The sequence below is a fragment of the Ruegeria meonggei genome (assembly GCF_042768335.1).
GTDB classification, from domain to species: domain Bacteria; phylum Pseudomonadota; class Alphaproteobacteria; order Rhodobacterales; family Rhodobacteraceae; genus Ruegeria; species Ruegeria meonggei.
On sequence record NZ_JAXHBT010000002.1, the window covers coordinates 1 to 113399 of the forward strand.

At 57.5% G+C, this 113399-nt stretch carries 108 protein-coding genes (1 of these 108 running past the window's edge); 49 read left to right on the top strand and 59 right to left on the bottom strand.

What is annotated here, in order from left to right; translation table 11 throughout:
- Positions 1 to 2 precede the first annotated feature (2 nt).
- The 3 genes from SJY13_RS20125 (at position 3) to folD (ending at position 3029) form a co-directional block, all read left to right on the top strand.
- Positions 3 to 1679 (top strand): formate--tetrahydrofolate ligase, encoded by a 1677-nt coding sequence (locus SJY13_RS20125; protein WP_377193742.1) that lies wholly within the window; start codon positions 3 to 5, stop codon positions 1677 to 1679.
- A 57-nt stretch (positions 1680 to 1736) separates the two neighbouring features.
- Entirely contained in the window at positions 1737 to 2042 is a 306-nt protein-coding gene (locus SJY13_RS20130; RefSeq protein ID WP_085824930.1) for a chorismate mutase, read from the top strand.
- A 69-nt stretch (positions 2043 to 2111) separates the two neighbouring features.
- Complete coding sequence (folD, locus tag SJY13_RS20135) at positions 2112 to 3029, top strand: bifunctional methylenetetrahydrofolate dehydrogenase/methenyltetrahydrofolate cyclohydrolase FolD (RefSeq protein ID WP_377186122.1); 918 nt, start codon at positions 2112 to 2114, stop codon at positions 3027 to 3029.
- Between the two features lie 17 nt (positions 3030 to 3046).
- Here folD and SJY13_RS20140 read toward each other — a convergent pair whose 3' ends face one another.
- Positions 3047 to 3892, bottom strand: coding sequence for an EamA family transporter (locus SJY13_RS20140; protein WP_377193744.1), 846 nt, complete (start codon positions 3890 to 3892; stop codon positions 3047 to 3049).
- Between the two features lie 140 nt (positions 3893 to 4032).
- Between SJY13_RS20140 and SJY13_RS20145 the strand changes: the two genes are divergently transcribed.
- The gene (locus SJY13_RS20145; RefSeq protein ID WP_377193746.1) at positions 4033 to 4464 is read left to right on the top strand and encodes a group II truncated hemoglobin; all 432 of its coding nucleotides are present in this window, start codon (positions 4033 to 4035) and stop codon (positions 4462 to 4464) included.
- Between the two features lie 48 nt (positions 4465 to 4512).
- Here the strand turns inward: SJY13_RS20145 and glnT are convergent, their stop codons facing one another.
- From glnT to SJY13_RS20175, 6 genes are all read right to left on the bottom strand, one after another.
- On the bottom strand, positions 4513 to 5841 hold the full coding sequence (gene glnT, locus SJY13_RS20150) for a type III glutamate--ammonia ligase (protein ID WP_377193748.1): 1329 nt from the start codon (positions 5839 to 5841) through the stop codon (positions 4513 to 4515).
- Between the two features lie 79 nt (positions 5842 to 5920).
- Complete coding sequence (locus SJY13_RS20155) at positions 5921 to 7249, bottom strand: FMN-binding glutamate synthase family protein (protein WP_377194614.1); 1329 nt, start codon at positions 7247 to 7249, stop codon at positions 5921 to 5923.
- 20 nt (positions 7250 to 7269) lie between these two features.
- Positions 7270 to 7953 (bottom strand): GltB/FmdC/FwdC-like GXGXG domain-containing protein, encoded by a 684-nt coding sequence (locus SJY13_RS20160; protein ID WP_377193750.1) that lies wholly within the window; start codon positions 7951 to 7953, stop codon positions 7270 to 7272.
- Between the two features lies 1 nt (position 7954).
- Positions 7955 to 8884 carry a class II glutamine amidotransferase gene (locus SJY13_RS20165; RefSeq protein WP_377193752.1) on the bottom strand — a complete coding sequence of 310 codons (930 nt, stop codon included), beginning with the start codon at positions 8882 to 8884 and terminating at the stop codon, positions 7955 to 7957.
- A 148-nt stretch (positions 8885 to 9032) separates the two neighbouring features.
- Positions 9033 to 9248 (bottom strand): hypothetical protein, encoded by a 216-nt coding sequence (locus SJY13_RS20170; RefSeq protein ID WP_085824915.1) that lies wholly within the window; start codon positions 9246 to 9248, stop codon positions 9033 to 9035.
- An 11-nt stretch (positions 9249 to 9259) separates the two neighbouring features.
- A complete protein-coding gene (locus SJY13_RS20175) occupies positions 9260 to 10636 on the bottom strand; it encodes an ammonium transporter (protein WP_085824916.1) in 1377 nt (458 codons plus the stop codon).
- Between the two features lie 340 nt (positions 10637 to 10976).
- Between SJY13_RS20175 and SJY13_RS20180 the strand changes: the two genes are divergently transcribed.
- The 5 genes from SJY13_RS20180 to SJY13_RS20200 are packed head-to-tail and all read left to right on the top strand — an operon-like array spanning position 10977 to position 15341.
- A complete protein-coding gene (locus SJY13_RS20180; RefSeq protein ID WP_377193754.1) occupies positions 10977 to 12122 on the top strand; it encodes an aminomethyltransferase family protein in 1146 nt (381 codons plus the stop codon).
- Between the two features lie 56 nt (positions 12123 to 12178).
- On the top strand, positions 12179 to 12775 hold the full coding sequence (locus tag SJY13_RS20185; protein ID WP_377193756.1) for a dimethylamine monooxygenase subunit DmmA family protein: 597 nt from the start codon (positions 12179 to 12181) through the stop codon (positions 12773 to 12775).
- Positions 12772 to 13734 carry a PDR/VanB family oxidoreductase gene (locus tag SJY13_RS20190; protein ID WP_085824918.1) on the top strand — a complete coding sequence of 321 codons (963 nt, stop codon included), beginning with the start codon at positions 12772 to 12774 and terminating at the stop codon, positions 13732 to 13734. Before SJY13_RS20185 ends, SJY13_RS20190 begins: the two co-directional genes overlap by 4 nt.
- A 13-nt stretch (positions 13735 to 13747) precedes the next feature.
- Entirely contained in the window at positions 13748 to 14815 is a 1068-nt protein-coding gene (locus tag SJY13_RS20195; RefSeq protein ID WP_377193758.1) for a heme-dependent oxidative N-demethylase family protein, read from the top strand.
- A 19-nt stretch (positions 14816 to 14834) separates the two neighbouring features.
- A complete protein-coding gene (locus SJY13_RS20200; protein ID WP_377193760.1) occupies positions 14835 to 15341 on the top strand; it encodes a GNAT family N-acetyltransferase in 507 nt (168 codons plus the stop codon).
- On the opposite strand, the gene SJY13_RS20205 is transcribed toward SJY13_RS20200, so the two are convergent.
- On the bottom strand, positions 15319 to 15948 hold the full coding sequence (locus SJY13_RS20205) for a helix-turn-helix domain-containing protein (protein ID WP_377194616.1): 630 nt from the start codon (positions 15946 to 15948) through the stop codon (positions 15319 to 15321). The genes SJY13_RS20200 and SJY13_RS20205 overlap by 23 nt on opposite strands.
- Positions 15949 to 16088: 140 nt before the next feature.
- On the opposite strand from SJY13_RS20205, the gene SJY13_RS20210 reads away from it, so the two are divergent.
- Entirely contained in the window at positions 16089 to 17093 is a 1005-nt protein-coding gene (locus SJY13_RS20210) for a GlxA family transcriptional regulator (RefSeq protein ID WP_377193762.1), read from the top strand.
- 38 nt (positions 17094 to 17131) lie between these two features.
- Here SJY13_RS20210 and SJY13_RS20215 read toward each other — a convergent pair whose 3' ends face one another.
- From SJY13_RS20215 to SJY13_RS20245, 7 genes are read right to left on the bottom strand one after another with little or no spacing between them, the layout of a single operon-like run.
- Positions 17132 to 18109 (bottom strand): HpcH/HpaI aldolase/citrate lyase family protein, encoded by a 978-nt coding sequence (locus SJY13_RS20215; RefSeq protein ID WP_377193764.1) that lies wholly within the window; start codon positions 18107 to 18109, stop codon positions 17132 to 17134.
- Between the two features lie 19 nt (positions 18110 to 18128).
- Positions 18129 to 19424: a serine hydroxymethyltransferase gene (gene glyA / locus SJY13_RS20220; protein WP_377193766.1), complete on the bottom strand. Its 1296-nt coding sequence runs from the start codon at positions 19422 to 19424 to the stop codon at positions 18129 to 18131.
- A gap of 21 nt (positions 19425 to 19445) precedes the next feature.
- The gene (locus SJY13_RS20225; protein WP_377193768.1) at positions 19446 to 22076 is read right to left on the bottom strand and encodes a phosphoenolpyruvate carboxylase; all 2631 of its coding nucleotides are present in this window, start codon (positions 22074 to 22076) and stop codon (positions 19446 to 19448) included.
- Positions 22076 to 23047 carry a 2-hydroxyacid dehydrogenase gene (locus SJY13_RS20230; protein ID WP_377193770.1) on the bottom strand — a complete coding sequence of 324 codons (972 nt, stop codon included), beginning with the start codon at positions 23045 to 23047 and terminating at the stop codon, positions 22076 to 22078. The genes SJY13_RS20225 and SJY13_RS20230 overlap by 1 nt, the downstream gene beginning before the upstream one ends.
- A complete protein-coding gene (gene sucD, locus SJY13_RS20235; RefSeq protein WP_377193772.1) occupies positions 23047 to 23937 on the bottom strand; it encodes a succinate--CoA ligase subunit alpha in 891 nt (296 codons plus the stop codon). Before sucD ends, SJY13_RS20230 begins: the two co-directional genes overlap by 1 nt.
- Complete coding sequence (locus SJY13_RS20240) at positions 23937 to 25133, bottom strand: malate--CoA ligase subunit beta (RefSeq protein WP_377193774.1); 1197 nt, start codon at positions 25131 to 25133, stop codon at positions 23937 to 23939. The genes sucD and SJY13_RS20240 overlap by 1 nt, the downstream gene beginning before the upstream one ends.
- 28 nt (positions 25134 to 25161) lie before the next feature.
- Positions 25162 to 26403, bottom strand: a complete 1242-nt coding sequence (locus SJY13_RS20245) for an aminotransferase (RefSeq protein WP_377193776.1) — start codon at positions 26401 to 26403, stop codon at positions 25162 to 25164.
- 220 nt (positions 26404 to 26623) lie between these two features.
- Between SJY13_RS20245 and SJY13_RS20250 the strand changes: the two genes are divergently transcribed.
- On the top strand, positions 26624 to 27253 hold the full coding sequence (locus SJY13_RS20250; protein WP_234995162.1) for a response regulator transcription factor: 630 nt from the start codon (positions 26624 to 26626) through the stop codon (positions 27251 to 27253).
- Between the two features lie 22 nt (positions 27254 to 27275).
- Here SJY13_RS20250 and SJY13_RS20255 read toward each other — a convergent pair whose 3' ends face one another.
- Positions 27276 to 27917 carry a TetR/AcrR family transcriptional regulator gene (locus tag SJY13_RS20255; RefSeq protein WP_377193778.1) on the bottom strand — a complete coding sequence of 214 codons (642 nt, stop codon included), beginning with the start codon at positions 27915 to 27917 and terminating at the stop codon, positions 27276 to 27278.
- A gap of 87 nt (positions 27918 to 28004) precedes the next feature.
- On the opposite strand from SJY13_RS20255, the gene SJY13_RS20260 reads away from it, so the two are divergent.
- Positions 28005 to 29165: an efflux RND transporter periplasmic adaptor subunit gene (locus tag SJY13_RS20260; protein ID WP_377193780.1), complete on the top strand. Its 1161-nt coding sequence runs from the start codon at positions 28005 to 28007 to the stop codon at positions 29163 to 29165.
- A gap of 11 nt (positions 29166 to 29176) precedes the next feature.
- Positions 29177 to 32320 (top strand): efflux RND transporter permease subunit, encoded by a 3144-nt coding sequence (locus tag SJY13_RS20265; protein WP_377193782.1) that lies wholly within the window; start codon positions 29177 to 29179, stop codon positions 32318 to 32320.
- Between the two features lie 37 nt (positions 32321 to 32357).
- Here SJY13_RS20265 and SJY13_RS20270 read toward each other — a convergent pair whose 3' ends face one another.
- The 5 genes from SJY13_RS20270 to SJY13_RS20290 are packed head-to-tail and all read right to left on the bottom strand — an operon-like array spanning position 32358 to position 35961.
- A complete protein-coding gene (locus SJY13_RS20270; RefSeq protein ID WP_085822043.1) occupies positions 32358 to 32732 on the bottom strand; it encodes a nuclear transport factor 2 family protein in 375 nt (124 codons plus the stop codon).
- On the bottom strand, positions 32729 to 33622 hold the full coding sequence (locus SJY13_RS20275) for an alpha/beta hydrolase (protein WP_377193784.1): 894 nt from the start codon (positions 33620 to 33622) through the stop codon (positions 32729 to 32731). The genes SJY13_RS20270 and SJY13_RS20275 overlap by 4 nt, the downstream gene beginning before the upstream one ends.
- Positions 33619 to 34101, bottom strand: coding sequence for a flavin reductase family protein (locus tag SJY13_RS20280; protein WP_377193786.1), 483 nt, complete (start codon positions 34099 to 34101; stop codon positions 33619 to 33621). Before SJY13_RS20280 ends, SJY13_RS20275 begins: the two co-directional genes overlap by 4 nt.
- On the bottom strand, positions 34101 to 34778 hold the full coding sequence (locus tag SJY13_RS20285; RefSeq protein WP_377193788.1) for a glutathione S-transferase family protein: 678 nt from the start codon (positions 34776 to 34778) through the stop codon (positions 34101 to 34103). Before SJY13_RS20285 ends, SJY13_RS20280 begins: the two co-directional genes overlap by 1 nt.
- Positions 34771 to 35961 (bottom strand): LLM class flavin-dependent oxidoreductase, encoded by a 1191-nt coding sequence (locus SJY13_RS20290; protein WP_377193790.1) that lies wholly within the window; start codon positions 35959 to 35961, stop codon positions 34771 to 34773. Before SJY13_RS20290 ends, SJY13_RS20285 begins: the two co-directional genes overlap by 8 nt.
- 101 nt (positions 35962 to 36062) lie before the next feature.
- On the opposite strand from SJY13_RS20290, the gene SJY13_RS20295 reads away from it, so the two are divergent.
- Positions 36063 to 36680, top strand: a complete 618-nt coding sequence (locus SJY13_RS20295) for a helix-turn-helix domain-containing protein (RefSeq protein ID WP_377193792.1) — start codon at positions 36063 to 36065, stop codon at positions 36678 to 36680.
- Between the two features lie 33 nt (positions 36681 to 36713).
- Here the strand turns inward: SJY13_RS20295 and SJY13_RS20300 are convergent, their stop codons facing one another.
- Both SJY13_RS20300 and SJY13_RS20305 read right to left on the bottom strand, forming a co-directional pair.
- A complete protein-coding gene (locus SJY13_RS20300) occupies positions 36714 to 37166 on the bottom strand; it encodes a MarR family winged helix-turn-helix transcriptional regulator (protein ID WP_377193794.1) in 453 nt (150 codons plus the stop codon).
- Complete coding sequence (locus SJY13_RS20305) at positions 37159 to 38268, bottom strand: Acg family FMN-binding oxidoreductase (RefSeq protein ID WP_377193796.1); 1110 nt, start codon at positions 38266 to 38268, stop codon at positions 37159 to 37161. The genes SJY13_RS20300 and SJY13_RS20305 overlap by 8 nt, the downstream gene beginning before the upstream one ends.
- A gap of 140 nt (positions 38269 to 38408) precedes the next feature.
- Between SJY13_RS20305 and SJY13_RS20310 the strand changes: the two genes are divergently transcribed.
- The 4 genes from SJY13_RS20310 (at position 38409) to SJY13_RS20325 (ending at position 42824) form a co-directional block, all read left to right on the top strand.
- A complete protein-coding gene (locus SJY13_RS20310; RefSeq protein WP_377193798.1) occupies positions 38409 to 39002 on the top strand; it encodes an NAD(P)H-dependent oxidoreductase in 594 nt (197 codons plus the stop codon).
- Positions 39003 to 39110: 108 nt separating this feature from the next.
- Positions 39111 to 40046, top strand: a complete 936-nt coding sequence (gene pcaQ, locus SJY13_RS20315) for a pca operon transcription factor PcaQ (protein ID WP_377193800.1) — start codon at positions 39111 to 39113, stop codon at positions 40044 to 40046.
- A 200-nt stretch (positions 40047 to 40246) separates the two neighbouring features.
- The gene (locus SJY13_RS20320; RefSeq protein ID WP_377193802.1) at positions 40247 to 41620 is read left to right on the top strand and encodes an aspartate aminotransferase family protein; all 1374 of its coding nucleotides are present in this window, start codon (positions 40247 to 40249) and stop codon (positions 41618 to 41620) included.
- A 19-nt stretch (positions 41621 to 41639) separates the two neighbouring features.
- Positions 41640 to 42824: a M24 family metallopeptidase gene (locus SJY13_RS20325; protein WP_377193804.1), complete on the top strand. Its 1185-nt coding sequence runs from the start codon at positions 41640 to 41642 to the stop codon at positions 42822 to 42824.
- A gap of 70 nt (positions 42825 to 42894) precedes the next feature.
- Here the strand turns inward: SJY13_RS20325 and SJY13_RS20330 are convergent, their stop codons facing one another.
- The 9 genes from SJY13_RS20330 to SJY13_RS20370 form a co-directional block, all read right to left on the bottom strand.
- Positions 42895 to 44874, bottom strand: a complete 1980-nt coding sequence (locus SJY13_RS20330; protein ID WP_377193806.1) for a DEAD/DEAH box helicase — start codon at positions 44872 to 44874, stop codon at positions 42895 to 42897.
- Positions 44875 to 45072: 198 nt separating this feature from the next.
- Positions 45073 to 46581: a mannitol dehydrogenase family protein gene (locus SJY13_RS20335; protein WP_377193808.1), complete on the bottom strand. Its 1509-nt coding sequence runs from the start codon at positions 46579 to 46581 to the stop codon at positions 45073 to 45075.
- Positions 46581 to 47354 carry an L-iditol 2-dehydrogenase gene (locus tag SJY13_RS20340; RefSeq protein ID WP_085822056.1) on the bottom strand — a complete coding sequence of 258 codons (774 nt, stop codon included), beginning with the start codon at positions 47352 to 47354 and terminating at the stop codon, positions 46581 to 46583. The genes SJY13_RS20335 and SJY13_RS20340 overlap by 1 nt, the downstream gene beginning before the upstream one ends.
- Positions 47351 to 48355, bottom strand: coding sequence for an ABC transporter ATP-binding protein (locus tag SJY13_RS20345; protein WP_377193810.1), 1005 nt, complete (start codon positions 48353 to 48355; stop codon positions 47351 to 47353). Before SJY13_RS20345 ends, SJY13_RS20340 begins: the two co-directional genes overlap by 4 nt.
- Before the next feature lie 12 nt (positions 48356 to 48367).
- Positions 48368 to 49198 carry a carbohydrate ABC transporter permease gene (locus tag SJY13_RS20350; protein ID WP_085822058.1) on the bottom strand — a complete coding sequence of 277 codons (831 nt, stop codon included), beginning with the start codon at positions 49196 to 49198 and terminating at the stop codon, positions 48368 to 48370.
- Between the two features lie 12 nt (positions 49199 to 49210).
- Positions 49211 to 50077 carry a carbohydrate ABC transporter permease gene (locus SJY13_RS20355; RefSeq protein ID WP_085822059.1) on the bottom strand — a complete coding sequence of 289 codons (867 nt, stop codon included), beginning with the start codon at positions 50075 to 50077 and terminating at the stop codon, positions 49211 to 49213.
- 106 nt (positions 50078 to 50183) lie between these two features.
- Positions 50184 to 51488, bottom strand: coding sequence for an ABC transporter substrate-binding protein (locus SJY13_RS20360; protein WP_377193812.1), 1305 nt, complete (start codon positions 51486 to 51488; stop codon positions 50184 to 50186).
- Positions 51489 to 51582: 94 nt separating this feature from the next.
- Positions 51583 to 52608: a LacI family DNA-binding transcriptional regulator gene (locus SJY13_RS20365; RefSeq protein WP_377193814.1), complete on the bottom strand. Its 1026-nt coding sequence runs from the start codon at positions 52606 to 52608 to the stop codon at positions 51583 to 51585.
- 282 nt (positions 52609 to 52890) lie between these two features.
- Entirely contained in the window at positions 52891 to 53781 is an 891-nt protein-coding gene (locus SJY13_RS20370) for a LysR family transcriptional regulator (protein ID WP_377193816.1), read from the bottom strand.
- A 124-nt stretch (positions 53782 to 53905) separates the two neighbouring features.
- On the opposite strand from SJY13_RS20370, the gene SJY13_RS20375 reads away from it, so the two are divergent.
- Together SJY13_RS20375 and SJY13_RS20380 are read left to right on the top strand one after the other, a co-directional pair.
- A complete protein-coding gene (locus tag SJY13_RS20375) occupies positions 53906 to 54520 on the top strand; it encodes a nitroreductase family protein (protein ID WP_377193818.1) in 615 nt (204 codons plus the stop codon).
- 10 nt (positions 54521 to 54530) lie between these two features.
- Entirely contained in the window at positions 54531 to 55499 is a 969-nt protein-coding gene (locus SJY13_RS20380; RefSeq protein ID WP_377193820.1) for a DMT family transporter, read from the top strand.
- Positions 55500 to 55544: 45 nt separating this feature from the next.
- Here the strand turns inward: SJY13_RS20380 and SJY13_RS20385 are convergent, their stop codons facing one another.
- From SJY13_RS20385 to SJY13_RS20395, 3 genes are all read right to left on the bottom strand, one after another.
- The gene (locus SJY13_RS20385; RefSeq protein WP_085822065.1) at positions 55545 to 56708 is read right to left on the bottom strand and encodes a M24 family metallopeptidase; all 1164 of its coding nucleotides are present in this window, start codon (positions 56706 to 56708) and stop codon (positions 55545 to 55547) included.
- Positions 56708 to 57859, bottom strand: coding sequence for an amidohydrolase (locus SJY13_RS20390; protein ID WP_377193822.1), 1152 nt, complete (start codon positions 57857 to 57859; stop codon positions 56708 to 56710). Before SJY13_RS20390 ends, SJY13_RS20385 begins: the two co-directional genes overlap by 1 nt.
- 179 nt (positions 57860 to 58038) lie before the next feature.
- The gene (locus SJY13_RS20395) at positions 58039 to 58503 is read right to left on the bottom strand and encodes an Lrp/AsnC family transcriptional regulator (RefSeq protein ID WP_085822067.1); all 465 of its coding nucleotides are present in this window, start codon (positions 58501 to 58503) and stop codon (positions 58039 to 58041) included.
- A 100-nt stretch (positions 58504 to 58603) separates the two neighbouring features.
- Here SJY13_RS20395 and SJY13_RS20400 point away from each other — a divergent pair, with 100 nt between their 5' ends.
- From SJY13_RS20400 to SJY13_RS20415, 4 genes are all read left to right on the top strand, one after another.
- Positions 58604 to 59653, top strand: coding sequence for a pyridoxal-phosphate dependent enzyme (locus tag SJY13_RS20400; RefSeq protein WP_377193824.1), 1050 nt, complete (start codon positions 58604 to 58606; stop codon positions 59651 to 59653).
- A gap of 22 nt (positions 59654 to 59675) precedes the next feature.
- Entirely contained in the window at positions 59676 to 60725 is a 1050-nt protein-coding gene (locus SJY13_RS20405; RefSeq protein WP_377193826.1) for a TRAP transporter substrate-binding protein, read from the top strand.
- A 104-nt stretch (positions 60726 to 60829) separates the two neighbouring features.
- Complete coding sequence (locus tag SJY13_RS20410; protein WP_377193828.1) at positions 60830 to 61366, top strand: TRAP transporter small permease; 537 nt, start codon at positions 60830 to 60832, stop codon at positions 61364 to 61366.
- Positions 61367 to 61427: 61 nt separating this feature from the next.
- Entirely contained in the window at positions 61428 to 62711 is a 1284-nt protein-coding gene (locus tag SJY13_RS20415; protein ID WP_200818554.1) for a TRAP transporter large permease, read from the top strand.
- Between the two features lie 374 nt (positions 62712 to 63085).
- On the opposite strand, the gene SJY13_RS20420 is transcribed toward SJY13_RS20415, so the two are convergent.
- The 8 genes from SJY13_RS20420 to SJY13_RS20455 form a co-directional block, all read right to left on the bottom strand.
- A complete protein-coding gene (locus SJY13_RS20420) occupies positions 63086 to 63988 on the bottom strand; it encodes a LysR family transcriptional regulator (RefSeq protein WP_377193830.1) in 903 nt (300 codons plus the stop codon).
- Between the two features lie 31 nt (positions 63989 to 64019).
- The gene (locus SJY13_RS20425) at positions 64020 to 65738 is read right to left on the bottom strand and encodes a SulP family inorganic anion transporter (protein ID WP_377193832.1); all 1719 of its coding nucleotides are present in this window, start codon (positions 65736 to 65738) and stop codon (positions 64020 to 64022) included.
- Positions 65739 to 65792: 54 nt separating this feature from the next.
- Positions 65793 to 67472 (bottom strand): TIGR01244 family sulfur transferase, encoded by a 1680-nt coding sequence (locus SJY13_RS20430; RefSeq protein WP_377193834.1) that lies wholly within the window; start codon positions 67470 to 67472, stop codon positions 65793 to 65795.
- 21 nt (positions 67473 to 67493) lie between these two features.
- Positions 67494 to 68378: an MBL fold metallo-hydrolase gene (locus SJY13_RS20435; protein ID WP_377193836.1), complete on the bottom strand. Its 885-nt coding sequence runs from the start codon at positions 68376 to 68378 to the stop codon at positions 67494 to 67496.
- A gap of 23 nt (positions 68379 to 68401) precedes the next feature.
- A complete protein-coding gene (locus tag SJY13_RS20440) occupies positions 68402 to 68839 on the bottom strand; it encodes a DUF6691 family protein (protein ID WP_377193838.1) in 438 nt (145 codons plus the stop codon).
- Positions 68840 to 68842: 3 nt separating this feature from the next.
- Positions 68843 to 69277, bottom strand: coding sequence for a YeeE/YedE family protein (locus SJY13_RS20445; RefSeq protein WP_085822077.1), 435 nt, complete (start codon positions 69275 to 69277; stop codon positions 68843 to 68845).
- Positions 69274 to 69486, bottom strand: a complete 213-nt coding sequence (locus SJY13_RS20450; protein WP_377193840.1) for a YgaP family membrane protein — start codon at positions 69484 to 69486, stop codon at positions 69274 to 69276. Before SJY13_RS20450 ends, SJY13_RS20445 begins: the two co-directional genes overlap by 4 nt.
- 103 nt (positions 69487 to 69589) lie before the next feature.
- A complete protein-coding gene (locus SJY13_RS20455) occupies positions 69590 to 70264 on the bottom strand; it encodes a Crp/Fnr family transcriptional regulator (protein ID WP_377194618.1) in 675 nt (224 codons plus the stop codon).
- Between the two features lie 200 nt (positions 70265 to 70464).
- On the opposite strand from SJY13_RS20455, the gene SJY13_RS20460 reads away from it, so the two are divergent.
- Complete coding sequence (locus SJY13_RS20460; RefSeq protein WP_377193842.1) at positions 70465 to 71547, top strand: Fic family protein; 1083 nt, start codon at positions 70465 to 70467, stop codon at positions 71545 to 71547.
- On the opposite strand, the gene SJY13_RS20465 is transcribed toward SJY13_RS20460, so the two are convergent.
- The 4 genes from SJY13_RS20465 to SJY13_RS20480 all read right to left on the bottom strand — a co-directional run bounded on the left by SJY13_RS20465 (position 71544) and on the right by SJY13_RS20480 (position 75211).
- Entirely contained in the window at positions 71544 to 72224 is a 681-nt protein-coding gene (locus SJY13_RS20465; RefSeq protein WP_377193844.1) for a nucleoside triphosphate hydrolase, read from the bottom strand. The genes SJY13_RS20460 and SJY13_RS20465 overlap by 4 nt on opposite strands.
- Positions 72221 to 73003 carry an ATP-binding cassette domain-containing protein gene (locus tag SJY13_RS20470; protein WP_377193846.1) on the bottom strand — a complete coding sequence of 261 codons (783 nt, stop codon included), beginning with the start codon at positions 73001 to 73003 and terminating at the stop codon, positions 72221 to 72223. The genes SJY13_RS20465 and SJY13_RS20470 overlap by 4 nt, the downstream gene beginning before the upstream one ends.
- Positions 73003 to 74073: an ABC transporter permease gene (locus tag SJY13_RS20475; protein ID WP_085822082.1), complete on the bottom strand. Its 1071-nt coding sequence runs from the start codon at positions 74071 to 74073 to the stop codon at positions 73003 to 73005. The genes SJY13_RS20470 and SJY13_RS20475 overlap by 1 nt, the downstream gene beginning before the upstream one ends.
- A 118-nt stretch (positions 74074 to 74191) precedes the next feature.
- The gene (locus SJY13_RS20480) at positions 74192 to 75211 is read right to left on the bottom strand and encodes a sugar ABC transporter substrate-binding protein (protein ID WP_377193848.1); all 1020 of its coding nucleotides are present in this window, start codon (positions 75209 to 75211) and stop codon (positions 74192 to 74194) included.
- 186 nt (positions 75212 to 75397) lie between these two features.
- Between SJY13_RS20480 and SJY13_RS20485 the strand changes: the two genes are divergently transcribed.
- Complete coding sequence (locus SJY13_RS20485) at positions 75398 to 76597, top strand: ROK family transcriptional regulator (protein WP_377194620.1); 1200 nt, start codon at positions 75398 to 75400, stop codon at positions 76595 to 76597.
- A gap of 136 nt (positions 76598 to 76733) precedes the next feature.
- Positions 76734 to 76967: a DUF1289 domain-containing protein gene (locus SJY13_RS20490; protein WP_377193850.1), complete on the top strand. Its 234-nt coding sequence runs from the start codon at positions 76734 to 76736 to the stop codon at positions 76965 to 76967.
- A 21-nt stretch (positions 76968 to 76988) separates the two neighbouring features.
- Here the strand turns inward: SJY13_RS20490 and SJY13_RS20495 are convergent, their stop codons facing one another.
- From SJY13_RS20495 to SJY13_RS20505, 3 genes are all read right to left on the bottom strand, one after another.
- Positions 76989 to 77459: a Dps family protein gene (locus SJY13_RS20495; protein WP_377193852.1), complete on the bottom strand. Its 471-nt coding sequence runs from the start codon at positions 77457 to 77459 to the stop codon at positions 76989 to 76991.
- Positions 77460 to 77567: 108 nt separating this feature from the next.
- On the bottom strand, positions 77568 to 77999 hold the full coding sequence (locus tag SJY13_RS20500) for a hypothetical protein (protein ID WP_377193854.1): 432 nt from the start codon (positions 77997 to 77999) through the stop codon (positions 77568 to 77570).
- Positions 78000 to 78210: 211 nt separating this feature from the next.
- Positions 78211 to 79806, bottom strand: a complete 1596-nt coding sequence (locus tag SJY13_RS20505; protein WP_377193856.1) for a GMC family oxidoreductase — start codon at positions 79804 to 79806, stop codon at positions 78211 to 78213.
- A gap of 109 nt (positions 79807 to 79915) precedes the next feature.
- Here SJY13_RS20505 and SJY13_RS20510 point away from each other — a divergent pair, with 109 nt between their 5' ends.
- The 4 genes from SJY13_RS20510 to SJY13_RS20525 all read left to right on the top strand — a co-directional run bounded on the left by SJY13_RS20510 (position 79916) and on the right by SJY13_RS20525 (position 84037).
- Entirely contained in the window at positions 79916 to 81154 is a 1239-nt protein-coding gene (locus SJY13_RS20510; protein WP_085822089.1) for a TRAP transporter substrate-binding protein, read from the top strand.
- 68 nt (positions 81155 to 81222) lie between these two features.
- Positions 81223 to 81888, top strand: a complete 666-nt coding sequence (locus SJY13_RS20515) for a TRAP transporter small permease (RefSeq protein WP_377193858.1) — start codon at positions 81223 to 81225, stop codon at positions 81886 to 81888.
- Positions 81888 to 83246 (top strand): TRAP transporter large permease, encoded by a 1359-nt coding sequence (locus SJY13_RS20520; RefSeq protein ID WP_377193860.1) that lies wholly within the window; start codon positions 81888 to 81890, stop codon positions 83244 to 83246. The genes SJY13_RS20515 and SJY13_RS20520 overlap by 1 nt, the downstream gene beginning before the upstream one ends.
- Before the next feature lie 11 nt (positions 83247 to 83257).
- Positions 83258 to 84037 (top strand): IclR family transcriptional regulator, encoded by a 780-nt coding sequence (locus SJY13_RS20525; protein WP_377193862.1) that lies wholly within the window; start codon positions 83258 to 83260, stop codon positions 84035 to 84037.
- A 207-nt stretch (positions 84038 to 84244) separates the two neighbouring features.
- On the opposite strand, the gene SJY13_RS20530 is transcribed toward SJY13_RS20525, so the two are convergent.
- Both SJY13_RS20530 and SJY13_RS20535 read right to left on the bottom strand, forming a co-directional pair.
- On the bottom strand, positions 84245 to 84415 hold the full coding sequence (locus SJY13_RS20530) for a hypothetical protein (RefSeq protein WP_377193864.1): 171 nt from the start codon (positions 84413 to 84415) through the stop codon (positions 84245 to 84247).
- Positions 84416 to 84600: 185 nt separating this feature from the next.
- Positions 84601 to 85269 (bottom strand): cupin domain-containing protein, encoded by a 669-nt coding sequence (locus SJY13_RS20535; protein ID WP_377193866.1) that lies wholly within the window; start codon positions 85267 to 85269, stop codon positions 84601 to 84603.
- 350 nt (positions 85270 to 85619) lie between these two features.
- Between SJY13_RS20535 and SJY13_RS20540 the strand changes: the two genes are divergently transcribed.
- Both SJY13_RS20540 and SJY13_RS20545 read left to right on the top strand, forming a co-directional pair.
- Positions 85620 to 86744, top strand: coding sequence for an efflux RND transporter periplasmic adaptor subunit (locus SJY13_RS20540; RefSeq protein ID WP_143534850.1), 1125 nt, complete (start codon positions 85620 to 85622; stop codon positions 86742 to 86744).
- A 56-nt stretch (positions 86745 to 86800) separates the two neighbouring features.
- Positions 86801 to 89905, top strand: a complete 3105-nt coding sequence (locus SJY13_RS20545; RefSeq protein ID WP_377193868.1) for an efflux RND transporter permease subunit — start codon at positions 86801 to 86803, stop codon at positions 89903 to 89905.
- Between the two features lie 104 nt (positions 89906 to 90009).
- On the opposite strand, the gene SJY13_RS20550 is transcribed toward SJY13_RS20545, so the two are convergent.
- Positions 90010 to 90642, bottom strand: a complete 633-nt coding sequence (locus SJY13_RS20550) for a glutathione S-transferase (protein ID WP_377193870.1) — start codon at positions 90640 to 90642, stop codon at positions 90010 to 90012.
- Positions 90643 to 90810: 168 nt separating this feature from the next.
- On the opposite strand from SJY13_RS20550, the gene SJY13_RS20555 reads away from it, so the two are divergent.
- From SJY13_RS20555 to SJY13_RS20610, 12 genes are all read left to right on the top strand, one after another.
- Positions 90811 to 91425 (top strand): helix-turn-helix domain-containing protein, encoded by a 615-nt coding sequence (locus SJY13_RS20555; protein ID WP_085822096.1) that lies wholly within the window; start codon positions 90811 to 90813, stop codon positions 91423 to 91425.
- 129 nt (positions 91426 to 91554) lie between these two features.
- Entirely contained in the window at positions 91555 to 93138 is a 1584-nt protein-coding gene (locus SJY13_RS20560) for an ABC transporter substrate-binding protein (protein ID WP_377193872.1), read from the top strand.
- Positions 93139 to 93197: 59 nt separating this feature from the next.
- The gene (locus SJY13_RS20565; protein WP_377193874.1) at positions 93198 to 94139 is read left to right on the top strand and encodes an ABC transporter permease; all 942 of its coding nucleotides are present in this window, start codon (positions 93198 to 93200) and stop codon (positions 94137 to 94139) included.
- Positions 94136 to 94987: an ABC transporter permease gene (locus SJY13_RS20570; RefSeq protein ID WP_377193876.1), complete on the top strand. Its 852-nt coding sequence runs from the start codon at positions 94136 to 94138 to the stop codon at positions 94985 to 94987. The genes SJY13_RS20565 and SJY13_RS20570 overlap by 4 nt, the downstream gene beginning before the upstream one ends.
- 3 nt (positions 94988 to 94990) lie before the next feature.
- Positions 94991 to 95983 (top strand): ABC transporter ATP-binding protein, encoded by a 993-nt coding sequence (locus SJY13_RS20575; RefSeq protein ID WP_377193878.1) that lies wholly within the window; start codon positions 94991 to 94993, stop codon positions 95981 to 95983.
- Positions 95980 to 96978, top strand: a complete 999-nt coding sequence (locus tag SJY13_RS20580; protein WP_377193880.1) for an ABC transporter ATP-binding protein — start codon at positions 95980 to 95982, stop codon at positions 96976 to 96978. The genes SJY13_RS20575 and SJY13_RS20580 overlap by 4 nt, the downstream gene beginning before the upstream one ends.
- Entirely contained in the window at positions 96965 to 98770 is a 1806-nt protein-coding gene (locus tag SJY13_RS20585) for an aminopeptidase P family protein (RefSeq protein WP_377193882.1), read from the top strand. Before SJY13_RS20580 ends, SJY13_RS20585 begins: the two co-directional genes overlap by 14 nt.
- Before the next feature lie 319 nt (positions 98771 to 99089).
- Complete coding sequence (locus SJY13_RS20590) at positions 99090 to 99563, top strand: DUF4178 domain-containing protein (protein WP_377193884.1); 474 nt, start codon at positions 99090 to 99092, stop codon at positions 99561 to 99563.
- Complete coding sequence (locus tag SJY13_RS20595; RefSeq protein ID WP_377193886.1) at positions 99560 to 100861, top strand: DUF4178 domain-containing protein; 1302 nt, start codon at positions 99560 to 99562, stop codon at positions 100859 to 100861. Before SJY13_RS20590 ends, SJY13_RS20595 begins: the two co-directional genes overlap by 4 nt.
- 1 nt (position 100862) lies before the next feature.
- Positions 100863 to 101027: a hypothetical protein gene (locus SJY13_RS20600; RefSeq protein ID WP_377193888.1), complete on the top strand. Its 165-nt coding sequence runs from the start codon at positions 100863 to 100865 to the stop codon at positions 101025 to 101027.
- A gap of 10 nt (positions 101028 to 101037) precedes the next feature.
- Positions 101038 to 101262, top strand: coding sequence for a DUF350 domain-containing protein (locus tag SJY13_RS20605; protein WP_377193890.1), 225 nt, complete (start codon positions 101038 to 101040; stop codon positions 101260 to 101262).
- Complete coding sequence (locus SJY13_RS20610) at positions 101259 to 102800, top strand: polyamine aminopropyltransferase (RefSeq protein ID WP_377193892.1); 1542 nt, start codon at positions 101259 to 101261, stop codon at positions 102798 to 102800. Before SJY13_RS20605 ends, SJY13_RS20610 begins: the two co-directional genes overlap by 4 nt.
- A 62-nt stretch (positions 102801 to 102862) precedes the next feature.
- Here the strand turns inward: SJY13_RS20610 and SJY13_RS20615 are convergent, their stop codons facing one another.
- From SJY13_RS20615 to SJY13_RS20635, 5 genes are all read right to left on the bottom strand, one after another.
- Positions 102863 to 104098 carry a Tm-1-like ATP-binding domain-containing protein gene (locus tag SJY13_RS20615; RefSeq protein WP_377193894.1) on the bottom strand — a complete coding sequence of 412 codons (1236 nt, stop codon included), beginning with the start codon at positions 104096 to 104098 and terminating at the stop codon, positions 102863 to 102865.
- Positions 104099 to 104122: 24 nt separating this feature from the next.
- Complete coding sequence (locus tag SJY13_RS20620) at positions 104123 to 105607, bottom strand: aldehyde dehydrogenase (RefSeq protein ID WP_377194622.1); 1485 nt, start codon at positions 105605 to 105607, stop codon at positions 104123 to 104125.
- Between the two features lie 5 nt (positions 105608 to 105612).
- Positions 105613 to 107133, bottom strand: a complete 1521-nt coding sequence (locus tag SJY13_RS20625; protein ID WP_377193896.1) for a tripartite tricarboxylate transporter permease — start codon at positions 107131 to 107133, stop codon at positions 105613 to 105615.
- A 7-nt stretch (positions 107134 to 107140) separates the two neighbouring features.
- Positions 107141 to 107677: a tripartite tricarboxylate transporter TctB family protein gene (locus SJY13_RS20630; protein ID WP_377193898.1), complete on the bottom strand. Its 537-nt coding sequence runs from the start codon at positions 107675 to 107677 to the stop codon at positions 107141 to 107143.
- Between the two features lie 62 nt (positions 107678 to 107739).
- Positions 107740 to 108669: a tripartite tricarboxylate transporter substrate binding protein gene (locus tag SJY13_RS20635; protein WP_377193900.1), complete on the bottom strand. Its 930-nt coding sequence runs from the start codon at positions 108667 to 108669 to the stop codon at positions 107740 to 107742.
- A gap of 108 nt (positions 108670 to 108777) precedes the next feature.
- Here SJY13_RS20635 and SJY13_RS20640 point away from each other — a divergent pair, with 108 nt between their 5' ends.
- Both SJY13_RS20640 and SJY13_RS20645 read left to right on the top strand, forming a co-directional pair.
- Positions 108778 to 109557, top strand: a complete 780-nt coding sequence (locus SJY13_RS20640) for an IclR family transcriptional regulator (RefSeq protein ID WP_377193902.1) — start codon at positions 108778 to 108780, stop codon at positions 109555 to 109557.
- A gap of 34 nt (positions 109558 to 109591) precedes the next feature.
- Positions 109592 to 110944, top strand: a complete 1353-nt coding sequence (locus SJY13_RS20645) for an aminotransferase class III-fold pyridoxal phosphate-dependent enzyme (protein ID WP_377193904.1) — start codon at positions 109592 to 109594, stop codon at positions 110942 to 110944.
- Positions 110945 to 110977: 33 nt separating this feature from the next.
- On the opposite strand, the gene hpaR is transcribed toward SJY13_RS20645, so the two are convergent.
- Positions 110978 to 111418 carry a homoprotocatechuate degradation operon regulator HpaR gene (gene hpaR / locus SJY13_RS20650; protein WP_377193906.1) on the bottom strand — a complete coding sequence of 147 codons (441 nt, stop codon included), beginning with the start codon at positions 111416 to 111418 and terminating at the stop codon, positions 110978 to 110980.
- Positions 111419 to 111523: 105 nt separating this feature from the next.
- Between hpaR and SJY13_RS20655 the strand changes: the two genes are divergently transcribed.
- Complete coding sequence (locus SJY13_RS20655; protein WP_377193908.1) at positions 111524 to 111922, top strand: 5-carboxymethyl-2-hydroxymuconate Delta-isomerase; 399 nt, start codon at positions 111524 to 111526, stop codon at positions 111920 to 111922.
- Positions 111923 to 111925: 3 nt separating this feature from the next.
- On the top strand, positions 111926 to 113399 hold the 5' portion of the coding sequence (hpaE, locus tag SJY13_RS20660; protein WP_377193910.1) for a 5-carboxymethyl-2-hydroxymuconate semialdehyde dehydrogenase. The gene runs 38 nt beyond the window's last position; 1474 of the gene's 1512 nt are visible here — the first part of the coding sequence; the start codon lies at positions 111926 to 111928; its stop codon lies beyond the right edge, outside the window.

Below are 113399 nucleotides of genomic sequence, written 5' to 3' on the forward strand. Positions count from 1 at the left end.
CAATGAGTTATAAATCGGACATTGAGATTGCGCGCGAGGCGCATAAGAAGCCTATTCAGGAGATTGGGGCCAGGATTGGCATCTCCAGTGATGATTTGCTGCCTTATGGCCACGACAAGGCGAAGGTGAGCCAGGAGTTTATCAACTCGGTTCAGGGTCGTGAGGATGGCAAGCTGGTTTTGGTGACGGCGATCAACCCGACGCCTGCGGGTGAGGGCAAGACCACCACCACCGTAGGTCTGGGCGACGGTCTGAACCGGATCGGCAAGAACGCGATGATCTGTATTCGCGAGGCCTCGCTGGGCCCGAACTTCGGCATGAAGGGCGGCGCTGCGGGGGGTGGCTATGCGCAGGTTGTTCCGATGGAGGACATGAACCTGCACTTCACCGGGGATTTTCACGCCATCACATCCGCCCATTCGCTGCTGTCGGCGATGATCGACAACCATATCTACTGGGGCAATGAATCCGAGATCGACATCCGCCGCGTCGCCTGGCGCCGGGTGGTTGACATGAACGACCGGGCGCTGCGCCAGATCACGGCGTCTCTGGGCGGTGTCAGCAACGGCTTCCCACGTGAAACCGGCTTTGACATCACCGTGGCGTCCGAGGTGATGGCGATCCTGTGTCTGGCCAACGATCTGAAGGACCTGGAAAAACGCCTGGGCGACATCATCGTGGCCTATCGCCGCGACAAGACTGCTGTTTACTGCCGCGATATCAAGGCCGAAGGCGCGATGACCGTGCTGTTGAAGGATGCGATGCAGCCGAACCTGGTGCAGACGCTGGAGAACAACCCGGCCTTTGTCCATGGCGGGCCGTTTGCCAATATCGCGCATGGCTGCAACTCGGTGATTGCCACCAAAACGGCGCTGAAAGTGGCTGATTATGTGGTGACCGAGGCCGGCTTTGGCGCCGATCTGGGCGCTGAAAAGTTCATGAACATCAAGTGCCGCAAGGCGGGCATTGCGCCCTCGGCTGTGGTGCTGGTGGCCACGGTGCGGGCGATGAAGATGAACGGGGGTGTGGCCAAGGCTGATCTGGGCGCGGAAAATACCGACGCGGTCAAAAACGGCTGCGCCAACCTGGGCCGCCATATCGAGAACGTCAAATCCTTTGGTGTGCCGGTTGTGGTTGCGATCAACCACTTTGTCACCGACACCGAGGCCGAAGTACAGGCGGTCCGGGATTACTGTTCCGATCACGGGGTCGAGGCGGTGCTGTCGCGCCACTGGGAGCTGGGGTCCGAAGGCTCGGCACCGCTGGCCGAGAAGGTTGTGGAGATCGTCGAGGGTGGCTCTGCCAACTTTGCGCCGATCTACCCCGATGACATGCCGCTGTTCGAAAAGATCGAGACCATCGCCAAGCGTATTTATCGCGCCGATGAGGTGCTGGCCGACACCAAGATCCGCAACCAGTTGAAGGAATGGGAAGAGGCCGGATATGGCAACCTGCCGGTCTGCATGGCCAAGACGCAGTATTCTTTCTCGACCGATCCGACCCTGCGCGGTGCGCCCACCGGCCACTCGGTTCCGGTGCGCGAGGTACGCCTGAGCGCGGGCGCTGGCTTTATCGTTGTGGTCTGCGGTGAGATCATGACCATGCCGGGCCTGCCGCGCAAACCTGCGGCGGAAAGCATCTGCCTCAATGACGCAGGTGAGATCGAAGGCTTGTTCTAAGCCGCCAGATAAGACATCTCGTGGTCCGGGGGATCCCCGGGCCATGAGGAGACGAACATGCCCACTCTGACACCGCCGCAAGACTGTCTTTCGATGCAGGAGTTGCGGGTTCAGATCGACAGGCTGGACCGCCAGCTGATCGCGATGCTGGTGACCCGCGCAGGCTATATCGACCGCGCGGCGCAGCTGAAACCGGCCGAAGGGCTGCCCGCCCGCATTCCGGATCGCGTCGAAGAGGTGGTGCAGCGCGTGAGGGCGGGCTCGGACGAGCTGGGCATGGACCCGGATCTTGCCGAACAGCTGTGGCGCATATTGATTGACTGGTCGATCGCGCGTGAAGAACGCGTGCTTGGCCCTGACTGAGTGGCTGGGCGCTGATGCGCCTATTCCGGTTTTGACAGAGGGCCGGTTTTTGAAAGAAGGGATCACAGGATGGTAGCCCAGGTTATCGACGGTAAGGCTTTTGCCGCCAAAGTACGCGCGCAGGTGGCCGATCAGGTTGCAAAGCTGAAAGAGCAAAGCGGCATCACCCCCGGTCTGGCGGTGGTTCTGGTGGGCGAAGACCCGGCCAGCCAGGTCTATGTGCGCTCCAAGGGCAAGCAGACCGTTGAGGTCGGCATGAGCTCATACGAGCACAAGCTGGAGGTCGACACGTCCCAGGCGGACCTGCTGGCGCTGATCGACCAGCTGAACGCCGATCCGGCGGTGCATGGCATTCTGGTGCAACTGCCGCTGCCCAAACATCTGAACGAAGATCTGGTGATCAACGCGATCGACCCGGCCAAGGATGTCGACGGGTTCCATATCTCGAATGTCGGCCTGCTGGGCACCGGTCAGAAATCGATGGTGCCCTGCACGCCGCTGGGCTGTCTGATGATGCTGCGCGACCACCATGGGTCGCTGTCGGGGATGGATGCGGTGGTGATTGGCCGCTCGAACATTGTCGGCAAGCCGATGGCGCAGCTGCTGCTGGGCGACAGCTGCACGGTGACCATCGCGCATAGCCGCACCAAGGACCTGCCTGACGTGGTGCGCCGCGCCGACATCGTCATCGCCGCCGTCGGCCGTCCCGAAATGGTGCCCGGAGACTGGATCAAGCCGGGCGCCACGGTCATCGACGTGGGCATCAACCGCATCGACGCGCCGGAAAAAGGCACCAACGAGGACGGCAGCGTCAAAACCCGCCTGGTCGGAGACGTCGATTACGCCAGCGCCGCCCAAACCGCCGGCGCCATCACCCCGGTCCCCGGCGGCGTCGGCCCCATGACCATCGCCTGCCTCCTCGCCAACACCCTCACCGCATGCTGCCGCGCAAACAAACTCCCAGAACCAAAAGGCCTGACCGCATAAGAAAGAGGGTGATGACTTCAGAGTGCCAGATAGCCAATTCCGGCAAACGCAATGAGGCATCCAAGCCATTGAGCAGGCACCATTTCCTCTTTCAGGACCGCCCAGGCCAGCACCACCGTCAGCAACCCGAACACTGAGGCCGTGACAGAGGCGTATTGCGCGTTGGGTAATCCTCCGGCGGCGACCACGCTGAGGATTGCAACCGCGTCCAGCAGGCCCATCACGCATAGTAACGGCAAAGCCCGTCGCCCCGGCCAGACCGGCCTGCGTGTTACTGCGGCGATTGCGGCCAACGTCAGGATGGCCGTCAGACGCCCGAATAGTGAAACGGTGTATTCATTGCTTAGTTCGGTTGCGTATTGCCCTAAGGCAAAGGCCGCTGCAAACCCGATTGCCGCCAGCAGAGACAAGACAATGGTCGGGGCCGGGGCGGGGTAGGATGCCTCGGCCGGGTCAGAGCGAGACGCGACGATCGTCACGCCGACGCCGATTGCGATCACGGCAAGCCAGTGCCAGAGGCTGACGGATGAGCCACGCCAGATCGCCAGAGTAATCGACAGAACCGGATAGCTGGCAACAAGCGGCGCGACGAGCCTGACAGGACCGCGCTGAAAGGCGGCATACATGCTGAGACCGGCCATTAGATAGAACCCGCCTGCGGAGATTGCGTAGAGCACCGCCCTGCCGGACATAGGGCTGAAATCGCCCCAGGCCGCCACCAGACAAAGCTGCAGGAGAGCCCCGAAGATCAGCACCGCCATGAGCGAGGCTATCACGCTGACCGATTGGCTAATGTAGCGGACGGACAGGTCGTGTACCCCCCAACACAGCGCCGCCAGAAGGCCAAGCGCAAGGGCGCTCATGCGCAGATCACTCGGACCGGTTCGGACCCGTGTGCCCTGTGACTGGTCGTAAAAAGTAGTAGCGCCAACATGCCACTGTTGATAAACTTTTTTTCCTGATATGCAATATTATTGACAACGAAGACTCGGAGATTCGACGTATGTCATCAGCATTGGAACAACTTGGCGGCGAAGATCAGCTGCGCGCCCTTGTAGAGTGTTTTTACGACCGCATGGAAGCTGATCCGGCGGTTCATTCCCTGCACAGGCTGCATTTTCGTGGCCATGGGCTGAACCACACGAGGCAAGCGCAGTTCGAATTCCTGAGCGGTTTTTTGGGCGGTCGGGCCTATTACCGAGAACGATTTGGCCACATGGATCTGCGCGATATCCACGCCCATGTGCCCATTCGCGAAGCTGACGCTGAGCTGTGGCTGGAAACCTTTGATGCCGCGTTGGCTGAGTGCGGTCTGCGTGGTCCGATCGTCGACAAGATGCGCGCCACTCTGCGCCGGGTGGCGTTGATGCTGGTCAATGATGTTCCGGATTGGCGGATCGAGGTGGATGCCACACGCGACGGGTCGAACAAATAGGGGCCGCGACATCTGTCACAGCCCCCTGATCTGAATATGTTTTGCGGATCAGATATCCAGTGTGTTGTCCTTTTCCCAGCGGGAGAAATGGGAAACGAACGAGTTCCACTCCTGATGCTTCATCTTCAGGAAGGCGGATGAGAATTCCGCACCCATCATCGCCTTAAGCTCTTTGTCCTTGTCGTATTCACGCAGCGCATCAAGCATGTTCAGCGGCAGCTTTGGCGCGCCGCGGACCTTGTGACCTTCGGCATACATGTCGATGTCCCAGCGCTTGCCCGGGTCGGCCTTGGATCGGATGCCCGACAGGCCTGCAGCGATGATGACAGCCTGCAGCAAATATGGGTTGGTCGCACCGTCCGGCAGGCGCAGCTCAAACCGGCCAGGGCCGGGCACGCGGACCATATGTGTCCGGTTGTTGCCGGTCCATGTCACCGTATTTGGTGCCCATGTTGCGCCTGACATGGTCCGTGGCGCGTTGATGCGCTTATAGCTGTTCACCGTAGGGTTGGTGATTGCCGCCAGCGCGCTGGCATGTTTCATGATCCCGCCCAGGAAATGTTTGCCACGCTCGCCCAGACCTACTTCACCGGTGGGGCCGTCGCCGTCGCCCGCGAATACGTTGGTCTTGGACGCCTTGCCCGGCGCATCCCAGACCGAGATATGGGCGTGGCATCCATTGCCCGTCAGCCCCTCGACCGGTTTAGGCATGAAGGTCGCCCGAAGTCCGTGCTTTTCGGCCACGGACTTGGTCATAAACTTGAAGAACGAGTGTTTGTCAGCGGTGCGCAGAGCATCGTCAAACTCCCAGTTCATCTCGAACTGGCCATTCGCATCCTCGTGGTCGTTCTGATAGGGCCCCCAGCCAAGCTCTAGCATATAGTCGCAGATCTCGCGCACCACATCATAGCGACGCATGACCGCCTGCTGGTCGTAACAGGGTTTCTCGGCGGTATCGAACGGGTCGCTGATCTGTTCGCCATCCGGGGTCAGCAAGAAAAACTCGGCCTCGATGCCGGTTTTCACGTGCATGCCTTCGTCTGCGGCCTCGTCGATCAGACGACGCAGCACGTTGCGGGGAGCTTGGGCGACGTCGTTGCCCTCCATCACACAATTGCCGGCGACCCAAGCGACCTCGGGCTTCCACGGCAATTGAATGACCGAAGAAGGGTCGGGCACGGCCAGCATATCGGGATGGGCCGGTGTCATGTCCAGCCAGGTGGCGAAACCGGCAAAGCCCGCGCCATCTTCCTGCATGTCGGCAATGGCCTGTGCGGGCACCAGTTTAGCCCGCTGTCCACCAAACAGGTCGGTGAACGAGATCATGAAGTATTTGACGCCTTTTTCTTTTGCGAAAGCTGCGAGATCTGTCGTCACGATGGCTTTCCTTTCCCTGTTGATTTTTGGTTTTTCAAAGCAAAACGCGGCCCCCATCCGAGAGCCGCGCGTTATCCGTTCAAAAGCCTTCCTTGCCCGGGTACCAGGTGGTTCCCGCCAGCGGCACCCGCGCCATGGCAGCAGCCTCCATTGTCAGGGCACACAAATCTTCGGGTTCGAGGTTGTGCAGGTGGTTGTGACCGCAGGCACGTGCGATGGTCTGCGCCTCAAGCGTCATGACCTTTAGATAGTTGCGCAACCGCCGCCCGGCGTCGACCGGGTTCAGGCGTGCGGCCAGATCGGGGTCTTGCGTGGTGATCCCGGCCGGGTCCTGACCTTCGTGCCAGTCGTCATAGGCACCTGTCGTGGTGCCCATCTGCTGGTACTCGGTCTCCCATTTGGGGTCGTTGTCACCCAGGGCGACCAGCGCCGCTGTCCCAATCGCCACAGCATCCGCGCCCAGGGCCATGGCCTTGGCCACATCGGCCCCGGTCCGAATGCCGCCCGAGATGATCAGCTGTACCTCGCGGTGTACGCCCAGATCCTGCAGTGCTTGCACGGCAGGACGGATGCAGGACAGCGTGGGCAGGCCGACATGTTCGATGAACACATCCTGCGTGGCGGCGGTGCCGCCCTGCATGCCGTCCATGACAACCACATCGGCCCCGGCCTTTACCGCCAGCGCGGTGTCATAATACGGGCGGGTCGCGCCGACTTTGACATAGATCGGCACCTGCCAGTCGGTGATTTCGCGCAGTTCGAGGATCTTGATTTCCAGATCATCCGGTCCGGTCCAGTCCGGGTGGCGACAGGCCGAGCGTTGGTCGATCCCCTTGGGAAGGGTCCGCATCTCGGCAACCCGGTCGCTGATCTTCTGTCCCAACAGCATACCGCCGCCGCCGGGCTTTGCACCCTGACCAACAACGATCTCAATCGCATCAGCCTTGCGCAGGTCGTTGGGGTTCATCCCATAGCGCGATGGCAGGTATTGATAGACCAGCTTGGTGGAATGTCCGCGTTCTTCCGGGGTCATGCCGCCGTCACCGGTTGTGGTTGAGGTTCCAGCCTCGGACGCGCCCCGGCCCAGAGCCTCTTTGGCCGGGCCAGACAGGGCACCAAAGCTCATACCTGCGATGGTGACGGGAATGTCCAGCTGGATCGGCTTTTTGGCGAAACGCGTACCCAACGTCACCGAAGTGTCGCAGCGTTCGCGATAACCTTCCAACGGATAGCGGCTGACGCTGGCTCCGAGAAACAGCAGATCGTCGAAATGCGGAACCCGGCGTTTGGCGCCGCCACCGCGAATGTCATAAATACCAGTGGCCGCCGCGCGCCGGATTTCGGCGTTAATCGGGTTGGTGAATGTCGCCGACTGGATCGGCAGGGTGCGGGGGATCTGATCGTCCATATCTTTCATACCCTTCTTCCTCAGTAAGCGGCGGCGTTGTCGACGTCAAAATTGTAAAGCTGACGGGCCGAGCCATAGCGTTTGAACTCTTCCGGTTTGGCATCACAGCCCGCGCGGTCCAGCAGATCCTTCAGAATCTCAAGATGTTCGGGGCGCATGTCTTTTTCGATGCAATCAGCGCCCAGACTTTTGACCGAGCCGCGCACGAACAGCCGGGCTTCGTACAGCGAGTCCCCCAGCGCATCGCCCGCGTCGCCGCAAACCACCAGATTTCCCGCCTGCGCCATGAAGGCGGACATATGGCCGATATTGCCGTGCACAACGATGTCGATACCCTTCATCGAGATACCGCAGCGCGAGCTGGCATTTCCCTTGATCACCAGCAATCCACCATGGCCCGTTGCCCCAGCATACTGGCTGGCATCGCCGTTTACGACGACCTGACCGGACATCATGTTTTCGGCCACACCGGGCCCGGCCGAGCCTTCGACCTTGACGGTCGCCTGCTGGTTCATGCCGCCGCAATAATAGCCGGTCGAGCCTTTGACCGTTACTTCGATGGGCGCATCCAGCCCGACCGCAATCGCATGGCTGCCCTTGGGGTTTACAACTTCCCAGCTTGTCTGGTTGGTCGCGGCAGATTGCGCCTGCAGGGCCGAGTTCAGCCCGCGCAGGCCGTTTGCTTCCAGGTCATATGTCTGCATTTCAGGCGGCCTTTTCGTGTGTCGTTGGGCTATCATTGTGTGACCAGAAATACACCGTAGCGGGCTCGGGTTCCCATACGCGAGCCTGCTCGATCCCGGGCAGGTTCACCAGCGCGCGATACTCACTGCCAAAGGCCACATATTGGTCGGTTTCCGCCATAACAGCCGGTTTGCAGGCAATCGGATCACGGACCACGCCAAACCCGTCCTTGGTGCCGACGACAAAAGTGAAGAACCCGTCCAGATCGTCCAGGCTGGATTGCAGCGCCTCGCCCAGGCTGGCACCGTTCATCATCTTCCAGGTCAGGTAGGCGGCACCCACTTCGGTGTCGTTCTCGGTCTGGATGACCACGCCTTCACGGCGCAGCTTGCGGCGCAGCGAGTTGTGGTTCGAAAGTGAGCCGTTGTGAACTAGGCACTGATCAGACCCGGTATTGAACGGGTGCGCGCCCATTGTCGTCACTGCAGATTCAGTGGCCATGCGGGTGTGGCCGATACCGTGGGTGCCACTCATACCGCTTAGGTTAAAGCGAGCGGCCACATCCTTGGGCAGGCCGACCTCTTTGTAAATCTCCAGCATATCGCCACGGCTCATGATCCGGACCGAGGGGCGGATATCGGTCAACGCGGTCCGCGCGGCCTCGAACTGATCAGAGGGCAAGTGCAGAACGGTATGGGTGTCATTGTCCGACTGGGTGATGGTCACACCCAGGACTTTGCCCAGATCCTCGGCCAGCCCTGCAAAATCGGCTTCGGGCGTTGCGGATTGCACGGTCAGCTTGGTCATGCCCAGGGCGTCGGTGCCATAAATGGCAATTCCGGCGCTGTCTGGGCCGCGGTCCGTCATGGTGATCAGCATGTCTGTCAGCATATTGCCCAATTCGGGCGCAAGTGACTGGTCTTTAAGGAATAGTCCGACAATTCCGCACATGGCTGGCAGATCTCCTTGTGTGTTTCGTTATGATTCGACGCTAACAACAAAGCCAGTGAAATACAATAATGACAGGAAAATAATTTTCCTACCATGCAATGGACGCGAGGTTACTTCCGCGCGCCCATTGCTAGGTCTCAGGGCCGGATCAGTATCGTTCCAACTGAGCTTTGACCTTTTCTTCGTCGCCGGTGTGGCGGGCCTTTTCCAGATGCTCGCCTTCGCGGACAAACTGGATGCGATGCCAGCCAATCCAGAAGGCGACCCCTATGATGACCATCAGTACCTCGTAGCCCTGGAAGGGATAGACAGGGCCGACTTCGGCCAGATCGACAGCCCAGCTTGAGTATCCATTTGTAGACATGTCTTTCTCCCTTATTTTGCTGCCGCGCCAGCACGGGCGGCCAATTCTTGTTTGTCAGCTTCGATGATCGCCGCTTTGGCGTCCTCATAGGCGTGGTGTTCCGCGTAATCGAGACCTTGCAGTTCGACCTCTTCCGGGATGCGCAGTACGCCGGCAGCTGCCTGCATTTTCGCCAGAATCCAGCCGGGCAAAAAGCCCAGTACAAAGAACATGATGACCGCACCGGTGATCTGACCCACCGGGTTGATCGTGGCATAGCCTTCATATGGCGAAGACGGGACACCCCACAGAACAAAGCCTGCGATGATCAACCCCACAACACCGGCGTAGCCGTGCACGGCAACAGCGCCTACTGCGTCATCCAGCTTGAACTTGCGCTCGACCCAGTAATGCAGCTTGTAGACGATCACGACACCGATTGCGGCAATGATCATTGCCTGAATCGGATGATACAAATCGTTTCCGGCCGAGGCAGTGATAATTCCGGCTAGCCCGCCCGAGAACGTCCAGAACGCATCACCTTTCGAGATCACATAAGCCGCCATCAGACCGCCCGAAAGTGACATCAGGAAGTTGAAGGTGATCGCCGACAGCGTGGTCGGAGCCAGATAGATGTTGGTCGCTGTCCACGTCACGCCGGTAATCTGACCGTCGATCACTTCGGGCGCGATCACTGGCACGTTGCACGCAGCATAAAATCCCCAAAATCCGGTGTAGATCAGGAAAATTCCGATGGTCAGCAGCCAGGGATTATGTGGTGGGATATCACGCGGTGTGCCGTCTTTGGCAAACTTGCCCAAGCGCGGACCCAATACCATAATCACACCCAGTGCATAACCGCCTGCGATGGCGTGGATAACGCCGGATGCATAAGCATCATGGTACCCCAGGATGCGCACCATCCAGCCACCGTAATGCCACCCCCAGGCAGCATCGATGATCCACCAGACCGAACCGATCATTACTGCGTGGACCCACAAGGCCGAGGATCTGATCCGTTCGATCACGGACCCCGAAACGATCGATGCTGCAGTCCATGAGAACAGCAGGAAAGCGGCCCAAAAGACCCCTGTGATTCTATCACCCAGATTGGTGCCCATCGTGTTGGCCCAAGGCAGATTCGCGGCACCAGCTTCGGTGTCCAGCCCGCCCCAGAACGGAAAGTTTGGAAACGCCCAGTAAATCCACCATCCGAAGAAGAAGAATGTGACCGTCACCAGCGGAATGATCATGATGTTTTTCATCAATGTGTGCATATGGTTACGGGCTCGGCTGGCGCCGACTTCGTACATGCAAAAGCCCACATGGATGAGGAACATAAAGACGACCGTCACCCAGTAATAAAACTCGGTAAATACGGTCGTGAGTGCGTTTAGATTGCCATCCACTTCGTAGTCTCCCTGTTGTTGCAGCTGGAGGTCCCTCTTTGGGGATTTTCCTGCTGGGAAATATTATCAACTCAGGGGACAATTTCAGAGATCACCTGTCAATAGATATGTGGGGCAAACATCTTTGGTGCCCGTGATGTGGTTACGGGTTCGGGCAATATTTACGGTGTTAAATATCTGTAAAACAACAATTAATCGAACCAATCTTACACCGGCTCAGGGTGCGAAAATCGCAGGCAAATATTCCCAACAGGAAAAAAATCTGCACACAAGTGTTGATTTTCAAGTTCACATCAGCCTCAATATGGCCAACAAAAACGATCAACGGGAGACCTGGACCATGGCCATTCTTTGGAGGACGTCTGCCCTTGCGCAGCGACATGCCGAGATCGGCGGCGAGCTTGAGGACTGGAACGGTATGGGGACCGCTTGGTTCTACGATCACAGCCCGGAACGCGCCAAAGCAGATTACGGGGCCATTCGCACCAAGGCGGGTCTGATGGACGTCTCTGGTCTGAAAAAGGTACATCTGGTTGGTGAAGACGCGGCCTATGTCATTGACCGTGTCACCACGCGAAATGTCGAAAAGATCATGCCGGGCCGGTCGACCTATGCCTCGATCCTGAATGCCGAGGGCAAGTTCATCGACGATTGCATCATATATCGCCTGTCGGTGAACACATGGTTGGTGGTGCATGGCACCGGGGCGGGCATGGAACAGTTGACCTCGGTCGCTGCAGGCAAGAACTGTTCGGTGATTTTCGACGACGATATGCATGACATGTCATTGCAGGGGCCGGTGGCCGTTGATTTTCTGGCCAACCACGTGCCCGGCATTCGCGATCTGGCCTATTTTGGCATTCTGCAGACCAAGCTGTTTGGCTGTCCGGTGATGATCTCGCGGACTGGTTACACCGGTGAACGCGGGTATGAGATCTTCTGTCAGGCCAAACACGCGGTGCATCTGTGGGACAGCATCCTCTCCGAGGGCAAGGATATGGGTATCCAGCCTGTGCAGTTTTCGACCCTCGATCTGTTGCGCACTGAAAGCTATCTTCTGTTCTACCCCGGTGACAATTCCGAAACCTATCCGTTCGATGATGAGACTTGTGGTGATACGCTTTGGGAGCTGGGGCTGGAATTCACCGTCTCACCCGGCAAGACCGGCTTCGTTGGGGCCGAGAACCACTATGCCGCCCAAGGCAAGGAACGGTTCAAGATCTTCGGCGTTGTGCTGGAGGGCACCACCCCGGCGGATGAGGGCGCGGACTTGCTGCAAAATGGCGAAAAAGTCGGTGTTGTCACCTTTGGCATGTGTTCCGAGATCAACGGCCACAATGTAGGCATCGCCCGGATGCCGGTCGCCTGCGCGACGCCAGGAACGGTGCTGACGGTGCGCAACGGTGACGGCACCGAGATTGCCGCCACGGCCGAAGAGATGCCGTTCTACGACAGGGACAAGTCAATCAGAACCGCAAAAGGCTGATAATTTCGGGGGCGTAACGGACACACCGTGGCGCCTTTTTACTATCCGAGGGCACAATGTCAAAGTTCGAATTTCCCAAGTCAATCGCAAGCCGCCCTGTCTGGGGCACGCTAGAGGTTCGCCCGGGCGAACATCACCTCATAATCGCCGAGGCTGAAGGGGCTCAGGCAGTGCTCGACATTGCCACACCGGGGATGATGGCGGCTACGCATATCATCTACATTCCGCGCCACACTGATCATTCGGCCAGGTTGCGGGCGCTGAATCCGGCGCAGTTCTACGAAGGCCCATCTTATGCGGCCGCACTGCAACGCATCCGCCGGGTTCTTGAAGACGCCCATATGGGTCTACAGGTCTATCTGACCGGTACCGAAGGCATGATGGGTCAGGCCATGAACGAAGCGATGGCGGTCGGCATTCCGCATACCGCCATCCAGACCGAGCATCGCGGAGCTATCGGACGCCGAATGCAATGTGTGCATTGCAAAGGCATCACCGAAGATGTTGAGGTTGATCCCTTTGTCTGCGCCCATTGTGGGCTGAACCTGTTTGTTCGCGACCACTACTCACGCCGTTTGGCCGCCTATCAGGGTGTGCGCGTTGATGCCGAAGATCATGGTAACGTGCCCGAGCCAAGGGGGATTTACGAATGAGTGGTGCCGAGAAAATCCAGGTCAAAGTGACCGAAATCACACCGCTGAACGATTTGGTGACACGGTTTCGGTTCGAACGCGTCGATGGCGGACAGTTGCCTACTTTTTCGGGCGGTGCCCATACGGTTGTCGAGATGCACGACGGCCCTGTCACCCGGCTGAACCCGTATTCGCTGATGTCGGACCCGTTCGATCAGTCCTCGTACACTATTTCTGTACGCCGCGACGACGAAGGCCGGGGTGGATCGCTGTTCATGCACCGTCAGGTCAATCTGGGCGATGAGATGACCATCAGCTATCCGGTCAACCTGTTTTCGCTGGATTTGCGGGCGCGCAAACATCTGTTTCTGGCCGGAGGCATCGGCATCACGCCCTTCCTTGCCCAGATCAAACAGCTGGATGTTCTGCACGGCCAATGGGAGCTGCACTATGCCTGCCGTAACCATGCACTGGCGTCTTACGCCGATGATCTGACGGGTCGGTATCCCAACGAAACGCGCCTGTATTACGACGATCAGAACCAGGCCATCGACCTGAAGAACCTGCTGAGCGGCCAGCCTCTTGGCACGCATGTCTATGTCTGCGGACCCAAGGGTATGATCGACTGGGTGCGCAACACCGCAGCGACCGAGGGCTGGCCGGCCGACTGCATCCACTACGAAGAGTTTTTGGCCCCGAAGCCCGGAAAACCGTTCGAGGTTCGCCTGGCGCAATCGGACAAGGTTGTTCATGTGGGTGAAAACGAAAGCCTGCTGGAAGCGATCGAACGTGAAGGTGTGGATGCACCCTATCTGTGCCGCGGCGGGGCATGTGGCCAGTGCGAGACCGTCGTTCTGGATCACGCGGGCAATTTTGTGCACCGCGACCACTGGCTGACCGATGAAGAAAAGGCCGCCGGCAAGAAAATCATGCCCTGCGTATCGCGTTTCGAGGGCAAGACCCTTGTTCTGGACCGCTGAGAGGAAGCCCAACATGACCATTCAATTCAACGACGAATCCTTTCGCGACGACTATACGTTCCACAACTCGGACTGGGCGATCAAACGCTTTCCGTTCCCGTTCCATGAAGACAGCTACATGTACTCGGTGAACATGGAGCAACACCGCGGCGGGCCGAAGGGCTCTGTCTACGAGATGCGGTTTGATGTTGACGAGCATTACGTGTCCGAGATGAAGGACCGTGCGCTGGTTCTGGATCAGGATCCGCTGCGGTGCCAGTCGCTGCCGCATATGACTCTGGCGGGCTGGGATTTGCTGGAACTGATCATGGTCAGTAAATCCGAGGATTATCCCGACCTGTTCGAGCTGCATCGAAACGGCAACCAGTGGCGCTGGATCAACAAGCCGATGGGCATTGATCACAGCTTTACCTTCATGGATGAAACTACGTTGCCGTATGGTCCGATGGAGTACATTACCCGGCAGGCACAGGGTGATTTCGCGGTTCTCGATCAGCGCGACGAGATGCTGTGGATGGACGCCGGCATGGTAACCACACAGGCCGACTGGAGCCTGGATTTCGACATTGGAATGAACTTTTTTGAATGGCATGCGCCAGTACCGAAAGCCCATGAGATGGGTATCTTTCAGCGCGCGCTGAAGTTTCTGCTGAACATTCAGCAAGGAGCGCCTGCGCGCCGGTTGAACTGGACCATGACCGTCAATCCGCTGCTGGATACCAGCCCGGAAAACTACCATGAATGGGGCATTCAAAAGACCACGCTAACACCTGAGAACTTTAGCCAAAAACAGCATTTACGGGTCGAGCTGCAGACTTTTTTTCGCCTGCCGCGATCCAATGCGCTGGTGTTCCCGATCCGGTGTTACCTGTGTAATTTCCAGGACTTGATGACAGTGCCCAAATGGGGCCGCCGCCTGCACCGTGTGATCCGCGATCTGCCCGAGGAACTGGCGACCTATAAAGGTTTCATCGACAACCGGCCGATGATGCTGGATTATCTGAGCCAGTTTGACGACGGTCTGCCTACCTCACCGGGTATCTGGCCGGACTTGGAAACGGAACCGCCCCTGTCAAAATAGGATCCTGCCATGAAGGGCCATGAGTGATGTGACGGAGCCGGACACAAACCTCTGGCGCGTGGCCGCAGATGACCCGGCCCTTCACGACGTACTTGTCCTTGTGCGGGCGGCCTTTCAGGACATGGACGGGCGCATTGATCCACCCTCATCAGTGCATCATCTGACGGTGGACAGCATGCAGGCTCATTGCCGCAAGGGCGGCGAGGTCTGGGCCATAGGGCAGGCCCCTGTCGGGTGCATGTTCCTGACACCCAAACCCACGGCGCTGCATCTGGGCAAACTGGCCGTGCGCGAGGACAGGCGCGGGCACGGCCTGTGTCGGGCATTGGTAGATCACGCGGAACGCCGGGCTATTGTGCTGGGGCTGCCAGCGTTGGAACTGGAAACGCGGGTGGAACTGAACGAAATCCATCGAGTGTTTTCAAGGCTTGGTTTCACCGTCGTCAACACGGGCACACATACGGGTTATACCGAGCCGACCGAGTATCAGCTGCGCAAGGTGATCAGTTCGTCTGCGGATAGCTGATCACAGAAATATAGCGGGCCGGAAGACTGACCAACCGTTCGGGCCCGTGCGGGGCATCAGCGTCAAAGAACAGGGTATCGCCGGGCTTCAGCGGGTAAATCTGATCTCCATGCCGGTAGTCAACTTCGCCTTCCAGCATATAGATTGTCTCAATCCCGCCATGCTGGAATGTTGGGAATACATCGGATTCGACCGTCAGGGTGATCAGGTACGGTTCGACAATCACACCCGATCCGTTCGCTCCGATATGGCCCAATAGGTTGTATTGATGATCAGCGCGGGTGCCTTCACGTTCAAGCTCGACTCCTTCGCCAGCTTTGGTGTGCACGGCCTCGCGGCGTTCTTCGAACTGTCTGAAAAAGCTGGTCAACGGCACGGACAAAGCATCGGCCAACGATTGCAGCGTTGTCAGCGAGGGTGAGGTGTTGCCATTCTCGATCTTGGACAGCATGCCGATTGACAAACCGGTCAGCTGGGCCAGTTCTGCCACTGTGATGTTTTGTTGCTTGCGGAAGGCACGGACTTCGCGCCCGATTGCAACCTCAAGAACTTTTTCTCGTTCACCGGTCCGCACGGAATGCGGATCTTGGGTCAGATTGGTCACCATTTCTGTGTCGTTTTTGGTCAATTTCTTACTTTCAGTGCCTTGCTACACATGTCCAAACTGGTTCCACAAACAGGTGCAGCGTTATACCCATTCCAATTCAGGCTACCTTAGCACCCATTTTTCCTGATAGGAATATTATCATGCTGGCAGAGAAAAGAACGCAGATTGGGTTTTTGCTGTTTGACGGCTTTCCGATGGCGTGCCTGACTTCGGTGATTGAACCCTTGCGGGCTGCGAATGAAATCGCGGGGCAAGCGGCGTTCAGCTGGTCTTTGGTCACCGAGCATGGACAAAAAGTCCGCTCCAGCGCCAGCGTTCGGTTCGAGTCGGAACAGAAACTCTCCGACTGTAAGGGATTTGACATCCTGTTCCTGCTCAGCAGTCCGACCGCTGGGTTCGATACGCCGGGAACAGGCAATGGGGCGCTGCGCAGCCTGGGCCGTCACGGTACGGTTCTGGGCGGGATTAGTGGCGGAGTTTTTCCGCTGGTGCGCTCAGGGGTCATGCAAGGCCATCCGGTATCAGTTCATTGGTGTTACGAGGCCGCATTCGAGGCCGAGTTTCCGGACATGGACGCCCGCAGCGAGGTGATTGTCACAACGGCCAACCGGTATACCGTGTCTGGCGCGGCGGCGGGGTTTGATCTGGCGCTGCACCTGATACAGGACCGGTTGGGCGGGGATGTCGCCCATGAGGTGGCGTGTTGGTTTCAGCACCCAATGATGCGCGGGGCCGGGGTGCGCCAGCAAGTGCCCGAAGCCAACATGCAAGGCACGGGTGAAAGCATGCCGCCGCTGGTGTCCCGCTGTGTCGCGCTGTTTGCGGCAGATATGAGCCAGCCGATTTCAGTCGCCGAGGTGGCGCGGCAGACAGGCGTCACGCCCCGTCAGATCGAAAGGGCCTTCAAACAGGCGACAGGGCAAAGCCCCAGCCACTACTACCGCGCCATGCGCATGAAAGCCGCGCGGCAGATGGTGGTTTATACCAAAGACCCCATACCCGAGATCGCCGCCGCCATCGGCTATGGATCGGTTGCGCCCCTAGTGACGCATTACCGATCCGCCTTTGGGTTAAGTCCAAGCGAGGATCGCCGCCGGATCAACCGGTTTCGGGTCGAGGACAACGCACCGCTGCCCTCGGTCTGACCGGCGCATTATGCGCCGATCGTATTGTCATGGCTTGTTCAGGCCGCAGCGATTTGCCGGGCCTTTTCCACCATAACCTCGGCCTGACGGATCGAGGCATAGTCGATCAGGCGGCCATCCAGCGACACCGCACCCTTGCCCGAGGCTTCGGCCTCGGCCATTGCTTCCAGAATACGCTGGGCTTTGGTAACTTCGGCGTTCCCGGGGGACATGACCTGATTGGCCAGTTCAATCTGGCTGGGGTGTATTGCCCATTTGCCTTCACAGCCCAGAACTGCGGCCCTTTTGGCGGCAGCCTTATAGCCTTCGGGGTCCTGAAAATCACCAAATGGACCGTCGATTGGGCGCAGACCGTTTGCCCGGGCGGCCACTACCAAGCGCGCCAGCGCGTAGTGCCACATGTCGCCCCAATGGGTGGCGCGGTTGGCCTCGCCATCTGGGTCAGTTAGGACCGCGTAGTCCGGGTTCACGCCGCCAATGATAGTAGTACGCGCGCGGGTCGAGGCCGCATAATCCGCAACTCCAAAATGCAGGCTTTCATTGCGTTTTGACGCGCCTGCGATTTCGGTGACGTTTTGCATGCCCAGGGCAGTTTCGATGATATGTTCGAACCCGATGCGTTTCTTGTAACCCTTTGCGTCCTCGATCTGTGTGACCATCATGTCGACGGCATAGACGTCAGCGGCGGTGCCAACTTTGGGGATCATGATCAGGTCCAGACGTGCGCCAGCCTGTTCCACCACATCGACCACATCGCGGTACATGTAATGTGTATCCAGCCCGTTGATGCGCACCGACATGGTTTTGTCGCCCCAGTCGATATCATTCAGCGCCTCAATGATGTTCTTGCGCGCCTGTTCTTTTTCGTCCGGCGCGACAGCGTCTTCCAGATCAAGAAAGATCACGTCCACATCCGATTGCGCCGCCTTTTCGAACATGCCGGGCTGGCTGCCGGGTACGGCCAGCTCGCTGCGGTTGAGGCGGGCGGGGGCTTGGTCGATGGAATGAAAGCTCATGGTGTTTGGGTCCTTCGTCTTACAGGTTTGGATAGAGCGGGAATTTGGCGCAGAGGTTTGCGACCTCGGCCTTGACCTTGGCTTCGACGGCGGTGTTGCCGTCTTCGCCATTGGCGGCCAGGCCGTCGACCACCTCGATGATCCAGTCGGCGATTTGGCGGAACTCAGCCTCACCGAACCCACGGGTGGTGCCGGCGGGCGACCCCAGGCGGATGCCGCTGGTGACGGTTGGCTTTTCCGGGTCAAACGGCACGCCATTCTTGTTGCAGGTGATATGCGCTCGGCCCAAAGCCTTGTCGACGATGTTGCCGGTCACGCCTTTGGGTCGCAGATCGACCAGCACGACATGGGTGTCGGTGCCATGAGTAACCGTATCCAGACCGCCCTTGATCAGCTGATCCGAAAGCGCCTGCGCGTTGGTCACGACCTGTTTGATATAGTCCTTGAACTCGGGCCGCAGCGCCTCGCCAAAGGCCACGGCCTTGGCCGCGATCACATGCATCAGCGGGCCGCCCTGAATGCCCGGGAAAATCGCTGAATTCACTTTCTTAGCGATATCTTCATCATTGGTCAGGATCATGCCCCCACGTGGGCCGCGCAGGGTCTTGTGCGTGGTGGTGGTCGCCACATGCGCATGCGGGAAGGGGCTGGGGTGTTCGCCTGCTGCCACCAGACCGGCGAAATGCGCCATGTCCACGTGCAGATAGGCACCGACCATGTCGGCAATTTCGCGCATGCGGGCAAAGTCGATCTGGCGCGGGATGGCCGAGCCTCCGGCGATGATCAGCTTGGGGCTATGCTCTTTGGCCAGCGCCTCGACCTGGTCATAGTCCAGCATGTTGTCTTCTTTGCGCACGCCGTATTGCACGGCGTTGAACCACTTGCCCGACTGGTTCGGGCGCGCGCCATGGGTCAGGTGGCCACCGGCGTCCAGGCTCATGCCCAGAATGGTATCGCCGGGCTGGATCAGCGCCTGAAACACGCCCTGGTTGGCCTGGCTGCCCGAGTTTGGTTGGACGTTGGCAAAGCCACAGCCAAAAAGTTCCTTGGCCCGGTCGATGGCCAGGTTTTCGGCGACATCGACGAACTGGCAACCGCCATAATAACGCCGACCGGGATAGCCTTCGGCGTATTTGTTGGTCATCACTGAACCCTGCGCCTGCATCACGGCGGCCGAGACGATGTTCTCGGACGCGATCAACTCGATCTCGTCGCGCTGGCGGCCCAGCTCGGATGTGATCGAGCCGAACAGCTCGGGGTCGCGCTCAGACAGGGACTGGGTGAAAAAACCGTCACGTCGATGGGGGGCATTCACGTCGAAACTCCTTGCTAATGGTCAACCGGTCCAGCCGAGGCCGGCCGAGATGGCGTTCATGGATTGCAAAAGCGGCACCGGAACGGTTCCTACCTGCGGGTCAGTGCGGGACTGGCGCAGCAGATCGACCTGCAGCGTATGAATACGGGCTAACTCGGCTCGTTTGCGATCAAACCTTTCGCACAGGCGCGGAAAGCGGTGGCCGATAGCCTGACCGCCGATCAGGAACTGCACGGCGGTACAGGCATTGGCGTGCTCTGCGGTAATGGCCCCGAAAATGCGGGCGCGAATGTCGGAATCCTGCACCAGTCCTGCGTATTGCTCGGCCAGCGCCAGATCGGTTTGATAGAGCGATTTCTCCATCTCATCGACGGCCAGCCGGAACAGGCGCGAATGCCGGAACAGATCCTGCAACACCTCGTCGCCACGTGCGCCGCGAAACTTGCGAAAGCTGACCATTGCCGCGCCAAACCCGTACCAGCCGGTGATCAGATGGCGGTTCTGCGACCAGGCAAAAACCCAGGGAATGGCCCGCAGATCGTCCAGACTGGCCGCTCCGAACCGGCGGGTCGGGCGCGATCCGATTTTCAGGCGTGCCAATTCTTCAACCGGGCTAGCCTGTTGGAAGTAATCCAGAAACCCCGGCATCTGCAGCAATGAGACATAAGCCGTTTGCGACAGTTCGGACAATGCATCCAGCGCGTCGTCGAATTCTGGGCGGGCAGGGGTTTCTGCCCGATTGGCGCTGTGGCGCAGCGTGCTGGAGAGCAGCAGTTCCAGATGCGCCGCTGCCGTGCCCCGGTTGGCATACTTGGCCGAGACGACCTCGCCCTGTTCGGTCACGCGCAAACGCCCGGCGATCGTGCCGCTGGGCTGCGCGGCGATGGCGCGGCCAGTGGGTGCACCTCCTCGGCTGACCGAGCCACCCCGCCCGTGGAAGAACGCCGCGCGAAAGCCCTGAGACGCCAGGGCCGACACGATCCGACGCTGGGCGCGTTCAAGTTCCCAGGTCGAGCAGAAATAGCCGCCATCCTTGCCGCTGTCGGAATAGCCCAGCATTACCTCGATCATTGTGCCGCCGGTCTTGAGGCTGCGGCGGGCGAGGGGCACATTCAGAACATCCAGCAGGATTGCTGGGGCATTGCGCAGATCAGCAATGGTTTCAAACAGCGGTACCACCGAGATATCCAATGTCTCGGACCCGAACCCAGCATAGCGCGCCAGCAAGTAGACGCCCAGAATGTCATCGGCGGAACGGGTCATCGAGAGGATGAAGGGCCCCATAGCCTTGGGGTCGGGGCCCGTACGCGCAGCATACACGAGGGACAGAAGGGCCAGCAATTCCTGGGCCTGGTCACTTAAGTCATCGCGCGGGTGGTATTTCAGGTTTTGGTTGGCCAGTTCGGCGCGCAGGCGGGCGGACCATTGGGGTGATCCATAATCAGGGACCGAACCGGATAGGGCCCAGATCTCGGCCAGAACATTGGTTGTCACGGTCGAATTTTGGCGGATGTCCAGCGTTGCGGTACGGAACCCGAATACGGATGCCGCCCGGCGCAGTGGCCGGATATGTCGCTGGGCCAGGATATCGGCGTCGACGGCGCACAGGGCCGCGTCCAACGCATCCAAGTCACTCTCAAACTGCGAGATATGATCGTACCCGTCCTCGGTTAACCGTCGGCGCACTGCGCTGAGCGCCTGCCGGAATGGCTCATTAGGATTGCGGGTGTCGTCTGGCACATAGTCAATGATCGCCTGCAACCGCGCGGCATGGGGGGTGGGCAGAGGCAGGATCAAAGCGCTGATGCTCAGCCGCCCCGCAGCTTGGTCAAGGGTCCGCGCATAAAGATCAAGCGCTGTCTCGCGCCCACGTTGCAGGGCGAGGGCGGTCATCTCGGTGGTGACGTTGGGGTTGCCATCGCGGTCGCCACCGATCCAGCTGTGAAAGCGAATATTTGGCGTCACCGGCAGAGTCTGACCCAGAACCTGCAGACAGGCCTGATCGAACCGGCCCATCACCTGCGGTACCGCGTCAAAGATCGCGTCGCGAAAAAACTGCAGGCCCCACTCGATCTCGTCGTGCAGGCTGGGGCGGGACAGGCGCAATTCACCGGTTAGCCACAGCAGGTCGATCTCACCCTCCAGACCGGACAGCAGTTCCGCCCTTTCCGTCGGGGTCCATCGCTGGGTTTCCAGGCTTACAAGAGTGCGATAGATGCGGCGGTGAATTTCCAGAACGGTGACGCGCTTGGCCTCGGTCGGATGCGCCGTCAGGGTGGGTCCGGCCAGAAGTTCACTAGCCAGCTTTTCGGTTTGACCGATGCTTGGCGCCAGATCTGACAGAGCTTGGGCAAAACCACCTTCGACGGCCTCGGGCCCATTGTTGGTTTCGGTTAGGCGGCGGTTCCGGACCTCGGCGTTTTCGTCGATGATGCGCAAAATCTGGAACCAGATCGAAAGCGCCTGAAGATACGGCGTTGCGGCCGGGCCTGTGGGGACAGGCGCCAACGGCGCAGCCTCGGCCCAACTTGCGACATGAGGCGCGCGCTTCAACAAAATGTTGTGCCACAGTGTCCACAATTCATCCCGCAACCCGTCGGCATAGACCGATGGGCCGGGCGTAGCTTGGGTATCCCGGGCCAGAGATTGCATCAGATCACCCGATCCCGTGGCGCGCGACCGGCAAAGAAGTCACCCAGATTGTCCAGAACGCGAAAACCCATCGCCTCGCGTGCTTCGCGGGTTGCGCTGCCCAGATGAGGCAGCATCACCAGATTGTCGCATTGCAGAAGATCGGGGCTGATGCGGGGCTCGCCGTCAAAGACATCCAGTGCCGCACCACCGATCATTTCAAACATCAGGGCCTGGATCAGCGCCCATTCGTCGATCACCTCACCGCGCGCGGTGTTGATCAGAAAGGCGTCGGGTTTCATCAGGTTCAGCCGACGGGCATTGATCAGGTTTCGGTTCGCCGCCCCGCCGGGGCAGTGCAAGGAGACAAAATCACACTGTGGCAGCAGGTCGTCCACCGAATCCACCTGTGTGGCATTGCACTGCTGCAGCAGTTCGGGCTCCACGCGGCTGCGGTTCTGCACCACGATCTTCATGCCAAAGCCGTGATGTGCACGGCGAGCCATTTGCTGGCCGATGCGGCCGAACCCGATGATGCCCAGCGTCTTTCCGCTGACCTTGGTGCCGACCAGATGTGTGGGCCGCCACCCCGTCCAGTTGCCCGAGCGCAACTCTCGCTCGCCCTCGCCCGCGCGGCGCGCGACCATCAACAGCAGGGTCATAGCGATATCAGCGGTGCATTCGGACAGAACGTCCGGCGTATTGGTGACCGTCATGCCCAATTCGCGCGCCGAAGGCTCGCAGATATGGCTGTAGCCGACGCCGTAATTTGCAATGATTTTGGTCTGTGCGCCGTCGACGTCCAGCGCCTCGGCATTCAGGGTGTCTGTGACAGTCGGCAGCACCGCGTCATAGCGTTTTAGCGCATCGCGGATATCTGCCGGGGACATCGGTTTGTCCCCGGTATTGAGCACGGTGTCATAGTTTTCGGCCAGCTGCGCCTCGACGGCAGCAGGCCAGCGACGGGTAACAAGGACCGAAGGTTTGACCATTACGCAGCCTTTCTCATGACGCGGGCGATGGTTTCGCCGATGACAGCCGGGTTTTCAGCGACCGTGACACCGGCAGCCGACAGGATTTCCACCTTTTCTGAAGCACTCTCACCAAAAGCTGAGATGATCGCGCCCGCATGACCCATCGTCCGGCCCTTAGGTGCGGTCAGACCCGCGACATAAGCAATCACGGGTTTTGAGATGTGATCGCGGATGTATTCCGCAGCCTCAGCTTCTTGTGGGCCGCCGATCTCACCGATCATGGCGATAACCTCGGTGTCTTCGTCCCATTCAAACCTTTCCAGAATATCGCGGAACGAAGATCCGTTGATCGGGTCTCCGCCAATGCCGACGCTGGTCGAAACACCGATACCGCGCTCTTTCAGTTGTGCTGCGGCTTCATAGCCCAGCGTGCCCGAGCGGCCGATGATACCGACGTTGCCAGGTAGATAGATGTGGCCCGGCATGATCCCCAGCAGCGCTTTGCCGGGGCTGATGGTTCCGGCACAGTTTGGGCCGGTCAGAACCATTCGCTTATCCTTGGGATAGCGGTACATGTAGCGTTTGACCCGGATCATGTCCTGCGCCGGGATGCCGTCGGTGATGCACACGCAATAGCGGATGCCCGCGTCTGCGGCCTCCATGATCGAATCCGCTGCAAACGGGGGCGGGACAAACACAAGGCTGGCTTCGGCGCCGGTGGTCTCAACGGCCTGTTTGACGGTGTCGAACACCGGAACGCCTTCGACGGTTTCACCGCCTTTGCCGGGAACAACACCGCCGACAACATTGGTGCCGTAATTGAGCATGTCCATGGTGTGGAATCGCGCCATACGTCCGGTGATGCCCTGAACGATTACGCGAGTGTCGCGGTCGAGGAGAATACTCATTACACAGCCCTCATTTTGGTGTTTTGAGTCAAATCGCTTTTCCACGCACCCACGGCGCGCTCAGCGGCCTCCATCAGGGTGGTGGCGCGGATGATCGGCAGGCCGGACTGGGCCAGGATTTTCTGACCTTCCTCCACATTCGTACCAGCCAGGCGCACGACGACGGGCAGTTCGATCTGCAGTTCCCGCAGCGCCTGAACGACCCCTTCGGCCACCCAGTCACAGCGATTGATACCCGCAAAAATGTTGACCAGAACCGCCTGCACGTTGTCGTCAGACAGCACCAGCCGGAAGGCCTTGGCCACACGTTCTGGTGAGGCGCCGCCTCCGATATCCAGGAAATTGGCGGGTTCGCCACCGGCCAGTTTGATCGTGTCCATCGTGGCCATAGCCAGACCGGCACCGTTCACGATGCAGCCGATATTGCCGTCCAGACCGACATAAGACAGACCGCGATCCGCCGCCCTGCTTTCACGCGGGTCTTCCTGACTTTTGTCGCGCAATTCCGAGATCTGGGGGTGCCTAAAAAGTGCGTTGTCGTCAAAGCTCATCTTGGCATCCAGTGCCAAAACGCGGTCGTCACCCGTGACAACCAAGGGGTTGATTTCCACCATGGTTGCATCCAACTCGCTGAAGGCGGCATAGCAGCCTTGCAACGTCCGGACCATTTGTTGAACCAGGCGGGGTTCCAGCCCTAGGTTGAAGGCAATCTCGCGCGCCTGAAACTCTTGCAGGCCGACGGCGGGTTCGACGATGGAACGTACGATGCTGCTGGGACGCTCGGCCGAGATTTCCTCAATCTCCATCCCGCCTTCGGACGAGGCGACGATCATCACCCTTTGGCTGGACCGATCCAGCACAAAGCCCAGATAAATCTCGCGGTCGATGGGCACAGCAAATTCAACATAGACACGGTAGATGCCTTTGCCTTCCGGGCCGGTTTGATGCGTCACCAGCTTGCGGCCGAACATCTCGTCGCAGGCGCTATGGATCTCGTTTTCGGTATTGCACAGCTTGACGCCACCGGCCTTGCCGCGGCCCCCCGCATGAACCTGCGCCTTTACAATCCACTTGTCGCCGCCCAACTCGCGGGCGCGATAGGCTGCCTGTTCCGGGCTATAGGCCAATGCGCCCGACGGTACGGCGACACCGAAATTCGAAAGAACCTCTTTCGCCTGATACTCATGAATGTCCATCTGCATTCCTCCTGTTGATGCAGCGCGATTACGCGGCGATCGATGTGCCGTAGCGGCTTTCGAGCAGCGCCTCGATTTCTTCGAAATCCACCCGACCGCCCAGCTCACGCAGGGCTTCGGCGAACAAGCGCACGATGCGGCTGACGGCCTGACGATTCAGTTGGTTGAGAATTCCAATGCGCACCTGTACTGGCGCGCTGAGCGTTGGCCAGATGCCAAAACCACGGGCCCGGCAGTTTTGCACCAGCTCCATTTCGCGCCCGGCCAGTTCAGGGGGCAGGTTCAACACTACGAGGCTGGGCATATCCGATGTCACCTCGCATCCCAATGCGGTTACCGCGTCGCGCAGGACCTTTTCGTGAGTCCGGTAAGACGACGACCGCTTGGTCAGCCCCTCTTGCAGGGTCAGGCGTAGTGCTTCGTGGAAGGCGGCGACGGCATATCCGGAATGGGTTCGGTGATAGGTGCCTTTTTCCACGTCCTTTCCATCGACGATGCCCCAGTGGCGGGCTTCAAAAATAGGGTTGTGGACATAGCTGTAAGCGCCGGATGATTTCAGGCTGTCGATATAGGCGTCTGTGAAACTGACAGGCGCATAGGTCAGCGGCAAACAGCACAGGCCCTTTTGCGGGCAAGAGGCCCAGCCGACAATGCCGGGAAAATCATCAATGCAAAAATCTTCTGCGCCAAGCGAAGATACCGCGTCGATCAGACCCATGGCATTGTGTTGCGTACAGGCATCCGAGAATCCGCGCAGATCATTGACCCGGCCCGAGCCGGTTTCCCAATGTGCCATGAAAGCCCATTTTGGTTTGTGTTCGGCCAGTGCCGCCGCAACCACTTCTCTGGTGACCGTCTGGCCGTGCGGGATTTCGATGACGGTGACGCTTGCGGCTTGCGGGTCCAGCGGGTTGGCCGTGTGTTCCAGTGGCGTTGCGGCCTTGATCCTGAGGGTTAGCGCGTCGATCCCAGAGAATGTGCCATTTGAAAATGCCACGACCTTGTCGCCGGGCATGACGGCGGAAAACATCGCGTCCAGCCCGCTCCAACCGGTCCCGGCGACTGCGAAGGTGTAGGTGTTGTCGGTGCCCCAGATTTCGCGCAGCATATGCTTGCATTCGATCATGCCACGCAGAACATCGCCCTGCATATGATCCGCAACCCCGGCGCTGGAAAACGCGTGTAACACACGGGCATCGGTATTGCCCGGTCCGGGACCTGCCGCCAGCGTCTCGGGAATCTCGAGCGGGGCATAAATCTGGAAAGTCATGTGCGATCCTCCTCAATCGTCGGGGTGGCAACCCACGCCCAAACATCGCGTTGAGGATCAGAAAAGCGTTGCTTGCGTCAGTACGCAACGTAACTTACTACTGCTTTAGGGCATCTATTTGGATGGGGAAAAACCTACCCAATTAGGCAAGAATACCGAAGTATACCGAAAAAGCACCCATTCTTTTGGGTAGTAGGTTTAAATTTTGGGCGTAAAAACAATGACCGAGCCTTTGCACCATCCGATTGACGTTATGCTGGCAGACAACAACCCGTTGGTTCTTTCGGCGATGTCAGAGATTTTTGAACGCGATCCGCGATTCTCTTTGGTGGCGACCTCAGCCACGGCCGAAGGGTTTCTGGGCGCAGTGATGCGCGTGCCGGTTCAGGTCTGCGTAATTGCCTGGACTTTGCCTGTTCTGGGCGCGGCCAAACTGATCGAGGTTCTGCGCGAACAGGAAAACGCACCTCGCTTTGTTGTTTATGGCGATGTCGCGGGTGACGTGCCGCGTTTGGCGATGCAGGCTGGCGCGGCCGGGTTCTCGCCGCGCTCGGGCGAGGTCGAGGACCTGTTGGAGACCTGCGCCGAGGTCGCAGCTGGGAAAATGGTGTTCCCGTTCATCGATGTGCGTAAGATGCAGCAGGATCCGATCCACAACCTGTCTCGCAAAGAGCGCGAGATCCTTTTGGCATTATCCAAGGGCATGTCGAACCGCGAGTTGTCCAAAGACCTGCAGATTTCGACCAACACGGTAAAATTTCACCTGTCCAACATTTATGAGAAATTGTCGGTCAAGAACCGTGCGCAGGCCATCGCGTATTTCTATTCGTCCCAATCTACGTCGGAATAGTCCCGTGGGTTGGGGGCAGGGGTCAGTTCAGCATCCTGCGCGCGACATCTTCCAGAAGGTCATGCAGATCGAACTCCTGACCCTTTTCGGCAAGACCCTGCTCGCGCAGGATGAAGGACAGCCCGTGAACAAAGCTCCATAACAGGAACCCCCGACGGCGGACTTCTTCGGTGATTCCCGGCTCATCCAAGCATTTTGCGATCTCGGTCAGCAGGATGTTGAAGCTCTGCTGCCCCCCTTCCTCAAGCCGGGGGTCGGCGATCCGGTCTGTGAAGCCGCCGAATTTCAGGCTAAATATACCAGGCTCGCGCAGGGCGAAGGATACGTATTCCATTCCTATCGCGGTCACGCGCTCGGGTGATCCCTCGGGTATACCCTCCAACGCGGCCAACATTCTGGTCCGATGCCGGAGCATCCCTTCCAAAACTGCAGCGACCAGCATTTCAGTCTTGTTTTTAAAGTGCTTATAGGGCGCGGCCGTAGACACCCCGGCCAACCTGCACGCATCGGAAACCGAAAAGCTATCGGGCCCTTTTTCCTCGACCAGTTGGCGCGTCGCTTCGATCAGGGCAGCACGAAGGTCCCCATGATGATAGGTCTTCTTGCCAGTCGTCCGGGGCTGTGATCCGGCGTCATAGTCTTGGTTCTTTTGGCCATTGCTCATGATCCAAGATGTTGCAGATCACGTATACCTTGTCAAAGTAAGAAATTCTAACATATGTTAGAGATGCTAACTTTATGAGGTTGCCGCATGCCAAATTCTGAAAACGACATCGCTGCGAATGACAAGCCGCGCTTGGCGTCCCGACTGTTTCGCGGGGGCGTTCGGCTGGGGCTGACCGTTAGTGTCATCGCTGTCGCCGCGGGGACCGTGTATTTCGGCGCGTCCGAGCTGTCGCGCCGCGCGAATGCCGTTCCGGCACCAGATGCAGCGGCCGTGACCCCGGTGTCGGTGACGCCGATCCGGCAGGAAAGCTCTTACTTGGTGGATCGCGTCTTTATCGGCCAGGTCGAGCCTAAACGCGCAGCCGATATCTCATTTGAACTGAACGGAACGCTTAGCGATATTATGGTGGATGAGGGCGACGAAGTGGACCGGGGTCAGCTTTTGGCAACGTTGGATATCGCTTTGTTGGAGGTCGAGCGGGATCGCTTGACGGCGTCGCGCGATGCCATTGCGGCGCAGCTTGTGTTTGCCCAGAAGACCGTCAAACGTAACGCCAAGTTGATCGAGCAGGGATTTACCAGCCAGGCTCGATTGGATGAGGCCATAGCGCTGCAGGACGAATTGCTGTCCAAGATGGGCGAACTTGACGCCGCCCTGCGTGATGTCACTGTTCGGATAGAAAAATCCAGCATTAAGGCGCCGTTCGCAGGCCGAATTACCACCCGACATGTAGATGGTGGCGAGACATTGCGGTCCGGTGACCTGGTGCTGGGTATGGTTGAAATCGTTTCGCCGCAGGTCCGAATCGGCATCCCGCTGGATATTGATCCTGCGCTGTTGTCTGACGTTCAGATCGAAATAGCTGGCGAAAGCTTCCATGCGCAGCTTGATACATTGCGCCCCGATATTGATCCGCTGACCCGGACGCGGACCGCGGTGTTTGACCTGAAGGATGGGCTGAGGGTCACGTTTGGACAGACAGCCCGCGTGCATATCAATGATCCGGTGGAAAGCGACGGGACATGGGTGCCTACAACTTCGTTGAAAGAAGGGAGCCGGGGTCAATGGACCTTGTTGGTTGCGGACACACAGAAAACAGTCCGCGTGGCAACGGTCGAGGTGCTGCATGCCGAGAATGAACGGGTTTTTGTCCGCGGCGAGTTTCCCGAGGGCACCGTCCTGATCGATCAGGGACCACAACGCGTGACAGTTGGTCAGCACGTTGCCTTTGACTCTCAGAAGTGACGGGGAAGATCATGGAAACGCTTACCTTTCGCCACCCAAGACTTGTTGCGCTGATCATCCTGGTTCTGGTGTCAGCGGGGTTGTCTTCGTTCCTGTCACTGGGGCGGCAAGAAGACCCAACCATCACCAATCTTTTTGCAACCGTTACGACACAGTTTCCTGGCGCAGATCCGGAACGAGTCGAGGCCCTGGTCACTGCCGAAATAGAAGAAGAGTTGCGCAAGATCGCTGAGGTCGACGAAGTCAGCTCGGTCTCACGCTCTGGCGTGTCGGTGGTGTCGGTCGAATTGCTTGAAACATTGGACGAGGCCGCAATCGAACAGGTATGGGCCGAAGCCCGGGATGCCGTCGACGATGCGCAGCAGAACTTCCCCGCTGGTGTTCTGCCGCCCGAGTTCGATGCAGAAGGCATCTCTGCCTATTCGGCTGTTATCGCAGTGGCGGCGGACAGTCCCACTTATCCGGTCACTTTGCTGTCGCGTCATGCCGAAGGCTTGGGCGACAGGTTGCGTGCCATTCCCAGCACGCGTGCCGTCGATTATTTTGGCCAACCCGAAGAAGAGGTTCTGGTCAGCGTCGATATGGACAAGGCAGCGGCGCTAGGGCTGAGCGCGGTTGAGATTTCGCAACGGATTTCTCAGGCTGATGGCAAGGTTCAATCCGGCAGGCTGCAATCAGATGTGGATCTGACCATCAATATCAGCGGCGAGATTGAAACGCTGGACCGGATTCGAAACATCGTTTTGCGCGAAAGCGCCGAAGGCGCGGTGGTTCAGCTTGGCGATATTGCCCGCGTTGACCGGGGCGCGCGCGATCCAAGGTCCGCTGTCGCGTTCGCCAACGGCAAACCCGCTGTGCTGATCGGGGTTTTGGCGCAGGATGGTGTGCAGATTGATCGTTGGACTGGCTTCTTGCGTCAAGAGCTGGACGCGGGTGCTGCTTCGGTGCCTCTGGGCGTTCAGGAACTCTTACTTTTCGACCAAAGCCAGTACACGACGGATCGCTTGTCAGAGGTCGGTAGAAACATGGCCATCGGCGTAGCGCTTGTGGTGGCCGTGCTGTTCGTCACGCTTGGGGTGAGGGCTGCGGCGATTGTAGCTTTGGTTCTGCCGGTTGTTTCGCTTGCGACTCTTGCAACAATGAACATGATCGGGTTGCCCATTCACCAGATGTCCGTAACGGGCCTGATCGTGGCATTGGGATTGCTGGTTGATGCGGCCATTGTAATGACCGACGAGATCCGACGACGCCTGCAAGAGGGGATGGGCCGTGCCGCTGCGGTGCGCGATGCAGTGCGACGGCTGGCAGCGCCCTTGTTGGCGTCTACCGTCACCACAGCGTTGGCTTTCATGCCAATGATCCTTTTGCCGGGACCTGCTGGGGACTTTGTCGGCGCCATTGCTATCGCCGTAGTGTTGATGCTGATCTGGTCTTTGTTTGTTGCGCTGACCGTCACCCCTGCGGTTGCAGGGTGGTTCTTGTCAGACAAACCCAATGCCGGACCTCTGAGTCGGGGTATCAGCATTCCGGTTCTTGCCCGGTGGTTTGAGTCCTCAATTCGCCTGTCTGTCGCCAATCCGGTTCGGTCAGTTGCGCTGGCTTTGGTCCTGCCAGTGCTGGGCTTTGCGGCCTTTCCCACCCTGACCGCGCAGTTCTTTCCCGGTGTGGATCGCAATCAGTTCTATATCGAAATCGACATGCCCGGGGGCACGTCAATCGCCAGCACGCAGAGAACGGCGCGCCAGATCGACGAAATGCTGTTAAGCGATGCGGGTGTCAAAAGTGTCTATTGGACCGTTGGCGAGTCCGGTCCGGCATTTTACTATAACATCGTTGGCAACCGCTCGCGCGAGCCGGGGTTTGCGCAGGCGATGATCACCACGCATACCGCTGACGACGCGGCGCGTCTGGTGCAAGGCTTGCAAGGCCGCCTTGATACGGATTTCACCAATGCACAGATCATCGTGCGCAATCTGGTGCAGGGTCCGCCGGTCGCGGCCCCGGTTGAGGTCAAAATTCAGGGGCAGGACATCACCGTTCTACGCAATCTGGGAGATGAGGTTCGGTCAATCATGGCCAATCTCGATCTGGTGACCCAGGCCCGCGCCAGCGTCAATGGCGGCAATCCCCAGATCCGGTTCGAGATTGACGAAGTCAAAGCCCGTTTGCTGGGGTTGGACGTTGCAGATATCGCGGGCCAGCTTGATACCGCACTTGTCGGCATCACTGGCGGAACGCTGATCGAAGGCACCGAACAATTGCCCGTACGCGTGCGACTGGGGGACGAAGTCCGCTCGGATCTGAGCGCGATAGTCAGCATGCCAATTCTTCTGCCAGATGCAGCCGTGGTTTCGGCCACCGGGGTCTTCCCTGCAGTGCCGTTGTCCGAACTGGCGGAACCGGTCATGGAACCGGCAGAAAGCGTCATCACGCGAACGGATGGGGTTCGGGAAAACACCATACAGGCCTTTATCGTTCCGGGTGTATTGCCGGAAGAGGCTCTTCAGGACGTGTTGCGGGCTTTGGAGGCGTCGGGGTTTGTGCTGCCGCAGGGCTATACCATGTCTCTGGGCGGCGACAGCGACGCGCGGTCCAGCACTGTAGGCAATCTGATGGCTTCGGTTGGGCTGATTGTCACGCTTTCCATCGCCACCATTGTGCTGACCTTCAACTCTTTCCGGTTGACGGTTGTCACTTTGGTTGTCTGCGTTTTGTCGGCTGGTTTGTCGATGCTGTCGCTGGCCATCATGCAGTTCCCCTTTGGCATTCAGGCCATCATCGGGGTGATCGGGTCAATCGGCGTGTCGATCAATGCAGCGATCATCATCTTGACCGGTCTGCAGCAGGACCCGCAGGCCAGCCGCGGTGACAGGGCTGCCATGGCGCGGGTTGTAACCGGATCCAGCCGTCACATCATCTCTACCACTGTGACGACCTTTGGTGGGTTCTTGCCCCTGATCCTGGGTGGCGGCGCGTTCTGGCCGCCTTTTGCGGTGGCCATAGCAGGAGGGGTGCTGTTGTCGACCGTGGTGTCGTTTTACTTCACCCCGCCAGTTTTCGCGCTGGTATACCGGGGGCGATTCAGGAAAGCTGCGCTGGCCGCGGCGCAGGGTTCAGACTCTGAACGCGGCTACTTACACGTGGCCGCAGAATAGGGGGATGGTCTGCAGGCGCGCAGACCATCCGTCATTCTCACCCGATGCGCTGTTTGTAGTACGTGTCCTTGTGAACGATCAGCCCGTCGCGATAGGTCAGGATATCGACGCTGAGAAACGCTTCTGTCGTACCGTCCTTAAGCGTGGCCGTGCGACGGTATTCGCAATAGGCCTTGTTGCCGGAAATGGCGCAATCCAGCGTTTGCCAATGGACGTTTTCCACCTTGTCAAACAGGCCCGCGAACACGCTTCGGATTGTGTCCGCGCCTTCAAATCGCACGCCGTGTTCTTCAGGGCCAACAGCATGATCAAAGGTCGCGTCCGGCGCGAAATGCTTCATTACGGCGTCGATATCATTGGCGTTGAAGGCGTCGCCAACGGAATCCACCAGATCTTGGGTCAGTGCTGTCATAGGTTTGGTCCTTTTCCCTGAAGCATGTAACAGCTGTGTTTGAAGAAGGGGCTTGCCGGATCAACAAGCACGTTCAATTCGTCAAAATGATCGACCTCGGGCACGACATAAAGGCCCATCGGGCGGTCGGCGCCGTAGGTCTCGACATACATGTGGGCCTGGCGATGGAATTCAGCCGTTTCCGCACCACCGACCACAACCAGTTGCGGGGCTTTTGTGACCGGAGGGTGGTTGGTCATCGGGCTTTGCGCCTCAGCCTCGGCCTTGTCCATGCGGATGCCTGCATTCAGCGCCTCGGTCAGGCGCACCGGCTCAAGATAACTAAGCGGAGAAACCGGGATGCCTGCCTTGATCAGATCCGCCGGCAGGTTGGCGGCATAGGTGGGCCAGTCCGTGGCCATCATCATCTGCGTGATATGCCCGCCCGCCGAATGACCCATCACGGTAATGCGGTCAGGGTTTAGCCCAAGCTCCTGCGCGTTGCGCCATATATAGGTCATCGCCTCGCGCGCCTGTTCCGAGATATGGGTGATCGTGACGGAGGGGCACAGATCATATCCCACCACCACCACGTTAAAACCCTGGTTTACAAAGGGTGGCGCAATAAAGCTGTAGATAGATTTGTCGCCGCGTTGCCAGTATCCGCCATGAAAATAGACCAGCGTTGGCGCCACGCTGTCACCGCATAAAAACACGTCGAGCTTTTGCTTTTCGCCCGCTCCATAGCGGTTATCAATCTGGCATGTGAGCGTGCTGCGCGCGGTTTCGCTTTCGGCGGCCCAGCTGGGAATGACGGTTTCTTCATAATCAGGTCGACCAGCGCGCAGGTTATATTGGGCATCAAACTCAGGCGGGGAAAAGCGGGTGTGATAAGTCAGATGATTGCTCATCTCAAAGCCTCCGGCTGGGGCGCAGGGAAAAAGCTACCGCGGCAATAGACAAGGGGGGGCACAGGTGCGTGCGTATACTCCAGCACCCGGCCCAGTAGAATTTCGTGATCGCCAGCATCAATCCGGTCATGAACGGTGCAATCGAGATGCGCTGAGGCACCGGGCAGCAACGGGGCCGCATGGCCAGGGGTCCAGTCCGTATCGGTGAACCGGTTTTCAACATTGCTGGAAAAGTGCAGCGCCAGATTTTTCTGGTCGGCGGACAGGATATTGATAGCAAAGTGATCAGATCCGGAAAGGGTAGGGAACACCCGGCCGGATTTGGCGACGCAGACCGATATCACGGGTGGGTCTAGCGAGACCGAAGTGAACGAGTTCGCCGTCAGCCCCCAGGGTTGGTGGTCGCAGTCATAGGCTGTCACGATTGTGACGCCGGTAGGAAATGAGCCAAGCGCATATCGATAATCGCGGATATCCATCACAGTACTCCTTCGCTGGCGCACGCCTCTTCTAAGGCCGCCCACTCATCCGGGTTAGATCCGAAATGCCGCATGACATGGTCCTGAAAGGCGGGGCGATCCGCCAGGCGCTGATACCAGGCCTCGACATTTGGCAGGGGTGGGCGATCAACCTCGACCGTGAAACAGCGATACACCACGCAGCCAAGGGGGATATCGCCCATCGTAAATGCGTCACCGCAAACATAGGGACGATCCGCCAGATGCCCTTCGACCACGGACAGTGCCTTGTGCGCCTGATCCCGCAAAGCAGTAATTTTAGCGGGGTCGCGCTGGTTCGGTTGGGTGCGGACCGTGGCGAAAAACAGCTGGATCACCGGCGTGAAGGCCAGGCTTGCCGACCATTCCATCCACTGATCGGCCACGGCGCGGGTTTGGACATCGGATGGGCTCAGCGTGCCCGACCCATAGCGATCACACAGATAGCGCACGATGGCCAGGCTTTCCCACAACGCGAAATCCCCGTCCCGGATCGCCGGGATCATGCGGTTGGGGTTGATCTGCGCGTAAGTGTCCGTGTCCAGCTTGCCAAAGCTACCGCCCGCCAATTGCAGGGTATAGTCCAGACCCAGCTCGTTGGCGGTCCAGATCACCGGGATCACGTTTGACGAATAAGGCCTTCCCCAGATCTCAAGCATCAGCCAGCACCCGTTTCTGAGCGATCGATTCAGTGCCGAATTTGGGCACGACATGTTCGAACAGGCGATGCCAGCTGGCCAGGATCTTCTCGTAAGGAACGCCGGTGTATTGCTGCATCAGCATCAGGTGGTCCAACCCGATGGTCTCTTGTTTTTCGGCAAAGCGTTCGGTCACAAAAGCGGCGTCGCCCACGACGATGATGCCGCGTTTGTTGAGGAAATCGAACCAGTCCATCGCTTCGTCCTCGGCGGTCATCTCCTCGCCCACATCCAGGTAGCCATGCTTGGTCCATTCGCCCGCAGGCCGCGAGCCGCCGAGGAACTCATAATATGCGTTGATCGCCGGGCGGATGGTTCTGTCCGCCTCTTCCATGCTCTCACCGACATAGAATGCGGTGCAGACGCCCACACCTTCGCCCAGTTTCACTTCACGCCCTTCGCGTTTGGACAGCGCCTCACGGTAGGGTTCCCAACATTTCAGTGTGCTTTTGGGTCCAGCGGACATTGAGATCACGCCCCAGCCTTTCTCGCCCGCAAGCTTGAAGGTCGGCGGTGCGTTCGACATCAACCAAACCGGTGGGTGGCCGTCCTGATAGGGGCGCGGATGCACATACATCGCTTTGTATTCGCCGTCCTCAGCGTGGTAACGCGGGTCCAGAGGTTCGAAAAAGCGGTTGGTTTCCTTCCAGCCTGGCACCGGGAATTCATAGAATTCACCCTTGTGAGTGAAAGCCTCGTTGGTCCAGGCCTTCAGAATGACTTCAAGGCTTTCCTGATACAGGCGCATCACCTTGCCATTGTCCCGCCGGTCCGCATTCTTGTTGAACTGCAGCGTTGAACGTTCGTTGATGCCTTTTGCCACGCCAAAATCCACACGCCCTAGGGTCATATTGTCCAACATCGCCACATCTTCGGCCACGCGCAACGGGTGCCAATCGGGCAGGATGATCGGTGCCGTCCCGACCCGCAGCTTTTTGCAATGGGCTGCCACGTGGGTGCACATTTGCACCGGATTGGGCGGCGCGTTCATGAACCCGTTATGGGCGAAATGATGTTCGGTGAACCACGCGGTCGTAAACCCGGCCTGCTCGGCCAACGTGCATTGCTCAAGGATCATTTCAAGCGTTCGGGTCCAGGGAATCGTCTCTCCGGGGCTGAAATTGGCAATCAAATCAAAGCGCATGACGATCCCTAAGGTTGTTGCGAGTAGTTGAATTACGTTCTCAATTTCAACTAAGTTGAATTTGGGTAGAAAAATCAACTAAAATCTTTTATTCCGCATGTATGATTAATGACCTTCCCGAAACTGACGCCCAACGGCTGGGCAGCGAAATCCGCGAAGTGCGCAAGGCGCGGGGCCTGACCCTGAAAGGCCTCTCGGACGCGGTGTCTTGTTCGACTGCCTATCTCAGCAGGATCGAGCTCGGCTCGGCCAAAGTGTCGGCCGAACTTTTGCGGGAAATCAGCGCCGCGCTGAGCGTGGAACTGGATTGGTTCTTTCCGATACAGGCCGGAACGGGACCCCTGGAGCGCAGGCATGTGGTGCGGGCCGGAAACCGCCGTAACCTTTCTGGCATGTATACCCGAACTGCAACAGAATTGGGGTTTGAGGATGAATTGCTGTCCAGCACCCTATCCGGGGATTGCTATTTGATCCTGTCGCGGTTCCCACCCGGCGCGGGTTCGCTGCCCGAGCTGACCGAAGGTTATACGTTCGAGGGCGAACAGCACGCGATTGTCGTAACCGGTGAGGTTGAGCTGCGTCTGGGGGACGAGGTGATCGTCTTGTGCCAAGGCGACAGTTTTTCCTACCCTTCGGTGATTGCGCACCGGTTTCGGAACCGCACGGACAAAGAGGCGACGATGGTCTGGGCGATGTCACCGGTACGGATCAGCTGGTAGGTATCTTGCGGTGTGTGGCCGATAGATGGATTATCAATTTTCGTCGCGCTGACGGTCCATGATCTTGCGCAGCTCTTCCAATTCCGGAAGCAGGTTCAGAACGCGATCGGCAGGAAACTCTGCGGCGACACGCTCCAGATCCGGTTTGACCGAGACAATCGCCTGTTCGCGAAAAGCACGCCCCGTGTCGCTGATCCAGACCCGCTTTGACCGCGCGTCTTCGGTGTTGGGTCTCATTTCGACGTAACCAGCCTTGTCCAGTCCGCCCAGAGTGTGGGTCATGGTTGTTTTTGCGGTTTGAAAGGCGCGCGCCAGCTCTAGCGGCGTGCGCCCGTCCTGAACGCGGACAAGGTGATTGAGAACGCTAAAATGGGACACAAGAAACCCCGCGGGAAGTTGCGCCTGAAGCAAGGCGCGGCTGAGTTGCTCGATGATCCCAACCTCATTGAAAACTTGGAAAAAAAGAGCAACTTTGTTTTCAGGCATTTCTCATCCGGTTCTCTATGGGCCAACGCGGCGTGCGTGGTGTCCGTGTGCCATACCCTACAAGGCCCAGCATTTGAACCGTCTCACCGTTTGGGGCAAATCGCGCATGTATCTCGTCGTAGTATGACCTCACTTCTGGGTATTCTTGCAAGGCCTGACTGACCGGTCGCAAGGCCAGCCCTGCCCCGGTTGCGGCAAGGTTCAAACGCAACCAGTTTCGCCCTGCCTCGATCTGGTCGAACCGGGTGTTGCCGGGTGTGACGATCAAGGCATAGGCGGGTGCTCCGAGAATGGCCTGTGCGGTGTCTTCAATCGGGGCGCGGGCATTGGGGTTGTTGATGTCCAGCGCCGCCTCACGTGTGACAAGGCCCAACAGGGCCAGCGATTCCACGAAAGATCCGCTGACATCAATCCCGTCCGGGTTGGCGTTAATCTCGGCCTTGCCGATGCGCAGCAGGTCGATGCTTTCTTTCCATGCAGCCGGGGTCTCCACCTCGGCCATCCAGGCGTCATGCGCGATCCGTCGGATGGCATCGCGGTTCTCGCCGTCCAGAAACAGCCGGGCATGGGTCCGCAACGGAGCGGCCTCGGGTGCTGTGACCCTGCGATCTTCAAATGCTTCTTTATGCGACCGCCGCAACATCACTTGTGCAAAGAGCGGGTTGGGTGAGGCAGCTTGGGGCACAAATCTGCATTGCGCTACAGGACCGTCGTCGCCGTGAGGGAACAGTTCGGTTTCCACACCAATCCCTTCTTCGGCCGCCGCCATCTCCATCAGTTGCAGGAAACACCCCATTCCAATGGTCAATTGCCGGTCAAACGGGTCAGTCACCGGCAAGTTGCGGCTTTTGTCGCGGTAGATCGCTAGGCCATCATCGGCGATCAGACCTGCCTGCCATGGCTGGCGATTGTGCGGATTGGGTGCCAGCAGGGCGTAGGACAAAGCCCGCATCCGCGGATCGTCATAGGTGCCGGCCTTGGCCCAGGGCTCCAGCGCTTTGGTTGGGGTTCGCGTGGCGAGAAAGCCACCATAAGGCACGGCAGCGGCCAAAATGGCGCCGCCTCCGATCAGGGCAAGTGATTTGCGGCGGGACAGGGGCATGGTTGATCTCTTCATAAAGTACGATATCGTACCAATATAATGCGATATCGAACTAAGCAAGAGAGAATGTTGCAAGACTTTGACAAGTGAACGTACAGCAATGGTTTTAACATGAGTCAAGATATGGCAGGCAGGAAACCATGAAATGTTTGGTTGTGATCTCTCACCCGCTGCACGGCAGCCTGTGTCGGCATCTGTCTGAAAAGGTTGTGGAACAACTGATCCACTCCGGTCATTCTGTGGTGATAGAAGACCTCTATGATCAGGAGTTTGACCCCGCGCTGTCTACTAATGAACGCGGGTCGTTCTATGACGTCTATGACGCTTCAAGGGTGGCTGAACAAGTGAAACACCTGCAAGAGGCCGAGGCTCTGGTGCTTGTGTTTCCCACTTGGTGGTTTGGGTTTCCTGCTATCCTGAAGGGCTGGTTCGACCGGGTCTGGGGCCCGGGCATCGCGTTTGACCACTCTAGTGACTTGGGGTCGATTACGCCCCGGCTGAACGCTTTGCGGCACGTGATGGCGGTCACGACTCTCGGTTCGCCCTGGTGGGTGGACCGGCTGGTCATGCGCCAACCAGTTAAACGGGTTTTGAAACTGGCCTTGCTTGGCGGATGTGCCAGGCGTAGCAAGTTGGAGTTTCTGTCGCTTTACAACTGCGAAAAGCTGACGGAAGGGGATGTGCAGGGGTTTGGCAAAAAGGTGACTCAAACCATTGATCGCTGGCCGGTTTAACGGACTGCTTCCCTTCACACAAAATCACAGCCTGCGGCGCATTGAATGTTGGCTTTTGGTATGTAGGTAGTCCAAATATCGGATTTACTTACCGATTAGGGAAAGAAAATGATCGATCGCCGCATCAAATTCCGGCACATTCAATGCTTTGTCGAGATCTACCGGGAAAAGAGTTTTAAACTGGCGGCGGAAAAGTTGTTCCTGACCCAACCGGCGATTTCCAAAACACTGAAAGAGTTGGAAGACATCCTTGGAACGACCCTGTTGATCCGAAACCGCGCGGGTGTTGCGCTGACCCGGCAGGGAGAAGTGTTCCTGCATTTTGCCGAAATGTCTCTGGCTGCGCTGCAACAAGGCTTGTCAGGTGTTGAGCACATTGACGCCAGGGGGCGGACAAAGCTGTCGGTTGGTGCCTTGCCATCTGTGGCCGCGCGACTGATGCCGACGGTCGCGACCGAGTTTTCCGAGCTGGCGAGCACCACAAGTCTGCGCATCATCGACGGCCCGCACGGGTATCTGATGGAGCGGCTGCGGATAGGTGAGCTGGACCTCGTCATCGGCCGCTTGGGGCATCCGGATACGATGCAAGGCGTCACCTTTACCCAGCTTTACGAAGAACGCGTGGAATTTGTTGTGCGAGCAGGCCATCCGTTGCTGGACGGGCCTGACCTGAAGCGCATTGCGGACTGGCCGGTGATCTATCCGCCTGAAGGCTCCGCAATCCGCCCGCTGGTGGACAGACTTCTGATTGCACATGGGGTTGGCGACCTGGAAAATCAGCTGGAAAGCGTTTCTGGGGCGTTCGGGCGCGTGTTCACACGCCGGTCGGACGCGATCTGGATCATATCAGCGGGCGTGGTCGCCAATGAGATCGCGGACGGGCATCTGGTTGCTTTGCCCTTTGACACTACGATCACCCGGGGACCTGTCGGGCTGATGCATCGCCCGGACGACGTGCTATCACCCCAGGCACGTGTGTTTAGTCTGGCCGTCAATAATGCCATCAAAACGTTGAGGCTGATCCCCGTCGAAGAACATTTCTGAGTACCAGAAGATTCCCATTGATTTTTTGCCAGGCGATGTGCTCAATCAATTCTACGAAACCCGACAATAAAGGCATTGCGCGCTGCTGTCTGGGTGAGCGGAGCCACTCTGCTCATACGAGGACCAGAAGTCCTCAAGCGTGCACCCGGCTCCCTTCAAGTACCAACAGGCGGCGCGCCGCCAGAACCAAAGGGTTTGCCATGCTGCACAATGATCAACTTGAAAATTGGGACCGTGAGAATTTCTTTCATCCCTCAACTCACTTGGGCGATTTCGCACGTGGGGACCTGCCGCACCGGGTCGTGACCGGCGGCAAGGGCTGCCACATCGAAGATCGGGACGGCAACCGCCTGCTGGATGCCTTTGCCGGGCTGTACTGTGTCAACGTCGGGTACGGACGTCCCGAAATTGCCGATGCCATCGCGGATCAAGCAAAGGAGCTGGCGTATTACCATTCTTATGTCGGTCACGGGACAGAAGCCTCGATCACCTTGGCCAAAATGGTGCTGGACCGCGCACCCGCCCATATGTCCAAAGTGTATTTCGGCCTGTCTGGATCGGATGCCAATGAAACCAACATCAAACTGATCTGGTATTACAACAACATCCTGGGCCGACCTGAGAAGAAGAAGATTATCTCGCGCTGGCGCGGCTATCACGGATCTGGCCTAATGACGGGCTCGTTGACCGGTCTGGAGTTGTTTCACAATAAGTTCGATCTGCCGCTGCAACCGGTCCTGCATACCGACGCGCCCTATTTCTTTCGCCGCGCGGACCGCAGCCAAACCGAGGCGCAATTCGTGGCACGCTGCGTTGATAAACTTGAGGCGCTCATCGCGCGCGAGGGCGCTGACACCATCGCTGCTTTCATTGGTGAGCCGGTGCTTGGAACGGGTGGAATTGTACCGCCACCTGACGGGTACTGGCCAGCTATTCAGGCTGTCCTGGACAAGCACGACATTCTGTTGGTGGCTGATGAGGTGGTCACAGGGTTTGGCCGCCTTGGTGCCATGTTCGGGTCTGAACATTATGGCATGTGCCCCGATCTGATCACCATCGCCAAGGGTTTGACGTCCGCCTACGCACCGCTCTCAGGGTCGATTGTGTCCGACAAGATGTGGTCGGTTCTCGAGCGCGGCGCAGATGAAAATGGCCCCATCGGTCACGGTTGGACTTATTCCGCCCACCCGATCGGGGCTGCGGCAGGTGTGGCGAACTTGCAGTTGATTGACAGTCTGGGACTGGTTGAAAATGCGGGAACCATCGGCGCCTATCTCAATACCACCATGGCAGGGGCCCTTGGGTCACACCCCAACGTCGGCGACGTGCGCGGAGAAGGCATGCTGTGTGCGGTCGAGTTTGTAGCCGAAAAGGATAGCCGCACTTTCTTTGATGCCAGTGCCAAGATCGGGCCCAAGATTGCGGCCAAACTGCTAGAACAGGACAATGTGATCGCTCGCGCTATGCCGCAGGGTGACATTCTTGGTTTTGCCCCGCCTTTCTGCCTGACGCGGGCAGAGGCTGATCAGGTGGTCGCTGCTACGGTACGTGCGGTCACATCCGTGTTGTCCTAACGCCGGGAGGTACCATGCCATGACTCCTTCAAACGCCCCTTTCAGCCGTGCTGAATACGATCGCCGTTTAAGCAAAACTCGTGCCGCTATGGCCGCTGCTGGCCTTGATGCGCTATTTGTAACCGATCCGTCAAACCAGGCCTGGCTGACAGGTTATGACGGCTGGTCTTTCTATGTGCATCAGGGGGTGATTGTCACCCCGGAGGGTGAGCCGACTTGGTGGGGCCGGTACATGGACATGCTGGGCGGTCGCCGCACCTGTTGGATGGACCAGTCCAACATTCTGGGTTACGGCGACCATTATGTGCAATCCACAGTCGTACATCCGATGCAGGACCTGGCACAGCGCCTGCTTGCGCGTGGTTTCGGAAACAGGCGCATCGGCGTTGAAATGGAGAACTACTACTACTCTGCCAAAGCGCATGCCGTTCTGAGCGCGGAACTGCCGGATGCTGAACTGATCGACGCGACGGCGCTGGTAAACTGGCAGCGGCTGATCAAATCGGACGAGGAATTGGGTTTCATTCGCAAGGCCGCACGCATTTCGGACCAGGTCATGCGCACCGCCCTGGAAAGGGCCGAGCCCGGTTTGCGCAAGAACGATCTGGTGGCGGACATCATGCATGCGGGTATCACCGGTGTAGGCGACGACTGGGGAGATTATCCAGCCATTGTGCCCCTGACCCCCTCGGGGCTGGATGCGACGGCTGCACATCTGACCTGGGATGGAGCGCCCATGCGTGATGATGAAGCCACGTTCTTTGAACTGTCCGGTTGCTATCGCCGTTACCACGCGCCCCTGTGTCGGACGGCGTTTTTGGGAACGCCCTCTGATGACATGCGCCGCGCGGAAGAAGCCCAGTTGGAAGGCATCGCCGCAGGGCTTGAGGCCGCTCGTGCGGGCAACCGTACTTGTGACATTGCCAATGCCTTCATGGGTGTTCTTAGCAAATACGGCATCGAACGCTCGGGTCGGATGGGTTATCCGATTGGTCTCAGCTATCCACCGGATTGGGGCGAGCGTACAGCCTCAATCCGAAGTGAGGACGAAACGGTGCTGGAGCCAGGCATGGTGTTTCACTTCATGCCGGCCTTGTGGATGGACACTTGGGGGCTTGAGACCACTGAAACCATCCTGATCCGCGACGAGGGCGCCGCCGAGCCATTATGTGAGATCGACAGGAAGCTGTTCGTCAAAGCCTGATGCTGGAATGATGACCCCGTTCAAGAGGATAGTCCGCAGCGCGTGCGCCTGCGGACCCAACCCTTAACCATTACCGCCGTTTAGGCACTGCGTTCCCGCCCTTAGAGGCTTTTGCCGCTGCCCGGGCCCGGTTTTTCTTGCTGCTGGCCTTGCCTTTGGGCGGTAGGGGGCCTTTGGGTGCGCTGCTGCGGGGTTTGGACTGCGTTTCCTTGCCCGATTTGGCCTCGGGCTTAGGTTTGCCCTTGGGGCTTGCCACAGCAGGTTTGCGGGCTTTCAGCGGTGCGGCTACAACCTTGTCCGTTTCTTCTGCCCTGGGCTTTCGATCCACCAGTTTCCGGGGCGTGCGGTCCTCGGGTTTTGGCTTGCGGCGGCGCGGGTCTGGGGCGTCGTTCCAATCAACCGGCTTGGTGTCCCCTTTACGAGGGCGTGGCTTGCCACCGGGCGCGCGATCAAATTTGGGGCGCTGATAAGCAGGCAGGTCGGGCGCTTTGTCCAGGCGCACGATGTCCTTTGATCCTTCGATCTTCATGGCGGGTCCAATGGCCGCCAGAAAACCGTCCACGCTGGACTTACGGATCTCGATGTAAGACAGATCATCCGCCAGACGGATCGCGCCGATATCGTCTTTGGTGATGTTGCCAGCTTTGCACACCATCGGCAGCAAATGACGAGGTGAGGCGTTTTGATTACGCCCCTCTGACAGGGAAAACCAAACGCTTGGGCCAAACTCTGCTCTTGGTTTGGGTTTCTCAACGCTGACCGCGCCCAACTCCTCGGGTGCGGAATGGCGGTTTTTGTATTGGCGCAAATAGGCGGCGGCGATCTGTTCCGGCGCGAACTTCTCAACCAGTCTATCAACCGTTGCACGTTCGCTTTCGGTGATGTCGGCTTGCCAGTCATCCTCTGCCAGCATACGCACCTGATCGCGCTCGTTTACCTCGTCAGCCGACGGTGCTGATCCCCAATCGGCGCTCAGCTTGGCGAATTTCAGGATGCGCTCGGCCTTTTTCCGAGACGAGGGCACAACAACCAATGCGCTGACGCCCTTACGCCCTGCACGGCCTGTCCGGCCCGACCGGTGCAAAAGGGTTTCGTGACTGTTGGGCAGTTCGGCATGCACCACCAGATCGAGATTGGGCAGGTCGATCCCGCGCGCGGCTACATCTGTCGCCACGCAGACGCGTGCGCGCCCGTCACGCATAGCCTGCAGCGCATTAGAGCGTTCGCTTTGGGTCAGCTCGCCAGACAAGGCCACAACTGAAAAGCCGCGGTTCGACAGGCGTGCTGTCAGGCGGGACACCATCGCGCGGGTGTTGCAGAACACAATCGCGTTGGGGGCTTCGTAATAGCGCAGCACATTGATGATAGCATTTTCACCGTCGCGCGCGGACACCATCATGGCACGATAGTCGATATCGGCGTGCTGCGTCTGTTCGCCCACTGTCGAAACCCGCTCGGCATCGCGCTGATAACTTTTGGCAAGTTTGGCGATGGCACTGGGGACCGTGGCGGAGAACATCAGCGTCTGACGATCCGTCGGTGTTTCATCCAGTATGAATTCAAGGTCTTCGCGAAAACCCAGATCCAACATTTCATCGGCTTCGTCCAGAACCACAGCGCGCACCTGGGTCAAATCGATGGAGCCCCGCATGATGTGGTCGCGCAACCGGCCCGGAGTGGCAACAACCACATGCGACCCGCGTGCCAATGCGCGGCGTTCGTCGCGCATATCCATGCCGCCCACGCAAGAGGCGAGAAATGCGCCCGCATCGGAATACAGCCAGCTCAGCTCGCGTTTCACCTGCAGGGCCAGTTCTCGTGTTGGCGCGATGACCAACGCCAGTGGCGCGCCGGATGCCCCGAACGTATCACCCTCGCCCAACAGTGTTGGGGCAATGGCCAACCCAAACCCGATGGTTTTCCCCGACCCGGTCTGCGCCGAAACCAACAGGTCCCGACCTTCCAGCTCGGATTGGGTGACCGCTTGCTGAACAGGGGTCAAAACATCATAGCCCTTGCGGGCAAGCGCATCTGCGATGGTTTTTTTCACGGCGGAGGTTCTTTGTATAGGGCAGGTGGCGCGGCCAAGCAGGCTTGCAATCGTCGCATCATCCAAGGTTAAAGAAGGCCCCTTAACGGGTGGCGCGTGGTTTGTATAGACGCAGTTTGATATTGTTATTGGTAACGGCAGGGTCAAATTTTGCCAGAAGTTTGCAATGAATGGAAAAGTGTTTCGGGCCTGATCAGATCAAAGGTCGCTTGATCTGCGCAGATAGCTGCCGATCACTGCCCGGCAGCCCCTGTCCCAAATTGCGGGCAACCAATGAGAAAACTCCTGTGCAAACAGGCGGTTTTGCCCCAATTCGCCATAAAGGCCGGTTTGATCGATCCAGGCTTGAGGGTTTTCCTTGGCGACAAGGGCGGTTTTATGCAGCGCGCTCCAAATCGGGTCGTTGGGCGCGATTTCTGTGCCGTCTTCGCGAGTTCCCGCACACATCCGGGCCCAGAGGGCTGCGGCCAATGCCAGTCCAGCGATAGGCGATCCGGTTAGCAAGGCCTCACGTAGTGAAGGCAGCAAGAAGCCGGGATGCCTGGACGACCCGTCAAACGCAACGCGGCGCGTGGTGTCATGAATGGCTGCATTGGAAAACCGGCGCGCGACCAGGTCCAGGTATTGCGCAGGCGATGTGCCGGACACGGGCGCGACCTGGGGCAGGATTTCGTCGCGTTGCACTTTCGCGAAGAAGTCAGAGATTTGTGGGTCTTGCATGCAGTCCGAAATTGTCGGGACGTTCAGGATTTCCCCGACATTCGCAAGCAACTGGTGGCCGCCATTCAGGATGCGCAGTTTCATCGCTTCATAGATGTGGACATTGTTTGTCATAGTGACGCCGACCTGTTCCCAAGACGGTCGGCCCGCGCAGAAATCGTCTTCGATCACCCATTGACGGAAGTTCTCATGTGTGACCGGGGCGTGATCCTCAATGCCCAGAGCCAGACACTGAGACAACACCTGATCGGTGGTCGCAGGAACGATGCAATCCACCATAGAGTTGGGGAACGCCCCGTTGTGATTGATCCATTCAGCGAGGTCAGGATCGGACAGCCGCGCAAGGCCGACAACACAGTTGCGCAGGATTGTTCCATTGCCCTGAAGGTTATCGCAGCTTAGCGCGGTAAACGGATTTATCCCAGCATCGCGGCGCTGGCGCAGAGCGGCAACGATGGCTCCAAATGCGGTGCGAGGGTGATGCGGATGTTCCGCGTCGTGGCGAATGTCGTCATGGGTGGGGTCAAACGCACCCGTGTTGGCATCTAGGTAATACCCCCCCTCGGTCACGGTCAGCGAGACGATCCTGATCGCAGGGTCCGACATCTGCCGGATCAAGGGTGCATTTTCAGCCTCGATTGGCAGATAGCTGATCATCGGCCCGATGACCTCGGCCGACATACCCGAAGGGTCAAGCTCGATCAGGGTCGTCAGACAGTCCTGCGCGATCAGCTTTTCGCGCATGCTGGCGTCATAGCCGCGCATGCCAGCCCCGATGATGGCCCAGTCCCGCGCCAGACCCTGCTGCATGAGTTGGTGGATGTACCACGCCTGATGGGCACGGTGGAAATTGCCCAAACCAATATGAACAATACCGGGGGTCAGTTCATCGGTTTCGTAGTTGGGTGTTTTGACCGTCAGGGGAAGGTCATCCAGCCCGCTGCGTTTCAGTTTTGTTGGGGTATGTGCATGCGCCAGAGGGTCCATCAGCTCATCCAGTTTCCGCCGTCTACATTGTAGGTTTGGGCCACGATGTACCGGGCCTCGTCCGAGGCTAGAAATACGGCCATTCCGGTCAGATCTTCGGCTTGACCCATCCGCCCAAAAGGCACCGAGGCCGCCACTTCGCGCTTTTTTTGGCCCGGTGCCTTGCTTTCGTGTTTGGCGAAAAACGCATCGACCCCATCCCAGTGTTCGCCATCCACAACGCCCGGGGCGATGGCGTTCACGTTGATCCCGTGTTCGATCAGGTTCAGCCCGGCGGATTGCGTCAGAGAAATGATCGCGGCCTTGCTGGCGCAGTAGACGGCGACCAGAGGCTCGCCGCGCCGCCCGGCCTGAGACGCCATATTGATGATGTGACCCCGGACCTTGTTGTCGATCATATGTCGCGCAACAGCTTGCAGGGTGAACAGGGTTCCGGCGACGTTGATGTCGAACACGCGTTGATATTCGCCGCGGTCAATCTCGACAATCGGAGCGGCTGTGAAGATCGCAGCGTTGTTGATCAGAATGTCGATAGGGCCGAACTGATCGGCAGTGCGCGCAATCGCGACATCAATGCTGTTCTGGTCGGTCACATCCATTTCAACTGCAAGCGCAGCCGCGCCGATTTCTTCCGCGGCTGCGCGGGCGCGGTTGATATCGATGTCCGCAATGGTAACACGTGCGCCTTCGGCCACATAGGCTTTGGCAAAGGCCAGCCCGATGCCGCGCGCGGCCCCTGTAATCAGGGCGGTTTTGCCAGCCAGCCGCGTCATCCGATCCGCAACCCCTGTGCGTCGAAGCGATGAATGACATCTGAACGCGGGGTCAGGTGAATTCGGTCGCCGTGGCGGAAGTCGACTTCACCGTCGGCCCGGACAGTCAGCGTTTCCGCCAGTCCGGTCTCGTGGACATGAAAGAAGGTATCAGACCCCAAGTGCTCTGAGACGCTGACAATCCCCGACCATGTGCCTTCGGTGTCGGAAACAGTGATGTGCTCGGGCCGGATGCCAATGGTATGAGCGTTGTGTTTCGCGGCCTCTTCGCCTTCGAAAAAGTTCATTTTTGGCGATCCGATGAACCCTGCCACAAACAGGTTGCGGGGCGTGCGGTAAAGCTCCAGCGGGCTTCCGACCTGCTCGATGACACCGGCCTGAAGCACGACGATCTTGTCGGCCATTGTCATCGCCTCGACCTGATCGTGGGTCACGTAAATCATCGTTGTCTCAAGACGTTCGTGCAGCTCGCTGATTTCCAAGCGCATACCGACGCGCAGGGCGGCGTCGAGGTTGGACAGCGGCTCGTCAAACAGGAACGCTGCCGGTTCACGCACAATCGCGCGGCCGATGGCAACCCTTTGGCGCTGACCGCCCGACAATTGGCCGGGACGGCGATCCAGATAGTCGGCCAGGTTCAGGACGCTGGCAGCACCCTCAACCCGGCGGTCAATCTCGGCCTGATCCAGTTTTGCCATGCGCAGCGGGAACGCGATGTTTTTGCGCACTGTCATATGCGGATAGAGCGCATAGGACTGGAAAACCATCGCCAGACCCCGTTTCGCAGGCGGCACATCAGTGGCGTCGGAGCCGTCGATGTCCATCGTGCCAGAGGTCATGTCCTCCAACCCTGCAATCAGGCGCAATAAAGTGGACTTACCGCAACCCGAGGGGCCGACAAAGACAGTGAATTCGCCGTCTTCGATGGTCAGGTCCAGCGGAGGGATGACCTGCACGTCACCGAAGCTTTTGGTCACGGACTTGAGTTGAATGCGTCCCATGAGGAGTGCTCCTTATTTCACAGCGCCGAAGGTCAGGCCGCGGACAAGTTGTTTCTGGCTAAACCAGCCAAGGATCAGGATTGGTGCAATCGCCATCGTCGAAGCCGCGCTGAGCTTGGCAAAGAACAGACCTTCCGGGCTGGAATAGCTGGCGATAAAGGCGGTCAACGGTGCTGCGTCGACTGCGGTTAGGTTGAGGGTCCAGAACGCTTCGTTCCAGGCCAGTATAAAGTTCAACAGTACCGTTGAGGCGATGCCGGGTATGGCCATGGGTGTCAGGACATAGAGGATTTCCTCTTTCAAGGTTGCCCCATCCATTCGCGCAGCTTCCAGAATCTCACCGGGAATTTCGCGAAAGTATGTGTACAGCATCCAGACGATGATCGGGAGGTTGATCAGCATCAGCACCACGACCAACCCTCCGCGGCTGTCCAACAGTCCCAGTTGAATGAACAGCAGGTAAATCGGGTAGAGCACACCAACCGCTGGCAACATCTTGGTGGACAGCATCCACAGCAGAATGTCCTTGGTGCGCTTTGAGGGCACAAATGCCATCGCCCAGGCCGCTGGAACAGCGACGATCACACCAAGAATGGTCGAGCCCCCCGCGATGATCACCGAGTTCCAAAGAAACCGCATGTAATCTGAGCGTTCCTGCACGATGGCATAGTTTTCTAGCGTCCAGTCAAAGTTCAGGAAGATAGGTGGGCTGGCAATCGCCTGCGCCTCGGTTTTGAAGCTGGTCAGGATCGTCCACAGGATCGGGAAAAAGATCAGCAGACCAACGGCCCAAGCAAAGGCGGTGTTCAGGGTCTTGCGACGGGTCGTGACGGTGCGGGCCATGTCGTTATCTCCTCACGCGTCCAGGTTTTTGCCGACGATGCGCATCAGGAAGATGGCAACGATATTGGCAAGGATGATGGCGTAGACACCGCCTGCAGACCCCAAACCGACATTCTGACTTTCCAGAACGCGCTGGAAGATCAGGTAAGTCAGGGTGCGGGTGCCAAAGGCGCCACCTGTGGTTACGAAAATCTCGGCGAAGATCGACAGCAGAAAGATCGTCTGGATCAGGATCACGATTGTGATCGCCCGGCCGAGATGCGGCAGAATGATGTGATAAAAGCGTTTCAGTGGCGGTGCGCCGTCCATTTCAGCGGCCTCCAGCTGTTCGCTGTCCAGCGACTGAATCGCGGTCAGCAGGATCAGTGTCGCGAAGGGCAGCCATTGCCACGAAACGATCATCACGATCGAGGTCATCGATGCCTCGGACAGCCATGAGATCGGCTCAGCCCCGAAAAAGCGCCACAGATGGGCCAGTAACCCGTTCACAGGATCCATAAACATGTTCTTCCAGACCAGTGCTGACACGGTTGGCATCACAAAGAACGGCGCGATCACAAGGATGCGGACAACGCCCTGTCCCCACATTGGTTGATCCAGCAGCATTGCCAGCAGGATGCCCAGAACAACCGTGATCGCAAGCACACCGCCAACGATCACCAGCGTGGCCTGAACCGCAGGCCAGAAGGTACTGGAGGATACAAACCGGACGTAGTTGTCGAAACCGACCCAGCCCAGATCACCGCCGCGCAGGGGCAGGTATTTCTTGAAGGAAAAATACAGTGTCATTGTCAGCGGCACGAGCATCCAACCCAGAAGCAGGATCACTGCGGGTGCCATCATAAAGCGTGCTACGGATCGGGAATGCTGAGTAGCCATGACGCAAGACCTCTCTGTTCAGGCTCAACCAGCCTGCGAGAAAAAATCAAATTTTGGAAGTCGGGAGCGGGGGGCAGGAGCCTGCCCGCCCGCTTGGGAGAATGCCTCAGTAGCCTGCGGCTTCCATCTCTTCTGCGGTGAAGGCCTGCGCTTTTGCCAGCGCCTCATCCACCGATTGCTGCCCGGCGTAGACCGCCGAGAATTCCTGGCTTACCTGTGTGGCGATGCCTGCAAATTCCGGGATCGCCGCGAACTGGATGCCGACATATGGTACCGGCTTTACAGTTGGATTGTTCGGATCGGCCGACAGGATCGATTCCAGTGTTTTCTGGGCAAATGGAACGGCCTGATAGTCTGGGTTCTCATACAGCGAGGTGCGCGCACCCGGCGGTACGTTGGCCCAGCCCTCGTTTTCAGCCACCAGCTCGATGTAATCCTTGGACGTTGCCCATTCGATGAACTGTTTGGCTGCATCCGCTTGCTCGGTGCCCGCTGGAATGGCCAGAGCCCAGGCCCAGAGCCAGTTGGAGCGCTTGTCGACACCTTCTGCGTTAGGAGCCAATGCAAATCCAACCTTGTCGGCAACGGTCGAGTCGTCAGGATTGGTCACAAACGAGGCCGCAACAGTGGCATCGATCCACATTCCGCATTTGCCTTGCTGGAACAGTGACAGGTTTTCGTTGAACCCATTGGTAGCATATCCGGCTGGACCGGATTCATTCATCATGTCGACGAAGAAGGTCAGCGCATCTTTCCATTCCGGCTGATCAAACTGGGGTTTCCAGTCTTCATCAAACCAGCGCGCGCCGAATGAGTTGGCGGTTACAGTGATGAACGCGCCGCCTTCACCCCAACCGGCCTTGCCGCGCAGGCAGATACCGTTGATCTCGTTGTCGCGATCCGTCATGGCTGCCGCAGCTTCGCGGATGAACTGCCAGGTCGGTGCCTCGGGCATCTCCAGACCGGCCTTCTCCATCAGGTCGGTCCGATACATCACCATCGAACTTTCGCCATAAAACGGTGCTGCATAAAGCGTGCCATCATTGCTGAGGCCGTTGCGCATCGCCGGTAGGATGTCATCGACATCGTATTCAGCAGACAGCCCGTCCAGCGGCACCAGCCAGTCATTTGCGCCCCAGATCGGCGTTTCGTACATGCCGATGGTCATGATGTCGAACTGGCCACCTTTGGTGGTGATGTCGGTGGTCACGCGCTGACGCAGCACGTTTTCTTCCAGTGTCACCCATTCAACGTCGATGCCGGTCGCTTCGGTGAAATTGTCGGTATAGCCCTGCATCCGGATCATGTCGCCGTTGTTTACGGTGGCGATCGTGATGGTTTGCGCATGAGCCGCTGCCGTTGCAACGAATGTCAATGCAGTCGCCGCACGAAGTGCGTTCTTGAGATACATCCCTGTCCTCCCTGAGCTTGGATGTCGTGCAGGAAGCGTAGTTCAGAAATTGTCGCGGCGTCAATAAAAACTTTACGCGCGTTAAGTTTTGTTGTCAGGCAGACTCGCGCAGTACCAGCCTGGCAGGGAACAGGGTTTCCGCGCGGTTAGAAAATTTCCCACCACTTTCAATAAGTTCGAACAAGGTTTCGACACTGCGACCGGCCACGTTGTCATAATCATGCGCGGCCGTTGTCAGGGACGGGCAGGTGAATCGGGCAAAGGGGTGGCCGTCGTTTGACGCCACCCGCAGCGCGCAATCAGCTGTTCGGCCGACGCGAATCCCTTGCTCATAACAGGCGGACAGAAAGCCAATCGCCAGACGGTCATTGCTGCACAGAACCGAGTTCGTCCTCAACTCTTGACGCTCCAGAACCCTGGCCGCGCCTTGGCGACCAATCTCTTCAAAGGCCCAGCCTTCGCCGTCGATCTTGATGACATGCGGTTCAAACCCGTGCCGCTCCATAACCTCGATATAGGCCTTGCGCCGCTTGTTGGCGTTTGGATTGGCGGGTGTGCGCATTTCAAAGAAGGATGGCGGCTCGCCGGTGCGGGTCATGTATTCGACGGTCTGGGATACAAAGCTGAAATTGTCTGAACCGACAAAAGCAGCGCCCAACCCTTCGAGGTTGCTGTCAAACAGGATGGTCGGCACGTTTTCGCAAAATTTCTCGATCTGCGACCGATCCGAGGCCCGACCCAGTGGGGCCAGCAAGACACCGGCAGGTTTCAGCGACCGCAAGCTGTCGAGGATCTCATTCTCCAGTTTCTGCTCGCCATGTGAACTGAACAGTGACGGTCGGTAGCCCGCTGCGATACAGCTTTGTTCCAAGTACCGGGCAATTTCGACAAAGAACGGATCGGCCAGGTAGGGCACCACGATGCCGATATTCTTGGTCAGCTTCCGGTTCTGGTTTACCGCGAAGATGTTTGGGCGATAGTCGAACCGCTCCAAGGCCTCCTCGATCCGCGCCCGTGTAGTGGCCCGCACGCTGTCCGGGTCGTGAAAGTACTTGGACACTGTGGGTCTGGAGATACCGCTGACGGCGGCAAACTCCTCCATATTCTTTATTTTGGTCATGCTCACCAGCCTGCGGATGGACGCCGTCTAAATCTTGTCGCAACTTTACATATTCTTTGCGCGCGCCAAAAAATCAATAGGCTGGGTTCGACAAGCGGCTATCTGCCCGAGCTTGAACGTGGAAGAGACGCATACCTTTGCGCAGGTTCTGGCCCAGGTCGTTCGAATGGGCGATTTTCCTGATCAGAGGTCCACCGCGCCAAAAATACAGTGTCTAACTGGTAAAGACACTCTGATCATAGCGGTTAAATGCACCGCTGATATCCGGGTTTAGACGCTTTGTTATGTGGCTGTTGGCGATCCCAGCTTTTCGACCAGGAAATCCAGAAATACGCGCACCTTGGACAGGACATATTGCCGAGACGGATAGACAGCATACAGCGACGTTTCGTTTGGGGACCAATCTGTCAGCGCTGTGCACAATCGGCCAGACGCCAAATCTTCCGCGACATACATACGGGGAATAAGGCTGAGGCCAAACCCTGCGCGCAATGCATCACGGACAGCCAGGCTGGATGAGACTTTGTAACGGCCCCGAACCGGTACTTTTCTGATCCGCCCAGCTTTGTGGAACGTCCATTCCGTGGCATGGTCGGACAGGCTGAATTGAATGCAATTGTGTTGCACCAAATCTTCTGGTTGTGTTGGCAACCCATGCATTTCGAAATACGAAGGTGCGGCGCAGAGTACATGATCCATCCGCATGATTTTCCGCGCAATTAGCCCGGAATCTTCGAGGTTGTCGCTGCCCCTGAGTGCAATGTCTACACCTTCCTCCACAAGGTTAACGCGACGATCCTCAAGGCGCAGATCCAGCGACATATCTGGGTAACGGTTCAGGAATTCCGGAATGGCGTCGGAAAGACCCACAAGCGTCACCGTCATAGGGGCGCTGACGCGCAGCAGGCCCGTGGGAGTGTTTTGAATGGCCTGCAGGGCGCTGTCCGCCTCGTGCAGGTCGTCGAGAATCCGGGTCACGCATTCAAAATACTGGGCACCGGCCTCGGTCAGGCTCATTCGGCGGGTGGTGCGGCTGATCAGACGCGCGGAAAGATGTGCCTCCAGTTCACTGACATTCTTGCTGACAGCGGCGGGGGACAGGCCAAGGTGTCGAGAAGCCGCAGCGAAACTGCCAAGATCAACCACTGTTCGGAAGACGGTAAGTGCGGTCATTCGGTCCATTATTATTTACTAACAGTAAAGAAAGACTTCATCAATTAGCAAATTATCTACCGTGGGAAGCTGGCGTATCAAGGGGCAGAACTTCAAAAGTTACATCCACGGAAGAGAGCCCGCCATGCATACCGTAAGAACCGCTGACCACCCAATCGAACCGCTTATCCTGTCGCGTTGGTCACCACGTGCCTATGATGCGTCACAGATGCCGCAAAGCGATCTTTTGACCATTCTCGAAGGTGGGCGTTGGGCCCCGTCGGCTTTTAATATCCAACCTTGGCGTTTTCTGTATGCGCGCCGTGAAGACAAACATTGGTTGGCTTTCACTTCAATTCTGAACCCCGAAAACCAGGAGTGGGCGCGGCAGGCATCCGCTTTGATCTTTCTGATTTCAGACACGGTGATGCCTGCAGATGGCAATCGGCTTGATGCAACGTCGAACTATAATAGTTTTGATGCAGGAGCCGCCTGGATGCAGGTTGCGCTTCAGGCCACAGCCCTGGGTTACGGTGCCCATGCAATGGCTGGGCTCAACTTTGATCAGGCCTCAAAAGTGCTGAACCTGCCTGACCGGTTCCGATTAGAGGTGGGGATCACAATCGGGCGCGCAGGTGACGCCTCGGGCCTGTCCGACGACCTAAGGGCCCGTGAAGTGCCGAGTGGCCGGATGCCGTTGAAACAGATTTCTTATTCCGGCCCGTTCCCGGTCCGGTTTCACGACATTGCAGCGGAATAGGGAGGTTTCTATGTCCTTTGCTGATAGACCACCTCGTAAGGCCGCAGCGAACTGGCAAGTTCAGGGCCTCATGCTGATTGCAACCTTCCTTGTTGCCACGTCCTTTCCGGTTGTCGCTGCCATTACAGACAGCGTTGACAGCAGTGTCCTTACCTTCCTGCGCTTTGCCCTTGCGACCGTGCTTTTTGCACCGCTGGTTGCCTGGCGATACGGGCTCGGGCGACCGGGCCTGTACGATTTGATGCGCTATGGAGTGCTCAGCTTTCTGCTGGTTACGTTTTTCTGGTGTATGTTCGCATCCCTGCGCCTGACATCGCCGTTGAACACGGCGGCAATCTTTTCCCTTAGCCCCGTTATCACAGCGGGCATTGCAGCGGTGCTGTTGCGCGACAGGATAGGGCTGTCGGCACGTATTGCTCTTCCTATCGGAGCAGCAGGCGCAATCTGGGTCGTCTTTCGCGGCGATCTTGCCGCAATGATGGTGGTGCGGATCGGGGCAGGCGATCTGTTGTTTTTTTGCGGTACAATTGCGTTTGCAGTCTATAGCACTTTGGTGAAAGTCTTGCATCGTGGCGAGCCCATGGCCCGGATGACGTTCTGGATTCTGGCAACTGGCACGGTCTGGCTGTTCCTGTTGTCTGTCCCCGACCTGAGCCGCGTAGCATGGACCGAGATACCGGCTACAACTTTTGCGGGGATCGCATATCTGTCGGTCTTCACCACCATTGTGACTTTCTTCCTGTTTCAGTGGGGCACAACACAGATCGGTCCGACCCGTGTGACGTCCTACACGTTTCTGAACTCAGTGTTGGTGCTTTTCATTGGCTTGGCATTTGGCGACGCTTTACCACCCGTCGCTATCTGGCCGGGCATAGGATTAGCCATTTCCGCAACTATCGTTCTGCAGCTGAACGGTGTGCACAAAGGTCTGAAAGAAAGGACGATTTCAGGTGCTCCAGCGCCGCAAGGCAGGGCATGAACGGCGCAATTCGCGTGCAACCCCGTGGTGTTCACAGCGCTGACATCAGATCACGGGCAACTCGGGGTCCGCGCGTTCAGACAACAGAGCCGCACCGTCGACGCGCACCACGATGTTCTCTTCGTGGACCATAATCCGGCCGTCACCGTAGCTAAGCGAGGGTTCCAGCGTCAGCACCATGTTCTCGGTGATCACCGTGTCGTCAAACGCGGCGTGCGAAGGCCATTCAGTCAGTTGCATTCCCAGCCCGTGACCAAGCCGCCCAACGTCGCCCCCCTGATCATCCAACTCGGCGATCACCGAGTTCATGGTTTGAAACAATTCACGGCAACTGGTGCCGGGGCGCGCGGCAGCGATGCCGGCCTCGGTTGCACGCCACAGAACGTCATAGGCACGTCTTGAGGCGCTGTCGGCTGCACCAATGGCAAAATTGCGGTCGAAATCGCAGAAATAGCCGTCCCAATTGGCCCCGGTGTCCAGCATCAGGATATCCCCGCGCGTCAGCGGTCGCCGAGAGGGTGGTGAAATCACGTCGTGATAACCGCCAGTATCTGCGCCGCCGACTAGGTAAGGCACATCATCGGCCCCTTGCGCCAGTGCTTCGCGCCGGAACTCTCGGAACAGGTCCTCAAGCGGCAGGCCCTCTCGGGCCAGCGCGGGGACGCGGGCAAAACTGCGCGAGCCGATGGCGCAGATATGGGCCAGCTTTTCTATTTCGGCTTCGGATTTCACCATGCGCAGAGCACGGATCACTGCGGTGGAATCTGCCACTCGCAATCCGGGCACCCCCAGCATCAGCCGTTCATAATCCCCCAGTGGCATGCGCAGCGCTGTTTCGTGCCCCTTCATCACACCAATCGTGTCGCCGCCCTGCGCCAGCGGCGTTAGTAAATCGGTGAGTAGGCTGATGCCGTCGTCTTGTGGTGCCGGGGCGCTCCAAGTCCGGATGTCGTCGATCCAGGTGTGGCGCATCAGCTCCGCGCCGATCTCGGGGATGATCGCAATCGGCTTGCCCGAGGCCGGGACGAACAGGAACCATGGCCGGGTGGGGCTTTGCCAGAACAGCGTTTGAAAGCCACTGAAATACCGCACCTCGGCCTCTGTCATCAACAGCAGACCAGCCATGCCAGCCGCCGCCATGCGGGTCTGCGCGCGTTGGGTCCGAGCGGCGAATTCGGATTCCGAAAAACCTCTTTCGGGTGCGGTCATCAGTTTGGTCCTTTTCGAACAGGCAGTCGGTCCTGTACCAGCCTTACCCAGAACTCTGCCCCGATAGGCAGCAGATCATCATTGAAATCATAGTCAGACGCATGCAGCGGTTGCCCGTTTGGACCACCCTCGCCATTGCCAAGCAGCAGGAAACAACCGGGTACGGCGGCGCAGAAATGGGCAAAATCCTCGGAAAAGCTCATCGGTGGGCGGTTGCGGATCAGATCACAACCCGCAGTGTCGGCAGCGCGATAAACGGCCTGGGTGGGGGCGTCGGCATTTATAGTTTCGATGAACCCAGTGTTGAACGTCACAGTTGCCAGAACGCCATGGGCTGCGGCGATGCCTTCGGCAATCCGGCGCATATGCGTTTCGATGGCCATCCGATCCTGCAGGGATCGGGCGCGGAAGTCGCCTTTTAACAGGGCCTTACCGGGCAGAACATTGCGTTGCCCGTCTGTCAGAAACTCGGTAACCGAGACAACGGCCCCGGCATCAGGCGCCAATTTGCGCGCCACGATAGTCTGCAGCGACATGACCACTTCGGCACCAACGGTAATTGCATCCACCCCAGCCTGTGGCATCGAGGCATGCCCGCCCTGCCCATCAACGGTGATTTCAAACAATGTCTCGCTGTTGCAGATGATACCCGACCGGGATGAGATCTGACCAACCGGCGCGCCGGGCAGGTTGTGAATGGCGTAGACCTCGTCCAAAGGCAGCTGGTCCAGCACACCTTCGTCGATCATCGCCTGCGCACCCAGCCCGTGTTCTTCGTTGGGCTGGAACAACAAGACCACAGTGCCGTCAAAACCACCCTCGGTCACCAGCCGTTCAGCCGCGCCCAACAGCATTGTCATATGGCCATCATGGCCGCAGGCATGCATGACGCCTGCTGTCCGCGAGGGGTAATCGTGGGCCGAAGTCTCGGTGATTGGCAAAGCGTCCATATCCGCCCGCAGCCCGATGGCGCGGTTGCCTTGTCCGGCGCGCAGCACTCCGACAACGCCTGCGCCTTCGTGCACCTCTACCCCAAGGCGGCGTAATTCTTGCGCAACGATGGCTTTTGTTCGCTTTTCTTGGAACCCCAGTTCAGGGTTACGGTGAAAGTCGTGGCGCTGTTGGATCAGGCGGGTGTGAAAATCGGTCATGGTGTCACGTCATGGATCAAGGTAGCGCATGCTACGACGAACGGACCATGTTGCGGCATATTAAAAGCGACAGACTGCGATAAAATTTATCGCGATCCTTCGATTTCGTGATTCAATTTTTCACACTATGCCGAAAGGCCCACGTCTTTCGCTGGTGATTCAGCGCAGCGTGGGTCCCGTCAAACCGGTATGGACAAGCCGACTTTGGTTCGCTCCATCGCAACGGATGTTCTGAACCGTCGGACATTAGAGTTTTCAAAGAACAACCGATGGGTCAGCGCCTCAAAATCCTGCATGTCTTGCGCGGTGCAAACCAGAATGAAATCAGCATCCCCCGTCACGTAATAGCATTGCTGAACCTGCGGCTCTGCCTTGACCCGTTTGCGAAACAGGTCGAGCTGCTGCAGCGATTCCCGTTCCAGTTCAACCATAACAATAAAGGTCATGTTGTAGTCGAAACTGGACGGGTTGAGGATGGCAACCTCGCGCTGGATGACGCCCGTATCCTTGAGCCGCTTCAGGCGGCGCTGCACAGAGGGCACTGACAACCCACAGCTGTCGGCCAATGCATCCAAACCGATTCGGCGGTCTACCTGAATAGCTTGTAGGATAATCCGGTCAGAATCGTCTATTTCTACATTCATGCAACTTAACCTCGTAACTTTGCCAAATTTAGAAAAAAGTAGTTACGAAAATACTACATCATGAAAAAGTAAATCACAACGATGGTGTAATCCTAATGGGATGAAACACACCGACAGCATTCACTTTGCCCCGGACTTTGAGCGCGCCGTGAAACACTTCAAGGCGCAGGATGACTATACGATCTCTCCGTTGCTGACACTGCAGGCCCCTGGCGGGTTCAGTATCAGGGTAAAGGACGAAACCAACCGGATGGGACTTGGTGCCTTTAAGGCCCTGGGTGCCCCTTACGCCGTGGCCCGCATTCTTGAAACCGAATGGGCGGCACAAGCCGGCGAGACGTTGACCCCCGAGCGTATGAACGATCCAGACGTCCGCGCCTATGCCGCAACGCGCACCTTTGTGTGTGCCAGCGCTGGCAATCACGGCATGGGCGTTGCAGCAGGTGCCAAGGCCCTGGGTGCAAATGCGCGTATTCATCTGGCCCAAACCGTCCCGGCCAGCTTTGCCGATCGGCTGAGGGCTTTTGGTGCCGAGGTGGTCTGGTCAGGCGACGTCTATGACGAAAGTGTCGCGGCGGCCATTGCCGACGCCGACTGTACCAGCGCTACCCTTTTGGCTGACGGAACATGGCCCGGATACACAGAAATTCCAAAATCCGTCATGGAAGGCTACTGCATTATTGCCGAGGAAATGCGCGAAACGTTTGCCGCCTCTGGCGTCTGGCCAACCCATGTGTACCTGCAGGCAGGTGTCGGTGGTCTGGCTGCCGCAATGGCTCATATGATCCGCCTGAACTGGGCCGAGCAACCCACGCTGATCGTCGTTGAACCCGAAGCCGCCGCCTGTCTGAAGGCCAGCCATCTTGCGGGCGCGCCGTCACGGTCGGACGGGCCGGAATCGAATATGGGTCGTCTGGACTGTAAAGAGCCGTCGATCGTCGCGTGGCATACGCTGGAGCGGTGCGACGTTACCTATCAGACAATCAGCGAAGACGACGCTGAGGCCGCGGCGCAGGCCGTCACCGGTATGGGGCTGCCCACCACCCCATCCGGAGCGGCCGGCTATGGTGCGTTGGTAAAACAGCTTTCCGACATTAACCCCGGCAAGGATTTCCGACCTCTTGTCATCATCTCAGAAGGTCCCGCTTAAGCGGACCAAGAAAGGAACTGGTATGAAGAAAACGATCAGAAAGTACATTCTGCCTTCGTTGCTGACCGTTGGCCTGGCCACAGGTGTCAACGCAGAGACGTGGAAATTTGCGTCCGAAGAAGACAAGAACGACGTGCAGGATATCTTTGCTCAAGCGTTCGCAGAGACGATAAAAGAAGAATCCGGCGGCGATATCAAGGTACGGATCTATTACTACGGCCAGCTCGGCACCGAAAATGACATTGTCGAGCTGACCTCGAAAGGAACGGTACAGTTCGTCTCTGTCGGCACCGGCCATCTGGGATCCTACGTGCCCGAAGTACAGGCGCTGAGCGTGCCGTATGTTCTGGGTACCGATGTCGAAGTTGTGCGCAATGTTCTGACCGGCAGTCCGACTATCTATCAGGACCTCAGCGCAAAATTCGAAAAGGTGAACCTAAAGCTACTGACCATGATCAGCGAAGGCGAAATGGTCTGGGGTGCCAATCAGGCAATCCGCAGCCCCGCAGACTTTGAAGGCCAGAAAATCAGGACTTTCACCTCGACCATTCCGGTGGAAACCTACAAAGCCTTTGGTGCAACCCCGACCCCACTGTCCTGGGGTGAGGTGTATGGTGCACTGCAGCTGAAGACCGTCGATGGCATGGTGAACCCGATCTACTTTGTCTACAATGCCAAGTGGCACGAAGTTCAGGACTACCTGATGTTCCCCGGCCAACAGCCTTATGTCGGCACTGTTTCAACCAACAACGAATGGTTCAACAACTTGTCTGCGGACAAGCAACAGATGGTCCTTAAGGCGACTGAAGTTGCCGAGCAGGCAGCGCATGAATATCAACTGAAGATCAACAACGAAAACATGGACAAAATCATCGCGGAACGCCCCGACCTGCAAGTCGTGGTGTTAACCGAAGAAGAGCGCGCCGTGTTTCAAGAGTTGAGCACCACGCTGCACGAGACCTTTTATGGTGTTGTCGAGAATGCCTATGACGATGCTGACAAGGCCAGTGCCCGTGAGAATGCCCAGAAAATTCTGCAAAACCTGATTCAGGAGGTTCAGGCTGCGTCCTGATCCCTGACTGAAAACCTGAGACGCGCGGGCTCAGACGAACCCGCGCGCCTTGCCTTATGAGCTGAGTGGAGACGGCTCATGTCCGACGACATTGGGGGGAGACCATGAAGACATTATTGCTTACGGTAAGCCGAGGCACCGAACTCATCGAAAAATGCGTCATCATCTGCGCAATCCTTCTGATGATGGTCAACTCGACCGCCAACGCCATCGGCAGATACGCGTTTGACCGCAGCATCTTCTTTTCTGAAGAACTGAACCAGTTCCTGATCGTCGCGGTGACGTTCGTGGGCTTTGCCTATGCTGTACGCAAGGGCCGCAACATTCGCATGACGGCACTGTATGATTCCCTGAACGACAGGTTGAAAAAAGCTCTGTTGACCCTGATCTCGCTTGCGACCGGATTGCTGTTACTGTTCCTGACCTACAAATCCGTCTTCTATGTATTGGAGATCAAGGACATCAACCGCCTCAGTCCGGCGCTGCAATTTCCGGTCTATATCGTTTATTCGATTATCCCCATCGGGCTGGGCATGGCCAGCCTTCAATTCCTGATCGCGTTCGTGATGAATGTGACCCACGAAGGCCGATACCTGTCTTACGAGATCAAAGACGGCGAAGCCGAAGATATCGGGGTGTAACATGTCAGGAATTATGGAGTTTCTCGGCGATGTCATCGCCGGAGAGTTGGATATCTATGTCATGACCTTCACCCTTGTTGTGGTGATGGTTGTCCTGTTGTTTCTCAGCTTTCCGATGGTTGTCCCCCTTGCCATCGGAGCGTTGATCGGATTGCTGCATTTCTCGCAAAGCGACACCGGTGTGATCATTCAGCAGATGGTGACTGGTATTTCACCCAACGCATTGATCGCGGTGCCAATGTTTATTCTGGCTGCGGATATCATGGCGCGGGGGCATACCGCGAATAACCTGCTGGGGCTGATCGAGGCGTTCTTCGGTCATCGTCGCGGCGGCCTTCCGATCACAGCGTGTATCAGTTGCACCCTGTTTGGGTCGGTTTCCGGTTCAACACAGGCAACTGTAGTGTCCGTGGGGCAGATCATGCGCCCCAAATTGTTGAAGGCAGGTTACAAGGACAGCTTTGTCATGGCGTTGATCATCAATGCCAGCGATATCGCGTTCCTAATCCCGCCCAGCATCGGTCTGATCCTCTATGGCACGCTGGCCAATACCAGTGTGGGAGAGCTGTTCATCGCCGGGATCGGACCTGGGATCGTTCTGGCCTTACTGTTTTCGGCCTATTGCTATGTCTACAGCGTTTATCAGGGTGACCAGATTGCTTTGGTGGAAAAGAAAACCACCGCGGAGCGGCTGCAATCGATCCGCAAGGCGTTGTTGCCGCTGGGCTTTCCGGCGCTGATCGTCGGCGGGATTTATTCCGGCGCGGTGACCCCGACCGAGGCCGCATCCTTTTCGGTTCTCTATGCGTTGATCGTGGAATGTGTGATCTACCGCGAACTCAAGCTGAACGATGTGCTGGATGCCGCTCTCAGCACCGGGTTGATCACGGCTGTTGTCTTTATCCTCGTTGGTATGGGGCAGGCGTTCTCGTGGTACATTTCGTTCGAACAAATTCCACAAGGATTGCTGGAGCCGCTTAACCTTGAGGGCGCGTCGGACGAATACATCCTGTTTGTGATCGCGCTGTGTTTCTTTATTGGCTGCATGTTTGTCGACTCACTGGTCGTACTGGTCATCCTGACACCGATCTTTGTACCCATCGTCGATGCCTCTGGCCTCGATCCGGTTCTGGTGGGTGTCATGGTGACGCTGCAAATGGCCATTGGGTCTGCTACGCCGCCTTTTGGCTGCGATATCTTCACAGCGATCGCAATTTTCAACAAACCCTATCTTGAGGTCATTCGCGGAACGTTTCCGTTCATCGTGATCCTGATGCTGATGTCCGCGTTGCTGATTTTCTTCCCCGGCATCGCGCTCTTTCTTCGGGATCTCGCACTGTTGTAAAGACCCCAAGAACCTGACCTCAGCCTGTCACTTAACCTCGGGATGGGCTGAGGTCAGACAAATCCCAAAGCATGGCTTTTACCGTCGGGGCAGGGCGCGCCATTTGATCCAACTCGATCCGGTGACGTTCCGATTTCGTCAGGTGTTGTCTGGTCTACATCACGACAACCGGCTGGTTCCCTTATCGGTCTTTTGCCCTCATTGAAGCCAGACCGCAATTCTAAGCAATCTTAATGAGACTGACACAATTCAACCATCCGACCTGACTATTCCATGGATGCGGCGCGCTCCGGGGGTTTAATGATTTAACGAGGGGGTATGAGTTCAGCGCGCCGTACCTCTGTTAAACCGGGATGCATTCGGGGTACAAACCTCTACGAGGTCAGGAAATCGTACAGGTCAATCGCGTTTTTAGGCAGGCTAACGTTTTGTTTCCGGCACAGAAAATAGGCGCTTTTTGGCCTTAGGCTTTGCTGTCCAATCCTGACCAGCGCTCCGCTTGCAAGCTCTTGTTGCATCATCGCCTCGTTCACCAGTGCAACACCGGCGCCGTCCAGCGCTCTGCCAACAGATTGTACGTAGCTGCTGCAGTCAATCTTTGACCAATTGCCGATGCCGGGAAGGTCAAGTTTCTTTAACCAGATCTGCCAGTTGATCCAATCCGGTGCCAGACTGGAGAACTCCAGTATCGGCGGCGCCTGACTGAATTGAGGGTTGGCGGAAAACATCCCTGATTGCACCGCCTGTCTAGCAACCTCGGACGTGGCAACGGGAACCATCTGGACGTCCAGTAAACGGGTACTCTCCCACCCGGGAATGTGACCGTCACAGTAAACAACAGCCATATGATGCACGTTCGACAGCAATTCCGATGTCGCCTCGGTCGTTCGAATGTTCACGTCACATGCCGCATCGCCGAAGGAAAAGGCGCGCAGGCGTTGATGCAGCCAAAACATTGACAGCGCCGTGTTGGCCGCGATCTGGACAGCCGGTTGCTCAGGGGATTTGATCTTGTGGATTGCGCGATCCAGAAACTCCAGCGCCATCTCCACGTCAGACGCCAGTTCACGGCCCGTTTCAGTCAACTCCAAATTTCGCCCGTCGCGGGAAAACAGCGGCGATCCCAACCATTCTTCCAACCGGTGAATGCGTTTGCTGACCGCAGCCTGAGTGACAAACAGAGTGTCAGCGGCATGTGTCAGGCTTTTGCTGCCCGCAGCTGCTTGAAAGAATAGTAGATTGTCCAGCGGCGGCAGCGACTTGCGATAGTTTTTCATTCCAAAAGGTTATGAAAATCTCCGTCGTATTTCAACAATGTGCAGTTAGCTCGGTCCAGGCGCCATATTGCGACAAGAAGACCTGACCGTTCAGCTCTTTGGGGAAATCTGTGCGGTTCAGCCTGTCCATGACCGGGCCTTTGACCTCGGACAGATGCAACCCTACACCCATATCAGTCAGACGCCTATTGATTGCCTCCAGGCTTTCCAGAGCCGAGAAATCTACTTCGTTCACAGCTGAAAACAATAGGATCACATGTCGTAATGTGCACCCTTCGGTGACGCGCTGTTGCACCATTTCCTCAAGAAATCGCGCGTTCACGAAATAGAGGCTTTCATCCACACGCAACGTCACCACCGCCGGGTTGGTTTCCACATCGTGACGCAGCACGTTGCGGAAATGCTGGGTGCCGGGAACAAGGCCCACCTCTGCCACATGCGGGCGCGATGTTTTATACAGGTGCAACAGAACCGAGATCACGACCCCCGATGCCACCCCGGCCTCGACCCCCAGGCCCAATGTCAAAAGGATGGTGACTGCCACGGCGGTGAAATCGGCGCGGGAATAGTCCCAGGTCTTTTTCAGGATCGACAGGTCAACAAGACTAAGGACTGCGACGATGATGGTTGCCGCCAGCGTTGCCTTGGGCAGATAATAGACGAGGGGCGTCAGAGCCAGCGCGGCTATGGCCAAGCCAATGGCGGTGAATGCTCCGGCGGCGGGTGTCTCTGCCCCGGCATCGAAATTGACAACGGACCGGGCAAAGCCGCCGGTGACAGGATAACCGCCGGTAAAGGCCGCCCCAAGATTGGCTGCACCCAGACCGATCAGTTCTTGGTCCGGGTCGATCCGCTGGCGTTTCTTTGCCGCCAGTGTCTGCGCGACCGAAACGCTTTCGACAAAGCCGATGATTGAAATCAGGATGGCAGGAACGACAAGCGCGCGGAACAGATCAACAGAAAAGCTGGGCAAGGTCAGGGGCGGCAGGCTTTGCGGCACGGCCCCGACGATTTTCACGCCCTGACCTGTCAGGTCCATGCTCCAAACAGCAACTGTTGTCGCAATTACGGCGGCCACAGGCCCGGCCTTGGTCAGAAAATCTGCCAGAACAGGTGGTATTCCCACTCCGCGCAAGAAGGGTTTCAGGTTTTTGCGGACCCAAAACAGAAATCCAGTGGCCAGAATGCCGAGTGTCAGCGTGATGATGTTGAGTTCGGGTAGGTGGGACAAGAGCGATCCCAGCATTTCGGGCAACGTATGTCCGTGCGCGCTCACGCCTAGAATGTGTTTGAGCTGACTGGTAGCGATCAGGATGCCCGAGGCGGTGATAAACCCCGCGATCACCGGATGGCTCAGGAAGTTGGCCAAAAATCCTAGCCGCAGTATACCCATCAACAGCAGAAACCCGCCGGACAGGAACGCCAGCGTCAGGGCGGCCACCGCATACCCCGCCGTACCCTGCTCGGCGATCTGCCCGATGGTTGCGGCAGTCATAAGCGACACGACGGCCACAGGACCCACCGCCAGCGACCGGCTGGTGCCAAATATTGCATACAGCACGATCGGCACGATTGAGGCATAAATGCCGGCCTCGGGCGGCAAGCCAGCCAGCAAGGCATAGGCCAGCGACTGCGGGATCAGCATGATCGTCACGATCAGTGCCGCGATCAGATCGTTAGAAAGGGCCGCGCGCGTGTAGCTGCGGCCCCAATCCAGAACCGGGACAAAGGGGCGGAGTCGTTCGATCATGTATCTATTCCGGGAAGTAATACAGAAGGTGCCGGGCGTGTGTCACTGAAGACCCTATTTAGGTGCGACTTTCAGCTTTTCCGGGCGAGCCATCCATTCCTTTCCGCGCAGCATCGCCTTCCAGTAAATCGGCGGCAGAAGCGTTTCCTTAAGGAACCACGCCGCACGGCTGGGCTTTGTGCCATCGATTAGGAAACGCGGAAAACTGGGTTTGAGCGCGCCGCCATAGCCGAACTCGGCCAACACGATCTTGCCGCGCTCAACTGTCAGCGGGCAAGAGCCATAGCCGTCGTATTGCGCCACTGCCGATCCTCCGGCGATGTCGGCGACAATATTGTCGGCAACGGTCGGTGCCTGTTTCCGCGCTGCTGCGGCAGTTTTGGCATTGGGAGCATTCATCACGTCGCCCAGTGACCAGATGTTGTCAAAGCTTTGGTGGCGCAGGGTCGCCTGGTCCACGTCGATCCAACCTGCTGCGTCCGCCAAAGGTGAGACGCGTATGAAATCCGGCGCGGTTTGGGGTGGGCAGACATGGATCATGTCAAACTCGGTCTCAATCAAGGTTGGTGCTGTATCAGGTTTGACAACCTCGAAGACGGCTTTTTTGGCGGGCCCGTCGATAGACACCAGATTGTGGAAGAAATTCAGCGATGCGCCGTATTTCTCAATATAGCTTTCCAGCGCGGGGACATAATCCTTGACGCCGAACAACACGCCGCCCGCATTCATGAAGTGGATGTCGATGTCCTTTAGCACCCCACTGCGGAACCACGTATCACCGGATAGGTACAGGGCCTTTTGCGGCGCGCCCGCGCATTTGATTGGCATGGGAGGTTGGGTGAAGAGAGCACGTCCCGTCTTCATCTCTTGCACCAGCTGCCAGGTATAGGGCGCGAGGTCATAGCGATAGTTCGATGTCACGCCGTTGCGGCCCAGCGTTTCTTCCAGACCCACAACCTTGCCCCAATCCAACTTGAGGCCGGGGCAGACAACAAGGCGGTCGTATTTTACGACGCGGCATCCATCCAGCACGACGGCATTGTTCTCAGGCTCAAACGCCGCAACAGCAGATTTGATCCAGTGCACACCTTTAGGAATCAGGCTGCCCATGGTCTTGGCCGTTGCTTGGGCGTCAAAGATACCTCCACCGACCATGGTCCAGCCAGGTTGGTAGTAGTGGATATCGGCCGGGTCGATGACCGCGATATCAAGATCCGGTTTCCGCGCCTTCAGGCTGGCCGCAACCGAGATTCCACCGGCACCGGCACCGACAATCACGACTTGGAAATGCGCATCCCCGGTATCAGTCGGTGTCCTGCCGCCGTTGGCAATTCGGCGCGCAACGCCGTTCATATCATAGCCTGCCGCCTTGGTGGCCAACAGGATGTCCGACATCGGGCGTTTCTTGGATTCGTGAAAGGACCAAAGCGTGGCCGAGCGTGTCCCAGTCCGGCAAAAGGCCAGGACCGGGCGTTGCAAATCTTCCATCGCCTCCCCAAACGCTGCAACGTCGTCGTCCTTCACTATGCCGGATTGCACCGGGACATAGCGCGCCTCGATCCCGGCGGCCTTTGCTGCGGCGTCGATCTCTTTGAACGAAGGCTGATCCGCACCTTCCCCGTCTGGCCGGTTGCAAAGGATTGCACGAAAGCCCTGCGCCGCGATGGTCTTGACGTCCTCAACAGTGATCTGCGGACTGACGGTAAACTTGGATGAAATGTTGCGAAGTTCCATGTCTCTCCTCCCTGATGCGGATTACAGCGTATTGACCGGTACTTTTAGCATCGGGTTCCCATCCGCATCGGTCGGCACTTCACCCGCCCGCATGTTCACCTGCAGGGACGGAATGATGAGAGTGGGCATCGCAAGGATCGCATCGCGTTCAGTGCGGAACTTGACGAAATCCTCTTTCGTCCTGCTGCCGCCCACATGGATGTTGTGAGCTTTCTCTTCTGCAACGCTGGTTTCCCAGGCAATGTCGCGTCCGTTCGGGCCATAGTCATGGCACATGAACAGCCGCGTCTCATCGGGCAGAGAGAGCACTTTCTGAATGGAATCGTACAGAACACCAGCATCACCGCCGGGGAAATCAGCCCGGGCCGAGCCACCGTCCGGCATGAACAGCGTATCGCCGACAAAGGCCGCGTCGCCCATCACATGCACCATACAGGCCGGGGTATGGCCGGGTGTATACATGGAGAAAGCCTGCATTGTGCCGATCATGTAAGTGTCGCCATCTTCGAACAACGCATCGAATTGCGAGCCGTCCCGCTGAAACTCAGTGCCCTCGTTGAAGACCTTGCCGAACGTATCCTGGACAACGGTGATCTTGGAGCCAACGCCAATTCTTCCGCCCAGTTCCTGCTGTATATAGGGCGCAGCCGACAGATGGTCGGCATGGACATGGGTCTCGATGATCCATTCCAGTTTAAGCTGTTTTTCCTTAATGACGCGGATCAGTTCGTCGGCATGATCAAAGGTGATGCGCCCGGCGGCATAGTCGATGTCCATGACGCTGTCGACAACCGCACAAGCGTCCGAGGCCGGGTCCTTTACGATATAACTGATGGCGTTTGTTGCATCGTCGAAAAAGGCGAAAACCTCTGGTCTCACGGCCAAATTCACAGGGTAGGTGGTCATTTTGGGTCTCCTCCAAAAAGTATTCAGGTACGGGATTTCAGATCGGGTGCGGCCGCAGATTGCAGGAGCTTTGCCAAGGCGATTCCGATCACCAGCGCGCCGACGAAAGCAAAAACCTCCCATCGGCCGGTCCCCAGTGCGGGTAGCGCACCGCCCGGGCAAAATCCGGCAATGCCCCAGCCGATACCGAAAACCGCCGATCCCCCAACAAGCCTGGCGTTGATATTTGCGGACGTAGGCAGGTGAAACGTAGGTTCAAATACCGGCGCTTCCCGACCAAACACCAGTTTGTAGCCGACGAAGGTGGTCACCAGGGCTCCGCCCATCACAAAGATCAGGGACGGGTCCCAAGCTCCAAAAACATCGAAAAAATTCAGCACCTTGGCCGGATTTGACATGCCGGACAGTGAGATGCCCAGGCCAAAAATCAAGCCGATCAGGTAGATTGCAAGCAGTTTCATCCCTTATCCTCCGATCACATGGCGGATGATGAAAACCGTGGCAAAGGTGAACCCCATGAAGGTCGCGGTTGCGATGATGGATCGCGGGCTAAGCCGCGCCATGCCGCATACGCCGTGACCCGACGTGCAGCCAGCACCAAAGGTGACGCCGATACCAACAATGACGCCGCCTATTACAAAGGTGAGGGTGGATATCGGAACCTCAACCGCTGGCATCTCACCCGAGATCAGCCAAAGAACCAGCGGGCCAGTGGCCATCCCGACCAGCAAGGTGGCGCGCCAGGTGAAATCACTGCCAGAGGACGGTTGGACAAGGCCCGCAAGGATACCTGTAGCGCCCATCACGCGGCCCATCAGCAACATCAGCAAAACGGATGCCACCCCAATCAGAATGCCACCTGTCAGCGATGCCCAAGGTGTGAACGCGGTTTCGATCATCCGCAGTTCCTGCAGGTCTTCAGGCCGATGATGCGGTAGATTGGGCAGTTGCCCACAAAGGCCGTCAACGTAAAGATAGCGGCAACGGCCAGCGCCACCCAGAACAGAATACCCGATTCCAGGGTGCCTGTGCTAAAGGCCAGAACTGCAAGGGCGGCAGCGATCAGGATGCGCAGGGCGCGGTCGAATTTTCCCATATTGGTGGTCATGTCTCACTCCATCGAGAATCGATGAATTGACCATTGCATGTGCACCGTCATGCGTTTGGTGACATGGTCACCAAACTGTCAAACAAACGGGTTCAGGTGGTGATTACACTTCGGCGCCGGCCGATTTCACCATACGTTCCAGCCCTTCGCGGCCGGTCAGGCGAACTTCACCGCGGGACTGTTCGATCCAGCCACGGCGCTGGAATTCCGAAAGGGTGCGCGAGATCACCTCGCGCGCGGTGCCCAGTTCCGTCCCCAGAAAGGCATGTGTTGCGCGCACCACGTTGTCAGCATTGGCCAATTCCAGCAGGCGCGCCGCCAAACGTACATCCATGCGCTGAAACACGATGTCGTCAATCAGAGTGAACAGGTCGGTGATCCGACGGGAATAGGCGGTAAAGATAAACTCGCGAAATATCGGGGATTTGGCAGCCAGATCATCAAAGGTCTTTCGCGGGATCGCCACGGCGGTCACATCGGTTTCCGCTATGCCATCCGCGGAATAGTCTTCGAACGCCAGCATACAGGCGGTTGTCAATACGCAGCTTTCTCCGGCATGGACCCGGTACAAAAACACCTCTCGCCCGGTATCGGATTTCTGCTGCACCCGCACTGTGCCGTCCAACAGCAGCAGAAGATTGTCAGCTGTCTGGCCCGGGGCAAAAACCTGCGTTCCGGCTGGAACGGTGACGATCTGACTGCCCGCAACAAGCGCGGTGCGGATGTCGTCCGGCAGTCGGCTGAGACCTTTGAATTTGTCGATCCACGAGGTATTCATAGCGTTCCGCTTATCCATGGGCTGCCACGCGGCTGTAAACGATGGCTGCCACGCATGCAAGATTGTGAAAGCGTGTAGGGTCTGCCCTGTAACCCTCTTGGGGGTGACCCGCGACATTGTGGGGCATGTGAGGAGTTTTTTGACGTTATTCAAACCAGAAATAGTTGATCTTTGAGTTGAATAACACCTATAATCACATCATGCCCCCCATCTGGAAATCGCAGCACTGGCCAAATTTCGGGTACTACCATGAAAGGGTAGAGCCATTTTTGGCGTCATCCTCGCAATTGATCGGCGAAATCACCGGTCTTGTCGATGGGCTGCCCGACAGCGACCGGGAGGAATTTCATCTCTCGCAAATCGCGCAGGAGGTCATGTCATCTTTTGGGATTGAGGGTGTTCCGCTGGACGCATCCGAAATTGAGGCCTCAATCGTCGCGTCTCTGAAGCACCGAAACCAGCATGCCATAACGCGCAGGTCCGATGCCGTTGCCGCATTGATGTCGGCGGCGCGCTCGACGCCGGGGCCGCTCACGGCAGACACATTGTTTGAATGGCACCGGTTGCTGTTCTTTGGCATTGAGGTTGAGGATGTTGGCCAATGGCGGCGCTTTGATCTTGAGATTGTCCGCTCGGCGGTGGCCGGATCAAATGACGTTCTGTACAAGGCTCCACCACCCGATCGGCTTGGGCAGGACATGAGCGTGTTTCTGAAATGGTTAGCGCAAGATCAGGGCGTATCGCCACCCATAAAGGCCGCCTTGGCACATCTGTGGTTTGAATCGATCCATCCCTTCTCGGATGGAAATGGGCGGATCGGCCGGGCCCTTATCGAATTTGTCTTTGCCCAAAGCGGGGCGCTGTCCTTTTCGCTATCTCGCCAGATCGAGCGTGACAAGAAAGCCTATTATCATGCGCTTCAGGCCGGGCGACAACAGGGTAGGGGCGTGATTGACGCAACTGAATTTGTGATCTGGTTTTTGCAGACTTTGGGAAATGCAGCTCGGTTCGCGCGGGAAGAAGCGCAGTTTATCTTACGACGCAATCGGTTCTTCTTGCGATTTGCCACGCAGCTCAACACGCGCCAAGAGCAAGTGCTGCGCCGATTGTTCAAACAGGGCCCGTCTCGGGTTGAGCTTGGCATCAGTGCCAAGATCTACCGCAAGATCAGTGGCACCTCTGCTGCTACCGCGACCCGAGACCTGCTGGCCTTGGAAGCCGTAGGCGCGTTGAAGCGATCTGAGGCGGGTGGGCGGTCAACGATGTATTGGATTAGTTACTAGCGGTCTGCAAAGGGTATAGATGTGCCAAGTTCAGCGCCGTTCTGGTTCAATACAAGATCGGCCTGCTGACTGTTCCTGAGAACCAGCTGGGCATTTGGAATATCGTTCCGCATCGCGCGGCGCAGCGCTGAGTCCGGATCAAAGCCGTGCCTGATCCAGCGCTCTTGCAGTCGCGCTTGGAGGGTCTCCAACGTTGGGCTGACAAAAATTGTTGTCGAAAACAGATTGTTCAGAGACGCCCAGGGCTCTTTGTCCAACAGAAGATAGTTACCCTCAACAACAATGACCGGAGTTTCGGGGTGAACGGCAATTTCATTTGCAATCGCCAGATCCATCTGGCGGTCGAATTTGGGGAAAAAGCACTCATGTTTGGCGGATGCCAGAGTTTTGATGGCAGCGCAGAATCCGACCGCATCGAAGGTCTCGGGCGCGCCTTTTCTGGCTAGAAGACCGCGCGTTTCAAGAACGTGGTTGTCCAGATGATAGCCATCCATCGGCACAAGCGTGGCGGGCGGAACAGCCGACGTCTGCTGCTGGTTAAAAGCGTTGACTACTGCGTCTGCCAGGGTCGATTTGCCCGAAGCAGGCGGCCCGGAAATCCCCACAAGTGTTCGCGCACCGGGTTGCATCCGGGACTGGATCAGGTCGCAAACACGTTGTGTGTCACGCGTGATCACGCGGCGTCCTCTGTCGGCGGCTCCTTGGCGCCGGTCATGAACGCAACCGCATCGGACATGGTGTAATCCTTGGGGTCAATGGTGCAGAGCCGTTTGCCGAGGCGATGCACATGGATGCGATCGGCAACTTCAAATACATGGGGCATGTTGTGGCTGATCAAAATGATCGGAATGCCCCGCGCCCGCACATCTTGTATCAGTTCCAGAACCTTGCGGCTTTCTTTAACGCCCAAGGCTGCTGTTGGCTCATCCATGATGATGAACTTTGTTGCAAATGCTGCTGCGCGCGCAACGGCGACGCCTTGACGCTGACCCCCGGACAGCGTTTCCACTGTCTGGTTGATCGACTGAACTGTCATTAGACCAAGCTCTGTCAGTTTCTCACGGGCAAACCTCTCCATCGCGGGCCGGTCAAGCTGTCGCAAGTATTTGCCCATGAACCCCTGTTTGCGGATTTCGCGCCCCATGAACATGTTGTCCGCAATCGACAAGGCAGGCGACATGGCGAGCTGCTGATAGACAATCTCGATACCCATATTGCGCGCGTCGATGGGTGAAGAGAAGTTGACCTTCTTCCCCTCGATCAGGATTTCGCCTTCATCCGGAATGGTCGCGCCGCAAATCGCCTTGACGATTGAGGACTTGCCAGCACCGTTATCCCCGATGACCGCCAGAATTTCTCCCTGGCGCAGTTCAAAGTCGGAATAGTCGATGGCGGTCACATGGCCATAGCGTTTAACGATGCCGCGGCCCTGGACGACTGGTGTTGCCTCTGACATTAGCCCGATACCTTTCTGATCCACTGGTCAACAGCGACCGCTGCGATGATGAGAAGCCCAATCAGCAAGAAGGTCCACTGTGCATCAGCACCCAATAGCCTGAGGCCGAGCGTGAACACTCCAACAATAAGCGCTCCGAACAAAGACCCAAGGATCGATCCGCGTCCGCCAAACAGCGAGATCCCCCCGATCACAACCGCCGTGATGCTTTCAATGTTGGCCAATTGGCCGGACGTTGGCGAGACAGAGCCAATACGCCCGATCAGGGCCCATCCAGCAAAAGCGCAGATCAGGCCTGACAGCATGTAAACCGACATCAGGGTTCTGTGGACATTCACTCCGGACAATTCCGCGGCTTCGGGATCGTCGCCCACGGCATAGACATGTCGCCCCCAAGCCGTGTGTTTCAATGAATAGGCAAGAACCGCGATCAGGATCAGCATGAACATGACCCCAACGGTAAATGTGGCCCCTCCGACGCTGAATTTGGTTCCGAAGAACTGAAGGAAAGAGGCATTCGCCTCGATATCCTGACTGCGGATCGTTTCGTTGGCTGAGTACAGAAAGTTTGTGGCAAGGATGATCTGCCACATCCCAAGGGTGACAATAAAAGGTGGCAGCTTTACCCGGCTGACAAGCCAGCCATTGATGGCCCCGATGCCGGTTCCAACAGCCAGCCCGCACAGCACAGCAACCGGAACCGGAATGCCATAGCGGAAGGTAAATTGCCCCATGATCACCGACGAAAAGACCATGATCGCACCAACACTCAGGTCAATGCCGGCGGTCAGGATGACCAGACTCTGCGCCGCAGCCACGATGCCGACGATCTGAACCTGTTGCAGGATCAAGGTCATCGCGAATGGTGAGAAGAACTTGGACCCCAGAAGCAGGCCAAAAATCACAATCGCACCGACCAGAACGATCAGGGGCACCAAGGATGGATTGACGTGAAGCAGGTGCTGCAGCTTGCCCAACACGCCGCCCCGGGTGTCCTCAAACTCTGCCACAGATTCAACGTGGCCGGCCGCGGTGTCATATTCCCGAGCCTCTTGGTTTGCTTCAGACATATCTCCCCCTTTTCGTGGCAGGTTCCGCAGCCAACGTGGTCAGTTTACAGGAATTTTTAATTTTCTCACGAAGGGATTGGTGAGGCGCGCGAACGCGCCCCACTTGGGAGAAGGGGGATTAGCCCCAGCAGAGGTCCAGACCTTCGGCGACCGAGATCGATTCCACGCCTTCGGCAGGTTGATCGGTGATCAGCGCGACGCCGGTGTCGTAGAATTCCTTGCCCGGGGTGTTTTCAGGTTTCACACCTTCATCGGCCCATTTTTTGACCGCTTCAACGCCCAGCGAGGCCATCAACAGCGGATACTGCTGGCTGGTGGCGCCAATAACCCCGGATTCCACATTCTGAACGCCTGGGCAGCCGCCATCCACTGATACGATCAACACATCGTTTTCACGCCCAATGGATTTGAGGGCCTCGTAGGCGCCTGCTGCGGCAGGTTCGTTGATTGTGTGCACGACGTTAATGGATGAATCCTTAGCCAGAAGGTTCTCCATCGCGCGGCGGCCACCTTCTTCGTTGCCATCAGTGACATCGCTGCCGACCAGACGCGGATCGTCTTCATCGCCGATCACATTGGGATCAGCCAGATCCACGCCAAACCCGTCAAGGAAACCCTGATTGCGCAGGACATCCACGGTAGGCTGGCTGACATTCAAATCAAGCGTGGCGATCTTGGCATCCGCTGCCGCGGCACCCATTTTGGCCTTGGCCCATTGACCGATCAGCAGGCCGGCCTTGTAGTTGTCCGTCGCAAAGGTCGCATCCGCCGAGTCGATGGGGCTGAGCGGGGTGTCCAGCGCAATAACCAGAACCCCAGCGTCACGCGCCTGCTGCACTGCCGGAACGATTGAGCTGGTATCAGATGCCGTCAAAAGGATGCCCTTGGCCCCGTCCAGAATGCAGGTCTCAATTGCCTGCACCTGCGTTTCATGGTCACCGTCTACCTTGCCAGCAAACGCTTTTAGCGTCATGCCCAGCTCTTCTGCCTTCGCGGTTGCGCCTTCTTTCATTTTTACAAAGAAAGGGTTGGTGTCGGTCTTTGTGATCAAGCAGACCGTTTCGCCCGCCGCATGTGCGGACCCGGCGGCCAAGGTGATCGCAGCAGCAGATGCGGCAAGTTTGAATAGATTCTTCATGTCATCCTCCCAGATTTTTGCATTCGTCTTGCTAGGATTCCAAGCGAGACCTACCTCCATCCTCCAATGCAGGCATTAGCCAAGAAGATGCGATTCCCCCTTAGTTGTCAATAAATAAATAAAGTTTATTTATTAATTTGACTGAGCGCCTTTCCATAAGGAAAAGAGGTGGTTATGTTGAGTTTTATGGAGAAGGAAGCGCTAAAAACGCTAACCGGAGGGGTCAGCCAAAGCGGTGTTCGCGATCACAACGAACGTCTGATTTTGACCGTTTTACAAAGACATGGACCCACGGCCGGTGCGGATGTGGCGCGTCTGACGGGGCTTTCTCCGCAGACGGTTTCGATCATCTTGAGGAAGCTGGAAAAAGATGAGATTCTCAAGCGCGGCACACCGCTGCGGGGGAAAGTCGGTAAACCTTCGATCCCGATGGAGCTGAACCCCGAGGGTATTCTTTCGGTCGGAATGAAGATTGGGCGCCGCAGTGCCGACCTGTTGTTGATCGATTTCACCGGCAAGCCGCGCCATCAGTTGACGACGACTTATGACTACCCGCTGCCTGAAGCGGTGTTTGGATTTCTGGAATCCGGATTGGAAACGCTTTTGTCGCGTGAACCGCACAAGCTGCGGGACCGTGTGTGTGGCATAGGCATCGGCACGCCATTTGAGCTTTGGAAATGGCACGACCTGACGGGCATTGCCGCGAAAAAGTTCAGTTCCTGGAGGAATGTGAATTTCTTCTCTGAAGTTGCCAAGTTCAGTGACCTTCCGGTGTTTGTTGTCAACGATGCGACAGCGGCCTGTCATGCCGAGCATCTTTACGGTCGTGGAGGTGAATACAGGGACTACTTCTACTTTTTCATCGGGTCGATGATCGGTGGCGGCGTCGCTTTGAACGGGACGGTGTTCGAAGGCAATCAGGGCAATGCAGGGGCTTTGGGGGCAATGCGCACCACTGGGCCGTTGGGTGAAAGCCAGCAACTGATCGATGTTGCGTCGCTGCACCTGTTGGAAGACAGGTTGAGGGAAGCGGGCGTCAATCCGGGAATTTTGTGGGAAAAGCCTCAGGATTGGAGCAGCATCGCACGGTACGTAGAGCCGTGGATTGGCACAACCGCACAAGAACTGGCAAAGGCGGCATTATCCATCTGCGCAGTCATCGATTTTGAGGCAATTTTCATTGACGGTGCGTTCCCGCCTGACGTGCGCGAAGAACTGGTTGCCCGGGTCCGTCGCTATCTGGATAATCAAGACAAGCGCGGATTGATCCCCCCGGTCGTTGAGGCTGCTGAGGTCGGAGAGAACGCGCGCGGCATTGGCGCAGCCAGCAGCCCGATTTTCCGCCAGTTTCTGTTGAATACCAATGCTGGTCTTTCAGGCATGTAGCCTGTGCGCGTCCTCTTGATCAATCCCGCGACACTGGGCCTGCATCGAATGTTCCGATATCGACAATCGTCGAAAACCGGGTCATCACATGACCCACTATTCATGCTAAATATTGCCGGTTCAGCGAGTCCCCGAAATGAGCAAGAAAGTCCCGTCGCCCTGCATAGACGTGTGTAAATTTCGCCGCGAGGGCCATTGCATTGGCTGTTCGATGACCAAGAGCCAGAAAAAACTGTTCAAGTCGATCAAAAAGCCGGATCAGCAGGAAGGTTTTGTGCAGATGCTAACCTGTCAGCAGGATGCGATGGGCCGGTATAAACACTGGGCACCGGCCTATCTGAAAAAGCTGAAAAGAAGAAGGCCAGAGTGAACATCAAACTGGCACCGCAATTCAGCGCAAATGAGAACGTAGGAACCAGGCAAACTTCTCGTGGGTCTGGCCCCGATTGATGCACAGATCTTCGGTCAGCGTGTCACCATATTCGGCGGCTACTTCGCCAGCACCAGCAAGCGTTGAGGCCAGCGTTTCCTGTGCCTCAAGCATCATCTTGATCATGTCCTTGTCGGATGCCGAGCCGTCGAATTCGCTGACTTTGGAGCGTTTCAGCATCCCTGCCAGTGTGCCATCGGCGTGGGCGTCTAGCGCTTTGATACGCTCGGCCAGATCGTCTTGCGCAACAAAGTGGTCCTCATAGATCTTCTGGAACAGCTCGTGCAGCGGACCAAAAGCCATGCCGGTTACATTCCAGTGAAAGTTCTGGGCCAGCATCGTGGTCACGGTGGTTTCGGCCACAGACTGATTCAAGGCGTCCGCGATTGCGGCGCGTGTGTCTTGTGTCAGGGCAATTGCAGTTTGGGTCATAATGGTCACCTTGGTTTTCCGGAGGATATAGCTGGCTGCACTAAAAATGGCTGGCTTACACATACTTAGACGGTCAGCGGAAAATTCCAAGAACTTTTTAGAATTATTCTAAAACGTACGAAATTGGTCGGAAATCGAACGGATCAGATAGGCCAGATTTCGTTGGGTCCAACGTGGCACACGGGACCGAATTAAAAACTGAAAACTGTCGTTATCGCCGCGATCCATTGCGTCCAACAGGCTGCCGAGCCAGGCTTCGTCAAAAGACAGCTCAGTGGTGCCGGGGCGAAAAAATACCGGGCTTTTGGACACCGCCTGATAAAACCCGCGCATCAAAATTTCGGCATGACGCATCTTTGCATCCGCTGGGTCGGCCAGCAATAAGGCGCAGGCTTGCTCAAGATCGATGCGCGCGCAAGACCGGCAGCGCAAGGACACCATACGCAGCTGGTTGATGATGCACATGGATCGTTCAGCGACCCGAGGGGCGGGCACTGGTGCAGCGTGCTCTGAGTTATTGAAGCTGACTGCCTGCATCATGACCTGGATCAATTTCCTTTCCCTAAGGTTGGAACTGGGCCAACCCTTAACCTGACAATAGTTGTAAGGTTAAGGGTCTGCAAGAAGCGTGAGTACAATTCTTGCTTCACCACAGGGTAAATATCCCGGTGCGCAATACGGACGCTGCCTAGCGTGATCAGTCAATACTGGGCCGCAAATCAAGAGCGTAACGCCCAATTCTGCTTTCCGTTCAAGCGCCGCTGGTCAGCAGATCACTTGCCTTTTCCCCAATCATGATGGCCGGTGCATTGGTGTTCCCGCTGACGATCTCAGGCATGATCGAGCAATCCGCAACCCGCAGGTTCTGGATGCCGTTCACCCGCAGGCTTGGATCGACAACAGAGTTTTCCGTCGTGCCCATCGCGCAGGTTCCGGTCGGGTGATAGATCGACACGGAATTGGACCTGGCCCAATCCAGTGTGCCTTCGTAGTCGTCGCTGGACAGGTCTGCGGTCGGACGAAACTCTTCGGATATCTTTGAGGCCAGCGGGTTATGCCGTGCGATGTTGCGGGCGATATTCACCCCGTCGACGATGGTTCTGCAGTCGGTTTCCGTCGAAAGGTAATTCGGAAGGATTTTAACATATTGCGATGGATCTGGGCCGTTCAGGCGCAGCTCTCCCCGGCTTTCGGGGCGCAGCTGGCAGACGGACATGGTGAAGGCAGAAAACGGATGGACGCCTTCGCCGGGGCTATCGGCCGACCAGGGTTGGACGTGGAACTGGATATCGGGGGTTTCAACCTCGGGTCGGGTTTTCAGGAATCCGGTGGCAAGGCTTGCGGCCATTGTCATTGGTCCGGCGCGGAACAGCGCGTATTTCAACGCAATGCGCGCCTGATTGAACAGGCTGCGTACTTCGTCATTCAGGGTGGGTTCGTTGCATTTGAACACCAATCGCGCCTGCAAATGGTCCTGCAGCCCCTTGCCTACGTAGGGCAGCGCGTGAACAGGTTCGATGCCGTTTTCCTTCAGGTGATCGGGGTCGCCAATACCGGACAGCATCAATATCTGAGGAGAGTTAATTGCTCCGCCCGACAGAATGATTTCGCGACGCACTTTTAGCGTTTTCAACGCGCCGGAACGGTCACGGTAGATGAGGCCAGTGGCTTTTTTCCCCTCCATCTCAATCCGGGTCACCAGCGCGCGAGTGATGATGTTCAGGTTTTTCCGGTCTCGGACCGGTTTAAGATAGGCCACTGCGGCACTGCACCGACGGCCATTGCGTGTAGTCAATTGGAAATAGCCCACGCCTTCCTGATTGGCTCCGTTGTAATCGGGATTAAACGGGTAGCCCGCGGTTTGCGCGGCTGCCACCCATGCGTCGCAGATTGGGCGCTGTATGCGCATGTTCGAAACCGCAAGCGGACCGCCGACACCGTGGAATTCATCCTCGCCGCGTTCCTGATCTTCGCAACGCTTGAACAGGGGCAGCACGTCGTCCCATCCCCAGCCAACATTCCCCATCTGACGCCAGCGGTCATAGTCCTCTTTTTGGCCGCGCACATAGAGAAGGCCATTCAAGGAAGACGACCCGCCCAGCACCTTGCCGCGGGGCCAGTCAATTGCGCGTCCATTCAGCCCCTGATCAGGCTCGGTGCGGTAACACCAGTCCACCGAGGGATTGTGCATGGTCTTAAAGTACCCAACCGGAATGTGAATCCAGGGGTTGGTATCCGGACCCCCGGCTTCCAGCAAAGCAACCTTGGTTTTGGGATCGGCACTTAGTCGATTGGCGATGACACAGCCCGAAGAACCGGCCCCGACAACTGCATAATCCACCTCCATGACCGACTCCTTTCAAGTTTGTTGAAAAAAAACCTATGCAAATTGCCAGAAATATACTAGCTTTTTTTGATACAAAAAGTCTCAATAATTGCGAAACGGGAGGAAAGCAATGGAGATCGGTAAGAAACTAGGCGGTATTTCGAGGCGTGATTTTTTCCGCGTGGCAGGACGCTATGGCATGAGTTCCACTCTGCTTGCTGCTGGCGGATTCGGTGGGGCCATGAGCCTGGCAAACTTGGCGCAAGCTGCGGAATCAACATACGAAAAGCGGTTTTCGAAAGAGCCGAAGCACACGCTGAAATTCGGCGCATCCGGGTTCAATACACGTAACCTTTTGATCGAACGGGCAGGGGCCATCGAATTTGCCCGCGACCTGGAAGAACGCACGGATGGTGAGATTCGCATCGAATTCATCGGCGACAACCAGATCTGTGGTCAGCTGAGTTGTGTTGAAAAGACTCAGCAGGGAATCGTCGACATCTATGCGGCGTCGACCCAGAACTCTGCTGGTGGCGCACCCTATCTGAACGTGTTGGATTATGCCTATATGTTCCCCAGCCGCGCGGCGCAGTATCACTTCTTCTACAGCCCCGCGAGCCAGCGCATCCTGCGTGAGCCGCTGGAGAAACGGCACGGGCTGAAGTTCCTGTTCACCCATTGTGAATTGCGCGGGCTTCAGATGGGCTCGACCTTCTCGGACAAACCCACGGTTACCAAGCTGGAAGAGCTTTTTGGTACTAAAAACCGCGTAACGGGTACTCAGCTGGGTCGAATCGCGATGCAGCTGCTGAACCTGAACCCGGTTCCGGTTGCGTGGGAAGAAACGCTGGATGCGTTGAAAACAGGTCTGATTGATGGTGCTGAAACCTGGGCGTCGGCGGTGGCTTATGCAAACATGTCGCCGGTGGTGTCTCAGTCGGTTGACCTGAAGTTCTTCTGTGGCACCGAGCATACCTCGATGTCGGCCAGCGTCTTTGATGGGCTGGGCGGTGAGCTGCAGGACGCGGTTATGGAATCGTCTTACTTCACCCAAGCGCTTATTCAGGGGGCCAATGAGGCGGCTCTGCTGAACACGGTTGGCTTCTCGGATCCGCAATTGCCGAAAACAATCTTTGCCGAAAACGGCGTGCGTCCGGCATTCCTAGCCGAAGATCAGATCAAGCTGGCCGAAGAAATGTGCGCCCCGAACTACAACCCGGAACCCTGGGCTGAATGGCGCGAGCGTCTGAACAAGTGGGCCGGCGGCATCGACACCTATCAAGAGATCTACGACATCGCGCGTGAGATCCCGGCAGACACACTGCCCGAAAACGTCGAGCCCCGTCGCTGGTGGAAAGGCGAGGCCTGATCCAAGCACTGAAGGCCCGGCCCCACGTGGGCCGGTTCCACTAAACACCAATTGGAAGGACGGGGTTCATGTCATTTTGGGCAGATGTCGGCGCGATCTTCAGCGCCTTGTTGAGCCAGGATTCGTTCGAGATCCAAACCGCATTGCGATCCGATGCCGCCTGGATAGTTGGCGCGGTTGTCGCCGCATTGGGTGGGTTTCTTATCATGATCATCTATCGCAAAGTGCCGTTCATTGAACGCCATTTTGAGCGCTCAGTGATGGTGTATTCCTATCTTGCCATTGCGCTGATCATCTTTTGGGGCGTGATCGACCGTTTTGTATTTAACGATCAGGAACCCTGGTCCACCACCATTCCACCGCTGTTGTTCATGGTCATGGCCTGGTTCGGGGCGTCATACAACGTACGCCTGCGCACCCATCTGAGCTTTAGCGAGTTTCGCACCTCCATGCCCCGAGGCGGGCAATTGGCCTGTCTGATCCTGGACGCCGTGCTGTGGTTCATCTTTGCGGTGATCGTCATTGTGACGACATCCCGCCTGGTGGCGCTGTCTGCGTCAAACTTCCAGATCGTGCTTGGGACTGACAACATCATGCAGTGGTGGTTCCTGCTTACAGCACCTTTGTCGTTTTTCCTTATGGTCGGACGGGTGTTCCAAAACCTGGCAGATGATCTGAGAAACTGGAAAACAGGTCAGCCGCTGATTCAGCAGGCTGTGATAGGGGCAGACTGATGGCAGACGGAACCTGGGTTACACTAATCTCATTGGGCGTGACGTTTCTGTTCATGCTGGGCGTGCCGGTTTTCCTGGTGATTGGCTATTGGGTGATCGGATGCTCATTTGTTCTGGGCCTGACGCTGGACAATATGGGCGCCGAATTGCTGAACGTCTTCAACAAGGGCTTCGCGCTGCTGGCAATGCCGCTGTTCATTCTGACAGGGGACCTGATCAACAAATCGGGTATAGCCCGGCGCCTGAGCGATTTTGCCTATTCCTGTCTAGGCTGGATACGCGGCGGGCTGGCGATGGCATCGCTTGGGGCCTGTGGCTTGTTCGCGGCGATCTCGGGCTCGAATTCGGCCACCACGGCAACGATCGGGTCGATGTTGCATCCCGAGATGGTCAAGGGCGGATATGACGGACGCTTTAGCGCCGCCACAGCGGCTGCGGGCGGTACAGTGGGGATCATCATCCCACCGTCCATCATCTTCATCGTCTACGGGTTCCTGATGAACCTGCCGATTTCCGAGCTGTTTGTGGCTGGCATCCTGCCAGGCGCGTTAATGGTGATTGGGATGCAGTTTGCGTGCTGGATCATCTGCCGGATCAACGGCTGGGGATTTCTGATCCCGCTGCAACTGACCCGGGTTCTGAAGACGGCCTTTGGTGCGTGGCTGGGCTTTTTCGCCATCGGCCTGGTGCTATGGGGCATTTACACCGGTAAGTTCTCGCCGACCGAAGCGGCCGGGGTGACCGTTGGTTTTTGTGTCATCGCTGGGCTGGTCAGTTACCCGATCAACCGCATCATGGGCGCACGAAACGATATCCCCCCAACCGAGAAAAGCTATGCCGAAATGTTCGTAGTCGAGGGTTTCACCATTCCTGAAATCCCTTCGATTGTTATCCGCTCGGCCCAGATCACCGGTATTCTTGCACCGCTGATTGCAGTGTCGGTTGTGATGCAGCAAATCCTGTCGTTGTTGGGCGCACAGCAAACCATCGGAGATTTCGTGACCTCGATGGGTGGTTACTACGCGGTCTTGTTCACATCGATGGTGATAGTCTTCTTCTCGGGCATGGTGCTAGAGAGCCTTCCGGTGACGATTATTCTGGCACCGATCCTGGCGCCCATTGCAGCATCAGTTGGCGTCGATCCGATCCACTTTTCGGTTATCTTCCTGGTCGGGGCATCCATTGGGTTCATTACTCCTCCCTATGGTTTGAACCTCTATGTCGCGTCTGGCGTGACGGGCGTGCCTTATTTCCGGCTGCTGCGGTACACGGTGCCTTATCTCGTCGCGCTGCTGTCGGTTTGGATACTGGTGTCACTGGTGCCCGATCTGGCCTTGATCCTGCTGCCAAATAACTAGAATGTAGCGGGATGGCCCATACGGATGCACCGGAAAAAGACACTCAGATACCGACAAACCTGCGTCTATTGCTGATCCTGGAAGAGGTCGCACGACGCGGAGTCGCGGTGAAGCCGTCAGACCTGATCTCTGCATTGGGTCTGGCAAAGCCAACAATCCACCGTTTGTTGCAAACGGCAGAGTCCGAGGGCTTTCTTCAGCGTGACCTGGACGGCCGGTCATTCGGTCCCGGCCCCCGGCTAAGACAGCTGTCTGTTAACACGGTATCGTCCGAGCACCTGCGGACCGCGCGTCTTGCCATTTTGCGCGGCGTTGCGGATGAAATTGGCGAGACTTGTAACCTTGCGGTCCCGGACCGCGAGGGGATGATCTATCTCGACAGGGTCGAGACCAAGTGGCCGTTGCGGATTCAATTGCCGGTTGGCACTCAGGTTCCGTTTCACTGCACCGCCAGTGGTAAAATGTACCTGTCCACGCTGCGAGAAAACACGCTGAACGGCTATTTGTCAGCGCGCAAACTGCAGCCCAAAACCAATCATACCGTAACCGAACCTGATGCGTTGCGCCGAGAGATAAAACGCATATCCCGAAAGGGTCATTCAACGGATGATGAAGAGTTCATGTCGGGAATGATCGCCATTGCCGTTCCCGTTCTGGACGGCCAGGACAGGCTGGTGGCCACCTTGTCCGTCCACGCGCCGACCCAGCGTCATGATCTGAAAAGTCTGATGCAATTTATGGAAAACCTGCAGGATGGTGCATCAAAACTGTCGACTCTGCTGCTGACCTGAAGTCGTCAAAAACAACAGAGCCCCTGAATTCTCGTGCACCAGCTCCAAACGCGTTTTCGCTCTGCCCACGAATGCCTGCCAAATGTGCGTCGGCCCCTAATTGGTTTTCCAAGCTGAGTGGGCGCCGGGTTCACAGCGGGGCTTCAGGGCTTCTTCAGCTTCATCAAATGTGTTGACATATTCTTTGGCGTGGAACTTTTGATCTTTTCAAATAGCCTCATCCGATAATGTTTTGCCATCGTTCAGCGCGTGTCTGTAAAACGCATTTATGGCCTGCAGACACTCGGCTCCGGTGTTGTTTTTTGCTTCAACCATGTTGCACTCATCCACCAGTGCCGCGTGATACCGATCCTTCAGAACGGCGGTCAGTTCGGCCACGGCGGGGGCTGCTGAACCGGGATCAGAAAGATCGACCCGATGAAAATTCCAATCGTTTCCGATGGCCGGGTTCGACCCAGCCCAGCAGCAGTCATCCCACCGGTTTGAAGACGCGACAGCAGGGACTGGCCAAGGCCAGCCCCCGCACCTGCGATAAGCGCCAGAGGTCTATGGGAGGTCGTGGGTCAAACTTCCGGTGGCTGTGCAAAAGGTAGATGGCCTGACTTCATCCACAGCTTGGCGCCGTCAGGGCCGGCAGTTGCAGACAGCGTCTCACCCTCGGGTAGGCGCAGCCAATCGTTTTTGGACAGAAGATCGCCACCAGATGTCAGCGACCCACCGATGATCAAAACCTCGATCCCGCCTGCGGCACCTGACGCCATCTGAGCACCCGGATCAAGATGGCTGTAGGTGACTGTTTCACGCGCGTCCTTGTGAAGCGTTGCTGTGGCCACGCCGTTGACCGGGGTGGCCAGTTCGTCCGCCATGGTTTTGCGGAACTGGTTGCGGTCGTCCATGTCGAACTGCCAGAGCTTAACAAAGATGGTGCAGCCGGGCTTAGACCCTGGGGTATGCTGGGATGTCGGCGGGTTGCGCACGTAGGTTCCAGCAGGAAAATCGCCATGTTCGTCCTGAAACACGCTGTCAAGCACGATGAATTCCTCGCCCCCGGTATGGGTATGGGCGGAAAGCTTGCTGCCGGGCGCATAGCGGACGATGGTGGTGGCGCGGGCAACCTCGCCTCCGATCCGGTCCAGCATGCGCCGGTCCACGCCTTTCATCGGTGAAGCCTGCCATTCAAGCTGATCAGAGTGGACGACGACGCGGGAAGAAAAGTCTGCGTTGATTTCCATGGGAAAATGTCCTTTTGGGGATTCCAACATTCGCAAAATCGGCAAAGGTGTAACCTAGCCCGCCAACGTGCAGACTTTCAACTTGGGCGAAAAGGGACATCTCGGTAATGTGCTCGGTGCGATCATTTGCGCGCCGGCCAAAGCTTGCCTTCCGCAACTGCGAGTTTGTTGTCCAGCACGCAGCCGGACGTGAAAAATAGCCGTGTCCGGATAGAATTCGCTATTGCAATTTGAGACTTAAAATCTCAGGGATAGTCAGCGCTACCATTTTGCGCAAAGGGTCGAAGGTTGACCTTTCCGCGGGCGTCAAGAACTGCTGGCAAACAGCCCGCACCAGACGGAGAAGCCAAATGATCAGATACCGACGTTTCTTGCTGATGTCACTGACAGCGCTGTTGTCCGGTATGACGTCCATTGCGGTTGCACAATCCGGCAATCCGGTCCCTGTCACCGTTGTGATGCTAAAAGCAGAAGACGTGACGCTTTTTTCCGAACTTCCCGGTCGAGTGGCCGCGTTGGGTGTTGCAGAAGTCAGACCGCAGGTTTCCGGAATTGTCGTTGAACGCCTGTTCCAGGAGGGCGGCACGGTTCAGCAAGGCGATGCAATGTATCGCATAGACGACGCGGTTTATGACGCTCAGGTTCAGCAGGCCAACGCAAATGTGGCGCAGGCTGAAGCCCGGCTGACGGCTGCTGAAAAAGAAGAAAAACGCGTGGCGGAACTGTTGTTGCGAAACGTGGCCAGTCAACAGGCAGTTGATGCCGCCGTGGCTGAAAGGGATTCGGCCCAGGCTGGTCTTTTGGTCGCAAAAGCGCAGCTGCAGACAGCTAAGATCGACTTGCAGCACACTGTCATACGCGCGCCTTTGTCGGGGCGGGTGGGTCGAGCGTTGGCCACACAGGGGGCGCTTGTGACCGCACAACAGGCAGAGCCTTTGGCCGTGATCCGGCAGATCGACAGGGTTTATGTGGACGTTGCAGTATCCACGCAGGATGTCTTGCGCTTTAACCGGGCAATTGCGACCCAGCCAGCGGCGCTGCAGTCGCTGGATCCCACGGTGACAGTGACGCTGGCAGATGGATCCACCTTTGGTCAGACCGGAACAGTCCTTGCGGCCGAGCCGCAGGTGGACCCGCAAACTGGTGTGTCTGTGTTGCGGATCGAGTTTCCGAACCCCGATCAGATTGTTCTGCCGGGCATGTATGTCACTGCCCATCTTCCGTTTGAGGTCCTGCAAGGGGCGATCCTTGCACCACAGCAAGGTATCGCACGCAACCGGCGTGGCCAGCCAACGGCGATGATCGTTGATGACAATGACACGGTGGCCGAGCGTATTCTGACCGTCAGAGGGACGGAAGGCGACAAATGGATTGTTACCGGCGGCCTGCAGGCGGGGGACAGGATAATCGTGTCGGGTCTGCAAAAGATTGGTGTCGGGGCAACGGTTGCTCCTACAGAAGAGCCCGACGCGTAACCCGCGTACCCAGTTTGGGGCGCCGGGTGTCCCGCAACCAGATGTGAAAGCTGTTCATGGCACGTTTCTTTATTGACCGACCTGTTTTTGCATGGGTCATCTCGATTTTGCTGATGGGGATTGGTGCGTTGGCGGTTCTGAGCTTGCCGGTGGCACAATACCCGCAAATCGCGCCGCCAACCGTTGACGTCAGCGCCTCGTATTCCGGCGCTTCGGCAGAGACGGTGAATAACACCGTGACGCAGGTGATCGAAGAACAGATGACGGGCCTGGACGGGCTGCGATACATAAATTCGGCGTCGACTTCGACTGGCGCGTCCTCGGTCACGCTGACATTTGAAACGGGTACCGATCCGGATATCGCGCAGGTGCAGGTGCAAAACAAACTGAGCCAGGCCACCCCGCTGCTACCTGAAACTGTGCAACGCCAAGGCGTTACGGTACAAAAGTCGTCGGGCGGTTTTCTTTTGGTTGCGGCGCTGGTGTCGACCGATAACCGTCTGAACGCGGTGGACCTGTCCGACTATCTTGTGTCGAACATGGTTGATGAATTCAGCCGTCTCAATGGGGTTGGCAATGTTCAGGTCTTCGGCGCGCAATATGCGATGCGTATTTGGCTGAACCCCGAACAGCTTGCCGCATTCGAGCTAACGCCGTCGGACATCGTTCAGGCGGTATCCGAAGAAAACGCACAGGTGTCGGCAGGGTCGTTTGGCTCTCTTCCCGCGATTGAGGGGCAAGCGCTGAATGCGACGATTACGGCGCAATCGCTTTTGTCCACGCCAGAGGATTTTGAACAGATCGTGGTCCGGGCTGAAACCGACGGTGGCCTTGTCCTGCTGCGGGATGTGGCGCGGGTTGAGATCGGGGCCGAGACCTATACGACCTCGGCCTGGTTTAATGGCAATCCAACAGCGGGGATGGCTATTCAACTGGCTTCGGGCGCCAACGCCTTGGAAACCGCTGAACGCGTGAAGCACAAGCTTGAGGAGGTGTCTGCCTTTTTCCCCGATGGTGTGGAATATGTAGTGCCCTATGACACCACACCATTTGTCGAGATTTCAATCGAAGAAGTGGTCCACACGCTGATCGAGGCAATCGTGTTGGTGTTCCTTGTCATGTTCCTGTTCCTGCAGAACCTGCGTGCGACAATCATTCCAACTCTTGCGGTGCCTGTGGTTTTGTTGGGGACATTTGGGATAATCGCGGCCTTTGGGTTCACGATCAACACGCTGACGATGCTGGCGATGGTTCTGGCAATCGGATTGCTTGTGGATGACGCCATTGTCGTTGTCGAAAACGTCGAACGCATCATGGAGGAAGAGGGCCTGTCCCCCTACGAGGCGACGCGGAAATCCATGGGCCAGATCACTGGCGCATTGGTCGGGATCGCACTTGTGTTGTCTGCCGTGTTTATTCCGATGGCATTTTTCGGGGGGTCCACCGGGGTCATTTACCAGCAATTCTCGATCACAATTGTGTCCGCGATGATGCTATCCGTTGTGGTCGCTCTGACCCTGACACCGGCGCTGTGCGCCACCCTTTTACGCAAACCCAATCACGACAAGCGCAATCGCGGCTTGTTTGGATGGTTCAACCGAGGGTTTGACAAGCTGACCGATCATTATTCCTCGCTGGTCGGGTTCTCGATACGACGCCCCCTGCGTATGGGTTTGATCTATCTGCTGATTGGCGCGGCAATGGTGTATCTGTTTGCCCGCACGCCGACCGGCTTTTTGCCCGAAGAGGATCAGGGCATCCTGTTCACTTTGGTGCAGGGTCCAACCGGGTCTACGGCCGGGTCTACCGAAGCCGTACTTGAACAAATCGAGCAGTACTATTTGGAAAATGAAGCTGAAAACGTCGCCTCGGTCTTTACGGTGCGCGGCTTCAGCTTTGCCGGTCAGGGGCAAAACATGGGCCTGGCCTTTGTAAGTCTGACAGATTGGGACGAACGCAACACGCCTGATCGCAGTGCTCAGGCAATCGCGGGGCGGGCGTTTGGGGCCTTTTCGCAAATTCAGGACGCGCTGGTTTTTCCGATTGTTCCTCCGGCAGTTATCGAACTTGGCAATGTCAGCGGGTTCGACTTCTACCTGCAGGCGCGCGACGGCCAAAGCCACCAAGAGTTGGTCCAGGCCCGGAACCAACTGATGGGCCTGGCATCACAAAGCGAGACGATCGCCTCAATCCGACCCAACGGGTTGGAGGATGCCGCCCAGTTCAACATCAACCTGGATTGGCGTGCCGCGGGTGCGATGGGCCTGTCAGCGCAGGATGTCGGAGAGCTTTTGTCGGTCGCCTGGGCCGGGCGGTATGTAAACGACTTCCTGGATCGGGGCCGGATCAAACGGGTCTACGTTCAGGGCGACGCGCCCTATCGCATGGTCCCCGAGGACATTGGCGCATGGCGGGTGCGGAACGACTCGGGTGGGCTTGTGCCATTCTCTAATTTTTCTACATCCAACTGGCAATTCGGCCCGCAGGGGCTTTACCGCTATAACGGTGTGTCCGCCATTCAGTTGCAAGGCAGCCCTGCAGGTGGCTTCACAACGGGTGAGGCGATGGCCGAGATCGAAGCGTTGGCGCAGCAACTGCCACCCGGGTATCAGATCGCTTGGACTGGCCTGTCGCTGGAAGAACGCGAGTCCGGAGACCAGGCCGGGATGCTTTACGCCCTGTCCCTTGCTGCGGTGTTTTTGTGCCTTGCGGCGCTGTATGAAAGCTGGACCATTCCTTTCGCGGTGATGCTGGCCATGCCGATCGGCATCACCGGGTCTTTGACCGGGGCCTGGCTGGGCGGGTTTGAAAACGGCGTCTATTTTCAGGTCGCGCTGCTGACCGTCATTGGCCTGACCGGCAAGAACGCTATCCTTATCGTAGAATTTGCGCGCGACAAGGTCGCAGCCGGAGAGCCATTGTTCCAGGGCGTCAGGGATGCCGCACATCAGCGGTTCAGGCCCATTCTGATGACCTCAATGGCCTTTTCCCTGGGTGTCCTGCCGCTGGTTCTGTCCTCAGGTGCGGGGGCCGGGGGCCGAACAGCCATGGGATCCGGCGTCATGGGCGGCGTGATCTCGGCCACAGTGCTGGGCGTCGTCTTTGTACCGGTGTTTTTCGTGGTGATTTACCGCCTGTTTAAGCGGGTGGCGTCTGACTGACAGCAAATGTCTGTGCGCAAAAGTTAAGTGAAGTCGGGGCTGTCTAGGCGCAATTTGGTCGGTTGCGCCCGGCGTAAAGGGCCCGGGCAGGTGTCGGAACTTTGTCACCCGAATAGAACCGGTGCGTCCCCTTCAATCCAAGGTGTGTATTTGGTCATGACCTGACTAAACTGCTCACTGTCCAGAAACCGATCCAGCCATGCAATAAGGTGAGGCCAGGGTTGCTGATCGAACCAGGCCCGGTCGATGAAAGCGAACTGTCGGATAAACGGCAAAAGCGCCAGATCGGCCACGGTCGGCCGGTCGCCATACAGCCACAGGCGAGCCTCAAGGCGTGCATTCAGGTCAATCAGAAAATCTGAGGCCTTCTGTCGTTCGGCCTTTGCATCCAGATCCGGGTAACGCGTGCTGTATTTCGTATGATCCAGCGCCTCTTTGAACGGGCCGTCAAAAGTAGCGATAAGTTCCCGGCCCTCGGTGGGCATGTCCAAAAGCTGCAGGGGGTCGTTTGTCTCCAGTGCCCAGATCATGATGTCCAGGCTTTCATCCAACACCCGATCATGCAACCGCAAACTCGGAACTGTACCTGTCGGCGATGTTTGCAGGAACGCTTTGGGTTTGTCACGCAAGCGAACCTCTCGCAGCTCAACGGTGATACCTGCGCTGGCAATAGCCAGACGCGCCCTCATCGCGTAGGGGCAGCGGCAGAAAGACCAGAAGATGGGGGGCTGATGCATGTTGTGACCAGGATTGTTTTTCCCGATTATGGGGCGCGGGGCGGTGTCTGCAACTCTGTTTTGGAATGGACATAATTGGTAAGTTTTAGCCTCACTAAGAAAAATTTTGATCTTGCGACTTTTTTTCTATTCAATGGCCAAGACCATAGGAACCGCAGGAGAGTCCATATGTTAGCTCCGACCGAGCGTGCCAAAGCCAAAACAAAGGGCAAGCCAACCGAGCTGGGGCAAGCCATCCGAAGGCGGCGCAAGGCCATGGGTCTGACGTTAGAGCAGGTGGCGAAGTCCTCTGATCTGACAACCGGGTTCCTTTCGCAGGTTGAGCGGGGGCTCAGCTCTCCTTCTCTGACATCTTTGATGGCGATCGCAGCGGCGTTGCAAACCAGCATCGAACAGCTTCTCAGCGTGCCCGAGGTGTATTCGGAATTCGTGCCCAAGGACCAGCGGCAGACCTATTCATTAGGCACGCGGGGGCGGTTCTATGAGAAGCTTGGTCCAGGATTCGCCGGCGCATTGTTCCATCCCCAGATCGTTCACCGCCCTGCAGGCCATGTGTCGGAAAAGATGTGCCACGATGGAGAAGCGTTCTGTTATCTGCTGTCCGGTCAGTTGGAGTATCATCTGGGGAAAGGGATTTTCATCATGTCCCCTGGTGACGTGATTCACCATGACACGTCCACGCGGCACTACTCGGTTGTGCTGGGGGAAAATGAGGCGGTCGAGCTCTGGGTCACCACCTCTCCGATCAAAGATACAGGGCCGTCCGGGTCTGCTGCAGAGTGATTGGGATAACGTGCAGATTGGATACAAGTAAAAAAGTTTAACCTTTCACTAAAAAAAACTTTAGCAAAACTAAGAATCGCGTATTCTCTCGATCAGGAATGACATAGATTTTTCCGGGAGGAGAGAAGAATGATGCTGAAGACGGTACTGGGAATGACCATCGCCGCCACGCTGTCGATACCGGCAATGGCGCAGGAGCGGGGCGGAACCCTGAATTTTGCGCGCTATGACGGTTCGCGGCTGATTGACCCAATCTATGCGGACCGCAATCCTGACATCTGGATGGTTGGCAGCCTGTTCGACACTCTGCTGCGCGGCAGCGCCGATGGAAACTCGGTCGAGCCTGGCCTGGCGGAAAGCCATGCGGTCTCCGAAGACGGCAAATCCGTAGCTCTGACCCTGCGCGAAGGCGTGCTGTTTGCCGATGGCTCACCGATGTCTGGCGCGGATGTCGTCTTTTCCCTTGATCGGGCGCGCAACCCTGACCTCAGCCCCTGGGCCGGTCTGCTGGGGTCGATAGACTCGGTTTCGGCGGATGGCAATACCGTGACCATTGCGTTGTCGGCACCTGACCCAACCTTGCTGTCGATGCTGGCAACGTTCAATACGGCCATCGTCTCAAAAGCCGCTTTTGACGCTGCCACTGGCGCAACGGATCAAGACAAATCCGCCGCGATCTTTGCAGCGAAATCGGCAGGCGTTGGGTCTGGGCCGTTCTATCTGTGCGGTTTTGAACAGGGCGCATCGATGGATTTCTGCGCCAACGAGAATTACTGGCGCATGGGTGCGGATGGTAAAGCGCTGCCCTATCTGGACGGCGTGCATTTTGAGATCGTGCCTGACGATGCGACCCGTATCCTGCGCCTTCAGGCCGGTGAGGTGGATGCCGCGGAATTCATCCCGTTCAGCCGTGTGGCGGAGCTGGAGGCTGATCCAAACATCAAAATGCAGCTCTACCCGTCCACCCGGATCATCTATTCGCCGATCAACACGCGTGAAGCGCGGGCAGATGGGTCACCTAATCCGCTTGCAGATGCACGGGTGAGGCAGGCGTTGAACTACGGCACGAACAAGGATGCTTTGATCGGTGTGGTTCTGCATGGGGCTGGACAACCGATGAGCTCGCCTCTGATGGCCAAGGCCACGCAATATGCGGCCGACATGGACCCGCTTTATGCCTATGACATGGACAAGGCCAAGGCGCTTATGTCCGAGGCCGGTGTGCAGCCGGGTACAGAGGTGACATTAACCACACTGGCGGGGTCGGCGGATGACGCCACGATTTTTGCAGCGCTTCAGCAGATGTGGGCCCCGTTGGGCATCAATCTGGTGGTCGAACAGGTCGATGGCGCAACACGCGGCGCCAAGAACCGTTCGGGTGAGTTCGATATTCACACCTATGGCTGGGTCAATGACGTGAACGATCCAAGCCAGGTTGTGGGATGGCTGGGCTATACCCCGACCGCCAAGGCCGTGGGCACAGGCTGGGAAAACCCCGAGTTCAACTCCCTGTTCGAAGAAGCCGCCAAAGAGATGGACCCAGAGGCCCGCAAGGCCAAGTTCGCCCGAATGCAGGAAGTTTATGCAGAAGCAGCACCGTTGCTGTTCATGTACGAAACACCCTTTGCCGTGGCCGTAGGCAATGCTGTCGATGGGTATGTCCAAACCCCCTTGGGCAACAACATCTTCGATGAAGCAACGGTCAGCCGTTAAGATCTGACCCTTCTTCCCGTCGCCTTTTTGGCGGCGGGATTCTTGTGCGGAGCGTGCGTGTGTCCAGCCTGACTTATATCTTCAAACGGCTTCTTCTGATGATCCCGACCTTCTTTCTGGTCATGGTGATCATTTTTCTTCTGGTGCGCATGTTGCCGGGTGACCCGGCGATTGCAATGGCCGGGGATCGGGCCTCGGATGCTGATATCCAGGCCATCCGCGAACGGTTGGGATTGACCCAACCGATGGTGGTGCAGTTCTGGCTGTTCCTCAGCAATACGGTTCAGGGTGACTTGGGCCGGTCCATTCTGATGCGATCGGATGTCACCACTGTGATTGTCGACCGTCTGCCGATTACGGTGTTTCTGACGGTCTATTCTGTTGTGCTGTCTCTGTTGATTGCCGGGCCTCTGGCCTTTGTCGCGGCGCTCAATCGTGGGCGCTGGCCGGATGCGGTGATCCGCACTGTGTTTCAGGTCGGTCTGTCGATGCCCGTATTCTATATCGGTCTGGTTCTGCTGACCTTTTTGGCCGCGCAGCTGCGATTGTTCCCGGTGGGCGGGTACGGCGATACGTTCGGGGAACGGCTATATCATTTGTTCCTGCCTTCGGTCACCGTTGCATTGTATACCTCTGCCATCATCATGCGGAACCTGCGCAGCGCGATTATCGAGGTTCTGGATGCCGAATACGTCCAGTTTGCCCGTGCCAAAGGGCTGCCCGCGCGGCTGATCCTGGGACGGCACGTGTTGCGCAATGCGTTGATCTCAACCGTGACGCTACTGGGCCTGTCCATCGGCAACCTGATGAGTGGTACTCTGGTCACCGAGACGGTGTTTGCGGTTCCAGGCATGGGGCGGCTGATGCTCGAGGCCATCTTTGCCCGGGACTATCCGCTGATACAGGGCCTGACCCTGACTTTTGCCCTGTTGGTAACGCTGGTTTTCCTGATGACGGACCTGTTCCAGAGCCGCCTTGATCCAAGGATGCGACTGCAATGAGTGATGCGACTTTTACCCCCACGCAACCGACATTCATGCAACGGGCGCTGCGCAAACCGGGGTTTGTGGCCGGATTGCTGATTATCGGATTTTCAATCATGCTGGCCGTTTTTCCCGATGTGTTTGCCCCCTATGATCCCAACGCAATCGATTATCTGGCGCTTAGGCAGCCACCCTCGTGGGCGCATCCCTTCGGCACCGATCTGCTGGGACGGGATAGCCTGTCACGAGTAATCTGGGCCTATCAGGTCAACATGCAGATGGCGGTGTTTGGCACGGTCTTTGCTCTGGTGACCGGTGTTATCGTCGGGGCACTGGTGGGGTATTACCGGGGCATTGCCGATCTGATATTTGGCCGGATTGTTGATGCGGTCATCACCTTCCCGTTTTTGGTTCTGGTTATAGCGGTTGTCGCCGTGTTGGGGCCGGGTCTGGTCAATATGTATATCGCGATTTCGGTGGTCTACTGGGTATATTACGCGCGTTTGATGCGAGGCGAGGTGATTGCCCAGATGGGCAACGATTACGCCGCGGCCGGAATAGTCATGGGTTACTCGGATCGACGCATCATATTCCGCCACCTGCTGCCCAACGCGATTACGCCTGTCATCGTTTACTGGATGACCGATATGGCGCTGGTGATCCTGTTGGGCTCGTCCCTGGGGTATCTGGGTCTGGGCGCGCAACCGCCACAGTCCGAGTGGGGCGTGCTGATTGCCGAAGGCCGCAACTTTATCTCAACTGCCTGGTGGCTAAGCCTGATGCCGGGCATTGCCATTGTTGTGACCGGGCTGGGCTTTTCACTGTTGGGTGACGGTTTGGCCGATCTCCTGAGACCACGGGGGTAGGGAGTGGAACACCAAGTACCAATTCTCGAGGTGGACGGATTGTGCACCACGTTTCACCGCACGGGTCAGGCGTTGCCTGCGCTTCGTGATGTCAGTTTCTCAGTCTCACAGGGTGAGGTTCTGGGGCTGGTCGGTGAAAGCGGCTCTGGCAAGAGCATAACCCTACGATCAATTATTGGCTTGGCCCGCCGATATGGCAATGTAACTGGGCAGGTACGCTGGCAGGGGCGCGATCTGGTGGGAATGCCGGATCGCGCATTGCGCCAAATCCAGGGGCGCGAGATCGCGATGATCTTTCAGGAGCCGATGACCTCGCTCAATCCTCTGCTGTCGGTCGGGCTGCAGCTTGAGGAAACCCTGCACGCCCATACTGACTTGTCTAAGGCGGCGCGTCGTGATCGCGCAATCGAAATGCTGAACCTGGTCGGCATCCCCTCGGCCAAGCAACGGTTGAAGGACTATCCGCATCAATTCTCAGGTGGGATGCGGCAGCGCGTGATGATCGCCATTGCTTTGGCCGCGACGCCCAAATTATTGCTGGCGGATGAGCCGACAACAGCATTGGACGTGACCATTCAGGCGCAAATCCTTGATCTGATCCTGCAGTTGGCGCAGGACATGGATATGGGCGTGGTGCTGGTGACCCATGATTTGGGCGTGGTGGCCCAAACCTGCGACAATGTCGCGGTGATGTATGCCGGACGGATCGTCGAACAGGGGCCAGTGCGCGGCGTGCTGAAACACCCGCGCCATCCTTACACAGTCGGTCTGATGCGATCGGTACCGGAAAACCTGCCGCCAAGGACGTCGCTCTATTCGGTGCCGGGTGTCCCGCCCAGCCTTGATGCGCTGCCACGGGGATGTGCCTTTGCACCCCGTTGTGCCGCCTGTGTCGCCTCCTGCGAACAGGACCGGCCACCGTTATCCCTGATCACAGAGGGGCGCCAGGTTGCCTGTTTCAATCCGGTCACCAATGAACAGGGGAATGCCGCATGAACAGCGCCGTATTGCAAATTCAGGACCTGCATTTACGCTTTCCCATGGGGCGCAGCATGGCCGATGTGGTCACGGGTAGGCCGGGCCGCGTTGTAAGTGCACTGAACGGTGTCAGCTTGGACCTGCACCGGGGAGAAACCCTTGGTGTTGTGGGTGAATCTGGCTGCGGCAAGTCCACTTTGGCACGCTGTATTGTCCGTCTGTACAAGCCAAGCGAGGGCGAAGTCCGATTTGACGGAAAAGACATCTTTGACGCGGCGCAACGCACAGATCGCAGCTATAACCGCCGTGTTCAGATGATGTTTCAGGATCCGTATTCCTCGCTCAATCCGCGGATGACAACAGGACAAATTCTGGCCGAGGCGCTTCGGGTTCACGACATGCGCCCCGAGGATGGTATCCTCGCCCGCGTGGCTGAACTGTTGGATCTGGTCCGGCTGCCGCAGGACGCTCAGCAAAAATTACCGCACGAGTTTTCCGGCGGTCAGCGTCAGCGTATCGCTATCGCCCGGGCCCTGGCGGTCGAGCCCGAAGTGCTGATCGCTGATGAGTTGGTCTCGGCACTGGATGTGTCGGTTCAGGCGCAGGTGGTGAATCTGCTGCTTGAGCTGCAGAGCGACCTTGGCCTGACCATTCTTTTTGTCGCACATGATCTGCGTCTGGTCCGGCATGTGTCGAACCGGGTGGCGGTGATCTATCTGGGACGGATTGTCGAGATCGGGGACAGCGAAACCCTGTTCTCGAATCCAGCCCATCCTTATAGTCAGGCTCTGTTGTCTGCTGCCCCGTCACTGGACCCGGACGACCGGGGCAAGGCGACCAAGTTGGAGGGGGAACTGCCCTCACCGCTAAACATGCCGCCAGGCTGTCCGTTTCACGCGCGCTGCCGTCATGCCAGCGAAATATGCAAACAACAGGTTCCTGCCCTTTTGCCTTTCGAAGGGCGTGGTGAGGTAGCCTGTCATCATGTTGAAGAGATTAATGCCCATTCTTGATGCGCCCGAAACCAAACGCGAGGCGATCATTGCTGCCTTGCGGGCAGAATTGCAGGCGCAAGGTCTGGATGCCTTCATCCTGCCCCGCTATGACGCGCATCAGGCGGAATATCTGGCCCCACATGATGAACGACTGGCCTATGTCACCGGGTTCACCGGCACCGCCGGGATGGCAGTTGTCACAATGGACACGGTCGCCCTGTTTGTGGACGGACGATATGTGGTGCAGGCCGCAAATCAATGCCCTTCGGCGCAGTTTACACACCTGCATCTATTCGACGACCTACCCGAGCACTGGTTGGCCGACCGGGCTCAGCCCGGATGGCGCATCGGTTTTGATGCCATGCATCTGTCGCCTGTCTTGTATGACCGTTTCGCCAATGCGTTGCAGCGCCAAGAGCTGACCCCGGTCGCAAAGAACCCCGTTGACGCAGTTTGGCCTGACCAACCCCCGATCCGGATGGGTCGGGTTGAGCCATTTCCAGTGCAGTTTTCAGGCAAGCCGTCGGGCGATAAGATCGACGATCTGGTTGCGGGAATGCGCCGCCTTGGGGCCGGGTTGCTGGTCGAATCCCAGCCGGACAATATTGCTTGGCTGTTAAATGTCCGGGGGGCAGACGTCGACCTAAATCCGGTGCCGCATTCGTTTCTAATGGTCGACGTCTCGGGTCAGGTTCTGTGGTTTGTTGCGCCGCAAAAGCTGGATCAGAGTGTCACGGATCACCTGCCTAACGACGTTCAGCTTTGCGCACCTGAGGCATTTCTACCGACGCTGGAGGCCAGGGCTGCTGCAGGGCAGGGCGTCATGTTTGACCCCGAGTTCTCACCAGCGGCCGTCCGTATCGTGCTGCAGCGCATCGGTGCCGATCAGAAGCCCCGGCCAAGCTTGCTGACCACGACCAAGACGCAAAAGAACCCGACGGAAATCGAGGGGATGCGCGCCTGCCACATCGCTGACGGCATCGCCTGGACAGAATTCTGTGCCTGGTTGGCGGCCACGGTTCCAGAACGTGCCAACATGGGTAATCCAGTGACGGAACGCGAGGCTGAATTGGCTATGCAGGGGTTCAGACGTGCGCAATCCGGGTTTCTCGGAGACAGTTTCAACCCGATATCCGCTGCGGATGGCAATGCCGCCATGTGCCACTATGCAACGCAGGAAGGCAACGTGGTGCCTTTGGTCATGAACGGCACATATCTGTTGGATTCCGGAGGGCAGTTTGAAACGGGCACCACGGATGCCACTCGAAGCTTTGCCTTCGGCCCTAACAGGCCCGACGGGTATGATCGGGCTTATACAGCTGTTTTCAAAGCTTTTCACGCATTGTGCACCCTGCGTTTTCCGCCCGGAACACAAGGCCATCACATTGATGCCATCTGTCGCCGCCCGTTGTGGGATCTCGGGCTGGACTACGATCATGGCACCGGTCACGGCGTTGGCCACCGCCTGTCGGTACACGAGCATCCTCAGCGGATCGGCAAACCTTACAACCCCGTTGATCTGGCCCCCGGTATGATCCTGTCGATCGAGCCGGGTTACTATGAGACCGACCGATTTGGCATTCGGATCGAAAACCTGTTTGAAATCACGCAGGCTGATGATGGATTTATGACATTCTCGAACATGACCTGGTGCCCCATTCAAACAGACATGTTGGTGCAGGATCTTCTGACCCAGGCCGAGCGTGACTGGCTGAACAGTTATCATACAAAGCTGTTGCAACGCCTAGGCCCCAGATTGTCGCCGTCTGCCTTGGAATGGGCCCGACAAGCCTGCGCATCATTGACCTGAGTGCTAGACTGCGATGCTTAGCCCAGAGACGCCGGGTTATGGCTGACGCCCAACTGATATCGAACCAGCGGGTTGGGAAGGTCGGCCAGCCATGGCATCAGAAACGCAGTGGGGTGCTTTCGGGTCGCACCACTCAATCACAGCTTGAACTTCGTGCCGCTCTGCGCGACTTGAAGGCATGAGCGATTTGAATTGCCCTAATTGCGGATCTCAATGTCCAGTTGCCTTAAAAGCGGCAAAGGTAGTGACCTGCCCGGCCTGCAGCACCACCTTGTTTCTTCGCGGCGCACATATTGAAAACGCGGGCGAGCAGGGGATCATGCACGACGTCCCCATGCTGTTTGGCATCGGCGACAATGTCGAATTGGGCAGCAAAACGATCCAAATCGTCGGTCACGCGCGGTTCTCTTATGGCCGGGGGTTTTGGGACGAGTTTTGCGGATTGTCCGCGACAGGCAAAACGATCTGGATTTCGGTCGATGAAGGTGACGTGATTCTGCAGACCCCAGTAACCGGTCCAGCCCAACCAAAGTTTCGCCCCCCCTTCAAACCCGGCGAGACGTTGGAGTTTGACGGCACCACCTATACTGTCACCGAAGTGGAACAGGCTGAATGTGTTGCCTTACGAGGGCAGTTCGACGAAGAACTGCACGTGGGCGAGACCTATGACTTCGTGAATGCTTCAGCTGATGGTTATACCCTGTTGTCAGGCGAGTTTTGGGGCAAAGAGGCGGCGTGGTACACAGGGCGCTGGCATGACCCGTTTGGTGTGCAGGTGGTCAGACCAACATGACCCGGAACAGCGAAGTTACCTCGATCAACTGCACATCCTGCGGGGCCGGCCTGGACGTTCTGGGCGGGGGGCGCATCATGGTGCAGGTCTGTCCCTATTGCAGCTCAGAACTGGACGCACAGGACAATTACAAGGTCTTGCGTCGGTTCAAAGATCAGAAGCGCCCTCAATCTCCGCTGTCGATCGGGATGTGCGGCAAGCTTTATGGTGTCGAATTTGTTATCATCGGGCTTGTCGAACATACCGAACGATGGGCCGGCCGGAGCTTTACCTGGATAGATCACCAGCTTTATTCACCAACTCACGGTTATGCGTGGCTGACGCTGGAAAACAACCACTTGGTGTTTACACGCCGCTATCGGGGGTCAGGCTGGATATCCGAGCACTGGGTTGAGACGGCAGACCATCCGCCATCTGTGCGAACGACCAATGGAACGTACGTTTACTACGAAACAACCAACAGCACGATCACCTATGTCGAGGGCGAGTTCACATGGAGCCCGAGAATGGGCGAGCGGACAGTCACAATTACTGCGATGTCCGACACGGCTATGTTGGGCTTTTCACAAACCGGCTCCGAGCGTGAGGCATATCGCTCGATCTATGTCTCTCGGCAAGAGGCTGAAGATGGGTTTGGTGCAAAACTCGACCTCAAGACTTATCGCGTCCATCCGTTGCAACCATTTGTGGCCGGTCGGAACTTTTACTTTGTGATGCTGACTTCTTTGGTCTTTGCCGCTCTCTGTTTGGCTTTGGCGGCGATATTCACAACGCGCTCAGGGCAGGACGTGTTGCGCAACCACACGGTCCGAACCGCCGATCTTCCGGTGGAAATCGAAATTCCACTGAAAGACAGCAACAATCTTACGGCCATCTCATTGCAAGGGGACGTAAAGAACAGCTGGGTCTATATGGATATGGAGCTGGTGGATCCCAACGACCAACCGGTGTTTGAGGCAGGCCGCACGATTGAACGATACTCGGGTCGCGATTCAGACGGCAACTGGAGCGAAGGCTCGCCCCAGACCCGTTTGATTTTCCGACCCGAAGTCTCGGGCACTTATACGCTCACGCTGACTGTGCCTGAGCAAGGGTTGTGGCGTGGTACCGGGGCAGTTGGTATTCCCGAACAACCATTCTCTCAGCTAAAGGTTGACGTCCGATCCGGTCTTTCCAGCGGTTATTGGATGATGTTGCTCGGCGGTCTGTTCGGCGCGGTTTTCCTGTTGCAATACGGGCGCAAGGCATTGCATCGACGGGCGCGCTGGTCCGGCACAGATTGGGTAGACGAGGATTGACGTGACAGTATTTAGGATTGCTTTCATTCTCATCTCAACCGTGGCAGTTGCTGCCACAGGGTATGTATCTTATCACGGCTACGGTGGCGAAAGCCGTGATCTGGACCGGTCCGTTCGCGTCGGCAGTGATGGTGGCGGATATTATCGGGCTAACCGCGTAAAATAACGAGGAATCAATGGAATACCTGGCAGCAATTCAGATTGCGGAAATCATCAGCACCATATTCTATACCTTCCTGGGTGTGACATTGATGTGGATCATGTGGAAGGTGATCGACTGGCTGACCCCATTCTCGATCGTTCGGGAAATCGAACATGATCAGAACACGGCGCTGGCCGTTCTGGTTGGGCTTTTGTTTGTGTCCGTGGCGATCATCATCGCAGCCGTCATCCTTTCATGACACCAATTGGCGCGGTGGATGCACGCGCTGCTTGGCTTTTGGCCGCGACCTTTCTGATCGCGATTGCCGGGCTGATCTACGAGTTGATCGCGGCGACCCTGTCCAGCTATCTGCTGGGGGATTCGGTGCGCCAGTTCTCGCTGGTCATCGGCATTTTCCTGTCGGCAATGGGATTGGGTGCCTGGCTGTCGCGGTTTGTCGATCAAGCGTTTTCCGGTTTCGTCTGGGCGCAGATATTGCTGGGCGTCGTAGGTGGGTTCATGGGGCCATTCCTGTTTTTGAACTATGCCTGGATGGGCCATGTCGAAACCCCACTCTATGCCGCGCTGATCACCATCGGCATTCTTTCGGGAATGGAAATTCCACTGATCGCGCGGGTATTAGAGCAAATCGGGGCTCGGAAATTCCGGTTCGAGAATGTTCTGAGTGTCGATTATGTTGGTGCGCTGGTTGCCTCGCTGGCGTTTCCATTGCTGGTGATCCCGCATTTGGGGCTGATGTCCGCCAGTCTTGTTTTTGGCGGGCTGAATTTAGCGGTGGCGGGCCTGTCACTGTTTCTGTTCCGAAACTGGGCCACCCGCACGCAGGTCGTGGTGTGGGCGGTTGCTTTCGCGGCGACGATGATTGCGCTGTGGCATTCAGAAAAACTGGTATCTGTGGCCGAAGCGGAACTGTTTGAAGACGACGTCATCCTGTCCGAGGCGACCCCGTATCAGAAGATTAACGTGACACGATACCGCGACCGGGTCAGGCTGTTTCTGGATCACTCGATCCAGTTCGATTCTCTGGACGAACATCGCTATCACGAGGCTCTGGTGCATCCAGCCATGTCATTGGCGCCGCGCCGGGCCGACATCCTTATTCTGGGCGGCGGCGATGGAATGGCCGTCCGCGAAGTGCTGCGCTATCCGGATGTGCAAAGTGTCACGCTTGTGGATCTTGATCCGCGGGTTACTCAGATCTTCCGCGACCATTCTATGTTGTCCCAGCTGAACGAGGGTGCGTTCAACGATCCGCGTGTGTCGATTATCAATGAAGACGCCTGGAAGTTTCTTGAGCGTGACACGCGGATATACGACGTTACCATCATTGATCTGCCCGATCCAAAGTCGATCTCGCTATCGCGGCTCTATACCAGGCAATTCTATGGTCTGGTTGTCGAGAGGTTGTCGGCGCAGGGCCTTATGGTGACACAAGCCGGGTCACCCTTTTTCGCGCGCCAAGCTTTTTGGTCAGTGGTTGAGACACTTGAAACCAGTCGAAACCCACAGCACCCGGGGCAGGGGCTGAACACGGTGCCCTATCACAGCTATGTCCCAAGTTTCGGGGAATGGGGTTTTGTGCTGACCTCACCTGAATCGGTGCCGACCCGGGATATCGAACCGCCTGAGGGTCTTCAGTACCTGACCAGTGCAGTATGGCACGCGGTGCAAGAGTTCGGCGGTGACATGGACCGTATCGCGGCCGAACCCAACACGCTGCAGTCACATGTTCTGACCGGGTATTATCTGGACGGCTGGGATTATTGGTTCCGCTGACGCTTACTGCGTCAGCAAGTTCTGTAGAGCACGGCTAACCTGATCTTCAACCCGACCACGTCTCAACCGGATTTAACCAGACCGCTTGCGACCCACTTGTCAAACAGCGTCAGCACAGCATCGCAAAAGGCGGCATCGTTAATGTGTGCGTCCAGCTCGGTCATCGGTACACGGTCCGGTATGGTTTTGCGCGCCTCGTCGACCATTTCTGCCAACGCTTGTGGATCATGGGCCTCTTCGCCCCGCCTGTCCCAAGCTTCTACGCCCTGAACGGGCAGGAAGAAATGGACGGGTCCGGTAGCGGCCTCCATCCGGTTGGCCAGTTCGCGTATCCAGGCGCGCCGCTCGTCTCCGTTGAAGACTGAGCTTTTGATCAATCGGTTGTGTTCGTGGAACGGGCGGTCGGCGTAACGCTCAGGGATGTCCTGCCATCCGGCGAAATCCAGCAGGTCCAATGCACCGGGGGCGATCATTTGCGGGATGCCCATACGCCCGGCATTGGTTACCCGATCTTTGCCGCTTGAGACAACAGAGCCCGCCATTAGATTGCCAAACTCCTGCATGCAAAAATCCATCACGCAGGCGAAAGCGCCTTCAGCAGCCAGTTTTTCAAACGCCATGCCGCCCATGCCGGTTGAATGAAACACAGCAACTTCGAAGCCGCGATCTTCCAATGCCGGTTTCAGGGTTTTCATGTAGCGTAGGCAGGACGATCCCAAACTGGTCATCCCGATCAGCGGCTTGCTGTGATCTGGCGCGATGGCTGCGTTGGTGGCACCAACAACCGCCCCAGCGGCCTGGCGCAGCGAGGATTGGCAAATCGAATTCATGCCATAAAGACCCCCGGCCCAGAGGATCATCTGGATATCGGGTGCCAGACGGTGCGGCGGGATCAGCGGTGAGAAACTGACTGTCGACACGATGTATTTCGGCACGCCCATCGGCAGCGCTTGTGCGCAATCCAAGGCCAGATCGGTGCCCATGGTCCCGCCCGTGGCCAGCATCCCATCAAAGCGCCCGTCAGCGTAGGTTTGTGCGACCAGTTTTGCCGCCCCGTCAGCCATGATGCGAAAGGCTTTGTTCTCATCCCCCTGTGCGATCACCTGATCGATGGTCATGCCACCGGCAGCGGCTACGTCATGCTTGGAGATATCGGTCGGGCGTTGTGGATCACCCAGAACCGAGACATCCATGGTCAGCACCTCTGCGCCCTGATCCCGGATCGCGTCTTCGATGAACCGCATTTCCGGTTCCTTGGTGTCGTAGGTGCCGATCAGCAGGATTATCTTTTTTTCCATTGGTTTCTCCCTGGTGCCAAACGATCAGATCTTGATCCACGCCGTTTTCAGATCAAAGTACTTATCCAACGCGTGCAAGGACTTGTCGTGCCCATTCCCCGATTGACCCACGCCGCCCAGAGGCACGGTCAGATCGGCCCCGCCATAAGTGTTCACATGCACCACCCCGGCACGAATACCTGCGACCATGCGGTGCGCCCGGCTGAGGTTTGCAGTCCAGACCCCAGCGGCCAGCCCGTACTCGGTGGCGTTGGCCAGACGGATCGCCTCGTCCTCATTCTTAAACGGAGTGACGGCCAGAACCGGGCCGAAGACTTCGTTCTGGAACAGGTTGTCGCTTTGTTTCACGCCGGTCATGACCGTAGGGGCCATGTAATAGCCACCAGTCTCGGTCAGGATGCGGGTGCCACCGGTTCGGCGCTCGGCACCTTCGGCCTCGGCCTGGGTGACAAAATCCAGATTGGCCTCAAGTTCAGGCAAGCTGTGGACCGCGCCGATCTGGCTTTTCAGGTCCAGTGGATCGCCGACACGAAAGCCATCGGCGTGGAGGGTAATCTCGGCCACGAAATCCTCAAATATCTCCTGTTGCACCAACAGGCGGGATCCGGCAACGCAGACCTGACCGGAATTGCGAAAGATCCCTGCGGCGGAAATCTTGGCGGCCTCGGCAAGGTCTGGTGCGTCGGCAAAGATGATATTGGGGGATTTGCCGCCCAGTTCCAGATAACAGCGTTTCAGGTTCGACCGCGCGGAATTCTCCAACAAACGTCGACCCGTGGCACCTGATCCGGTGAACACCATGATGTCGACATCCATGGATAACGCCAGTGCCTCACCCACAACCGCGCCGCGCCCGGTCACCACATTGAACACGCCATCCGGCACCCCGGCCTCGGCTGCCAGTTCGGCAATCTTCAACAGGCTCAGCGAAGCGCTTTCTGCCGGTTTCAAAACTACCGAATTGCCAGCAGCCAGTGCCGGAGCAATCTTCCAACTGCCGATCATCAGCGGAAAATTCCACGGCACGATGGCGCCAACAACGCCGACGGGTGCGTGGTGAACAAGGCCCAGAACATCTTGGCTGGTTGGGGCTATCTGGCCGTACACCTTGTCGATCGCCTCGGCGTAGTATCGGAACGTGGCGACGGCCGAGAGGGCCTCGGCCTTATAGGCCATGTTGATCTCTGTGCCGTTATCGCGCACGCCCAAGACTGCGATCTCCAACGCGTGAGCCTCAATCAGATCACCCAGTTTCAACAACACCTTTTTACGTGCGGCAGGGGCCATCCGTGACCAGCGACCATCTTCGAACGCGACCCGCGCCGCCCTTACGGCAGTGTCGACATCCGCCGGGCTACCTTCGGCAATCTGTGCCAATGGCAGACCATCGATGGGCGACAGCACCTGGTGTTGAGCACCGGTTTCACCGGCACAAAACGCTCCGTTTATGAAGTGACCCCGCGGGGTGACATCCAGCGCACGCAGCGCATTGATCGAGGCCTGATCCATGAGGGTCATCCTTGCTGGGTTAAATCTTCATCGCCCGTAGGCTGCGGTTTGAGGCGTTCGCGCTGTTCCTGAACAAGCGTGCGGATATGCAGCAGGATGATACCCAGGATCATCACAAACAGGATGGCGGCAATCGGTCGGTCGATGAAATCAAGCGGCGATTTCACTCGTGCCATCGCACTGCGCAGTTTGACCTCCATGATGCCACCCAGAACCATGCCCAGAATGATCGGAACAATTGGCAGGTTCAGGCGCTTGAGGATCAGGCCAAACACCCCGAACCCGGCCGCGATTGCGCAATCCGTGACCGAGTTGCGCAGGCTGAACACTCCCACAAAGGACAAAATCAGGATCATGATGCCCAGAAACCGGGTAGGGATCTGAATGATTTTCAGCAGTAGGTTGGTTGAAAACAGCAGGAAAACCAACACGATCACGTTCAGCAGGATCAACGACATATAGAGCGCCATGACGAAATCCATCTGATCCGCAAAAAGCTGCGGCCCGGGTATCACGTTATGGACGTAAAAGACCGACAACATCATCGCCGTCAGCGCCTCACCCGGGATGCCCAGTGCCAACAGCGGTATCATCGCAGCCCCGGGTACGGCGTTGTTGGCGGCCTCTGACGCGACCAGCCCTTCGGGCGAGCCGTCGCCAAACTTTTCGGGGTTCTTGGAGCTCTTCTGAGCGTAGGTATAAGACAGGAATTGCGAGGTGAACTCACCCGTACCCGGCACCATGCCCATGATCACGCCAAGCGACGAGGATACGGTGGCGACACGTTTCAGGCCCAGCAGCTCTTTCAGGCCGGCGAAGATGCTGCCGCGCACATGGGTGTCACCCGGGGCGTGGTCCTTGTCGACCAGCAACAGCAGCGCCTGACTGATTGCAAACAGCCCCAGCACAACAACGATAAGATCAACGCCAGAGGACAGCCAGCTTTGGTCAAAAGTAAAGCGCTTGGTGTATTTGACCGGCTCCAACCCGACGGTGCTGAGGAAGATGCCGAAAAAGGCCAGCATCGCGGCTGAGAAAATCTGCCCGCGATGGGCCAGGATCACCAGCAGGATGCCCATGAAGGCGGCCAGAAAGATTTCACGGCTGCCGAAATGTGGTGCGACCCAGGCCAGAACGGGCGACAAGATGATCAGGCACAGGATCGAGAAGATGCCGCCAAAGAAAGACGCAGAGTAAGCAAGCGACAGCGCACGGTGACCTTCGCCCCGCTTGGTCATGGGATAGCCGTCATAGGTGGTCAGCGCATTGACGGCTGTACCGGGTGTGTTGATCAGAATGGCTGGGATCGCGCCGCCATACATGGATGATCCATAGATACCCAGCAGCAGGGTCAGGCCAACGATGGGTTCAAACGCAAAAGTGGCGGGCAGCAAAATGGCGATGGCCACGGCGGCACCGACGCCAGGCAGAGCGCCGATGATGACCCCGCCGACCGAGCCGATGATAAGTGCCACCACGACCTGCCACTGTGTCAGTATCGCAAAGCCTGAGATCAGATTGTCCATGTTGGCCTCACAGATAGGTCAGCGCAAAGACGCGCACGCTGTCGGGCAGGTATTCATACACGCGACCGGCAGGAATATTCACCTGTAGCAATGCCCGGAAGACGATGGCCACCACTGCACCAAACGTCAGCGAGATGCCTATGGCCCCGCGGGACTGGAACCCGGTGCGAATGGCCAGAAAGGCTGCAAACAGCATCGTTGAAGGTAGGTATCCAAGCCAGGGCACGGTCACCACGTAGATCAGGAAATAGGACACGTATTCCAGGGACATCAACCAGAACGTGACTTCTTTCAGACGTCCGGGAATACGCGGGGACAGAACCGAGCTCAGCAAATGCATGCCGCTGAAGATTACCATGCCCCAGATGGCAATCATCGGCCACAGCGCGGGCTGTGCAAACCATTTGGTACGTTTGACCACTTTGGTCTCGGCGCCCAGTTGGCTTAGCAGGAACAGCGCGAATGCGAAAAACAAAAGGGCAAAAACGATGTCGCCAGGACGGCGATACCGCCGGAACATGTCTTGCAGCGTTTTAGCGATCATCGTGACCTCCCCTCAATTGAAAAGGACCCGGCTTGGCTCAGAGCGACCGGGTCCGTTTCATCTTATTCGCCCAGGATTTCTTCGATTTTGGCGAAAGAGGCCTTGTCCTGTTCGATCTGCGCGTTGGACGCATCCGGATCCTGCCAATAGACCAGCGCTCCGGTTTCTTCGGCAAGTTGCTTGGCTTTGTCCGACTGCAAGGCCTTTTGCGCCGCCGCGGAAATCTTCTCGCGTGCGTCGGCGGGGGTGTCCTTGTGAACAAACAGGCCGTTCCACAGGGCCAGCGGCAGGTCAGGGTTTAGTTCAACCACGGTTGGTGTATCCGGCACCAGCGAAATGCGTTCCCCACCGATGCTAGCCAGAACGTTGACCTGATCCAGGCAGGGCAGCACAAGCTGCAGCGTGGTGTTGATCACATCCACATCGCCAGAGGCCAGCGTATTGCAATCCAGTGCATCAAACGCGGCTTCGCTTGCGAAGTCGAACCCGCTGCTGACGGCGGCGGCAAAGGTAACTTGCGTGGGCGGCAGGACCGATCCGAAATGTCCCAATGCCAGGTCGTTATCCTTGCCGTGGGCTGCCAGCTCCTCCCAAGTCGAATATGGGGCGTCCTTGCTGGATGCGATCACAAACGGATAGGTAAGGAAAATGCCAATCGGGTCGAACGGATTGGGATTAAGCTCGGGGATACCGATTTCGGGCCCGATGACCGGCACACCAATTACAAACGAGCCAATTGTATAACCGTCCGCCGGGGCAGCTGCCACTTCGACCGCGCCGGGGAAGGGGCCGCCGCCACCGCCGGGTTTGTTCACGACCGCAGCAGGGACGCCGTACATGGCCTGAAATTCATCCGCGATCATACGCGTCAATACGTCCTCCAAATCGCCCGGAGGCCATGGCACGACAAAGGTCACCGGCTTTTCAGGATACTCGGCCAGTGCAGCGGTTGCGGTCGCTACAAAGGCGGCGGCTGTAAGAATTTTCTTCATTGACACCTCCCGTGGTTGGTTCATTATTTGATCCACGTTAACAATAATAATGTTGCTTTGTTAAGTTAGTTCTGTCAAGTAATACCTGAGCTGGAGGACACGAAACACATGGGTACTGCCCTTAATGCCCTTAAAATGTTAAACTATTTTTCGAACTCTCAGCCAGAGATCGGGCTGAGTCACTTTGCGCGACTGTCCGGTCTGAACAAAGCGACCGCGCTGCGCCATCTACGCGCGCTTGAAGAATACGGACTGATTGAACAGAATCCGATGACAAAATCCTACGCGATTGGACCAGCCGCTCTGCGCTTGGCCGCCTTACGCGAAATCGCCAGACCCGGTATCGAAAGCGCCCGCCAGAAAATGCAGGTGGCCATGCAAGAGGTCGGCGAAAGCCTGCATCTGTCACTGTTGGAAAAAAATGTTCTGCAAACCGCTTTGGTCGTTGAAACAACGCGCCATAGTGTGCGGGTCAGCTTGGACCCCAGTGAGCTTCTTCCGATCAACGCCACTGCCTCGGGTCTGTGCATGCTCAGCTTTGGGCCGGCTTTCTTGCTGGACCAACTAGAGCGGGGCAATTTGCAACGGTTTACGGGCACCACGCTGACCGACCCGAACCAGATCAAGACGCGGGTGGAGCAGATCAGCAAAGCGGGGTGGTCTAACAGCAATGGCAGCTATGAAGATGGCGTTTTTGGATATGCAGCCCCCATATTTGGCATCGATCAAGTCGCCTTGGGGACAATCGCAATCGCCGTTCCCGAAAGCCGCGCAAGCGGTGACCACTTGCCGCTGATTTTATCCGCGTTGCACAGCCTCTCGACCGACCTGACAGCAAATTTCGGCGGTCAGTTGCCCGGCTCATTTCCAATCGAATTCCACCCTTGACCACAGGTGGCCCCAACCCCCGGAGACCCGACTTATGAAAGACTCCAACTTTCTGAAGGAAAACAACGCCCGCTACTTCTGGCATCCGATGGCGCACCCGGCAGATAGTCAGAAGAATCCCCCAACCATCCTGAGCGGTGGCGAAGGTGTCAGCATCATCGATATCGACGGGCACAAAGCTCTGGATGCAGTCGGAGGGTTGTGGAACGTCAATCTGGGCTATTCCTGTGAGCCGGTGAAACAGGCGATTGCCGATCAGCTGAACGCGTTGCCTTATTATTCGACGTTTCGCGGCACCAGCAACGACAAGGCGATTGAGTTGTCTTATGAGCTGGCACAGTTCTTTGAACCCGATGGGCTGACCCGGGCCTTTTTTACCTCGGGCGGATCGGATTCGGTTGAGATCGCGCTGAAACTGGCGCGTCAATACCACAAAGTCCGCGGTCAAGAGGGGCGCACCAAATTCATCAGCCTGAAACAGGGCTATCACGGCACCCACTTCGCCGCCGCCTCGGTCAATGGCAATCAAAAGTTTCGCGCCGCTTATGAGCCGATGATGCCGGGCTGCTTCCACGTGCCCGCCCCATGGACCTATCGGAATCCGTTTGACGAAACCAACCCCGAGCGTCTGGCGCAGCTTTGCATTAAAGCGCTGGAGGCTGAGATAGCGTTCCAGGGCGCCGACACCGTGGCAGCCTTCATCATGGAGCCAGTTCTGGGAGCAGGGGGCGTGATCCCGCCGCATAAAAGCTTCATGCCCATGGTGCGTGAGGTCTGTTCGAAACATGGTTTGCTGCTGATTTCGGATGAGATCATCACAGCCTTCGGCCGCACCGGCAGCGAAAGCGGCGCGCGGCATTGGGGCGTGCAACCCGATATCATGACGACGGCCAAGGCCATCACCAATGGCTATTTCCCCTTTGGCGCTGCGATGATTTCCGGTGCGGTGGCTGAAGTGTTTGAAAGTGACACCACCGGCAAAGCCTCGGTTGATCAGGGCTATACCTATTCCGGCCACCCAGTTGGGGCAGCGGCGGCCTTGGCCGCGCTGTCGGAAATCAACCGCCTTCGGGTCTGGGAGAACGCAGCCGCGCGCGGAGATGAGCTGTTTGCCGGTCTGCAAAAGCTGGCGGACAAACATGACGTGATCGGTGATGTGCGCGGGGGCGAGGGCCTGATGTGTGCGTTAGAGCTAGTTTCGGATCGCGCAACCAAAGCACCGATTGCCAAGCATCTGCCGCTGCAGATTCAGAAGGCCGCTTATGAAGTCGGTGTGATGGTGCGCGTGTCGGGCAACAACATTATCCTGTCGCCACCTCTGGTCATCACCTCGCAGGACGTGGCCAAAATCCTGTCGGCGCTGGACACTGGTTTGGCTAGCCTGTGACCAACTGATTGGCCCCATCCACCAAGGGTGCGGTCAGACTTTGACGGCTTGCAATTCCTCAAGCAGGTCCAGCAGGTGATCCAGTTTTTCCCGCCCCATCTGCGCCTCGATGTTGTTTGATATCGCTAGTGAAGTCTCGAGATTTTCTTTTAGAATCCGACGACCTTCTTCGGTGATTTTTACCATGGTGCGCCGCTTGTCTTGGCTGTCCTGGCGGCGCGTGATCTGGCCTTCTGCCTCCATCGTGCGCAGAATGCGGGTGAGGCTGGGCAACAGCAGGCAGGCCTCATTGGCGATGGTGCTTTGCTCGACTTCGCCCAGTTCGTCCAGAACGCGCAGAATGCGCCATTTCTGTTCGGTAAGCTGAATACCTTGCAACATATCCCTGATCGGTGCCATCACCGTTTCACGGGCGCGCAACAGCGCAATTGGAAGGGACCTCGAGGTGCTCTTGGTATGGCTTTGTATGGTCATGCGGCCTTCTAATGCGCTCTTTCCGGAAATGCAAAGATTAACAAAGCAAGTTCTTGACGGGAGGCGCGTAATTTAGTAAACATGTTAATGATTAAAGGAGGGGACATGCCACATTTCCACGTCGAATACTCTGGTAACCTGGAAGATCGGGTCGACATGGGGGGCTTGTGCGCCTGTATACGGGCCACTGCGGCTGGGATCGATACCTTTCCGTTGCCGGGAATTCGCGTTCGGGCCACGCGCGTCGATCATTACGCCATTGCAGACGGCAGCCCCAAGCATGGGTTTGTCGACATCTCGATCCGCCTGCGTGCGGGCCGTTCCAATGATGTCAAACAAGACGCGACCCGGAAAATCTTTGAGGCGGTCAAGGCCTATCTGGAACCAGCCTTCGCGCAAAATTCCATCGCGCTGTCGCTAGAGATGCGCGACATCGACCCAGAGTTATCGCCTAAGACCGGCACGATCCGGGACCATCTGGCTGCCACCAAGCAGGAGAGCTGACGCATGAGCGCATTGGACACAAATACCGAGAAACTGACAGGCTTTCTGGCGCGATTCAAAGACACCGGCATCAAGAACCGCATCGCAGGTGAAGATTACGATGGGGCGGCGGGGGTGTTTCAATCCATCTCGCCAGTCGACAAGTCGGTGATCTGCGACGTTGCCCACGGCACTGCAGATGACATGGACGCGGCGGCCACCGCGGCCCATGCCGCTTTTGCCGACTGGCGCGACATGCCCGCGCCCGAGCGGCGCCGCATCCTGCTGAACGTGGCCGACGCAATTGAGGCGCGCGCCGAGGAAATTGCCCTGTGCGAATGCTGGGACACCGGGCAGACCCTGCGGTTCATGTCCAAGGCCGCGCTGCGCGGGGCGGAGAACTTCCGCTATTTCGCCGATCAGGTGGTGCAGGCGCGTGATGGGCAGCATCTGAAATCTCCGACGCTAATGAATGTCACCACCCGAATGCCGATTGGACCTGTAGGTGTGATAACCCCGTGGAACACGCCCTTTATGCTGTCGACCTGGAAGATCGCGCCAGCACTAGCTGCGGGCTGCACTGTGGTTCACAAACCGGCTGAGGATTTGCCTCTATCAGCCCGTCTTCTGGTGGAAATCGCTGAAGGGGCGGGGTTGCCCAAGGGAGTATTGAACACGGTCAACGGGTTTGGCCCCGATGCAGGCAAGGCGCTGACTGAACACCCGCTGATCAAGGCCATCGCATTTGTCGGCGAAAGCCGCACTGGCAGTTTGATTGTCAAACAAGGGGCGGACACGCATAAACGCAATCACCTGGAACTGGGCGGTAAAAACCCGGTCATCGTGTTTGCGGATGCAGATTTAGATCGGGCCTTGGATGCGGTGATCTTCATGATCTATTCAATCAATGGAGAGCGCTGCACCTCATCCTCGCGCCTGCTGGTGCAGGACAGTATCAAGGAAGAGTTCGAAGCCCGGTTGGTCGAGCGTGTGAACAACATCAAGGTCGGCCATCCACTGGACCCGGCGACCGAGATCGGCCCGCTTGTGACCAAAGAACACTATACCAAGGTCACCAGCTATTTCGATATTGCCAAAGCCGATGGCGCGACCATAGCCGCGGGCGGCGTGACGATTGGGGACGAGGGGTATTTCATCCGCCCAACCCTGTTTACCAATGCAAACAACCAGATGCGCATCGCCCAAGAGGAAATCTTTGGTCCGGTTCTGACTTCGATCCCGTTCTCGACCGAAGATGAAGCGTTGCAGATTGCCAACGACACGCCCTATGGCCTGACTGGTTATGTCTGGACCAACGACCTGACCCGGGCCCTGCGCTTTACCGACAAGCTTGAGGCCGGGATGATTTGGGTCAATTCAGAAAATGTGCGCCACCTGCCCACACCCTTTGGCGGAGTCAAAGCCTCGGGGATCGGTCGGGACGGCGGTGACTGGAGCTTTGAGTTCTACATGGAGCAAAAGCACATCGGCTTTGCCA

What these genes read in the sequence shown, in the direction of transcription:
- SJY13_RS20305 (WP_377193796.1), bottom strand. Translation starts at nt 38,268, where the DNA reads ATGCCCCTGTCCCGCCGCAAATCACTTGCCCTGATCGGAGGCGGCGCC.
- SJY13_RS20375 (WP_377193818.1), top strand. Translation starts at nt 53,906, where the DNA reads ATGCATACCGTAAGAACCGCTGACCACCCAATCGAACCGCTTATCCTG.
- SJY13_RS20290 (WP_377193790.1), bottom strand. Translation starts at nt 35,961, where the DNA reads ATGCGCTTTGATTTGATTGCCAATTTCAGCCCCGGAGAGACGATTCCC.
- SJY13_RS20385 (WP_085822065.1), bottom strand. Translation starts at nt 56,708, where the DNA reads ATGACCGCACCCGAAAGAGGTTTTTCGGAATCCGAATTCGCCGCTCGG.
- SJY13_RS20535 (WP_377193866.1), bottom strand. Translation starts at nt 85,269, where the DNA reads ATGGAAATCAACGCAGACTTTTCTTCCCGCGTCGTCGTCCACTCTGAT.
- SJY13_RS20625 (WP_377193896.1), bottom strand. Translation starts at nt 107,133, where the DNA reads ATGGACAATCTGATCTCAGGCTTTGCGATACTGACACAGTGGCAGGTC.
- SJY13_RS20640 (WP_377193902.1), top strand. Translation starts at nt 108,778, where the DNA reads ATGGGTACTGCCCTTAATGCCCTTAAAATGTTAAACTATTTTTCGAAC.
- SJY13_RS20140 (WP_377193744.1), bottom strand. Translation starts at nt 3,892, where the DNA reads ATGAGCGCCCTTGCGCTTGGCCTTCTGGCGGCGCTGTGTTGGGGGGTA.
- SJY13_RS20655 (WP_377193908.1), top strand. Translation starts at nt 111,524, where the DNA reads ATGCCACATTTCCACGTCGAATACTCTGGTAACCTGGAAGATCGGGTC.
- SJY13_RS20370 (WP_377193816.1), bottom strand. Translation starts at nt 53,781, where the DNA reads ATGACCGCACTTACCGTCTTCCGAACAGTGGTTGATCTTGGCAGTTTC.
- SJY13_RS20500 (WP_377193854.1), bottom strand. Translation starts at nt 77,999, where the DNA reads ATGATGCAGGCAGTCAGCTTCAATAACTCAGAGCACGCTGCACCAGTG.
- SJY13_RS20480 (WP_377193848.1), bottom strand. Translation starts at nt 75,211, where the DNA reads ATGAAGAATCTATTCAAACTTGCCGCATCTGCTGCTGCGATCACCTTG.
- SJY13_RS20450 (WP_377193840.1), bottom strand. Translation starts at nt 69,486, where the DNA reads ATGACCACCAATATGGGAAAATTCGACCGCGCCCTGCGCATCCTGATC.
- SJY13_RS20320 (WP_377193802.1), top strand. Translation starts at nt 40,247, where the DNA reads ATGCTGCACAATGATCAACTTGAAAATTGGGACCGTGAGAATTTCTTT.
- SJY13_RS20285 (WP_377193788.1), bottom strand. Translation starts at nt 34,778, where the DNA reads ATGCTTGAGATCTGGGGAAGGCCTTATTCGTCAAACGTGATCCCGGTG.
- SJY13_RS20455 (WP_377194618.1), bottom strand. Translation starts at nt 70,264, where the DNA reads ATGAATACCTCGTGGATCGACAAATTCAAAGGTCTCAGCCGACTGCCG.
- SJY13_RS20645 (WP_377193904.1), top strand. Translation starts at nt 109,592, where the DNA reads ATGAAAGACTCCAACTTTCTGAAGGAAAACAACGCCCGCTACTTCTGG.
- SJY13_RS20485 (WP_377194620.1), top strand. Translation starts at nt 75,398, where the DNA reads ATGGAGAAGGAAGCGCTAAAAACGCTAACCGGAGGGGTCAGCCAAAGC.
- SJY13_RS20605 (WP_377193890.1), top strand. Translation starts at nt 101,038, where the DNA reads ATGGAATACCTGGCAGCAATTCAGATTGCGGAAATCATCAGCACCATA.
- SJY13_RS20490 (WP_377193850.1), top strand. Translation starts at nt 76,734, where the DNA reads ATGAGCAAGAAAGTCCCGTCGCCCTGCATAGACGTGTGTAAATTTCGC.
- SJY13_RS20190 (WP_085824918.1), top strand. Translation starts at nt 12,772, where the DNA reads ATGAGTGGTGCCGAGAAAATCCAGGTCAAAGTGACCGAAATCACACCG.
- SJY13_RS20550 (WP_377193870.1), bottom strand. Translation starts at nt 90,642, where the DNA reads ATGCATCAGCCCCCCATCTTCTGGTCTTTCTGCCGCTGCCCCTACGCG.
- SJY13_RS20395 (WP_085822067.1), bottom strand. Translation starts at nt 58,503, where the DNA reads ATGAATGTAGAAATAGACGATTCTGACCGGATTATCCTACAAGCTATT.
- SJY13_RS20615 (WP_377193894.1), bottom strand. Translation starts at nt 104,098, where the DNA reads ATGGAAAAAAAGATAATCCTGCTGATCGGCACCTACGACACCAAGGAA.
- SJY13_RS20215 (WP_377193764.1), bottom strand. Translation starts at nt 18,109, where the DNA reads ATGAGCTTTCATTCCATCGACCAAGCCCCCGCCCGCCTCAACCGCAGC.
- SJY13_RS20340 (WP_085822056.1), bottom strand. Translation starts at nt 47,354, where the DNA reads ATGACGCGGCTGGCTGGCAAAACCGCCCTGATTACAGGGGCCGCGCGC.
- SJY13_RS20410 (WP_377193828.1), top strand. Translation starts at nt 60,830, where the DNA reads ATGAAGACATTATTGCTTACGGTAAGCCGAGGCACCGAACTCATCGAA.
- SJY13_RS20300 (WP_377193794.1), bottom strand. Translation starts at nt 37,166, where the DNA reads ATGCCTGAAAACAAAGTTGCTCTTTTTTTCCAAGTTTTCAATGAGGTT.
- hpaR (WP_377193906.1), bottom strand. Translation starts at nt 111,418, where the DNA reads ATGACCATACAAAGCCATACCAAGAGCACCTCGAGGTCCCTTCCAATT.
- SJY13_RS20510 (WP_085822089.1), top strand. Translation starts at nt 79,916, where the DNA reads ATGGAGATCGGTAAGAAACTAGGCGGTATTTCGAGGCGTGATTTTTTC.
- SJY13_RS20165 (WP_377193752.1), bottom strand. Translation starts at nt 8,884, where the DNA reads ATGTGCGGAATTGTCGGACTATTCCTTAAAGACCAGTCACTTGCGCCC.
- SJY13_RS20280 (WP_377193786.1), bottom strand. Translation starts at nt 34,101, where the DNA reads ATGGATATCCGCGATTATCGATATGCGCTTGGCTCATTTCCTACCGGC.
- pcaQ (WP_377193800.1), top strand. Translation starts at nt 39,111, where the DNA reads ATGATCGATCGCCGCATCAAATTCCGGCACATTCAATGCTTTGTCGAG.
- SJY13_RS20180 (WP_377193754.1), top strand. Translation starts at nt 10,977, where the DNA reads ATGGCCATTCTTTGGAGGACGTCTGCCCTTGCGCAGCGACATGCCGAG.
- SJY13_RS20335 (WP_377193808.1), bottom strand. Translation starts at nt 46,581, where the DNA reads ATGGACCCTCTGGCGCATGCACATACCCCAACAAAACTGAAACGCAGC.
- SJY13_RS20520 (WP_377193860.1), top strand. Translation starts at nt 81,888, where the DNA reads ATGGCAGACGGAACCTGGGTTACACTAATCTCATTGGGCGTGACGTTT.
- SJY13_RS20250 (WP_234995162.1), top strand. Translation starts at nt 26,624, where the DNA reads ATGACCGAGCCTTTGCACCATCCGATTGACGTTATGCTGGCAGACAAC.
- SJY13_RS20560 (WP_377193872.1), top strand. Translation starts at nt 91,555, where the DNA reads ATGATGCTGAAGACGGTACTGGGAATGACCATCGCCGCCACGCTGTCG.
- SJY13_RS20365 (WP_377193814.1), bottom strand. Translation starts at nt 52,608, where the DNA reads ATGACCAAAATAAAGAATATGGAGGAGTTTGCCGCCGTCAGCGGTATC.
- SJY13_RS20540 (WP_143534850.1), top strand. Translation starts at nt 85,620, where the DNA reads ATGATCAGATACCGACGTTTCTTGCTGATGTCACTGACAGCGCTGTTG.
- SJY13_RS20295 (WP_377193792.1), top strand. Translation starts at nt 36,063, where the DNA reads ATGATTAATGACCTTCCCGAAACTGACGCCCAACGGCTGGGCAGCGAA.
- SJY13_RS20275 (WP_377193784.1), bottom strand. Translation starts at nt 33,622, where the DNA reads ATGAGCAATCATCTGACTTATCACACCCGCTTTTCCCCGCCTGAGTTT.
- SJY13_RS20360 (WP_377193812.1), bottom strand. Translation starts at nt 51,488, where the DNA reads ATGTATCTCAAGAACGCACTTCGTGCGGCGACTGCATTGACATTCGTT.
- SJY13_RS20380 (WP_377193820.1), top strand. Translation starts at nt 54,531, where the DNA reads ATGTCCTTTGCTGATAGACCACCTCGTAAGGCCGCAGCGAACTGGCAA.
- SJY13_RS20310 (WP_377193798.1), top strand. Translation starts at nt 38,409, where the DNA reads ATGAAATGTTTGGTTGTGATCTCTCACCCGCTGCACGGCAGCCTGTGT.
- SJY13_RS20555 (WP_085822096.1), top strand. Translation starts at nt 90,811, where the DNA reads ATGTTAGCTCCGACCGAGCGTGCCAAAGCCAAAACAAAGGGCAAGCCA.
- SJY13_RS20265 (WP_377193782.1), top strand. Translation starts at nt 29,177, where the DNA reads ATGGAAACGCTTACCTTTCGCCACCCAAGACTTGTTGCGCTGATCATC.
- SJY13_RS20255 (WP_377193778.1), bottom strand. Translation starts at nt 27,917, where the DNA reads ATGAGCAATGGCCAAAAGAACCAAGACTATGACGCCGGATCACAGCCC.
- SJY13_RS20245 (WP_377193776.1), bottom strand. Translation starts at nt 26,403, where the DNA reads ATGACTTTCCAGATTTATGCCCCGCTCGAGATTCCCGAGACGCTGGCG.
- SJY13_RS20405 (WP_377193826.1), top strand. Translation starts at nt 59,676, where the DNA reads ATGAAGAAAACGATCAGAAAGTACATTCTGCCTTCGTTGCTGACCGTT.
- SJY13_RS20355 (WP_085822059.1), bottom strand. Translation starts at nt 50,077, where the DNA reads ATGGCTACTCAGCATTCCCGATCCGTAGCACGCTTTATGATGGCACCC.
- SJY13_RS20260 (WP_377193780.1), top strand. Translation starts at nt 28,005, where the DNA reads ATGCCAAATTCTGAAAACGACATCGCTGCGAATGACAAGCCGCGCTTG.
- SJY13_RS20230 (WP_377193770.1), bottom strand. Translation starts at nt 23,047, where the DNA reads ATGGTCAAACCTTCGGTCCTTGTTACCCGTCGCTGGCCTGCTGCCGTC.
- SJY13_RS20325 (WP_377193804.1), top strand. Translation starts at nt 41,640, where the DNA reads ATGACTCCTTCAAACGCCCCTTTCAGCCGTGCTGAATACGATCGCCGT.
- SJY13_RS20595 (WP_377193886.1), top strand. Translation starts at nt 99,560, where the DNA reads ATGACCCGGAACAGCGAAGTTACCTCGATCAACTGCACATCCTGCGGG.
- SJY13_RS20200 (WP_377193760.1), top strand. Translation starts at nt 14,835, where the DNA reads ATGAGTGATGTGACGGAGCCGGACACAAACCTCTGGCGCGTGGCCGCA.
- SJY13_RS20415 (WP_200818554.1), top strand. Translation starts at nt 61,428, where the DNA reads ATGACCTTCACCCTTGTTGTGGTGATGGTTGTCCTGTTGTTTCTCAGC.
- SJY13_RS20580 (WP_377193880.1), top strand. Translation starts at nt 95,980, where the DNA reads ATGAACAGCGCCGTATTGCAAATTCAGGACCTGCATTTACGCTTTCCC.
- SJY13_RS20430 (WP_377193834.1), bottom strand. Translation starts at nt 67,472, where the DNA reads ATGGAACTTCGCAACATTTCATCCAAGTTTACCGTCAGTCCGCAGATC.
- SJY13_RS20460 (WP_377193842.1), top strand. Translation starts at nt 70,465, where the DNA reads ATGCCCCCCATCTGGAAATCGCAGCACTGGCCAAATTTCGGGTACTAC.
- SJY13_RS20590 (WP_377193884.1), top strand. Translation starts at nt 99,090, where the DNA reads ATGCACGACGTCCCCATGCTGTTTGGCATCGGCGACAATGTCGAATTG.
- SJY13_RS20505 (WP_377193856.1), bottom strand. Translation starts at nt 79,806, where the DNA reads ATGGAGGTGGATTATGCAGTTGTCGGGGCCGGTTCTTCGGGCTGTGTC.
- SJY13_RS20155 (WP_377194614.1), bottom strand. Translation starts at nt 7,249, where the DNA reads ATGGACGATCAGATCCCCCGCACCCTGCCGATCCAGTCGGCGACATTC.
- SJY13_RS20210 (WP_377193762.1), top strand. Translation starts at nt 16,089, where the DNA reads ATGCTGGCAGAGAAAAGAACGCAGATTGGGTTTTTGCTGTTTGACGGC.
- SJY13_RS20525 (WP_377193862.1), top strand. Translation starts at nt 83,258, where the DNA reads ATGGCCCATACGGATGCACCGGAAAAAGACACTCAGATACCGACAAAC.
- SJY13_RS20630 (WP_377193898.1), bottom strand. Translation starts at nt 107,677, where the DNA reads ATGATCGCTAAAACGCTGCAAGACATGTTCCGGCGGTATCGCCGTCCT.
- SJY13_RS20390 (WP_377193822.1), bottom strand. Translation starts at nt 57,859, where the DNA reads ATGACCGATTTTCACACCCGCCTGATCCAACAGCGCCACGACTTTCAC.
- SJY13_RS20225 (WP_377193768.1), bottom strand. Translation starts at nt 22,076, where the DNA reads ATGCAATCTCTGGCCCGGGATACCCAAGCTACGCCCGGCCCATCGGTC.
- SJY13_RS20470 (WP_377193846.1), bottom strand. Translation starts at nt 73,003, where the DNA reads ATGTCAGAGGCAACACCAGTCGTCCAGGGCCGCGGCATCGTTAAACGC.
- SJY13_RS20620 (WP_377194622.1), bottom strand. Translation starts at nt 105,607, where the DNA reads ATGGATCAGGCCTCGATCAATGCGCTGCGTGCGCTGGATGTCACCCCG.
- SJY13_RS20425 (WP_377193832.1), bottom strand. Translation starts at nt 65,738, where the DNA reads ATGATCGAACGACTCCGCCCCTTTGTCCCGGTTCTGGATTGGGGCCGC.
- SJY13_RS20240 (WP_377193774.1), bottom strand. Translation starts at nt 25,133, where the DNA reads ATGGACATTCATGAGTATCAGGCGAAAGAGGTTCTTTCGAATTTCGGT.
- SJY13_RS20435 (WP_377193836.1), bottom strand. Translation starts at nt 68,378, where the DNA reads ATGACCACCTACCCTGTGAATTTGGCCGTGAGACCAGAGGTTTTCGCC.
- SJY13_RS20495 (WP_377193852.1), bottom strand. Translation starts at nt 77,459, where the DNA reads ATGACCCAAACTGCAATTGCCCTGACACAAGACACACGCGCCGCAATC.
- SJY13_RS20570 (WP_377193876.1), top strand. Translation starts at nt 94,136, where the DNA reads ATGAGTGATGCGACTTTTACCCCCACGCAACCGACATTCATGCAACGG.
- SJY13_RS20345 (WP_377193810.1), bottom strand. Translation starts at nt 48,355, where the DNA reads ATGGGACGCATTCAACTCAAGTCCGTGACCAAAAGCTTCGGTGACGTG.
- SJY13_RS20350 (WP_085822058.1), bottom strand. Translation starts at nt 49,198, where the DNA reads ATGGCCCGCACCGTCACGACCCGTCGCAAGACCCTGAACACCGCCTTT.
- SJY13_RS20440 (WP_377193838.1), bottom strand. Translation starts at nt 68,839, where the DNA reads ATGAAACTGCTTGCAATCTACCTGATCGGCTTGATTTTTGGCCTGGGC.
- SJY13_RS20545 (WP_377193868.1), top strand. Translation starts at nt 86,801, where the DNA reads ATGGCACGTTTCTTTATTGACCGACCTGTTTTTGCATGGGTCATCTCG.
- SJY13_RS20585 (WP_377193882.1), top strand. Translation starts at nt 96,965, where the DNA reads ATGCCCATTCTTGATGCGCCCGAAACCAAACGCGAGGCGATCATTGCT.
- SJY13_RS20475 (WP_085822082.1), bottom strand. Translation starts at nt 74,073, where the DNA reads ATGTCTGAAGCAAACCAAGAGGCTCGGGAATATGACACCGCGGCCGGC.
- SJY13_RS20400 (WP_377193824.1), top strand. Translation starts at nt 58,604, where the DNA reads ATGAAACACACCGACAGCATTCACTTTGCCCCGGACTTTGAGCGCGCC.
- SJY13_RS20195 (WP_377193758.1), top strand. Translation starts at nt 13,748, where the DNA reads ATGACCATTCAATTCAACGACGAATCCTTTCGCGACGACTATACGTTC.
- SJY13_RS20125 (WP_377193742.1), top strand. Translation starts at nt 3, where the DNA reads ATGAGTTATAAATCGGACATTGAGATTGCGCGCGAGGCGCATAAGAAG.
- SJY13_RS20170 (WP_085824915.1), bottom strand. Translation starts at nt 9,248, where the DNA reads ATGTCTACAAATGGATACTCAAGCTGGGCTGTCGATCTGGCCGAAGTC.
- SJY13_RS20270 (WP_085822043.1), bottom strand. Translation starts at nt 32,732, where the DNA reads ATGACAGCACTGACCCAAGATCTGGTGGATTCCGTTGGCGACGCCTTC.
- SJY13_RS20145 (WP_377193746.1), top strand. Translation starts at nt 4,033, where the DNA reads ATGTCATCAGCATTGGAACAACTTGGCGGCGAAGATCAGCTGCGCGCC.
- SJY13_RS20205 (WP_377194616.1), bottom strand. Translation starts at nt 15,948, where the DNA reads ATGGTGACCAATCTGACCCAAGATCCGCATTCCGTGCGGACCGGTGAA.
- SJY13_RS20515 (WP_377193858.1), top strand. Translation starts at nt 81,223, where the DNA reads ATGTCATTTTGGGCAGATGTCGGCGCGATCTTCAGCGCCTTGTTGAGC.
- SJY13_RS20130 (WP_085824930.1), top strand. Translation starts at nt 1,737, where the DNA reads ATGCCCACTCTGACACCGCCGCAAGACTGTCTTTCGATGCAGGAGTTG.
- SJY13_RS20185 (WP_377193756.1), top strand. Translation starts at nt 12,179, where the DNA reads ATGTCAAAGTTCGAATTTCCCAAGTCAATCGCAAGCCGCCCTGTCTGG.
- sucD (WP_377193772.1), bottom strand. Translation starts at nt 23,937, where the DNA reads ATGAGTATTCTCCTCGACCGCGACACTCGCGTAATCGTTCAGGGCATC.
- SJY13_RS20445 (WP_085822077.1), bottom strand. Translation starts at nt 69,277, where the DNA reads ATGATCGAAACCGCGTTCACACCTTGGGCATCGCTGACAGGTGGCATT.
- SJY13_RS20420 (WP_377193830.1), bottom strand. Translation starts at nt 63,988, where the DNA reads ATGAAAAACTATCGCAAGTCGCTGCCGCCGCTGGACAATCTACTATTC.
- folD (WP_377186122.1), top strand. Translation starts at nt 2,112, where the DNA reads ATGGTAGCCCAGGTTATCGACGGTAAGGCTTTTGCCGCCAAAGTACGC.
- SJY13_RS20635 (WP_377193900.1), bottom strand. Translation starts at nt 108,669, where the DNA reads ATGAAGAAAATTCTTACAGCCGCCGCCTTTGTAGCGACCGCAACCGCT.
- SJY13_RS20160 (WP_377193750.1), bottom strand. Translation starts at nt 7,953, where the DNA reads ATGCAGACATATGACCTGGAAGCAAACGGCCTGCGCGGGCTGAACTCG.
- SJY13_RS20610 (WP_377193892.1), top strand. Translation starts at nt 101,259, where the DNA reads ATGACACCAATTGGCGCGGTGGATGCACGCGCTGCTTGGCTTTTGGCC.